The following is a 115,343-nucleotide window of genomic DNA, read 5'->3' as shown; positions in this document are numbered from 1 at the left end:
AAGTCGGACGCGTTGTCGTCGGAGTCATACCCGTTGCCCGCAGCCGCGTCCGAGCCGCCCTCCATGGTGGCCGCCGTCGAGGAGACGGTCGCCTTGCGCTCGAAGGAGCCGGCCTCCGCGGGGACCGTCGGGAAGGCGGTGCCCTCGGGGGCATTGCCCGTTCCATAGGCGAAGGCGTCCACCTTGGCCGGGTCGTTCATGTTGGTGGTCGTCAACGCCGGCCCACCCAGGCGCAGGTTGCCACCGCCGGTGCGGCTGGCGGACATGGAGAACGCCGGACCCCAGTTCGCGTCACCCGCGACGGAGCCGGCGTAGTCCGGATGCGTCACCAGGAAGAAGCCCCGGGGCTGGATGACCGACCCCGCGGGCAGCGTGAACGACAGGTACGTGGTGCCCGTCGCGCTCTTGTACTGGAGCTTCCAGCCGGACAGGTCCACCGGGCTCGTCGTCGGGTTGAACAGCTCGACGAACTCGTCGTTCGCGCCGCCCGGGCCCGCCGGCGCCGCCTCGCTGATGACCACGTGGTTGGCGCCCGCGGGCTGCTCCGTGACGCGCAGCTGCGCGGACACCGAGTCGCCGCCCAGGCTCGCCACCACCTGGCCCTCGCCGCTGACGTTGGCCGCCGTGAAGTCGAACTTCGCGGACAGCGTGTCGGCGCGCACCACCACCTGGGCCGGCACCGCGCCCAGGCTGGCCGGCTGCACGGACAGGCTCACCACCGTGTCCACCGACGGAGGCACATCCAGCGTCACCGTGAGCGTGGCCGTCCCGCCGCCCGTCACCACGACGAGCTCGGGAGACAGCTGCTCCAGCGCCGCCGGCTGGTCCACCGCCAGCACCGTCACCGTGGCGTCGCGGGACACCGTGCCCAGCGTGGCCGTGAGGGTGGCCTTCTTCGCGCCCGGGTCCAACGCGGAGTCGGTGTTCAGGAGCACCACCGCGGAGCGCTCGCCCGCGGGGATCACCACCTGGCCCCCCACCACGGAGACGGCGGGGCTGGACGACACCACCGTCACCACCGTGTCCACCGTCACCGGTCCGGTGAGCGTCACCGTCAGCGGCTCCGGGAACGTGGGGCCGTTGACGCCCGAGCGCACGAAGACGCCCGTGGGCGCCAGCGACGCCAGCGACACCTCGCCCGCGCTCGCGGGCACGAGGTCCGCGGCGGAGCGCGGCTCGATCTTCGAGTGGTCGTTGCGCAGCTCCAGCACGCCGGTGATGGAGAAGTAGCGGTCTCCCAGCGCCGGCAGCGGGAACGAGAACAGGTAGTCGTTGATGCGCAGCGCGCCGTCCACCTCGAACTCACCGGTGGGCGCGGAGTCGCCGCCACCCGGGGCGGGCGCGGTATGGGTCACCTGCACCTGCGACACGCGCACCAGCACCCCCTCCAGCGGCGTGGCGCGCGAGCCCCCCGTGGCCACCTCGGCGGGCGTCACCACCTGCGGAGGAGGCAGCGTGCTGCCCTGGGAGACCACCTCCACGGAGGGTGAGGCGAGCTGGAGCTGACCGAAGTAGTTGGCCACCGTCGCGTCGACGTTCACACGCGAGCCGGCCATCACGGTGCTCGGCGGCGCCGTGCGGGTGAAGACGAAGGCGCCGGAGTAGTCCGGCCCCTGGTAGCCCTGATCCAACGGGTTGACCTGCACGAAGAAGCCCGTCGCGCCCACGCCGGTGACGGTGGCGTTGGAGACGAACACGCGCTGGCCCAGCCACGGAGACGTTCCACCGGGCCCCGGCTGCTTCACCGTGTAGATGGACAGCGAGCAGGCCGCGTCACCCGGGTTGGGCGTCGGGCAGAGGTCGCACGCGTCGCCCTTGCCGTCGCCATCCGAGTCCGCCTGGTCCGGGTTGTGGGTGTTGGGGCAGTTGTCCGAGGCGTTCGGGACGCCGTCACCGTCGGTGTCGTTCGGGTCGGGGCGGGTGCACTCGGTGGTGCCGGGCGCGAACGGGCACACGTCGCACGCGTCACCCACGCCGTCGCCGTCGACGTCGGGCTGCACGCCCTGGTCCATCGGGCGCACCGGGTTGAACACGCCGGGGCAGTTGTCCACCTCGTCGGGGATGCCGTCGCCATCGACGTCCGCGCCCGACAGGCCACCGGAGTACACGGTGGAGCCCGACACGGAGGCCGGCCAGCGCGCGTTGGTGGAGGTGCGGGACGGCTCGCACGTCGGCTCATCCGTCGGCACGCCACACGCGAACAGCGGGTAGGCGCCGGAGTTGCGCGACTGCAGCGTGGACAGCGACATGCTGATTTCGGTCTGGAGGCACACCGAGCGCTCGACGCCGCAGACATCCAGCGTGTCGCAGCCCGCCCCGCTCAGGGCGGAGATGACGGAGGTCTCGCCGTAGAGCGCCTTGCCGCCGCGCATCGTCAGCACCACGTCCGCGGGCTCCGCCCGGATGACGGCGCGGTGCGGAGAGGCCTGGTGGCCGTTGAGCCGGAAGATGGCCACGTCCGCCACCTTGCCCGGCACCAGCGCGCCGGTGTTCGTCGCCTGGAAGGCATGCGCCGCGTTGCCCGTCACCAGCGCCCACGTCTCCGCGTCGCTGAGCGAGTCATTGAAGTAATCGGTGTCCAGGTCGTCCGCGCAGCGCAGCTCGCGCAGGATGTTCATGGAGCCGGACTGCAGCCAGTCGGTGCCCAGCGTCATGTTGACGCCCAGGTACTTGTAGAGCGGGATGGCCGCGGTATCGCCATACAGGCCGATGTTGGAGCGCGGCGACCAGACCAGGCTGGTGCTCGAGGTGGCCATCATCCGGATGTCGCTGGCGCTCAGGCCGATGCCGTGGACCAGCGCGGTGCGGGAGCTCAGGATGTTCTGGCCACCGGACTGCTGACCGGAGAGGCAGAGGAACTCGTTGCGCGCGCTCGTCTCGATGCCCTCGGCGATGTGCGGCAGGTAGGCCGAGGCGGCCGGGATGACCGACGGAGAGTCGACGCGCTCGTAATCACAGCCGCTCGCGCGCTCGCGACCATCCGAGTCACCCAGGGGGAACGTCTGATACTCCGCGCCCGAGCCCGCGCCCAGGCCTTCCTGGTTGGTGCCCGTGTCGGACGTGTTCGGCGCGTCCAGGTTGCGCAGCAGGCCCTTGGCGCCGCCGGAGCCGGCGATGGACGTGGTGCCCGCGATGACCTGGCGCAGCTCCGCCCAGCGGATGCCGTCCGCGCCCACCGTGTTGCCCGCGGGCAGACGCGTGTGCTGGTTGTTGCCCTGGCGCCAGTCGTGACGGTGCTCGTACTTCTCATCCGTCCGGGCGAAGGGCGCCTTCTGGAAGGTGATGTGGTCGTGCGCGTTGATGAGACCCGGCGACACCACCGCCTGGGGGCACGTCACCTGCGTGGCCGAGGCCGCGCCCGCCGCCTGCGAGCAATCACAGCTCACGCACTGGATGACACCCGCGGAGTCCACGAGCACCTGGCCCCCGTGATAGACCTTGTCGGGCGCGAGCACGATGCCCGTGAACAGCTTCGCCGCGCTACCCGACGTCACCGTGCAGCTCCCCGTCGTCGGAGGAGGCAGGTTCGCCGCGGGGCACATCACGACGGTGCCCCCCCCCGGACCCGCATCGGGCTCACCCGGGCCGGCGTCGGGAGTCCCCGAGCCGCCGTCCGTCTCACCCGGACCCGCGTCGGGAGTCCCCGAGCCGCCGTCCGTCTCACCCGGACCGGCGTCGGGAGTCCCCGAGCCACCGTCCGTCTCACCGGGGCCCGCGTCGGGCGTACCGGAGCCGCCATCCGTCTCGCCCGGACCCGCGTCGGGAATCCCCGAGCCGCCATCCGTCTCACCGGGGCCCGCGTCGGGCTCGACCTGGCCACCGTCCGTCTCACCAGGGCCCGCGTCGGGCTCGACATGGCCACCGTCGGTCTCACCGGGGCCCGCGTCGGGCTCGACGTGGCCACCGTCGGTCTCACCCGGACCCGCATCGGGCTCGCCCGGGCCGCCGTCGCCTCCGCCCGGACCGGCATCCGGCCTCGGGGTCGGCTGACATGAGCTCTCACACCCATCGCCGTTGGTGGTGTTTCCGTCGTCACAGGCTTCGCCGCGCTCGACGACACCGTTGCCACAGACAGGACTGGGGGGATCATCATCGCCGCAAGCGGTGACGACCAGGAGTAGCGCCGTGAGCGGCGCCAGCAATTGGCGGAAAGACATGAAGGAGAGACTCCGAAGTAGGTGTGACCTGCGGGGGGGCCTGCAGCCTACAACCGTCGCCCCTCCTTCGAGCTGGCAAAATTCCAACATCGGCGTAGCAAATTGCCACCCACTGGGTGGGTTTCACCCCAGGAAAATTCAGGCAATTCAAACAATTACCTGTACGCCCGAGACAACCCCGCACTCCCTGTTCCTTTGAAACTTCTCAGACAACCTCACGGAACGTCCGAGGAGTGTCGCGAGTCCGGGTGTTTACACGCTGTGTTTACTTCCGGCGGCAAGCACCCATAGTGAGACATCCCAGACACAGACAACGTCTGGGTTTGTGAGAAGTCTCTCAGAAACAGAAGTCTCACGCCTGGCGGCTTAATCAGAGAATCGCCCCGAAGGGGGCCGATACTGGGGGAAGTGTGTCTTCGAGCGAGAAACGACATCACCCGGGTGGAACACCTCCGCCCCGAGGTCCGGAGGGGCGCGCGCGACAGCGGCTCCTCCTGGCGGCGACCACCTTCCTCACCCTGTCCTGCCAGCCCGACAAGGACGCCGCGTCCACGGTCGCCGCGGCGCCGGGGAACCAGCCCATGGCGGAGGCGCAGACGCGGCAGGTGGACCCTTCCCCCCAGAAGGTCGCCGCCCCCCGCTGCGCGCGCACGGTCCACGCGGACGTCGTCGCGCTGGACCAGGTGTACACGTACAACCGGCTGGGCTCGTTCAACCCCACGGGGATGATCTACGCGCTGATGGAGGACGTGGAGCCCATCAGCCCGAGCAAGCCCCTGGGGCCCGGCAACACGCGGCTCAAGACGAGCAAGCGGCCACGCCCCCTCACCCTTCGCGCGAACGTGGGGGACTGCCTCCACGTGAAGTTCTTCAACTGGCTGGCGCCCACGCGCTCCGCCATCCCGAGCCCGAACCAGTCCCAGCCGGGCGTGAGCAAGGCGGAGGGCTCCACCACCCTCTCCTTCCTGCGCAAGGTGCTGCCCTCGTGGGTGTGGACGCCCACCTATGACCCCGTCGAGTCCCTGGTGCAGAACAAGGCCGTGGGCGGCCGGTGGTTCTGGTGGGGCCAGGAGCTGGAGGCGGAGAACGACCACCGCGACAACTCCCCCGCCACGCGCCACGCCTCGCTCCACATCCAGGGCCTGCAGTACTGGAGCATCGACTCGGACGGGGCCTGGGTGGGCCGGAACACCAGCAGCCTGGTCCCCTCCGGCGGCCAGACGGACTACCACTGGTACGCCGACCACGAGGGCGTCTTCTTCTTCCACAGCATGGGCGCCTCGTTCGGCGGCGAGGGCGACGGCGGCTCCACCGCGCAGGGGCTCTTCGGCGCCGTCAACGTCGAGCCTCCCGGGAGCGTCTGGTACCGCTCCAAGGTGAGCGCGTCGGTGCTCAAGTCCGTCACCACCGGCCTCAACCCGGACGGCACGCCCCTCATCGACTACGCGAAGCTGGACGACACCGGGCGCCCGCACCTGGCCATCCTCGACGCCAACCACAAGATCCGCCACGGCGACCTGGAGGCCATCATCACCGGCTACTCCAGCACGGTGATGGGTACCCGTTCATCCATCGACCAGGGCCACTTCCGCGAGCTCACCGCCATCTACCACGATGAGATCAAGGCGGTGCAGGCGTTCGACGAGCTGGAGTGGAACCCCACCTTCCACAGCGTCCGCGACGGCTTCGGCGTCAACTACGGCGTCGCGGGCCTGGGCGCGGAGCTGCTCGCCAACCGCGCGAAGATCGGCCCCACCAAGGACTGCGTCACCTGTGAGTACGAGGAGTTCTTCCTCGAATCCTGGGCGAATGGGGATCCGGCGATGAACGTGGAGAAGGACGCCAGCGGCAAGGCCGTGGGCGCGCTCTACCCGGATGACCCGTCCAACGTGCACCACAGCTACCTGGGCGACCCGGTGCGCATCCGCAACATCCACGCGGGCCCCGCGGAGACGCACGTCTTCCACCTGCACGCGCACCAGTGGAAGTACTCGCCCGGCGCGGAGGACTCCAACTACCTGGACTCGCAGACGGTGGGCCCCGGCTCCGCCTTCACCTACGACATCAACTTCGGAGGCTCGGGCAACCGCAACTTCACCGCGGGCGACTCCATCCACCACTGCCACCTCTACCCGCACTTCGCGCAGGGCATGTGGGCGCTGTGGCGCGTGCACGACGTGTTCGAGGCCGGCACCAAGGACCGCCGCCTGCCGGACCCGGAGATCTCCGGTGGCACGCCCAACCCCGCCGTCATCCCCATCCCCCAGCGGGCCATGCCGCCCATGCCCACGTACGTCGCCACGACGGTGACCACGCCCTCGGGCCCCATGTCGCGGCCCGCGTTCCCGGGCTTCCCCTTCTACATCGCCGGCATGCCGGGCCGACGCGCGCCGCAGGCGCCGCTGGACCTGGAGTACGACGGCGGCCTGCCGCGGCACATCGTCACCAACGCGGTGGGCCCGGTGGCCTACGGCAACTCGGGGCGCTTCGACGTGGACCCCACCGCACTCAACATCAAGCTGCTGCCCCACGACGGCACGCCCACGGAGAAGGCCGCCATGGCGTTCCACGCGGGCGAGTTCCCCAGCAGCGCCGGGACGAGCGCGCCCGCGGTGGCGCCGCTGCACGCCGACCCCGCCTTCGCGGAGATGGCGCGCTACTACCCCGGCTACACCGCGCTGGGAGGCACCGGGCGGTTCCTGATCAACGGCCGCAAGCCCGTGGCCGGCGCACCCTTCGCGGACCCGTGCCCCGAGCGCACCACGAAGCGCAACTACCGCGCGACGTATCTCCAGGTCGCCATGCAGCGGGTGAACCGCGCCGGGTGGCATGACCCGCAGGCGCGGCTGATGGTGCTCAACGAGGACGTGGCCGCCACGCAGGACGGCAAGCGCGCCCCGGAGCCCTTCTTCTTCCGGGCCGCGTCCGGCGAGTGCATCAACTTCTACGCCACCAACATCATCCCCGCGCACCTCAACCCGGACGACTTCCAGATCTACACGCCCACGGACGTCATCGGGCAGCACATCCACCTGGTGAAGTTCGACGTGATGGCGGCGGACGGCGCCGGCAACGGCTGGAACTACGAGGACGGCACGCTGTCCTCGGACACGGTGGCCCACCGCATCCACCTGGCCAACGCCGCGGGCGGCGCGTTCGCGGCGGACGGCACGGTGGGCGAGTCCGGGCCGCGCGTGTACCTGAGCGCACCGGCCACCCACCCGCGCATCCCTCGCGCGCCGGGCACCGCGCAGACCACCGTGCAGCGCTGGTGGGCGGACCCGCTGCCCAGCAACACCGGCCGCAAGCACCCGCTGGAGACCGTCTTCACGCACGACCACTTCGGCCCGTCGTCCCATCAGCAGCACGGCTTCTACGGCGCGCTCATCGTCGAGCCCGAGGGCTCCAAGTGGAGGGACCCGCGCACGGGCGTCTACTTCGGCTCGCGCGTGGCGGACGGCGGACCCACCAGCTGGCGCGCGGACATCATCGCCGCCAACCCCGCCGACAGCTTCCGTGAGTTCGGGCTCGCCTTCGCGGACTACGTGCCGCTGTACGACGAGTGTGGTCAGCCGGTGAACCCGCCCAACTACAAGGAGACGAAGCTGCCGTGGGCCGTGGACTTCGAGTCGGTGCCCATGCCGGAGGCCATCAGCGCGGCGGACCCCGGCGGGATGACCATCAACTACCACAACGAGCCCATCCCCCTGCGCATCAGCAGCCGGCTCTCCTGCGGCGGGCGCGTGCAGCGGCTCGGCGCGCGGGGCGACATGGCGAACGTGTTCCGCTCGGACATCCACGGCGACCCGTACACGCCGGTGATGGCGGGCTACCCGGGCGACAACATCCGCATCCGCCTCATCCAGGGCGCGCAGGAGGAACAGCACTCCTTCACGCTGCACGGCAACAAGTGGCTCAAGGAGATGTACGACCCGGACAGCGGCTACTACAACGCGCAGGCCATCGGCATCTCCGAGCACTTCGAGTTCAACCTGACCGGAGGCCTGCCGCAGATCATCGGCCCGTACGAGACCGCGGACTACATGTACATGAGCGCGTCCACGGGGGACCTGTGGAACGGCCTGTGGGGCATCCTCCGCACGTACAAGCACCGGCAGCGCGGCCTGCGCTCGCTGGCGGACGTGGCGCTGCTGGCGGCGGACGAGAACCCGAAGCTGCACATCTTCACCACGCGAGGCGCCGCGGAGCCCCAGGCGCAGGCGTATCCGCCCATGGAGCTGCTGGACCTGCCCGAGGAGGCGGGCCTGGAGGTGATGGACCCGGAGAAGGAGCGCGACTCGGTCCAGGACTCGTACGAGGTGGACGAGGAGGGCAAGCCGGTGAAGCCGCGCCTGGTCGAGCACGTCATGGCGGACCGCGACGGGATGATGCGCATCGACAAGGACCTGGTGCTCAAATACGAGGAGCTCGGCTGGTTCGGCATCAAGCCCGTCAAGACGGACTCGTGCCCCGTGGGTGCGCCGGTGCGGCTGTACCGGGTGTCCGCCATCGACGCGAAGACGTGGCTGTACGGCAAGCGGCTCGTCTACAACGACGCGCACAAGATCTACGACCCGGACGCCATCATCTTCGCGCAGGACGCGCACCTGGCCGCGCTGAAGAACGGCAGCCGCAAGCCCGAGCCGCTCATCCTCCGCGCCCGCGCGGGTGAGTGCGTCCAGGTGGTGCTGACCAACCGGTTGCCCTCGAGCACGCTGACGAAGCAGAACACCTGGGCGCACCACGCCGCCATCACGCCCTACTTCAACGTGAACCAGGTGCGGATGTCGAACCACGTGTCGCTGCATCCGCAGCTCGTCAACTACGACGTGAACGTGGATGACGGCGCCAACGTGGGCCTCAACGCCGTGCAGACGGTGCCGCCCGGCGGGGTGCGCACGTACCGGTGGTTCGCGGGCGAGTTCAAGAGCTCTCCCTTCGGGATTCCCTTCCCCTGGGGACGCCGCACACCGATGGAGCTGGGCATCGTCAACCTGCGCAACATGGCGGACGTGGTGAACCACGGCATGCACGGCGCCATCGGCGCGCTCATCATCGAGCCGACGAACGCGTACTGGATGACGGACCCGGGCACCGAGGCCCAGGCCTATGTCTCGCACACCCTGCCGGACGGCACGCAGGAGACGTTCCGCGAGCTGGTCGCCCTCCTCCAAGATGACCTGGGCCTGCACAGCGACGACTCCACCTTCTGGGACACGGACGGGCTGGAGAGCGGCACCGCGCTGCGCAACACCGCGGGCATCGACGACTCGCAGGACACCGGGCAGAAGGCGTTCAACTACCGCACCGAGCCGCTGTGGGCCCGGCTGGGCGTGCCGCCGCAGACGAGCCCCGAGGCCATCAACGACTTCGACCTGCACCACATCCTCGCCTCCAGCGTGCACCTGGACCCGGCCACGCCGCTGTTCCGGGCGAAGCCGGGAGACCCGCTGCGCTGGCGCTTCGGTCACCCGTCAGGACACTCGCGTCAGCACGCGCTCTCCGTGCACGGCGCGGAGTGGCGCCGCAACCCCTGGCGCGCGGGCAGCCAGTCGCGGGTGATGGGGCCCAACGCCTCGTCGCCCATCATCTCCACGCAGGGCGGCGCGTCGGTGATGCAGTCGTACACGATGATTCCCGAGTACGGCGCCGGGGGCATCACCCAGTCCTCGGGTGACTACCTGTACCGCGACCACTCCAGCTTCCTGTGGAGCGGCGGCGGTCTGTGGGGCGTGCTCCGGGTGGAGTAGCGCGCGTGTGGCAACCCTCGGACGGCGTGGCGCGAGTCGGCGCCGCGCCGCCCCGTCCTCTCGTCGTCTCGAAGCACCCTCCTCATGATGCGCAAGAGCCTCGTCCTCCTCGTCTCGGGCGTGCTGTTCGCGGGCGCCCTCGCCACCGTGCACGGCGCCCTGCGCCCGGACGCGTCGCCACCTCTCGAAGACCCACCTCCTCCGCTGCCCGCGGCCCCTGCCTTCGCGGAGCGCGAGGGTGTCCGCGTGTCCTTCGACCTCGAGCTCAAGGCGCGCCCCCGCGAGGCCGCCGCCGGGTCCGCGCTGCAGGGCACCGCGCGCTTCATGCTCGCGGACGCGAAGACCGGCGCGTCCCTCCAGGGACGGCGCGTGCTGGGCTGGATGGCGCCTCGCGCCCCGGGCGCCGAGGCTCCGGACGACGCGGCCTGCAAGGAGCGCGTGAAGTCCTATCTGGGGGGACTGCTCTCCACGAAGGCGGAGGTGGACCTGAACGCCTATTGGTTCCTCACGCTGAACCATGACCAGACGGTGTCGGTCATCAACCCGCAGCTCGCCTTCGAGCGCACCAAGCTGCACAGCCTGGTGTCCCTGGGCGGCGAGGTGGCGGACTGGGCGCTCCTGAAGGACCGCTCGGCGCTGTACGCGACGGTGACCAGTGGCGACAGCGTGTCCGTGGTGGACCTGCGGCGCTTCCTCACGACGCGCACGATTCGCGTCGGTCAGCGCCCCGGGCGCATCGTGGTGGCGCCCGACGGCCGCACGGCCTGGGTGAGCAATGACGGGGACGGCACGGTGAGCATCCTCGACACCACGGCGCACACGGAGCTGGCGGCACTGGAGGTGGGCGCGGGGCGCCACGAGGTGACCTTCTCCGACGAGGGTCGCACCGCGTGGCTCACCAGCACGGAGGCGGACGCGCTGACGGCGGTGGATGTCGCGTCCCGCGAGGTGCTGGGCACCGTGAGCGTGGGCGTCGGCGCGGGTGACGTCGCGTGGAGCGCCGTGGCTCGCGCGGTCTTCGTCGCGCAGCCGCGCACCAGCGAGGTGCTGGTGTTGGACGTGGGGCGGCGTGAGGTGTCCCGCCGCATCGCGGTGAAGCCGGGGCTGGGGGCGCTGAGGCTCGACCGCACGGGGCGCTGGGCCTTCCTGCTCCACCCGGACGCGGGCAGCGTGGACATCATCGACGCGGCGACCAGCCAGGTGGCGCACTCGCTCCACGGCTTCGCCGCGCCGGACTCCGTCGTTTTCACCGATGCGTTCGCCTACGTGCGCAACACCACCAGCGGGCGCGTGTCGCTGGTGGACCTGAGCACCCTGGGCGGCGCGAGCACTCCGTCCGTGGTGAACGTCACCATGGGGCAGTTGGCGCCGGCGGATGCGCGTGGACTGGGACGCTCCGACCCCATCGCCGCGCTCCCGGAGGGCAATGGGGTCATCGTCGCGGGCGCGGCGGACCGGGCGCTGTTCCTCTACCAGGAGGGCATGATGGCGCCGCGCGGGACGCACCTGAACTACGGCCGCGAGCCTCGGGCCGTGCTGGTGCTGGACCGCTCCCTGCGCGAGGTGGAGGCCGGGACGTACACGGCCACCGCCACGGTGCGCGAGAACGGCACCTACGACGTGGCCTTCCTGCTGGACAATCCACGCACCATCGTCTGCATGGAGTGGAAGGTGGGAGGCGTGCCCGAGGACGCGGCGCTCGCGAAGAAGCTCCCCCTGAAGCTCACGCCGCGGTTCGACCCGGCCCGGCACTTCACCGCGGGGACCTCTACGCCCTTGCGCTTCCGACTGGAGCCCACGCCGGGCATGGACCCGCGTCCGGTGGGGCCCGAGGAGGTCCGGGTGTTGATGTTCAAGACGCCCGGGACGTGGCAGTGGCGCACCGAGCCTCGCCTCACCGACGACGGAGACCTCGAGGTGGACTTCGCCCCGCCCTCTCCGGGCCAGTACAAGCTGGTGGTCGGCGTGGAGAGCCGGAACATCGACCTGGGTCGTCTGCCGCACTTCACCTTCGGCGTCGTCGAGGCTTCGGCTCCGACGCGCGCTTCCCTCTCCGAGGTCGCACGATGACTGTGTCCATGCGCTCGCTGTTCGTGCTGCTCACCCTGTGGAGCGCCCTCGCCGGGGCCGAGGACGTGGCGGTGCCCACGCCGCCCAGGGACTCCGCCTCGTTGCGCATCGAGGTTCCCGACGTGGAGCTGATGGACCAGACGGGCCGCCCGGTGAAGCTGTGGTCGGACCTGGTCCGTGGCCACACGGTGGCGATCAACTTCATCTTCACGCGCTGCAAGACCATCTGCTCGCCGATGACGGCCACCGTCGCGCGCGTCCAGAAGGAGCTGGGGCCGGACAGTCCGGTGCGCTTCATCTCGATCACCTTGGACGTGGCCAACGACACGCCCGAGCGCCTCGCGCGCTTCGCGGCGCCCTTCCAGCCTCGTCCGGGTTGGTCCTTCCTCACGGGAGACCCCGCGAAGGTGAAGCAGGCGCTGGTCGCATTGGGGGGCTATGTGCCGGACAAGGAGGCCCACCGTCCCACCGTGCTGGTGGGCAATGCAGTCTCCGACACGTGGACACGGGTGGATGGGCTGGGCGCTCCGAGCGCGTTGCTCGCCGCGATTCGTGAGGTGCAGGCCGCTTCGGCGGGGCCGTCCGAGCTGCGCGGTGCCGCGCCCCAGGACGATGCGCGCGCGCAGGACGAGGCCGCGGCGAAGTACTTCACGAACACGGAGCTGGTGGACCAGGACGGCCGCACGCACCGCTTCTACGAGGACCTGGTGCGAGGCCGGAAGGTGCTCATCAACTTCGCCTTCACGTCCTGCAAGGGCGCGTGCTCGCCCATCACGAAGCACCTGACCCAGGTCCAACAGCGGCTCGGTGAGCGCGTCGGGCGGGACATCACGATGATCACCCTCTCGGTGGACCCGGCGAACGACACACCGAAGAGCCTGGGGGCCTTCACGAAGAAGCTCGGGGTGAAGCCCGGTTGGTACTTCCTCACGGGGGCGCGAGAGAACATCACGCTCGTGCTGAAGAAGCTGGGTGGCTACGTGGATGACCCGGATGCACACAACACCACGCTGCTCATCGGAGACGCGGCCACGGGCGTGTGGGTGAAATCCCCGGCGATGGCGCAGGTGGAGAACATCGTCCACGCCGTCGAGAACCTGAATGCGCCGAGGTAGTCCCATGCGCGGTCTCGGAGGCCTGTCCGTGAGTGCGCGCCAGCACCACGTCCTCCTGATGGTGCTCGCTTCGGTGTGGTTCGGCTGCAAGTCGGCCTCGACGCCCGAGGATCCTGAGCATGCCCGGCGTGGACGCATGCTGTTCCAGCGAGGGCAGAGTGTGCGTGGCATGCCGCTGGTGGGCTTGCTCGCGCCCGAGCGCGTGGAGCTCGGCGGCGAGGTGGCCGCGTGCGCGCGATGCCACGGCCCCGCGGGACGCGGGAGCGCCGAGGGCGGCGTGGAGGTGCCCGACATCACGCCGGGCGCGCTCTTCCACTCACGCCCCCGCGCCGTGGGCGAACTGGAGGACAGGTCGCGGCCGGCCTACACGCGCGACACGCTGCTGCGCGCCATCACCGAGGGCCGCTCCGCGAGCGGCCGGACGCTGAGCGTGGCGATGCCTCGTTACGAGCTGGACGACCTCTCGCGCCGGGAGCTGCTGGCGTACCTGGGGGAGCTGGGTGAACGCCCCGACCCGGGAGTGAGCCCCACGACGCTCACGGTGGGCGCGGCGCTGCCGCTCACGGGGAGCCTGGGGCCCGCGGGTCGGGAGGCCGCCGCGGTCCTGCGCGCGGTGTTCGACGACGTGAACGCGCGGGGCGGCGTGTTCCGCAGGCGTCTGGAGCTGGTGGTGGAGGATGACGCGGCACAGGTCCCCTCGCTGCAGGCGGATGCCACGGAGCGCCTCCTGGAGCGTGGCGTGCTCGCGCTGGTGGGAAGCCTGCGTCGAGGACCTCGAGCCTCTGATGCGAGGCTCACGCGGGAGGGGGCTCCGCTCGTGCTGCCGCTGGTCTTGCGTGGCGGAACCTCCGACGTGGACAGCCCCGTGTTCTTCCTCTACCCGGATGAGCCCTCGCTGGCGCGGCTCGCGGTGCAGTGGCTCGCGAACAGCCAGGAGCCTCGTTTGCGGCGTGCTTCACTCGTCGTGGCACACTCGGGAGATGACGTGGGCGCGGAGTGGACCCGCGCCGTGAAGGACGAGATGACGCGCCGGGCGCTGCCGTCCATCACGGAGCTCGTCCTGCCTCGAGGACTCCCCGGCGAATGGCCAGCGAGGCCCCCCGTCGCGGTGCTCTATGCGGGAGCACCCGAGGATCTCGCTCCACTGCTCCGATGGTTGGAGGCTCGAGCCCCGTCGGTCCTGGTGCTGGCGCCAGCCCGCCTCGCGCGGCCGGAGGTCGTCGGGGCGACCTCGTTGCAGCTCCGGTTCCTCTCGCCCGTGGGCCTGGGTGAGCGTGCGCCCAGGCTGGAGGCCTTCTCCGAGTTCATGGCGCGTCATGGCCTCGAGCAAGGCCACGCCGCCTTCCAGCTCGGAGCCTACGCGGCGGCGCGAGTGCTCGTGGAGGCACTCACGCGCACGGGCGCGGAGGTCACCCGCGCGAGCTTGATGCTCCAGCTCGAATCCCTGCGGGATTTCGATACAGGCGTCTCGCCGCCGCTCACCTTCGGCGTCAACCGCCGCGTGGGGGTGCAGGGAGGACAGCTCGCCGCGCTGGAATCGGGCACGGGTCGACTCGTGCCCGCGTCGGAGTGGCTCCCCTTGTCGCCGTGACGACGCCCCACCGGTCGCATCCGCTGCCTCTGACGCCGCCGCGGCTCAGCGCGCGCGGACCCGCTCCTCCGATGAGTCCCTCGGCAGCTCGATGACCACCTCGGTTCCGAAACGACGCGGCTCCGGAGCGACATAGGCCCGGCCACCATGTTGCTCCGCCACCTCGCGGACGATGGACAGCCCCAGTCCAGTGCCCGGCGTGTGCGCCGTTCCAGCCAACCGGTGGAATGGCTCGAACACGGACTGGTGCTCCGCCAGCGGAATCCCCGGCCCGGCATCCGCGACCCGGACTTGATAACGCTCCGCCTCGCGAACGAGCCGCACTTGAATCTCACCGCCCGCGGGCGAGAACTTCATCGCGTTCGACAAGACATTGTCCACCGCCTGCCGCAGGCTCCCCGCGTCGAAGAGGGCCTCGGCTGGCGCCGACACCTCCGCGCGAATCAGCAACCCGCGTCGCTCGGCTTCCGCGCGCGCCCCCTCCACCGCCTGCGCGACGAGCCGCGACAGGTCTCCCTGTTTCCGGTCCCACGCCCCCCGCCCCGCCACCGCGAGGTCGAGCAGATTCCCCGCGAGCACCGCCAGCCGGTCCACCTCGCGCCGCGCCTCTTCCAGCCCCACCCGCAGCTCCTCACGCGACCGCTCCCGTCGCAGCGCCAGGTCCATGCTCGTGCGCATCAGCGTCAGGGGTGTCCGCAGCTCATGGGCCGCGCCCGCGATGAGCCGCTCCTGCGCCTCACGCGCGCCCCGAAGACGCTCCGTCGCCTCCGCCAGCACGGCGCGCAGCTGTCCGATTTCATCACGCGCCGGGTCCTCCACCGGGGCATGGGAGAAGTCCCCTTCCCGCAGACGCCGCAGGTGCCGGGTGATGGCCGCCAGCCTCCGCGCCAGCTTGCGCGCCTGCCAGGTCTGCACCACCAGCAAGGCCAGCCCCAACGACACCGCGAGGAAGAGCGCCAGCCGGTGGTACGTCCCCACCGAGCCATCCACCTGCCCCAGGGACGCCGACAGTCGCAGCGCGTACGGCGCGCCCTGCGGAGAGCGGACATCCACCTGCACCTCGCGCCAGCGCACCCCATCCGTTCCGATGCGCGTGACCAGTTGGGGCGGCGCACCGGGCGCACCCGGAACCCGTCTCGACTCGGACTCCTCCACCTGGAGCCCGGGCGGATAGCGCGCCACCAGGGCTCCATCCGGACCATGGAGATAGCCGTGCGGTGCGAAGGGGCGTACCTGCTCCAGCAACGGGGACACCGTCATGTGGAGGTGGGCCTTGCGCTCGGGCCCGTCGAAGAGGCTGGCGCTCTCCACCGCCGCCTGCGCCAGCAGCGCTCTGTCCAACGAGCGCTCCAGGTCGTAGCGGAACAGCCGCGCCGCGCTGCCCAGCGCGACCACCATCGCCAACGCGGGAACGAGCGCGCCCAGCAGCCACAGCCGCCGGGTCAACGTCACGGTGTCACGGCCTCCGACACCGTCAGCTTGTACCCCACGCCCCGCACTGCGCGGATGGCCACGTCCGTCGCCGAGAGCCGCTCGAGCTTCGCGCGCAGATAGCCGACATACACATCGAGCACGTTGCCATGCCCCTCGAAGTCCCGCCCCCACGCCTGCGCCAGCAGCCGCGCGCGCACCTGCGCCTCTCCCGGGTGCTTCGCCAGCGCGGAGAAGAGCGCGAACTCACGCGCCGTCAGCGGCTCCTCGCGGCCGGAGCGGCCCAGCACCCGCCGCCGTGGATCCAACACCACCGAGCCCAGGCGCACCGGTCCATCCTCGGACTCCCCACGCCGGGCCAGCGCCTCCAGCCGGGCCAGCAGCTCCTCGAAATCGAAGGGCTTCACCAGGTAGTCGTCCGCGCCCGAGCGCAGCCCGGTGACCTTCTCCGGCGTGGTGCCACGCGCGGTGAGCATCAGCACCGGCGTGCGCACGCCCGCGCCCCGCCAGTGCTTGAGCAAGGTGACACCGTCGACCTCGGGCAGCGCCCAGTCGAGCACGATGACGTCGAACCCCTCCTCGCGGCCCCGCTCCAACGCCTCACGCCCGCCGGTACAGACCTCCAGGCTGTGGCCTTCCTCCTCCAGCCCCCGCTGGAGCAACACCACCATCTTCACTTCGTCTTCGACGAGCAGCAGTCGCATGGGCACGTCCCCCCTGCGCTCCAGAGCTTTCCACGCTCCGGGAGAACGGACCAGCATCGTTCCCGTCACGAAGAAGGAGGGGGGGCCTCCGCCGGCCGCAGCCCGTGGTCCACCAGGAAGCCGCGCACCGCGTCGGCGATCTCTGTTCCGGCCTCCAACAATCCCGCGTGCCCGGCGTCCTCCACCAGCATCCAGTGGGCATGTGGCAGCGCGTCACGCATGCGCACCATCTCCCGCAGCGGGACGAGGGTGTCATGACGCGCGGCGATGATCTGCGTGGGCACCTTCACCTGGGGCAGCACGTCCCAGGCGTGCCCCTCCGCGAACCCACGCAGCGTGTGCCAGTAGGCCTGGGGGCTCATCGTCCGCAGCGCGCGCAGGAACTCGTCGATGTCGTCACGCGGAGCCCGGGGCCTCAGCGCCCCCACCGCGCGGGCCAACGGATACGCCAGCCGGCTGCCCAGGAACGCGCGCACCACGGGTGTCGCCAGAGGCACCGCGGGCGTCGCCAGACGGAGGGCCTCGCGCGCCGTGCCCAGCAGCGTCCTCGCCGCCAGCCCCGCGTCCCCCGAGCCCGCCGCGCCCGGGCTCCCCGCGATGAGCGTCATCGCCGGCACCAGGTCCGGACGGCGGCGATACAGCTCCAACAGGACGCGCACGCCCATGGAGTAGGCCACCTGGTGCGGGGGCCGTCCGTCGCCGAGCGCCATCACCTCCTCCGTGACGCGCTCCAGGTCCCCCACGTGCACGGAGAAGTCGTAGTCGCCTCCGCGCGACTCCTCGCTGCCCCCGTGGCCCCGGTAGTTCCAGTGCACCACCCGGTGGTCCTGCTCCAGGCTGGCGACGACGTGGCGCCAGAAGTTCTCCGAGGAGCCGATGCCATTGCTCAGGAGCACGGTGGCGCGCGGCTTGAGCGCCTCGTCCGAGGACTCCTCGAGCAGCTCCCCCAGGTGCGTATGCCAGGCCACCCGGGTTCCATCCGGAGCGACGACGAAGCGCGTGGTGCGACGGTAGGGCATGCCGCCCTCACCATGGTGCGAGGACGGCGAGCGCGCAAGCCGTGCGTGCCCCAGGCCCCCGTCGTCACACTCCTCCACCGCAGGCGTCCGAGGTATGAGGGCGCATGCTTCGTGACGACGCGCAGGCGCTCGACCTCACCCCGGTGCTCGCGCACTACGCCGAGCATGGCTATGCCCGGCTGGGCAGGGTCCTGGACGAGGAGGGCCTCGTGGCCCTGCGCGAGCGGGCGGACGACCTGATGCTCGGCCGCGTGGTCTACCCCGGCATGTTCTTCCAGCCGGACGCCACCACCGGACGCTACGAGGACGCCCCCCTGGGCCTCGGCTGGCAGGGGCCCTCGCTGGACTACCGCAAGCTGGAGAAGCTGGAGAAGGACGCGCGCTTCCTCGCGTGGCTGGAGAATCCGCTGTTCGAGCGCATCGTCCGCGCGCGCATCCCCGGCGACATCGTCCTGTACCGCGCCATCCTCTTCCACAAGGGCCAGGCCGGCGGCAGCAACCTGCCCTGGCACCAGGACGGAGGTCGGCTCTGGGGACTCACCCGGGAGCCGGAGCTCCAGCTGTGGACCGCGCTGGATGACGCCCCCGAGGACGGCGGATGCCTGGAGGTGGTGCCCGGCAGTCACCGGCGAGGACTGGTGACGGAGCTGGGCGGCGTCATCCCGCCGGACCAGGTGGCCGCCGAGGACGCGGAGCACCGCGCGGTGCCCCTCCCCGCGCTCGCGGGCGAGGTCATCCTGGTGCACAACCACCTGTGGCACCGCTCCGGCCGTGGCCGCCCCGGCCTGAGGCGCCGCGCGTTCTCCGCCTGCTACATGAGCGCGGACACCCGCTGCGTGCGCAAGAAGAAGGCGCCCCGCGTGTTCCATCCGCTGTTCCGCCACGGACGCGACTGAAGCGGCCTTCAGCCCACCAGGTGCAACGGAGGGGGACGTCCCAGCGCGCGCGCGCGGTGCCCCACCGGCAGGGAGACGCGGAAGGTGCTGCCCCGCCCCACCTCGCTCTCCACGGAGATGTCCCCGCCGAAGCCGGTGACGATGCCGTGGCAGATGGACAGGCCCAGGCCCGTCCCCTCCCCCACGGGCTTGGTGGTGAAGAACGGGTCGAAGATGCGCGCGCGCACCTCCGGCGTCATGCCCACGCCGGTGTCGCTCACCTCCACGATGACCCGGTCCCCCGAGGCGCGCAGCACCACGCGCACCTCGTGGTGCTCCGGCTTGCCCTCTGGAATCGCATGCGCGGCGTTGATGAGCAGGTTGAGGAACACCTGCCCGAAGCGCCCCTCGCTGCCCTCCACCGGAGGCACGTCGCCGAAGTCGCGGATGATCTGCGCGCGCATCTTCAGCTCTCCGCGCGCCATGGTGATGGCGGACTCGAGCACCGCCTGCAGGTTGACGGCGGTGGCCACCTCGTCGTCCCCGCGCGAGAAGGTCCTCAGGTCCCGGACGATCTGCCGCACCCGGTGCGCGCCATCCACCGCCTCGCGCAGCACCTCCTCCATCTCGGACGTGCGCCCCGGGGGCAGCTCGCGCGTCACGTTCTGCAGCTCCACGGAGAGGAACGACAGGTTGGAGAGCACGAAGGCCAGCGGGTTGTTGATTTCATGCGCCACGCCCGCCGCCAGCGTGCCCACCGCGGCCAGCCGGTCCGACACGACCAGCTGCGCCTGCATCGCCTTGCGGTCCGTGACGTCCAGCGACACGCCCCCCAGGAGCCTCCGCCCTGAGCGGTCGCGCACGATGAAGCGGTAGGTGAGCCAGTGCCGCTCCGAGCCGTCCGGCGCGGGAATCATGCCCTCCGTCGCGCTGGGCTCCCCCGACGCGAGCACCGCCTGGTCCTCGCGCCGCACGTGCTCCGCGGAGGCCGCGGGCATCAGCCGCGCGTCGTCCATCCCCTCCACGTCCGCGCCATCGGCCAGGCCGAAGAAGCGACGATAGGGTTCGTTCACCCAGACGCGGCGCCCCTGCGAGTCCTTCATGTACGCCACCGCGGGGCTGTGGTTCATGAAGGCCGCGAACAGCGCCTGGGACTCCTGCAGCGCCGCGAGCGCCGCCGCGCGCTCCTCCATCAACGCCTGCCTCGCCGCCGCCTCCGCCGCGTTCCCCATGGCCGCGCCCAACAGGCCCGCCATCAGCTCCAGCGTGCGCACGTCCCGGTCATCGAACGCGTTGGGCAGGTGCGAGGTCAGGTTCAGCGCCCCCACGGGCCGCGCCTCGCGCCACAACGGGACGCAGACCATGGAGCGCGCGCCCACCTGCCGCGTGGCCGCCACGTTGACGCGCACGTCGTCCTCGGTGTCGTCGGTGCGCATCACCTCGCCGCGCAAGAGGCTGGTGCCGGTGAGGCTTCCCTCCACCTTCAGCCGGAAGCCCATGTGCCGCCGCAGGCTGCCGGTGGCCACCCGGTACTCCACGTAGCCCTCCTCCAGCAGCGCCACCGCCGCCCCGTCCGCGCCGCACAACACCCGCGCGCGCTCGCACAACAGGCTCATCACCCCCGACAGGTCCAGCCCCGCCAGCGCCACGTCCGCCTGCGTCTGGATGATGGAGGCCAGCCGCTCCATCTCCCCACGCGCCGCGGCCTGGGTGCTCTGCATCTGCCGACGCCGCGCCGCCCGGCGCTCCAGCAGCAGCCGGCGCGCGCGCACCTCCACCGCGTGGAAGGGCGCCACGAGGAACTCCTCCACGCCCGCCGACAACAGCGGCGCGAGCGCCTCGTCCGTCGCCTCGTCCGCCAGCCCCAGCACCAGCGGATCCTCGGGCCTGGCGCGCCCACGCAGCGCATCCAGCCACCGGGCATCCGGCGCGAGCGACGCGGCCTCCACGATGAGCACGTCCACGTGGCCGTGCACCAGCTCCGCGTCCGCCTCCGCCGCCTCGCCCCGGATGAGCACGTCCTGCCCCTGACGTCGGAGCTCCTCCGCGACGGGATGCTGCGGGTCCGCGCTGATGCACAGGTACCTCATCCGTTCGTTTCCACCTCGGCGAAGGTCCCTGACCGGCTTTGGAATGTTACAATCTAGCAGCAGGAGCAATCCACCGCGTCCGGTCCGGCAGTGAGGGGCCGCGCCACCCCAGCAATCCTCCGCGGAAAAGAGGCCGTGCGTGCCGGGCAGTCCAGGAGTCGTCGTCGCCGAGCAACCCCACTACCTGCCCTGGGTGGACTTCTATGAGCAGACGGCGCGCGCGGACACGTTGCTGGTGCTCGACAACGTGCAGTGGCTCCGGCGTGGCTGGCAGCGCAGGACGCGCGTGGCGCTGCCCGCCACCGTGCCCACACCTCCGCCCACCGAGCCCGGCTTCCAATGGCTGTCCATTCCGCTGGAGGACCCACATCGCGACACACTCATCGCCGACCTGGCGGTGGACTCGCGTCAGCGCTGGGCGCGCAAGCACCTGGACACGCTGGTGACGCTGTACCGGCGGCGGCCCCATTTCGCCACCCAGGTGCTTCCGCTGCTGGAGCCCTTCTATGACGGCGTCGCGACGGAGGCGGGCCCCGGCTCGCTCCTGAGGGTGTTGCTCGCGAGCACCGCCCTCTTCCACGCGCCGCTGGGGCTGTCGCCGCGCATCCTGCTGGCCTCCACGCTGCGGAAGCAGGGCGACGAGAAGTCGGCGCGGCTGGTGGAGTACTGCCGACAGCTGAAGGCCCACACGTACTACTCGGGGCTGGGCTCGTCGCTGTACCTCCAGGTGGGGCTGTTCCGGAGCGCGGACGTGCGCGTGCTGTGGCAGCGCTTCCGCCACCCGCCCTACGAGCAGGGGCGCGACGGGAGGTTCGTGCAGGGGATGTCCATCGTCGACGTGCTGTCCAACGTCCCCGTGGACGAGGTGCGCCGGTGGTTGGAGCCCTCGCCGTGGGGCCCCTTCGCGCCGGCGCCCCCCTAAGGAGCGCTGAAGGGCCTTCAGCCCGCGGAGGCCGCGGTGGTCTCCGCGGGCTTGTCGAAGCGCACGAAGTAGCTGCGCACGGCGGCGTCCAGCAGCGCCGGGTCCAGGCGAGGCTCCTGCCCCATGTAATGGGACATGTCGATGACCTGGTCCAGCAGGTCGCGCGGCTGGCAGGCCGCGAAGGGCCGCTGGGTGGGCCGGTAGTGCTGCTCGATGAGGTAGTCGACCGCGTTGGCGTTGTAGGCCACGCCGCGCTTGCGACACATCACCTCGAAGATCTGATGGAACTGCTCCTCGTCCGGGCGCTGCACCTCCAGCTTGTAGCGGACGCGGCGCAGGAAGGCGTCGTCCACGAGCGCGCTGGGGTCCAGGTTGGTGGAGAAGGCGGCGAACACATCGAAGGGCACCTGCAGCTTCTTGCCGGTGTGCAGGGTGAGCATGTCGATGTCGCTCTCCAGCGGGACGATCCACCGGTTGAGCAGGTCCTTGGGGGAGACCTTCTGCCGGCCGAAGTCGTCGATGAGGAGCATCCCGTTGCTGGCCTTCATCTGGAACGGGGCCTCGTAGTACTTCACCTCCGGCGAGTACACGAGGTCGAGCATCTCCAGCGTCAGCTCACCGCCCACGACGACGAGCGGCCGCCGGCAGCGCACCCAGCGCCTGTCGTACGAGGGGGCCCCCTCCTCCTCCACGGGCTTGTGGAGGTTGCTGTCGAAGACGCGCACCACGAAGTCGTCGATGAGGATGGCGTGGGGGATGAAGATGTCCCCGTCGAAGCAGTTCACCATGCCCTGGCAGATGGCTGTCTTGCCATTGCCCGGCGGCCCGTAGAAGAAGATGGCGCGCCCGGAGTTCATCGCCGGACCGATGCCGTCGTAGATGTAGTCGCGGATGATGAGGTCGCCGAACTTGTCCTGCATCCGCGCGCGGGTGATGCGATTGCCGCGCACCGTCTGCTTCTTCACCGCCGCCACGTACTCCTGGAAGGGCACGGGCGCCGGACCGTTGTAGCGATTGCGGTCCGTGATCTGCCGGAGCACGTCCGTCACGAAGGGCGTGAGCTGGTAGATCATCGTCGACTTGCCCACGCCGGACGCGCCGCCGCCGCGGATGTCCACGTACTTCTGGCGGCGCAGGCCCTCGATGATGTCGTCGACGATGGAGGTGGGCAATTGCAGCCGGCTGGCCAGGTCCATGCCGCGCATCTCGCCGGCGAAGAACAGCGCCTTGAGCACCAGCTCCTCGACGAACGTGGCCGTGAGCCCCGTCTCGGACAGGTCGCGGGGCTGGGTGGGCCAGAAGCGGTCCGGAGCCCCGGGGCCGCCCGACTCGAGCGCGCGACGCGAGCCGGTGACGGCGGACCGGCGCTCCGGGCCTGAATAGGCCGGAGGAGGCACCGTCCTGCGCTCGGCGCCCCCGAAGGCACCACCACCGCCCGGGGCCGCGGCCTGGGGACGGCGCTCCGGGGCGCCCGGGGCGGCGGAGGGAGGACGGCGGGCGGCGCCCTCCTGGTTGGACACGATGACGGACGGCAGCGCGCCGGCCTGCGGGGGAGGACGGCGCTCGGCGCCCGGGCCCGGCTGGGCGGTGCGCCGCTCGGTGGGGAACTCCGGATCATCCGAGGGAGGCGGCTGGGGTCGCATGGAAGCACCGGGCCTGCGCTCGCCGAGCCCGGGGGACGCGCCGGCCAACGGGCCGCGGGCGCGCGGGGGGGAGCTGAGGACCGGGCTGGGGATGTCGGACTGCGCGGGCGTCTCCGTGGGGGTGGCGCTGCGACTCGAGTCGTCGCTCGACTCACCCGCCGTCGGGGGGGACGGCCTCCTGAACAGGGTCATTCGGTGCTCGCTCCAGGGTGTTCGCCAGCGAGCCTACCCGAAATGACGGGGGACAACGAGGCGCCCCGGGCGTGGGCCCCACGGGCCATGATGCGCGCGCCTCCCCATGGAGGGGGTCTGTCGCCGGCGTCCACGCCGGCCCGGGCCCGCCATTCACCCAGGAGCCACACTCTTGAAACACATCCTGACCCTGTTCACCCTGCCCCTGCTGTTCATCGCCAGCGCCGCCGCGGCCCAGGGCGCGCCCGGCATCTCCTTCCACGCCGACTGGACGCTCACCCAGTCCCGCACGCTGGTCGCGGGCGACGCGGTCCAGGTGACGTACGACACGAACCGGCTGCCGCAGTGCCGGCTCACGCTTCCGGATGGCACGCCGGGCTGGAGCCTCACCGGCCACTACCGCGTCAACGGCGGCCCCGAGGGCAGCTTCGACGTCGCGGGCCAGCCCACCGCCGGCGCCCCGCCCGTGGTGTCGCTGCCCTCGGAGGGCACGCTGGCGCTGTGGTTCCGCGTCTCGAGCCCCGGCTGCGAGCACTACGACTCCCACTTCGGCTCCAACTTCCAGTTCGCCGTGCGCGCGGCGGGCACTGCGCCGACGCCGACGTGGGTGTTCCAGGAGGGCTGGCTCGAGTACACGGTGGGCACCGTGAAGGCGGGACAGCCCTTCCTGGTGGACTACGACATCGACCGGCTGCCCGAGTGCCGCCTGCTCTACAACGGCGCGCCCACGTGGGAGGTCTGGGTGCACTACCGCTTCGACAACGGCGTCACCGGGAGCCAGAGCATCACGCAGGTCAGCGGCTACTCGCGCTACGGCGTCCCGGTGACACTCACCCCGCCCGCGGGCGCCCGCGCCGTGACGCTGTGGTTCGAGAACTGGGACCGCGGCTACTGCCGCCGCTGGGACTCCCTGCACGGACAGAACTACCGCCTCGCGCTGCAGCCGTAGGCATCCCGGTCGGCGCCCGCTCGTGGAGGAGCCGGGCGCCGACGCGTGGTGATTCAGAGCGCCAGGCTCTTCTCGATGTCCGCCAGCTTGAAGCGCGCCATCGCCAGGTTCGCGTTGGCGCGGTTCAGCGCGAGGTAGAAGAACAGACCGTCACGCGTCGAGAGCGGCCGGATGATGTGGTACTGCTCGCCGAGCGTGATGAGGATGTCCTCGATCTTGTCCTTGATGCCGATGACGCTCATCGCCTTCATCTTGGCGCGCACCACCTCGGTGTTCGCCGCGGCCGCCGTCTCGATGTTGAAGGCCGCGGTGCCGCCCTGGGAACCCAGACACATGCCGCTCTTCGCATCCACCAGGCACGCAGCGAACGCGCCTTCGATCTTCAGTGTCTCTTCCAGGGTCTGCTTCACGTTCGCCATGACTTCTCTTTCGACTGGGGGGTGGGTGGGGTGCTGCTCGACAGGGTGCACCAGCTCCTCCAGCGTGAACGTCAGCTGGCTGGAGTAGGTGCGCGGTTGGGGAACGAAGAGCGCCTGCGCATCCGGCACCGCCAGCAGCGCCTGGACGTGGCCGGCCATGTGCTCGCGCAGCAGGTCGCGCAACGTCTCGCGCGGTACCAGCCCCCACGACACCAACACCTCGCAGAAGTTGCCGCCACTCTTGCGACACTCCGCCATGACCTGCTCGACGTCGTCGCGCGTGACGAGCTGCTGGTGGATCAACACGGACGAGAAGTTCTGCACCCCGGGCCCGTTCAGGACCGCCCAGGCCACCTTCTGCCCGACGATGAAGATCCGCCCGGAGACGCTGGCGGACTTCACCACCACCTCACCTCCCTGGTGGCTCTCCAGGGCCTCATGAAGCACGGTGCGCAGCACAGGGCGTGAAACCTGGGTCACCGTTCGGGATGCTGGTTCCATGGAGTGGGTCCGGGACGCACCAGGTGTACTGATCTGCATATTCATCGCTCTGCGGGCAACTATATCCAGCCTCCCCGCAATATCGCAACCCGACTGCATTTTTCGCGGAAATCAGGCGATCTGGGTTCACCCCGCCCCAGACTCGGAGCGGATCCGACCCATCGCAGAGATCAACGAGGTTGGGAAGGAAATTTCCCGTAAGAATGCATACGCAGAGTATGCCTTGGCGCCGCCCAACCCAGGAGGCATGGGCCGGGCTCACGGGAGCCGACAGCCTGCCTGCTTCCCCACCATTCCCGACGCGGCCCCCTGCGTGGATTGCTCGATCATTGACAGTCGGCCCCTGAGTGACGCCGGGGGCGTGTGCAATCCATGCCGGCTGTCCGCGAGGCTTTCCGGTCATGAATGACATCCACTCGTTGCGGACCCATCTGGCCTTGAATGGCCGGATGCGGCTGGAGTTCCACGCCGCCCTGTCACGGTTCTTCAAGGAGCAGGGGCTCCCGCTCGACGAGAGGATCCTCGACTCCGCCACGTTGGCCACCGAGGAGGAATTGATGGCGCGCTCGCTGGCGGCGGCCTCCCCCGCCCCGAGCGCCCAGCCCCATTCCGCGCCCTACGCGATGAACGCCTACGCCGGCGCGTACCCGTCCTATTGGGGCTGGATGCCGACCTGGTACGCCTATCCCTACGCCTCCTACTACCCGACCCCGGGACGCTGATGGGCGCGCTCACCCCCGTGGAGGGTGCGGGCGGCATCCTCGAGTTCCCTGACGCGCTGACGGACACGAAGGCCCTGCTGGAGCTGGCGCGCGAGCCCGACGGCTGGCAGCCCACGGCGAACGCGTCCGTCACGGACAAGCACGCGAACATGCGCACCCTGGAGATGACGCTCCCGGCGCTCGCGCCCTACCGCGCGCTGGTGGAGGGCGCGCTGATCGACGCGGCGAACGCGCGGTGGAGTCTGTCGTTGCGCGAGCACCTGCCCCAGGCGCACCTGGTCCGCTACGAGCCCGGGCAGATGTACCCGCCACACTTCGACCACCTGGGCACCCCGGAGCGCTTCTTCACCGTCATCGGGTACCTCAACGACGACTACCAGGGCGGCGCCACCGTGTTCCCGGACCTGGCCCTGCGCATCGAGCCGCGCGCGGGGAAGGTCGCCGTCTTCCCCTCGCACTACTGTCATTACCCGGCGGACGTCACCTCCGGCACCAAGTACGTGGCCGTCACCTTCCTGCTGGGAAGGCGCCCCGGCCCCCGCGTGTTCCGCGCGCAGCCGCCCTGGCCCTGAAGCCGACGCACGCTATGACTCCAGGACCTCCGGCCCCCGGAAGTCCCGGTCATGCCCCAGCGACGGGAGCGCCCGGCGCGCCTCCTCCACGCGCGCCAGGTCGATCTCCGCCGTCACGAAGCCCGCCGAGTCCCCGCCCGCGTCCGCCAGCACCTCGCCCCAGGGGCTCACCACCAGCGAGTGCCCGTACGTGCGCCGCCCTCCCGCGTGGAGCCCCACCTGCGCGGGCGCGAACACGAAGCAGCCGGTCTCGATGGCGCGAGCCCGCAGCAGCACGTGCCAGTGCGCGCGCCCCGTGGGCACGGTGAAGGAGGACGGCAGCGTCAACAGCGTCGCGCCCGCATGCGCCAGCGCGCGCTGCAGGTGCCCGAAGCGCATGTCGTAGCAGATGCCCATTCCCAGCCCACCCCAGGGCGTGCGGGCCACCACCGCGCGCTCGCCCGGCCTGAAGACGGCGGACTCGCGGTAGCGCTCACCGTTGGGTAACTCCGCGTCGAACATGTGAATCTTGTCATACCAGGCCACCACCCGGCCCTCCGGGTCGATGACATAGGAGCGGTTGGCGCACCGCTCGCCCTCCACCTTGACGTGGATGGAGCCAATCAAAAACCAGACACCGTGTTCCCGCGCCAGGCCCTTCGCCGACATCAGCCCGGGGTGGTGCTCCTCTGCCACCACCTTCGACAATGTATCCTCGTGGTTTGCCCCTAGGAGCGTGGAGTTCTCCGGCGTCATCACAAAGTTCGCGCCGGCCGCCAATGCCTTGCGCGCCTGCTCCTCGATGAACGAAATATTTGGCGCCATTTCATTGCGCGCATTCACCTGGATGAGGCCGACGATGAGCTTCGACATGTCTCTCTTGGCTCCTTGACCAATAACGCGGTTGTCTTTATATACCGGCTTTCGGAAAGGGGCTTCGTTCCGCTATGTCCAACGCACTCGACGTGGACGGCCTGGAGGGCGACGCTCGGGAGGGCAAAGCCAGACGCCTGGCGATTGAGAGCCCCTTCCTCCGTCGGATGCAGCGCAGACACTTCTTCCTGTTCAACGTGGGCCCGTTGCTCGGGACGCTCGCGGCGGTGGGCTGGGCCTTCGTGCGGCCCATCGGCGCGCTGGAGCTGGGGTTGTTCGGGGTGATGTGGCTCATCACCGGGCTGGGCGTGTCGGCGGGCTACCACCGCTTCTTCACGCACCGCTCCTTCAAGGCGCCCACGCCCGTGCGCGTGGCGCTCGCCATCATGGGGAGCATGGCGGCGCTGGGGCCCGTCATCTCCTGGGCGGCCATGCACCGGCGTCACCACCGGCTGGCGGACCGCCCGGGGGACATGCACTCGCCCAACCTGCACGGCGCGGACTTCGGGGGCCGGGTGCGCGGGCTGGTCCACGCGCACTTCACGTGGATGCTCCAGCACGAGTATCCGAACATCGTGCACTACGTGCCCGACCTCCTGGAGGACCGGGCCATCGTCCGCGCCTCGCGCCACTACCAGACGTGGGTGGTGCTGGGGCTCGTCGTGCCGACGGCCATCGGCGCCCTGGTGACGCGGACCTGGGAGGGCGCGCTCGCGGGCTTCCTGTGGGGTGGCGTGGTGCGGATGTTCGTGGTGGCGCAGTCCATCTCCGCGCTGAACTCCATCCTCCACACGCTGGGCTCCCGGCCCTTCCAGCTGAAGGACAACAGCCGCAACAACCCGTTGTTGGGGATGCTCATCTGGGGCGAGGGCTGGCACCACAACCACCACGCCTTCCCCAGGTCCGCCTCGTTCGCCCTGGCCTGGTACCGGGTGGACCTCTCCTACTGGTTCATCCGCCTGCTCGAGAGGCTCGGGCTGGCCACGCACGTCATCGTCCCCACGCCGGAGCAGAAGGAAGCACGCCGCGCCCGCGCGGCCATCAAGGACAGCAACGCCCACCTACAGAGGAACGAAGCGACCCATGGAAGCCAAGGCTCATGACGCGGCGTCGATTCAGTCGTGGTGCATCAACTACGTGGCGAGGATCCTCGACACACCTCCATCCCGCATCGACCCCAACGTGGAGGTGGAGCGGCTGGGCCTGGACTCGTCCACGGCCGTGGCGTTGATCATGTCCCTGGAGGAGCACCTGGGCATCGAGCTGATGCCGGAGCTGCTCTTCGAGTACCCCACCCTCGCGTCCATCTCCAAGCACCTGGCCACGAAGCTGCCCTCGGCGGCGGGAGGCGCGTGATGGGCAGCCCGGCTCGGGTGGACGAGGCGCCCACCGGCACCGCCGCGGCGCTCCGGGAGCGCGAGGGCGACAAGTACGGCGGCTCACAGGAGGGCATCCAGGCGCACTACGACCACGACGCGCGCTTCTGGGAGCTGGTCCTCGGTCCGACGATGACCTACTCCTGCGCGCTCTTCGAGGACCCGGACGAGCCGCTGGAGCGGGCGCAGATCCGGAAGATCGACTGGCACCTGGCGAGCGCCAACGTGGCCAACGCGCGCACGGTGCTCGACGTGGGGTGCGGCTGGGGCTCGGTCCTGCGGCACACCTCCGCGCGTCCCTCCGTGGAGCGCACGGTGGGCCTCACCCTCAGCCCGCTGCAGGCCGACTACCTGCGCTCGCTGAACCTGCCCCGGGTGGAGGTGCGGGTGGAGAACTGGGCCACGCACGAGCCCGCCCGGCCCTACGACTCCATCATCTCCGTGGGCGCGCTGGAGCACTTCGCCAAGCGCGAGGAGACGCCCGAGGAGAAGGTCGCCGTCTACGCGGACTTCTTCGCGCGCTGCCACAAGTGGCTCACGCCGTCCGGACGGCTGTCCCTGCAGACCATCGCCTTCGGGGACATGCGGCGCGAGGACGCCAGCGACTTCATGAACCGGGAGATCTTCCCGGACTCGGACCTGCCCTTCCTCGGGGAGATCGTGGCCGCGGCCGAGGGGCTGTTCGAGATCGTCGCCTTCCGCAACGACAGGCTCCACTACGCGCGCACGTACGACCGGTGGGCCACCAACCTGCGCCGCCATCGCGCCGAGGCGGTGAAGCTCGTCGGCGAGGAGACGGTGGCGCGCACGGAGCGCTACTTCAAGCTCACCTCCATGGGCTTCCGCCTGGGCAAGCAGCACCTGCTGCGCTTCATGCTGCGGCCCATCTCGCCCCACTGGTCCGTCAACGGCACCGACCACTGGGGTCCCCGGGGCGCCTGAGCCATGTCCATCCACTCACCCTGGCTGCGCCACGCGGAGGGCACGGCTCCGCCCTCGGCGCGCCTGCTGTGCCTGGGCCACGCGGGCGGCGGCGCCTCCAGCTTCAATGGCTGGCGCGCCGTCCTGCCCGACTGGCTGGAGCTGGTGAAGGTCCAGCTCCCGGGCCGCGAGGACCGCAGGGACACGCCGCCGTGTGAGCGGGTGGAAGAGGTCTTGCCTCCGTTGTTCGCCCAGGTGCGCGCGCTGCTGGACCTGCCCCTGGTCATCTACGGGCACAGCATGGGCGCGCTCATCGCCTTCGAGCTGGCGAGCGAGCTGCGTCGCCAGCAGGAGCCCCTGCCGCTGGCGCTCTTCATCTCCGGCCGCCGCGCGCCGCACAAGCCGCTGCGGCCCGCGCACGAGCTGCACACGCTGCCGGAGCTGGCGCTGGTGGACCGGCTCCACGCGCTGGGCGGCATCCCCCCGGGGCTGCTCGGCACCGCGAAGCGCCGCGAGTACTACCTGCCCACCATCCGCGCGGACCTCGCCCTGTCGGACGAGTACGCGTACCGGCGCGAGCCTCCGTTGCCGTTCCCGCTGCACACGTTCATCGGAGAGCACGACAACCTGGTGGTCCGCGAGGACTGGGAGGCCTGGTCCGAGCTGGCGGGCGGCACCTTCACCCGGCGGGTGCTCCCGGGCGGCCACTTCTTCGGCAAGGAGGGCCAGGCCGTGCTCATCACCTCCATCGTGGAGGGCGTCCGCGCGACGCTGTCCGCGTCCACTCCCACTCCCCTGAGGTCCGCATCATGAAGCTCATGCGCGCCGCCTTCGCGGAGGCCATCGGCGAGCCCCTGAAGCTGCGCGAGGTCCCCATCCCCGAGCCCGGCCCCGGCGAGGTGCTGGTGCGAATCGCCGCCAGCGGCGTGTGCCACACGGACGTGAGCATCCTCGACGGCGAGTGGCCGATGAAGAAGCCCCGCTTCCCGGTGGTGCTGGGTCACGAGGCCACCGGCTACGTCGCGGGCCTGGGCGAGGGCGTGCGCTCGCACAAGGAGGGAGACCGCGTCGGCGTGTTCTGGCTGAACTCCGCCTGCGGCACGTGCGAGGACTGCGCCACGGACCACGAGCCCTTGTGCGTGCGCCAGGTGGGCACCGGCTACAACGTGAACGGCACCTACGCGGACTACTGCGTGGTGTCCGAGTCCTTCGCCGTGCCGCTGCCGGACGGGCCCTCCCTGGAGGAGCTGGCGCCCATCCTCTGCGCGGGCGTGACGAGCTACAAGGCGCTGAAGACGCTCGGCGCGCGGCCGGACTCGTGGGTCGTCGTCTCCGGCGTGGGCGGCGCGGGCCACCTGGCCATCCAGTACGCGACGGCGCTGGGGTTGAAGGTCGCCGCCGTCGACGTGAGCGCGGAGAAGGCGGCGCTGGCCGAGTCGCTCGGGGCGAGCTTCACCGTCAACGCAGAGAAGGAGTTCCCCGTCAACCGCATCGTCCACCGCACCGGGGGCGGCGCGCATGGCGTGGTGGTCACCACGGGCGCGGCGAAGGCGATGGAGCAAGGCGCGCGGATGCTCCGGCGGGCCGGGACGCTGATGGTGGTCGGCGTGGCGCCGGAGCCCCTGCCCTTGTCCGTGTTCGACCTGGTCATCAAGGGCCTGTCGGTGCGCGGGACGCTCATCGGAACCCGGCAGGACGTGCGCGAGGCGCTGGCGCTGGTGGCCGCCGGCAAGGTGCGGCCGCTGGTGGAGAGCAGGACGCTGGACGACGTCAACGGCGCCATCACCGCGCTGCGCCAGCGGCAGGTCCAGGGACGCCTGGTGTTGAGGATGACGTAGCACGCGGAGGAGCCCCATGGCCCACGTCGAGCAGGTCGCAGGCAAGCGGGACAAGAAGGCGGTGAGCAGCCCGTATCTGCACAAGCTGCAGCGCCGCCACTTCATCCTCTTCGACATCCTCCCCACGCTGGGCACCGTGGGCGCGCTGTGGCTCGCCTTCACCGTCCGGCCGCCCACGGCCCTGGACCTCACCCTGTTCGCGGTGATGTGGGCGCTGACGGGCTTCTCGGTCAGCATCGGCTTCCACCGGCTGTTCACCCATCGCGCCTTCAAGACGAGCACGCCCGTGCGCGTGCTGCTCACCGTCTTCGGCTGCATGGCGGCGCGCAGCTCCATGATCACCTGGACGTCGCAGCACCGGCGCCACCACGAGCTGGCGGACCATGAGGGCGACGTGCACTCGCCCAACCTGTTCGGCCAGACGTGGCGCCTGCGCCTCAAGGGCCTCTGGTACTCGCACTTCAGCTGGATGCTCAAGCACGAGTACCCCAACGTGGTGCACTACGTGCCGGACCTGCTGGCCGACAAGGCCATCATGAAGGCGGACCGGGGCTACCTGCGCTGGGCGGTGCTGGGGCTCGTCCTGCCCGGCGTCATCGCCGGCGCGCTGACGCAGAGCTGGCTGGGTGCGCTCACCGGCTTCTTGTGGGGCGGCGTGGTGCGCCAGTTCGTGGTGGCCCAGCAGGTGTCCGCGCTCAACTCGCTGACGCACATGTTCGGCACGCGGATGTTCAAGATGAAGGACAACCACAGCCACAACAACGCGCTCTTCGGCCTCATCACCTGGGGCGAGGGCTGGCACAACAACCACCACGCGTTCCCGGACTCGGCCAACTTCGGGTTCCGCTGGTACCAGCTGGACCCGGGCTATTGGATCATCCGCGTCATGGAGGCGGTGGGGCTCGTCTGGGACGTGAAGCGCCCGGACGCAGAGCGCATCGCCGGCCGCATCCAGCGCCTGGAGGCGCTCGACGAGCCCGCCGCCGAGCCCACCGCTGGCGCCCGGATGCCGGGCTGAGTCCCCCGTTCCCCACGACCTGCTTGCGCGAGGCTTCCATGCAGACCCGCTACCCCTCCCTCGTCACCGCGCTGCGCACCCATGCCTCCGACCACCCCGAGGACCGCGCCTACGTCTTCCTGGGCGAGCGCGGGGAGGAGGCCGCCGTCCTGACGTACGCGGAGCTGGACCGACGCGCCACCGCGCTCGCCAGGGTGATGGCCGCGAAGGCGGGCCCCGGTGAGCGCGCGCTCCTGGCCTTCCCTCCGGGCCTGGAGTTCCTCGTCGCCTTCTTCGCCTGCCAGTACGCGGGCATCGTGGCGGTGCCCACCATCCTCCCGCGCCAGATGCGCCTGCGCGACTCCAGCATCTCCATCGTCGAGGACTGCGCGCCCAGGCTCGGCCTCACCACCGCCGCGGCTCGCGAGGCCGTGAGCGCCGCCTATGCGCAGGTGCCCGCCGCCCGGAGCATGGAGTGGCTGGGCGTGGATGCGAACGCCACCGACGACAGCGGGCCGCCGCTCGCGGTGAGGGAGCCGGACCCGAACGCCATCACACTCCTGCAGTACACGTCCGGGTCCACGTCGGCGCCCAAGGGCGTGATGGTCAGCCACGGCAACCTGTGCGCGAACGTGGAGATGATCAGCCAGGGCGGCGACCTGTGGCGCCACGCGACGCGCGTCGGGTGGATTCCGATGTACCACGACATGGGGCTCATCTTTAACGCCCTCCAGGGCGCGTACGTCGGCGCGCAGTGCGTGCTGATGTCGCCCCAGGCCTTCGTCGCGCATCCGCTGTCGTGGCCTCGCGCCATCAGCACGTACCGAGCGGAGATGGCCATCGCGCCGAACTTCGCCTACGACCTGTGCCTGGAGAAGTACGACGCGGAGCGGATGAAGGGCACGGACCTGTCGTGCTGGGAGCTGGCGCTCAACGGCGCCGAGCCCGTGCGCGCCAGCACCATCACCCGCTTCGCGGAGGTCTTCGCCGCCCACGGCCTCCCCCGCTTCTCGCCGCGCCCCACCTACGGCATGGCGGAGGCCACCCTTCAAATCTCCGTGGGCAAGCGCGGCAGTCCGCCCCGGCTGTGGAACGTGGGGCGTGAGTCACTGCAGAAGGATCGCGCGCTGGCGCCCGCGCCCGGTGAGCGCTCGCAGGACCTGGTCGGCTGCGGCAGGGCCCTCACCGGCGAGAAGCTGGCCATCGTCGCGCCCGACTCGCACCAGCGGCTCCCCCCCGGGCACGTGGGGGAGATCTGGGTGCACGGCCCCAACGTCGCGCACGGGTACTGGCAGAAAGCGGACGCCACGCGGGAGATCTTCGAGGCCCGCATCGTCGGCGAGGACGGCGCCACGTGGCTGCGCACCGGGGACCTGGGTTGCATGGACGACACCGGCGAGCTGTTCATCACCGGTCGTCTCAAGGACATCCTCATCATCCGGGGCTCCAACTTCTACCCCCAGGACCTGGAGCTGACGGCGGAGAAGAGCCACCCCGCGATCCGCCGGGGACACTCGGCCGCCTTCACGCTGGCGGGCTCGCAGGAGCAGGAGCAGCTGGTCATCGCGTGCGAGGTGCGCGAGGACCAGGTCGCCGGCCTGGACGTGGCGGACGTCGTCGGCGCGGTGCGACGCGCGGTGGTCCACGAGCATGAGCTCACCACCTACAAAGTGCTGCTCACGACCTCCGGGGCAATACCGCGCACCACCAGCGGGAAGATACGACGCAAGGCCACCCGTGAGCTCTGGCAGAAGGAGCAGCTGCCCCTCGTCGGTCAGAGCTAGCGGGAGGAGGATGGCATGGGAGCGATTCGACGACTGGAGCCCACCGACCTGCCCGCCGCGGTCCGCATCTGCAACGCGGAGATTGCGCGAGGTGGCTCCACCTGGGGACCGGCGGAGCTGACCGCCGACCAGCTGGGGGCGCGGCTCTCCGGCGGGCCCCGGCCGCTGGAGTCCTGGGTGTGGGAGGACACGCCGGGCGAGCTGGCGGGCTGGGGTGCCCTGACCAGCCACACGCAACGCGACATCTACGACACCATCGCGGAGGTGGCGCTCTTCGTCGATGAGCCCAAGCGCCGCCATGGCATCGGCCGGGAGCTGGCGCAGCACGCGCTGGCCCGGGCACGCGCGCTGGAGCTGCGGGCGCTGGTGGTGCTCGTGCAGCCCACGCCCGCGTTCCTCATCGCGTGGTGTGTGCGCCAGGGCTTCCGCAACGTGGGCTGGCTCAAGGGCGTGGTGCCCGTGGGCGCCGAGTGGCGTGACACCCTCGTCTTCCAGAGGACGCTGACATGATGAGGCCCGCCGAGGAGCGAGACGCGCCCGCGCTGGCGCGCATCTACAACCAGGCGATGAAGCCGGGCATCTACGCCGTCCCGGTGAACAAGCCCGTCACCGCCGAGGACCGCGTCGCGTGGCTCAAGCGCTTCCAGGCGCCCTTCGGCGCGTGGGTCTACGAGACCCCGTCCGGTGACGTGCAGGGCTGGTGTTCGCTCATCCCCTTCGCCGTCCGGCCGTCCTACCCGGGCATCGCGGAGATCTCCGCGTACGTGGACGAGACGCATCGCGCGAGCGGCATCGGCGGCCTGCTCCTGGCGTGTCTGGTATCCGAGGCCCGCAAACGCGGGCTGCGCTCGTTGGTGTCGCTGGCGTTCGAGAAGAACGTGGTCAGCATCTCCGGCTGTCTGCAGGCGGGCTTCCGGCCCATGGCCCTGCTGCCGGGCGTGGCGACCTTCGGCGACCACTTCGAGAACGTGGCGTGGATCCAGAAGGACCTCCTGGAGGAGGACCCGCCCGCGCTGCGTCACCTGCTGGAGAAGGTTCCATCGAGTCGAGGAGGCGCACGGTGATTCGTTTCGAGGAGACCTTCGTGGGTGACGAGCCGCTCCCCCGGGTCTGGCGCATCACCCAGGGACAGGACGCCTCGCGCGAGCAGATGGTGGACTGGCTGCGCGAGCACAAGGGCGCGCTCAACGCCGCCCGGGACCGACATGGCGCGGTGCTGGTGCGCGGCTTCCAGGCGCTGGACTCCGCGCCGGCCTTCGCGGACGTGCTGGGCGCCATCGCCAATGACTTGATGGAGTACGTGGGCGGCACGGCGCCTCGCAAGGTCGTCCACGGCCGCGTCACCACGGCGTCCGGACTGCCGGGGACGCACTCGCTCGCGCTGCATCAGGAGATGGCCTACCAGGCCAGCCGCCCCGACGCGCTGGCGCTGTTCTGCGAGGTGCCCCCCGACGAGATGGGCGAGACACCCCTCGCCGACGCGCGGAAGGTGACCGAGCGGCTGGACGCGGGCGTGCGCGCGCGGTTCGACGCCCAGGGGGTCGGCGTGCGGCGCGCCCTGCGCAGCCCGTCCACCGGCGAGGAGAACAGCATCCCCCGTCCCTGGAACCAGGTGTTCCTCACCACGGACCGGGACGAGGTGGAGCGCATCGCGCGCGAGAAGGAATGGAAGGTGGAGTGGCGCCCGGACGAGTCCATGCTGCTGTGGCAGCAGGTGCTCCCCGCCTTCAAGGCCCACCCGCGCACCGGGGAGCGCGTCTGGGCGAACCAGGTCCACTACCACATGCCGGAGTGCATGGTGCGCTGGGCGCTGCGCGATGGCCGCTCCGCGGACGCGGCGGACCTGCGGCGACAGATGGCCGAGACGCCGGAGCTGATGGACCACTGCTTCCACCGCGACGGCACCCGCGTGTCCGCCGAGGACGCGGAGCACGTCTGGGACGTGCTCGAGCAGTCGGAGGTCCCCCTGCGTTGGGAGCGCGGTGACGTGCTGCTGCTCGACAACGTCCTGGCCATGCACGGCCGCCGCCAGTACCGGGGCCAGCGCCGCATCCTCGTCGGGATGATCAAGGACTGACGATGCCTCCCTCCTTCTCCCATCTGGTGGCCTCGCTGAACCTGTCGCAGCCGTTCCCGGGGCGGCGGGAGCTGGAGCGCAAGCGGGGGCGCCCCTACCGGGTCCGGCTGGGCGCCAACGAGTGTCTGTTCGGCGTGTCCCCCGCCGTCTCGCGGGTGCTGGCCACGCGCGGCGGTGAGCTGCCCTACTACTCGGACCCCGCGCAGTTCGAGCTGCGGACGGCGATCGCCCAGGGCCGGGGCTTGACGCACGAGCACGTGGTGGTGGCGGAGGGAATCGAAGGGCTGCTCGGCCTCTTCTCGCGGGCCTACCTGGACCCGGGCGACACCGCGGTGACCTCGCTCGGCGGCTACCCCAGCTTCGACTACTACGTGCGCGGCTGTGGCGGGCGACTGGTCCACGTGCCGTACACCCGCGCCGGATGGAACGACCTGGACGCGCTGGTCGACGCCGCGCGACGACAGCGCGCGAAGCTGCTGTATCTGGCCAATCCGGACAACCCCACGGGCACGCACCATGGCCCCGCGGAGCTGGAGCGGCTGCTGGACCAGCTCCCCGAGGAGTGCCTGCTGCTGCTCGACGAGGCCTACGTCGAGTTCGCGGACCCGGGCAGCGTGCTCCCCTTCACGCGCAGCCGCCCCAACCTGGTGCGGCTGCGCACGTTCTCCAAGGCCCATGGCCTGGCGGCCGCGCGCGTGGGCTATGCGCTCGCGTCTCCCGAGCAGGTGTCGACGCTGGACCGCATCCGTCAGCACTTCGCGGTGAGTCAGCTCTCCCAGGAGCTGGCGCTGGCGGCCTGGCGGGATGTCGACTTCCTGGGCCAGGTGATTGGCGCGACGCGCGAGGGACGGGAGCACTACGCCGAGCTGGCCCGGCGCGTGGGCGCGACAGTGCTCCCCAGCTCCGCCAACTTCGTGAGCTTCGACTTCGGCGGCACCACGCGGGCCCGAGCGGTCGCGCGCTGGCTGGACGAGAAGGACATCCTCGTGCGCCATCCCTCGGAGCCCTTCGGTCAGCTCGTGCGAATCACCGTGGGGCCGCTGGCGGCCCGCGAGCTGCTGGCGGAGGCGCTCGCCTCCGTCCCGAATCCCTGACGCGCCCGCTCACTCCGGGCGGTGGAGCTCGAACACCTTGCCCGGATTGAGGATGCCATGCGGGTCCAGGGCCTGCTTGAGCACGCGCATCACGGCCAGCTCGGCCTCGCTCCGCGAGCGCCACAGGTGCCCCTTCTTGAGCAGCCCGATTCCGTGCTCCGCGGAGACCGAGCTCGTCTGCCGCTCCAGCGTCCCATAGACGATGTCGTCGACGTCGCCGTGCGCGTCCGAGCCTCCCGCGCCGATGGACAGGTGCAGGTTCCCATCCGCGAGGTGTCCGAAGACATGGCAGTGGTGCGCGGCGCCGAAGCGCTCCGCGAGCCGCGCCTTCACCCGCGCGACATAGTCCTCCATCGCGTCCAGGGGCAGGCTGACGTCGTAGGAGAAGACGGGGCCGGTGCGCTTGAGCGGGTCCAGCTCCTCGCGCAGGCTCCACATCTCGCGGCGCTGCGAGGCGCTGGTGGCCACCGCCGAGTGGGCGAGGAGCCCCTGCGACTCCGCCTGGGCCAGGGCCGACAGCAGCGTCTCGCCGCCCTCCTCCGCCCGGGGCCCCATGGTCTCCACCAGCACGTAGTACTCACACCCCGCGGGGAGGATGGGCCGGCCGCGCGAGGGAGGCGTGGTCATCAAGTCGTAGAACGAGCGCCACATCACCTCGAACGAGGTGAGCTCGCCCTGGAGTCCCGCCTCCATCACCCCGAGGAAGCGGGCCAGGCGCTCGAAGCCGTCCACCGCCACCAGCGCCGTGTGGTGCCCCCTGGGCATGGGCCGCAGCCGCAGCACCACCCGCGTCACCAGCCCCAGCGTGCCCTCCGAGCCGATGAACAGGTGCTTCAGGTCATAGCCCGCGTTGTTCTTGAGCATCTTCCCGCGCGAGTCCACCACCGTGCCGTCGGCCAGCACCGCCTCCAGGCCCAGCACCGCCTCCCGCATCATCCCGAAGCGCAGCACGCGCGTGCCGCCCGCGTTCGTGGCCACGGTGCCTCCCACGGTGGCGCTGCCGCGAGCCCCCAGGTCCACGGGCACCATCAACCCCACCTCCTCCGCCGCCTCCTGCGCCGCCTGCAACGGCACTCCGGCCTGCGCCGTCAGGCAGCGATTGAGGACATCCACCTCCTCGACGCGCCGCATCCGGTCGAACGCGAGCGCCACCTCGTCCACCCCGCACACGGCGCCGTGCACCAGCCCCGTCAGCCCCCCCTGCGCGACCACGGGCCGACGGGCCTGATGACACAGCGCGAGCACCCGGCTCACGTCCTCGGTGTCACGGGGCAGCAACAGCACGGATGACCGGCTCCCCGGCGCCATCCGCCGGGTGGCATCCACCCCCGTCAAGACAGACTCCGGTCCGATGGACTGCCGCAACCGAGCAATCAATGACTCCATGGCTGCTCTCTCCAAAAGAAGACACTCCACCCCTGGCGACGCATTGACCGTGACAATCCTTTACAATAGCATCCTCCAACTTTCCGGGAGGGACTCATGGCGAATGGGCGGCCTGGGGCTTCCGCGGACTCCGTCTACAAGCAATTGGAGTCCGCCTACAACGCATTCATGCTCGAACTGGGAGGGTCCTCGAACGAGGCCCAGCGGCGGGTCTTCATGGCCGCGCAGCAACCCTGGGACGGTGGCAAGGATTACGCCACGGCCCACGCGGAGCATCGCCAGCGGATCGACGACGCCTGGAAGGACGTCGACCTCACCCAGCGTTATCTGAATGCATTGAAGGATTACAAATCCGCGGTCGAGAAGGTCATGGCCAACACGGATGTCCATGCCCTGGACTCGATTGCGCTGATGGCCTGGTCGCAGACCTTTCATCACATCGCCATGTATGGCTATTGGCTGAACGACCCGGGGGTGCTGGGGAAGAGCGACACGCCCTCGGGAGGTGCTGAGCGCATCGAGCCGGATCCCAGCAGGAAGCCCACGCCGCCCCCCGCTCCCCCGAAGTAGCCCGAGCGCGCTCCGTGAGCCGCACGGTGCTGATGTTCGGAGTGGAGAGCCTCCTCGGCAGCCACCTGGTGGCGGACGCGTTGTTGTCGCCCCGGGAGCCGGGAGAGCTCGTCCATTGTGGGGTGTCGAGCCCGCCGCTCCAGGGAGCCCGCACGGGGCCCCTGGAGGCCATCCGTCACGCCGCGAGACACCTCGCGCCGACGATGTCGGAGGGCGTCCGCGAGGAGCTGCTGGCCACGCGCCTGCGCTGGGTCGTTCCAGGGGCGTGGGACGCACCGGTGGACGAGCTGTGGTGTCTGTCGTCGGCGGCCCTGGAGATGTTGCCGCGCTCGCGCATCGGCGAGCTGAACCTGGTGAGCCAACCCTCCGTGTCGACGGAGGAGCTGGAGCGTCAGCTCGCGGGGCCGTGCGGGGCACGGGACATCCCCTGGCGGCTGTTCCGCCCGGGGCTCCTGCTGGGCGTGCCCTCCGAGGAAGGCACGGGCTGGAGTGAAGGGCTGCTGCCGCTGCTCTCGGCCCTGCACACGCTGAAGCACGAGGTCGAGGAGCGTGCCCCCGGGTACTTCGACCACCACGCGCTGCGGGTACGCGCCCCCATCGACGCGCAACCGAGCGTCCTGCCGGTCCACCACGCCGTGAAGCTGTCGCGCGGACTGGCGAGCCGTCTCGACACCCGAGGCCGAGTCCTCGACCTCGTCGCGCCCGTGCCCCTTCCCTTCGCGGAGCTCTGCGAGCACCTGGGCCTGGAGTATGGGCTGAGCCTGCTCGCCGTCGGTCCGCATGAATCCCTGGCGCCCGTGGACCGGCTGTTCCAGCTGCGGCTCCGGGACTTCGAGCGACACCTGCACGTGTCACCACCTCGGGGCTCCGAGGAGCTCTACGCCTTCGCGGGCGTGGAGCCGCGAGCGCTGACGATGGAGCCCAGGGCCTGGCGCTCGATGTTCCGCGCCGTGAGGAAGGCCCAGGACATGGCCCACGCGGAGCGGCGGCGGAGGGTCGACACGGTCTGGTCCTCGCTGCGACGCTCGACAGTGGCCGTCGGTGGCGACTCGGAGCTGACGTGCCTCTCCGGAGGCATGGGGGAGCCCCCGGTGGTCATCCTCAATGCGCTGGGACAGGGCCTGCGCTACTGGGCGCGGCTGTTGGAGTGTCTGCTCTCCAAGGGACGCCGCGTCCTGCTCTGGGAGCCACGGGAAGCGACGCGCCCTCTGCTCCTCGAGGACCAGGTGAAGGACCTGGAGGCGGTGCTCAACGCGGAGGGTGTCTCCCGCTGCCACCTGGTGGGCTGGTGCACCGGCGCCTCGGTGGCGGTGGAGTTCAGCCTCCGGCACCCGGACGTCGTCGTCTCGTCGGTGTTCCTCAATCCGTCGTTCAAGTGCGACGGCGGCCCGAAGGAGCTGGACACCGACTACGAGGAGACGCTGGAGCCGCTGTTCCGGATGCTCGACCGGCGCCCTGCGATGGTGTCCTCGGTGACGAACTCCCTGCGGACCCGCGCGAGCGCGCACCCGCCCGACTCCACCGAGGTCCTCACCCTGATGAACCGGGACCTCGAGACGGAGGTGCTGGCGCCGTTCCGGACGGAGGCGTCGACGCTCGACTACGCCCGGCAGCTCATCGACTTCTGGGCCTATGACGTCCGGGCCCGGGCCCGGGAGGTCCGCGCGCCCGTGCTGCTGTTGGGAGGTGAGCTGGACCGGGTGGCCTCGTCCGCGGCGGCCTGTGAAGTGGCTCGGCGCTTTGCCGACGGACGCTACCTGGAGGTCCACGCCGGGACGCACTACTGCCTCTATGACCGGCCCGCGCTCGTGGCCGAGGTGATGGAGCGGTTCTTCGAGGACCCGCGCCAGGTGGATGGCCTGTCCGGAGAAGTGGAGCACGTGAGATGAGCCAGCGCGTCGGCGAGCGCATCGCCAACCTCTCGCCCGAGAAACGCGCCCTGCTGGAGCGTCGCCTGCTCAGGCCCACCGCCGCGCCGGACCGCATCCCGAGGCGCCCCGGGGACTCCGGCCCACCCCCGCTGTCCTTCGCGCAGCAGCGGCTGTGGTTCCTGGAGCAGTTGGAGCCGGGCAATCCGTTCTACAACCTGCCGCTCGCCACGCGCTTCCGGGGCCTGCTCTGGCCCTCCAGGCTGGAGGAGGCGCTGAGCGAGGTGGTGCGCCGTCACGAGGTGCTCCGGACCACGTTCGTCCTCCAGGACGGGGAGCCGACCCAGCGCGTGGCGGCGCACCGCGCGCTCACGTTGCCGGTGGTCGACCTGAGCGAGCTTCCCCCCGAGCAGCGAGAAGTGGAGGCCGCGCGACGCACCGCCATCGAGGCCCACCGCCCCTTCCGCCTCACCGAGGAGCCACCGCTGCGCGCCACCCTCTTCCGACTGGCCGAGGACGACCACGTGCTGGTGCTGGGCATGCACCACATCGTCTCGGATGGCTGGTCGATGGGCGTGCTCGCTCGCGAGGTCTCCGCGCTGTATGCCGCGTTCAGCGCCGGCCAGCCATCACCGCTCCCGGAGCTTCCCATCCAGTACGCGGACTTCGCGGTGTGGCAGCGCGACTGGCTGCGCGGCGACGTGCTGCGACGGCACCTCTCCTACTGGAAGCAGCGGCTGGCGGGGATGCCCACCCTGCTGGACCTGCCCACGGACCGGCCGCGCCCTCCGGTGCAGGTGTTCCGAGGCGCCACGTACACCTTCCCGATTCAAGCCTCCACGGTGGAGGGGCTTCGCGCCGTGGGCCGCGAGCTCAACGCCACGCTCTTCATGACGCTGCTGGCGGCGGTGGATGTGCTGCTCCAGCGCTACAGCCGACAGACGGACGTGGTGGTGGGCGCGCCCATCGCCAATCGGACCCGGGTGGAGACGGAGGGGTTGATCGGCTTCTTCGTCAACACGCTGGTCCTGCGCGCGGACCTGTCGGGGGACCCGACCTTCCGTGAGCTGGTGGCCCGCGTACGGGACGTGACGCTGGAGGCCTTCGCGCATCAGGAGCTCCCCTTCGACCGCCTGGTGGAGGAGCTCCAGCCCGAGCGCAACCTGTCCCACAACCCGCTCTTCCAGGTGATGTTCATCCTGCAGAACGCGCAGGCGAACCTGGAGGCGAGCACCCGCTTCGCCGCGCCGCAGTTCAGCGCCGGGACGTCGAAGTTCGACCTCACCGTGTGCGCCATGGAGACGACGGACGGCGGGCTGCTCATGGCCCTGGAGTACAACACCAGCCTGTTCGACGCGCCCACCCTGGTGAGCCTCGCGGAGAACCTCCAGGCCCTCCTGGCGAGCGCGGCGTCCCATCCGGAGCGGCGCATCTCGCGGCTCTCGATGAGCCCGCATGGCGAGGCACACGACGTCCCGCGCGACGAAGGCGACGCGCCGGACTTCGAGCTGCTCCATCAGCTCTGTGAGCGACAGGCGAGGCTCCGCCCGGAGGCGCTCGCGCTGGAGTCACCTGGTCGCACGCTGACGTATGGCCAGCTCAATGCACGGTCGAACCAGCTGGCGCGACGCCTGCGTGCGCTGGGCGTTGGCCCGGAGGTCCCCGTGAGCGTGTGCATGGAGCGCTCACCAGACCTGGTCGTCGTCGTGCTGGCCCTCTGGAAGGCCGGGGGTGTCTACGTCCCGCTGGACCCGGCGCATCCCCAGGACCGCATGGCGTATGTGCTGGAGGACTCGGGAGCGCGGCTCGTCGTGACGGAGGAGGCGCTATGCGAGCGGCTGCCGCCCTTCCCGGGAACACGGCTCACGGTGGACACGCTCTGGGACGCGCTGGAGGACGAGGACCCAAGCGACCTGCGTCCCCAGGCCACACCGGACAACCTGGCGTATGTCATCTACACCTCCGGCTCCACGGGGCGCCCCAAGGGCGTGGCGGTGGCCCACCGCACCGTGTGCAACGCGGCCGAGGCCGAGCAGCGCCTCTTCGATCTGCCGCCCTCGGCCCGCATCCTCCAGTTCTCCGCGTGGACCTTCGATGTCTCGCTGTTCGAGCTGCTGCTGGCGCTGCGCTCGGGCGGGACGCTCTATCTGGCGCCGACGAAGGCGCTGCTGCCCGGAGCCCCGCTGCTGGAGCTGCTGAAGGAGCAGCGCATCCACGCTGTCACGCTGCCCCCTTCCTCGCTGGCCGCGCTGCCCTGGGCGGAGCTTCCCGAGCTGCGGATGATGGTGGTGGGCGGAGAGGCCTGTCCCCTGGAGCTGGTGACGCGCTGGGGGCGTGGACGGCGACTGTTCAACGTCTACGGTCCCACCGAGGGCTCCATCTGGAGCACCTGCGCGCTGTGCCCCGAGGACCTCCAGGTCACGCCGCCCATCGGCAGGTCACTGCCTGGCGTCCGCACGTATGTCCTGGACGCGAACCTGGAGCCCGTCCCGTTCGGCGTCCCGGGTGAGCTGTACCTGGGGGGCGCGTGTGTCTCGCGCGGCTATCACCGACGGCCGGACCTCACCGGGGAGCGCTTCCTGCCGGACCCCTTCTCCACCGAGCCCGGCGCGCGCATGTACCGCACCGGCGACGTGGTGCGCCGTCAGCGCGAGGGCGACCTGTGCTTCGTGGGCCGCGCGGACGAGATGGTGAAGGTCCGCGGCTACCGGATTGAGCCCGCGGAGGTCGAAGCGGCCCTGTTGAGCCGACCCGAGGTGCAGGCCGCCGCGGTGGTGGCCGAGCGCGCCGGCACCGATGGCGCGCGCCTGCTCGCATATGTCGTCCCCAAGGAGGGGCAGTCGGTCGACCCGGCGAACCTGCGGGGGGCGCTCCGGCGAGCGCTGCCGGAGTACATGGTCCCCGCCGCGTTCATTCCGCTGGAGTCACTGCCCAGGACCTCGCACGGGAAGCTGGACCGCCGTGCGCTTCCAGCCGTGAGTCGGGATGCGCTCGCCCGGGCACGCGCGGAGCCGGTTGCGCCCCGCACCGCCACCGAGGCCCTGGTGGCGCGCGTGTGGGGCGAGGTCCTGGAGCTTCAGCGCGTCGGCGTGCTCGATGACTTCTTCGACCTGGGAGGCCACTCGTTGCTGGCCACCCGCATCGTGTCCCGGCTGTCCGCCGCGGCCGGGGTGGAGCTCCCGCTGCGCACCCTCTTCGAGCGGCCCACGGTGGCCGCGCTGGCGCAGGCGCTCGACACTTCGCGAGACAGCGGCGCGAAGTCCACCGAGCCGGCCCTCCTGCCGCTCGACAGGCAGGCACGACGCATCCCCATCCCCGTCGTCGGAAAGGACGCGCCCACCTCGGGGGTGTGAGCACCCACGAGCCGCGTGACGCCCACCATGGCCTCATCACCCGCGGTCCCGGAGCTTCGCGAGGCCTTCGTCTTCCCCGCCTCGTACGCCCAGCGCCGCCTGTGGTTCCTCCACCAGTTCGAGTCCGCGAGCCCCGTCTACAACATCCCCTCGCCCCTCCGACTGGGCTTCGCGCTGAACGTGGAGGCCCTGCGCAAGAGCCTCGACGAGCTGGTGCGCAGGCACGAATCGCTGCGGACCACCTTCACGGCCGTCGACGGCGAGCCCATGCAGGTCGTGGCGCCCTCGCGACAGGTGACGCTGGACATCACCGACCTGCGCTCGATGCCCGCCGCGCAGCGCGAGTCGGAAGCGCAACGCCTGGCGGCGCTCGATGCCCTGCGCCCGTTCTCCCTCGCCGAGGGTCCGCTGCTGCGCGTCTCGTTGGTGACGCTGGCGGAGGCAGACCACGTGCTGCTCGTGACGATGCACCACATCGTCTCGGACGGCTGGTCCATGGGCGTCTTCCTGCGGGAGCTGGGGGCGCTCTACAACGCGTTCAGCGCGGGCTGGCCCTCGCCCCTGCCGGAGCCGCGGCTCCAGTATGCGGACTACTCCCATTGGCAGCGGGAGTTGCTCCGCGGCGACGTCTACACCCGGCACCTCGAGTATTGGAGGACGCAGCTCGCGGGGGCGCCGCCTCGGCTGGAGCTTCCGACGGACAGGGTGCGTCCGTTGATGCAGGCCCACCGCGGCGCCGGGCACCTGGTGACGCTGGACGCCGACCTGCATGAGAGGCTCCGGGCCCTGGGGCAGCGCGTCGGGGCCACGCCGTTCATGGTGATGCTCGCGGCCTTCGATGTCCTCCTGTACCGCGCCACCGGACAGGAGGACCTGGTCGTCGGCACACCCATCGCCAATCGGGGACGACCCGAGCTGGAGGGGTTGATCGGCTTCTTCGTCAACACGCTGGTGCTGCGGACCCAGCTCTCGGGCGCGCTCGGCTTCCAGGACGTCCTGGCGCGCGTCCGCGAGGTGACGCTGGGCGCCTACGCCCACCAGGACATTCCCTTCGAGAAGCTGGTCGAGGAGCTGCAACCCGAGCGCAACCTGGGCAGCAACCCGCTGTTCCAGGTGATGTTCTCGTTCCAGAGCGCGGAGCGTCCCCAGGGCAGCGCATCTCCCGGTGGACCGGAAGCACCTCGGGTACCGACCACGACCTCCAAGTTCGACCTGACGCTGTCGGTGGCGGAGGCGCCGCGCGGTGGAGCATTCGCGCTGTTCGAGTACGACACGGAGCTGTTCGAGCCGGAGACCGTGACGCGGATGGGCTCGCACTTCCTCGCCCTGCTCCACGCCATCGTCCTTGCGCCGGCGCAACCCATCTCGAGGCTTCCACTCCTGGGCGACGAGGAGCGGCGGCGGCTGTTGGTGGAGTGGAACGACACCACCGTGTCCCGGGAGGAGCCGGGATTCCTCCACCGCGTCATCGTGGCGCAGGCCGCGCGGACACCGGAGGCGGTGGCGCTCATGGCCGGGCTGGAGCGGGTGACGTACCGGGAGCTCGTGTCCCGCGCGAACCAGCTCGCGCGCTTCCTCGGGCGTCACGGCGTGGGGCCGGAGGTCCGGGTGGGCGTGTGCATGGAGCGTTCGCCGGAGCTGCTCGTCGCGCTGCTGGGCATCCTGCAGGCAGGTGGCGCGTATGTGCCGCTGGACCCGGAGTATCCCTCGGAACGACTGGCCTTCATGCTGGAGGACTCCGCGCCCGCGGTGCTCATCACCCAGGCGAGCCTCGCGTCGACGCTGCCCGGGACGCGTGCCCGCGTGCTCCGCCTGGACACGGAGTGGGAGGAGGTGGCTCGCGAGCAGGACAGCGACCCGGCGCTTCCCGTGCACCCCGCGCAGCTCGCGTATGTCATCTACACCTCCGGCTCCACCGGGCGTCCCAAGGGCGCGATGAACTCCCATGCGGGCATCGCCAACCGCCTGGCCTGGATGCGCCAGACGTACCGGTTGGATGGGCGCGACAGGATGCTCCACAAGACGCCGACCAGCTTCGACGTGTCGATCACCGAGCTGTTCTGGCCGCTGATGACGGGCGCCACCGTGGTCATCGCGAAGCCCGGAGGACACCGCGACCCGGGTTACCTCATCGACCTGATGGCCGCTGAACGGGTGACCGCCGCGCACTTCGTCCCGTCGATGCTGCGCGTCCTGCTGGAGCACCGGGGTGTCGAGCGCTGCGAAGCCCTGCGGCAGGTCATCATCAGCGGAGAGGCCGTCACGCCCGACCTGGAGGCGCGCTTCCACGCACGCTTCCGGGCGGAGCTGCACAACCTCTACGGCCCCACCGAAGCGGCGGTGGAGGTGTCCGCGTGGACGTGTCCTGCGACTGGCAGTGGTGGTCGGGTGCCCATCGGCAAGCCCATCCACAACACCCGGTTGTTCATCCTGGACGCGACGCTGGAGCCTGTTCCTGTCGGTCTCCCGGGGGAGCTGTTCATCGGCGGCATCGGCGTGGGACGCGGCTACCTCGGGCGCCCCGAGCTGACCGCGGAGCGCTTCATCCCGGACCCGTTCAGCACCGAGCCCGGACAGCGGCTGTATCGCACCGGTGACCGCGCGCGCTTCCGGGCGGATGGGAACATCGACTTCTTCGGGCGACTGGATGACCAGGAGAAGATTCGAGGGTTCCGCATCGAGCTGGGCGAGGTGGAGGCGGCGCTGCGCTCGCATCCTCGCGTGCGCCACGCGGTGGTGATGGCTCGCGAGGTGACGCCGGGCGACAAGCGGCTGGTGGCCTATGTGGTGAGCGGCCCCGGGGAGGACCAGCCCGGCGCGCTGCGACGCCACCTGTCGCGCACCTTGCCCGAGCACATGGTGCCCACCGCCTTCGTGGCGCTGGAGGCCTTGCCGCTGCTGCCCAACGGCAAGCTGGACCGACGCGCGCTGCCGCTCCCTGGAGAGCTCGATACGGCGACGAGGACGGCCTATGTGGCGCCGCGTGGCGCGGTGGAGGAGAAGCTGGCGCACGTGTTCGCCGAGCTGCTCGGCCGCGCGCGCGTCGGGGTCCACGACAACTTCTTCGAGCTGGGGGGACACTCCCTCCTGGCGACGCGCGTGGTGTCGCGCATCCATGACGCCTACGGGGTGGAGGTGCCGCTGCGCCGGCTCTTCGAGACGCCCACCGTGGAGGCGCTCGCGAAGGTGGTGGCGGAACAGGGGGCGACGCCGGTGGCCTCGGCCATTCCCAAGCTGGAGCGGGACACGGAGCTGGCGGACGTCGCCCACCTCTCGGACGCGGAGGTGTCGGCGATGTTGGAGGAGCTGGCCGCGCGCGGGGAGCTGGCGAAATGAGCGCTCCCGCCCTCGCCCAGCTCTCGCCGGATGAGCGCAGAGCCCTGTTGGCGCGGACCCTGCGGGACAAGGGCACGCGCCCCGAGCCTCCGCTCTCCTATGCACAGGCGCGGCTGTGGTTCCTGGACCGTTTCCAGCCTGGGAACCCGACGTACAATCTTCCGGCGGTGACCCGGCTGACGGGGCCCATCGACCTGGCGGTGTTGCAACGCTGTCTCGATGCGCTCGTGCAGCGCCATGAATCCCTGCGCACCCTCTTCGCCCTGGTGCGCGGCGAGCCGGTGCAGCGGGTCCTGCCTGCGCTGGAGCTGAAGCTGTCCGCGGTGCGCCCTTCTGGCGAGGACGAGGCCACGCGCGCGGTGGAGGCGCAGCGACTGGCGATGGAGGAGTGTCGGCGACCGTTCGACCTGGAGCGCGGGCCGCTGCTCCGGATGACGCTCTACTCGTCGAGCGACACCGAGCACCTGCTCGTGCTGGTGCTGCATCACATCATCGCGGATGGCTGGTCGATGCGGGTGTTGTTCGACGAGCTGGCGCGGCTGTACGAGGCCTTCTCGGCGGGACGTCCCTCGCCGCTCCCGGCGCTGCCGCTCCAGTACGTGGACTTCGCGGCGTGGCAGCGGAAGACGCTGCGCGGAGAGGTGCTGGAGGGGCACCTGGCGTACTGGCGGAAGCAGCTCGCGTCGGTGCCCAGTCTGTTGGCGCTGCCCACCCATGGGCCACGTCCCCGGGTGGTGGGTCAGCGGGGTGGTCATCACGTCTTCTCGCTCGAGCCCGCGCTGATGGAGCGGTTGGGGGTTTTGGGTCGGAGGGAGGGGGCGACGAGCTTCATGTTGCTGCTGTCCGCCTTCGCCACCCTCCTCCATCGGCTCAGTGGTGAGACGGACGTGTGCATCGGCACGCCCATCGCGAACCGGATGCGTCCGGAGCTGGAGGGACTGGTCGGCTTCTTCGCCAACACGCTGGTGCTGCGCGCCGACCTCTCGGGGACGCCGAGCTTCCGGCAGCTCCTGGGGCGGGTCCGGGAGATGACGCTGGGGGCGTTCGCGCATCAGGACCTGCCCTTCGAGAAGCTCGTCGAGGAGCTCCGCCCCGAGCGCAACCTGGGTCACAACCCGTTGTTCCAGGTGATGTTCGTCCTGCAGAACACGGGGCCTCGTGATGCGAGCCGGGCACCGGCATCCGACACGCCGCCGTTGTATTCGAGCGGCACGGCCAAGTTCGACCTGACCCTCTGCGTGACGGAGGCGGAGGCCGGGGCTCACGCGTTCTTCGAGTACAACCTGGACCTGTTCGAGGGCGAGATGATCGCCCGCCTCGCGAGCTGCTTCCACGCGCTGCTGTGGGGCATCACGGAGGAACCGGACCGGACGACGGCGTCGTTGCCGCTGCTGGACGCCGAGGCGCGGCGACGAGTCGAGGCAGCGCAGCCGTTGCCGGAGGTGCCGGTCCGGTCGAGCGTCGAACGTGTTCACGAGCAGGTGTCCGCGAGAGCGATGAGCCACCCGGAGGCCGTCGCGGTCCAGACCGGTGAGGACGCGCTGAGCTACGGCGAGCTGGTCCACCGCGCGGACCTGGTGGCCCGAGCGCTGCGGACACAGGGAGTCTCGCCGGGAATGTTGGTGGGGCTCTTCGTGGAGCCATCGCCGGAGCTGGTGGTGGCCCATCTCGGTGTGCTGTGCGCAGGAGGAGCGTTCATCCCGCTCGACACGAGCGAGCCCGCGTCTCGACTGGCCGCCACCGTGGAGGCGCTGCGCCCGTCGCACATCCTCTGCCAGCAACATCAGGCCGCACGGCTGCAGGGGCTCCCTGGACGGCACATCCTCCTGGAGCATTGCCTGAGCGCTGATGCGCCCCCCACCGGTGACATGGCACCTCTCGCGGCTGGGACGCGCTCCGCTGGATTCGCACCAGCGAAAGAAGACGAGCCCATCCCTACGATTCGCGACGGGTTCGCTCGCTCCCTGCCACGTCCAGCCCCCGCGGCCCCACCGGCGGCAACACTCGATGGGCTTGCCTGCGTCCTGCCTCGTCCAGGTCCCGAGGGCCGGCCGCTGGGCGTGGTGATGCGCCACGCGGCCCTCGCGGCGGCGTGTCGACTGCCTGACCTGAGGCTGAGCCCCGACGATTGCCTCTCCTTCCCTGAAGGGGCGTGGGACGAAGCCGCACCCTTCTTGCTGTTGGGCGCGCTCGCCGCCGGTGCTCGGCTCGCGCCTCTGTCAGGCGGGCGAAGCCTGACTCCGCGCAAGCTGGCCATGCATCTGCGCGAGCACTCGGTCTCCGTCATCGCGTTGACCACGCCCATGCTCGTGAAGCTGGGCCGTGAGTTCCCCTGGTCCCTCCGCTCCCTCCGACTCGTGTTGTGGACCGGCGGCCCCGACGAGGAGTCCCTGCTGACGAGCTCGCTTCCTCCTGATGTCCTCAGTCGCGTCCTCCACGTGTACGGCTGGACAGAAGTCGGCGGAATCGCCGCGCTCCGTCCCGTGGCGGCGCCCTCTCCTTCCGAGCGCCCCGTCACCCGAATCGGTACACCCGTGGCGGGCACCACCCTGCACCTGCTCGACGAAGCCCTGTCCCCCGTTCCCTCGGGCTTCGTCGGGGACCTGTACGTCTCCGGTGAGCAGCTCGCCTCCGGATATCTCTCCTCACCCGAGCGCACCTTCCCCCGCGACAACCTGGTGCGAACGGGAGACCTCGCGCGTCGCTTGCCCGACGGAGGGCTCGAGTGGGTGGGTCGACGCGATGGGCGACACCTGCATCGCGGAACACGCCTCGAACTGGGCGAAGTCGAACAGGCCCTGCGTGCGCATCCCCAGGTGACGGAAGCCACGGTCGTCCTCAGGCCGGGCTCGCAGTTGGTGGCCGCCGTGGTCGCCCCGTCCTCGGAACGCGAAGCCCTTCGACAACACCTCGAGGACCGACTCCCCGACTCCGCCCTGCCCGACTCCTTCCTCTTCCTGGACGCACTTCCACGTGCCCCCACAGAGGAGCACGCACGCCGAGCCCTGCTGACCGAGCTCGAACGTCGAGACACCGCCGGTGCCTCGGCAGCGCCCTACTCGGCACCGCGTGACCCCGTGGAGGAAACCCTCGCCCGCATCTGGGCCCAGGCCTTCAGCCTGGAGCGCGTGGGCATCCACGATGACTTCTTCCGCCTGGGTGGACACTCCCTGCTCGCGACCCAGGTCGTGGCGCGCGCATGCGATGCGTTCGGCGTGGACCTGCCCCTGCGTCAGCTCTTCGAGGCGCCCACCATCGCGCAGCTCGCGCGAACCATCGAGCGACTCGGCCACGACTCCGGCCGTCCTCCCCCCATCCGCCCCGCGCCCAGGAACCGCCCGCTCCCGCTCTCCTTCGCGCAGCAGCGCCTCTGGTTCCTCGACCAGTTCGAGCCGAACAGCGCCTTCTACAACATCCCCACCTCCTTCCGGATTCGGGCGCCCCTCGACGTGGCCGCGCTCCAGGGGAGCCTCAACGCCCTGGTGCTCCGGCACGAGTCGCTCCGCACCACGTTCACCGTGATGGACCAACAGCCGGTCCAGGTCATCGCGCCCCCAGCCAGTGTCGCCCTGCCAGTCGTCGACCTGCGCTCCTGGCCCGAGGCCACGCGAGAGCACGAGGCCCAACGACTCGCCGCCCTCGAAGCGCAGCATCCCTTCGACCTCTCACGCGGCCCGCTGCTGCGCGCCCGGCTCCTGCACCTCGCGGACAACGACTACGTCCTGCTCCTCACCGTGCACCACATCGTGGCCGATGCCTGGTCGGCCGACGTGCTCTTCCGTGAGCTGAGCGTCCTCTACGAAGCGGGCCGGACGGGCACACCCGCATCGCTGCCTCCGCTGGAGCTCCAGTACGCGGACTTCGCGGCCTGGCAGCGACAGTGGCTGACGGGCTCCGTGCTCGAACGTCAGCTCGCCTATTGGAAGGAGCACCTGCGCGGCGCGCCGCCCGTGGTGTCGCTGCCCACGGACAGGGCGCGTCCTCCGGTCCAGGTCTTCCGAGGCGGCCTCCATCCCTTCACCCTGCCCTCCGCGGCCCTGCTGCGCTTCTGCCAGGCCGAGGGCTGCACGTTGTTCATGGGGCTGCTCGCGGCGTTCAACCTGCTGCTCCACCGCTACTCGGGGCAGGACGACCTGGTGGTCGGCTCCCCCATCGCGAACCGGGTGCGTCCCGAGCTGGAGGGGATGATCGGCTTCTTCGCCAACACGCTCCCCATGCGAACCCGCGTCACCGGCGAGGAGAGCTTCCGGCAACTGCTCGCACGCGTCCGCGAGGTGTCGCTCGGCGCCTACGCGCACCAGCACCTGCCCTTCGAGAAGCTGGTCGAGGAGCTGAACCCCGGACGCAACCTCGCGTACAACCCGCTGTTCCAGGTGATGCTCGCCCTGCAGAACACGGGGCGACCCTTGTCCGCGGAGGGCGCGAGACTGGCCTCCGGTGCCCCCGCGATGGGCACGGGCACCGCCAAGTTCGACCTCATCCTGTTCGTCGCGGAGACCTCGGAGTCCCTCCAGGCGAGCCTCGAGTACAACTCGGACCTGTTCGACCCGGAGACCATCGCCGGGATGGCGTCCCACCTGCGCAACCTCCTCGCCTCCGCGCTCGCCACACCGGACCTCCCCGTCGCGCGGCTCTCCATGCTGGACCCGGCGGAACAGGCCGCGCTGGCGCGCTGGAATCCGCCCCGTACGCCCGCGCCGGACCTGTGCGTGCACGAGCTGTTCGCGCGGCAGGCCGAGCGCACCCCGGACCTGCGAGCCGTCCTCCTCGGCCCCCGCGCCCTGACCTACCGCGAGCTCGATGAACGCTCGGAGGCCCTGGCCACACGCCTGCGTGGACTCGGCGCCGGGCCTGGGGTCGTCGTCGGAATCTGCCTGGAGCGCTCGCTGGAGATGGTGGTGGCGGTGCTCGCCGTCCTGCGCTCCGGGGCCGCGTACCTGCCCCTGGACCCCGGGTTCCCGAAGGAGCGACTCGCCTTCATGCTCACCGACGCGAAGGTGCCCGTGGTGCTCACCCACCGGGGCACACGCGAGCGGCTCCCCGTCGACCTCGCCCGGCTCATCGACTGCGACGAAGAGGACACCGCCCCGCTCCGCCCCATCGCGCCACGGGCACCACCGTCACCGGACTCGCTGGCGTACGTCATCTTCACCTCCGGCTCCACGGGCACCCCCAAGGGCGTGGCGATGCCGCACCGTCCGCTGGTCAATCTGCTCCACTGGCAGATGGCCCGCTCCCAGCTCCCCCTTGGCGCGAGGACATTGCAGTTCGCGTCCTTGAGCTTCGACGTGTCCTTCCAGGAGCTGTTCTCCACGTGGTGCGCGGGCGGCACGCTGGTCCTCGTCACGGAGGAGCAGCGCAGGGACCCGGAGGTGCTGTGGCGCCTGCTCGCGACCGAGGACATCCACCGCGTCTTCCTCCCCTACGTCGCGCTCCAGCAGCTCGCGGACCGGGCCCGGGAGCTGGGTGGCACCCCCGCCAGCCTGCGCGAGGTCATCACCGCGGGCGAGCAGCTCCAGATCACTCCGTCCATCGCCCACCTGTTCTCGCGCCTCCAGGCCACGCTGCACAACCAATACGGTCCATCGGAGACCCACGTGGTGAGCGAGCTGACGCTGGAAGGGCCTCCCGCGTCGTGGCCCGCGCTCCCCGCCATCGGACGCCCCATCCCCAACGCCACGCTCCACGTGCTGGACCGCTGGGGACAACAGGTCCCCGTGGGAGTCCCAGGTGAGCTGCACCTCGGCGGGATGATGCTCGCGCGCGGCTACCTGGGCCGCCCCGTCGCGACGGCGGAGAAGTTCATCCCCGGCCCGCCCGACCCATCCCGGCCCGGCGAGCGCCTGTACCGTACAGGCGACCGAGCACGCTATCTGCGCGACGGCACCGTCCAGTTCCTGGGGCGCGTGGACGAGCAGGTGAAGATTCGCGGCCATCGGGTCGAGCCCGGCGAGGTCGAGGCACGGCTGCGGCAACACCCGGCGGTGAAGGAGGCCGCGGTGACGACCCGGCCCGATGGAGAAGGACGCCCCAGGCTGGTGGCCTTCTTCCAGACGGTGGACGCCCGCGACCTCGCCGCAAGCGAGCTGCGCGCCTGGCTCGGAGCCTCGCTGCCCGAGCACATGGTGCCGTCTGCGTTCGTGCGGATGGACGCCCTGCCTCTCACGCCCACCGGCAAACTCAACCGGCGCGCCCTGCCCGACTCCGACGAGGTCCTGCCCGCGAGCGCGGACCGCTTCGTCGCGCCGAGGACGCCCGTGGAGGAAGCCCTGGCGAAGCTCTGGACGGAGCTGCTGCGAGTCGCGCGCGTGGGCGTCCACGACGACTTCTTCGAGCTGGGAGGCCACTCGCTGCTCGCGACCCGACTGGTGTCCCGCATCCGCGGTGAGCTGGGGACGGAGCTGCCCCTGCGACGCGTGTTCGAGGCGCCCACCGTCGAGCGGCTCGCGGTGGTCATCGTCCAGACCCGTGCGGATGCAGCGAGTGAGGACGAGGTGGCCCTGCTGCTCGCGGAGCTGGAGGCGCTCCCCGCCGAGGAGGCCCAACGACAGTGGGCGGCGCTCCAGGAGGAAGGCCCATGAGCCACGCCCGGAACGAGGAGACGCCGATGGACGCCATCGACGTGCGTCGGATGCTGCCCCGCCTGCTGGAGCATCCCTCGCGCGAGGTCATCACCTTCGAGAAGGGCAAGGTCGTCCGCCGAAGCCACGCGCAGGTGCACGAGGACGTCGTGACGACGAGGGCCGCGCTGGAGCGCTGGGGCATCCGCCCAGGCATGCGCGTGGGCCTCCGGGCACCGAACTGCTACGAGTGGCTGGTCCACGACCTGGCGCTGCTCGAGCTTCGCGCCGTCACCGTCGCGTTCCCCGACGACTTCGCCGCGAGACCTCCCGACGAGCTGCTCGAGCGCTACCAGCTCTCCTTGCTCCTGGTCCCTGGAAGGCAACGGGAGGGACACACGAACGCCGCCCTCGCCGCGCTCGATGGCCCCAACGACGGCGTGCGCGCCATCGAGCGAGGCACCGAGCCACCCCCGGAGGGCTTCGACCAGCCCTGGCTCGTCTTCTCGTCGGGCTCCTCGGGGTGGCTGAAGGGGCTCGTCCTCAACCGCCGGGGGGTCGAGGAGAGCCTGGACGCCTTCGTCCGCGCGGCGAGGACCCGCTCCGATGACTCGATGCTGTTGTTCCTGCCCATCTCCAACTTCCAGCAGCGGCTGATGTACTACGCGGCGTTCTGGTACGGGTTCGACCTCATCGTCACGGAGCCCGTCCACCTGTTCCGCGCGATGAAGGAGCTGCGGCCCACCGCGCTGGTGGCCCCGCCCACGCTCTACGAAGCGATCGAGACCCGCTTCGGCAACCTGCCCCGCTCGAAGCAGCTGCTGGCCCGGGTCCTCGGAGGAATCGCCCGGCGTCTGCCCTCCCGGTCCGCGCGCGACGCCCTGGCCCGGAGGATCTTCCGCGAGGTCCACGAGACGCTCGGTGGACGCATGCGCTTCATGGTGACGGGGATGGCCCCCACCAAGCGCTCCACGCTGGAGCTGCTCGAGCTGATGCGCCTGCCCGTCTTCGAGACCTACGGCGTCACCGAGTGCGGCTCGGTCTCCCTCAACACCGCCGAGGCCCACCGGCTGGGGAGCGTGGGCCGGCTGCTCCCGGGTCCCAAGGTGGAGCTGGCGCCGGATGGGGAGATCATCGTCCACCGCGAGCACATGTACGCGACCGGCTACTTCGAGTGCGCGGACGGAGAGAACGAGAAGACCTTCATCGGCGGCAACCGCGTGGCCACGGGTGACGTGGGGCGCTTCGACGCGGAGGGCTACCTGTACCTGGTGGGCCGCAAGAAGGAGATCATCATCACCTCGGGCGGGGAGAAGGTGCATCCGGAGCTGGTGGAGGCGGAGATCGACCGCTGCCCGGAGGTGGCCAAGTCCGTGGTGTTCGGCGGCGGCACCCTGACGTGCCTGGTCGCGGTGGTGCTCCCCAAGAACCCCGACGACGTGGAGGCGAAGCGCCGCATCGAGCGCCACGTGGAGGAAGTGGGAGGACAGCGGCAGTCGCTGCGCGTGGGGCGCGTGGTGTTCGCGCAGGAGGCCTTCACGCGGGAGAACGGGCTTCTGCGCCCGAATCTGAAGTTGGACCGCAAGCGCATCGGCGACGTCTTCCAGACCCAGCTCGACCGCGCCGCGAGCTGAGCACCCCGCAGGACTTCGAGGAGCACCATGACGGGCGACCCGACGTTCGAGGAGAAGGTCATCGCGATGATTGCCCAGGCCGTGCCGCGCCGGTTCCGCAAGGCGGCGATCACACCGGAGCTGAGCCTGCGCAAGGACCTGGGCATCGACTCGCTCGGCGTGGCGAGCCTGCTGTTCCGGCTGGAGGAGACCTTCGGCGTGGCCCTGGACGAGCTCGCCTCGGATGTGGACCTGGGCCGGCTCCACACCGTGCGGGATGCCATCGACATGAGCCGGCGCCTGGTCGAACAGGCCCGCGCGGCCGGCCCTCGGGCGGAGTCGGCATGACGCAAGGCCCTCCACCGCGCATCATCGACGCGCACTGCCACATCGCCTCGGAGCGGTTCATCCCCCGCTCCTTCATCGACGGCGTCGTGGCCAACGGCGTCGCGGCCCTCACCGCGCAGGGCGTGCGCGCCACGCCCCAGAAGCTGGCGAACGCCTACCTCCAGAAGCTCCAGGACCCGCTCTGCGACCAGTTGGTGGCGGAGATGGAGGCCGCGGGCATCGAGTGCGCGGTGCTGCTCGCGGCCGACTACAGCTACGCGCTCACGGACTGTCCGCTCACCGTCGAGGAGACCCTCCTGGCGCACGCCGAGGTGCTGAAGCGCCACCCCGGGAAGCTCGTGGTGTTCGGCGGCGTGGACCCCCGGTGGGGGAAGGACGGAGTGGACCTGTTCGAGCGCTCGCTGGTGGAGTGGGGCTTCAGCGGATTCAAGGTGTATCCCCCGTGCGGGATGAGCCCCAGCGCGCCGGAGCTGTTCCCCTACTACGAGCTGTGCGCGCACCACCGCGTGCCGGTGGTGGTGCACATCGGGCCCACGTCACCGGTGCTGGCGTTCGACACGTCGACGCCGCTGATGCTGGACCTGGCGGCGCGCTCGTTCCCCACCGTCAACTTCATCCTCGCGCACGGCTCGGTGAGCTACCCCGACGAGTGCGCCATGCTGTGCGCGTACCGGCCCAACGTGTACCTGGATGTCAGCGGCTATCAGAGCCTGTTGAGGACGTCGTCAGACGAGGCCCTGCGGCGCGTGGTGGCTCGCGGCATCAACCACAAGGTCCTCTTCGGCACGGACTGGCCCGTGTTCCGCATGCAGGGGGACCAGCGTGCCTTCGTGGACGTCCTCACCGCCGAGGAGGGTCCGCTGTCCCTCATCACCGAGCTGGAGGCCCGCCTGGTCCTCCATGACAACATGGCGCGTCTGCTCGCCGGAGCTGCTGGGAACGCCTCGAACCAGGCTCGTGTCGCAAGCCGTTGACGCTGTCTCCACCCCGGAGAATGGACCATGACCACTGCCCCCGTCGTCGAAAACCTCTCATTGGCGAGCCGAGGTCCGACGCGCCCGCTGATCCTCAGCGACCGCCAGGGCTTCGACCGCCGCTGGTTCGCGCCGAACCTGAAGGCTGTCTACGTCCCCACGCACCCGGAGCAGGTGCTCGCCATCGTCAACGAGGCGCTGTCGACCCATGGGCGCAACGTGAAGATCACCTCTGGCCGCCATTGCTACGAGAACTTCGTCTACAACGATGAGACGGCCGCGGTCATCGACATGTCCGCGCTGAACCAGGTCGGCTTCGACAACGCGAGGCAGGCGTACTTCGTCGACGCGGGCTGTGAGAACTGGACCGTCTACCGCACGCTGCTCAACACGTTCGGGAAGACGCTGCCCGCGGGCTCCTGCTACTCGGTGGGCGCGGGCGGGCACATCACCGGCGGGGGCTACGGGCTGCTGTCCCGGCTGCATGGCCTGACGGTGGACCACCTGAGCGCGGTGGACATCGTCACCTGGGACGCGGCCGCGGGCCGGGGGAAGCTGAGCCATGTCTCCGCGTCCAGCGCGGACCCGGACGAGAAGGACCTGTTCTGGGCGCTGCGCGGCGCGGGCGGCGGCAACTTCGGCGTCATCGCGCGGTACTACTTCCAGCAGCTCCCGGACGCACCGGACCACGCCACGCTGTGGACGCTGGCGTGGGACTGGTCCAGCCTGGACCTGACGGCCTTCACGAACCTGCTCGCGGAGTACGCGGACATGGTGGCGTCCCTGCCCGACAGCAACTTCACGTTGCTCAAGCTCAACCACGTCGCGGCGAGCCAGGTGGGCATGGTGCTGCAGGTGACGTCCCCTGCGGGGACGAAGGATGACCAGCACCGCAGGAACGCGGAGGACAGCGTGGCGCGCATCCAGAAGCGCTTCGCGAAGGTCGCCCGCTCCAGTCCCCTGGTGCGGCCGCTGGGAGGCCACCCGGGGATGATGACGCACCTGCTGGCCAGCGGGGACGCGCAGCACATCACCTACCTGGAGGCCCTCCAGACGCTGAACGGCTCCGGGCCCAACCAGTTCGGCAAGTACAAGTCCGCGTACATGAAGAAGGCGTTCCCGGCCGAGCAGGTGACGGCCATCTACGAGTGGCTCCACCGCTACCCCGCGGGGATTCCCCAGTCGGACATGGCGCAGAGCCTGCTGCAGGTGGACAGCTACGGCGGGGCCATCAACCGCCATCCGGCGGACTCGACGCCGGTGCCCCAGCGCAGCTCGTTGATGAAGCTCCAGTACCAGACGTACTGGAACAACGCCTCCAAGCCCGGCGAGGGCCTGATGTCTCCCTTCCGCGAGCAGGCCGAGGCCCACGTGAGCTGGATCAACGGCTTCTACAAGGACGTGTACGCGGCGTACGGAGGGACGCCCAATCCCACTCGGGACACCACGGGCACGGTGGACGGCTGCTACTACAACTACCCGGATGAGGTGCTGGGCACCCATGCCCAGGGCAACGTGGACCAGGCCCTGTGGCTGTACTTCCTCCAGAACTTCCGTCAGGCACCGCGCAACCTGGTCAAGGTGAAGCGCCGCTGGGACCCGACCAACCACTTCCATCACGCCCAGTCGATTCCCGTGAGTTAGGCCTCGTGCCAGGTCGGACGGCCGGGCCACTCTCCCCGGCCGTCTGGACTTCGACGCACCAATAGGATGTCCTTGTCTTCGATGAAGGGATCCATCATGCGAGTCTCTGGACTGATTGGTGTCTTTCGTGGCTGGGCAACAATCCTGTTGGCCATCATGTTGCTGAGCGCGTGCAGCATGCGCGAAGTGCCGTTGGGGCCGCTCACCCTTGCCCAACTTAGCTCTACCAATGAGATCGAGATTCTCGAAGCACTGCTTCGCATCGAAAGCAGCGAGCGCAAGGATGAGGAACAGGACATCATCCATCCCGGCGCCATCGAGATTCTCAACCGAGTCAGCCAAGACTCCGGACGAATGACCGTGACACGCGCCCTGGCGGTTTTGAGGACCATCGGTTCTTCCTCCGAAGGTCTCAGGAATCTCATCACCAACGAGAATGTGGATGTCGTGCTCCGGGTCATCGCCGCATACTCACTGCTGAACGAAGGCTCTGGCGATGACATCACCTTCCTCATTTCGCTCTGTGAAGACCGACACCATTCCCTGTCGGTGCGATGGGCCGTGGTGGCCGCGATGAGCGTTGAAGGGCACAGCAAGCATGACGGCTCTGTTCTAGTTCGACTTGCGAAGGACACGGCACAGGAGCCAGTCATCCGCCGGCTCGCCCTTGCCATCCTTCATCATTTCAATTTCAACCAAGAACTCCCCCAGGGCGCACCTGATGTCTTATTGGCGGCACTGCGCTCGGGCGATGGCGAACTATCGCTGGCCGCAGCGGAAACACTTCGGAAACTCACGGATCGACCCAAGGATACCGATCAGGCTTGGTTCACAGAGGCACTCACCCTTCTGTCGGCTATCGCCTTCGACGCCACCAAGCCAGACGACCTGCGTCAAATCGCGCTGGAGGCGCTCACCAAGATCGACCGGGTTCCGCATGTCCGCGAGCGCGCACTCCAACTCTTTCGCGACCCGTTGGTACCCGAACCCCTTCGTCACGCCGCAGCGGTGGTGGCAATGCAGAAAGACCTCGGAGACACCGCTCATGCAGCAGCCCTGGTCAGCATCCTTTGCGATCCGGACGTCTCCCAGCGACTTCGAGACGACTCGCTGATACTGCTTAACGCGAGCGACATGGAATCGGTGGTCTTTCGAAAAGCAATCCAGGCGGCCCTTCCCACTATGGGCGCCATGATTGATAAGGCGCAGGGCAACACCCACCACGCGGACAATCTTCTGGAGTTCCTGCAGTCCCTCGCCACGCAGGGGCTCTTCGTCGACGAACTGAATCAACTTGTCCCGACACTCGAAGTCCTCGCACGCGCCTTCACAGAAGAGCAATATGTCATCAGGAAAAAGCCTGCCTTGGAGCTACTGCTAGTCCTCGCGGATCACTCGAAGGCCAGCGCAATGTTCCTGGAAGACATGGCGAAAGATTCGAGCGTGCCTGATGAACTCCGAGTCGCCATCGTCAAACGACTGTCAAAGACCGCAAGAGCAGCCCTTCCGGGCGACATTCTCCTGAGAATCATCCACCACACCACAACATCAGACTGGGTGCGTCTAAGTGCCATTGAGGCCATGGGCCGATTAGGGACGGACGCCCGCCCCTTTGAACAAGAACTTCTAGCGTTGACGAACAATGCGCACTCCATGCCAATCAGAGAAACAGCCCTGACGGCGGTGTCGCTCATTGGAGGAAACACCCAGGAGTTCGCACAAGCCGCTGCCGGATTGCTTCTCCATTTTACGCCCTCGTCTCAGGGTGTTGACGCTCGTGGCACGAACACTCCACCCAGCCATCAAACCACCGCTGCGAGCATTATTCGGGGGATGAAGAGTCACACGGAAATCATCCTGCCACAACTGGTCGCGGCTCTTGATGACCCACGATTCGAAGCAAAGCACAAGATCCTGCTGGCCGAAGTCATTGCCAGTATCGCCACCCACATGACCGACGAGAAAGCTGTCGCGAGCATACCAGTGCTCGAACAGGCGCTGAAGACGATGAAGAAACAGCGCATCGTCGAAACTCAGGCGGAAGTTGTTCGCGCAATCAACGCACTTGAGAACCAGTGGCTGAAGAACATGCTTCACGGCACGAGAACCTTCCTCTCTGAGAACGTTGCCATAACTGCGGGCCTCACCTACCTCATCACCGCGCTATTCCTGGCGGTTGTGCTGGTTCGCTTCGCGCCATTGCGTGTCTACCAACTAAACACTTGGCTCACGAAGGCTCCCGAAATCACGCTGCCATCTTTTCTCGGCGGGCTAACCCTCTCTCCGCACCCGCTCTTCATCATCACACTGTTCCGTCATCACGACCGCGTCATCGAAGCATGGATAGCGCATGTCCTTCCTCGTGCACGCGAGGAGTTCACCAAGAAGCAGGCTGTACAACTTCGAGCGCTGCACATTCCCATGCCAGTGGAGTTGAGCGGGGTGCATGAGGAAGAAATCACTCCCACAGAATTAAGGAAAGTGACAAACCACAAGCGATTTTTCCTGGCGGTGGAAGGAGAAGGGGGTGCTGGCAAGTCGAGCTTGGCGTTTCAATTAGCCTCGTGGGCCATGGCAGCTTCCGCCGAAGAGCGAATCGGCGCGTTTCCAATGATTCCCATCCTGTTGGAGAATGAACTCCCGACACCAACCACCGAGGGCCACTCCTCTATCTTGAAGGCCATTCAGACAGAACTGATGAGCCTTACCCACTCCCAGGAGTCTATCCCAGAAGAGTTCATTCGCGTGCTCCTCGTGCGGCAACGACTGCTCGTGATTGCAGACCGTGTCTCGGAACTCCCAGATTCGACCCGACAACAACTCATGTTCTCGGTACCCGACCTTCCAATCTCCGCGTTCCTGCTGACTTCGCGACGCGAAGAGACTTGGCCAGGAACCAGTAAGACGAGGCTGCGCCCTATGAGTATCTCAGGGAATTTTGTCGCGGCGTTCCTCGAGGCATACCTGACGCGACGAGCAGTACGACACCTCTTCAATGACGAAGACTTCTTCGATGTATGCCGAGGGTTGTCGGCTCTCACTCGAGGACGTGACATGACTCCACTCCTGGGTCGGATGTACGCCGAGTATGTCCTGTCTCGAAAGAAGGCCTCGCTTCCTGCGTCGCCCAGCGTGCCCAATACCCACAGTGTCCCCGTTGCAGACGCGAACGAGCCCCGCAGTATTCCCGCATTGATCTGCCGCTATGTGGATCAGGTCGGCGCGAGCGTCAAAAGCCCCTTCGCCCCACATGAGGTCCACGACATTCTTCAAACCATCGCCTGGGAGTGTGTCCGTGAGGACTTTCGTCCAGGCGCGGCGCCCGTCGAGAAGGTGCTTGCGGCGCTGGGAGAGTTCGCTGAGAAGAAGCTCACATTTTCAGTTGAGCAACTAGGACTGGTTCAGAGTACAGGAATGAGCCGAGACCAAGTCCGTTTCGCGATTGATCCGCTCGCGGAATACCTCGCCGCCCTCGCGCTGATTCAGCGTTGCGGGGCGAACGAGTCGGCCTGGACCACCGCGCTTAAGCCTCTAGACAGTGCCCTCCGACAAGGAGGGGGGCAAGCCTTCGTCCAGGTCCTCGTGGACTGCTGTGGAACGGAGTTCGCAAAGGCCGTGCCACTAAAAGCTCGCGCACGCGTCGAAGGACTCGCGAACAGCGCAGTGGTACAATCACGCTCCATTGCCCCAGCGCCAACGGCGCCGAGTGATGTGCCCCAGGCCAAGGGAGCCTGACCCGTGCGGGAGTGCCCGTCGACGCTCGGACCGGCGCCGATACCAAGAAGGTGGGCTGGAGCAGTCCTTCCACTAATCTATCTGCGATTAATGGAGGAACTCAGACTGCTGCCCAAATCCCAACTGCATCTACCGACAGTCAGTGCTGGGCTGGCCGCTGGGAGGGGCCATTCCCAGGTTGAGGGGCGTGAGCCGCTAACTTGACCCAGACACCGTCTAGCAGCAAGTGGATCCCTTGCGGCCTCCGCCTCGCCCCAAGAAGAAGATCGGGCGGCCACGCACGGACGATAGAGCGGTCCTGGAAGCCATCGTCTTCATACTCCGCAGTGGAATCCCTTGGGAAATGCTGCCCCGCAAGCAGTTTGGCCTGTCGGGCATCCTCCGCCCCAGGATTTCTTGAGACACTTCTCTGGGGATAGCTTCCCCGCGTGAGGTGGATGTGAAGAAGCAGCAGAAGCAAGACAGGCCGGCAGAGCGCGGTCGGTTCTCGGCGAGGCGGAAAAAGGAGGCCGTGCTCCGGCTGCTCAAAGGCGAGGAACTCGACGCGCTCTCGCGAGAGCTGGGCGTCACGGCGGCAGTGCTGAGCGAGTGGCGGGAGAAGTTCCTGGCTGGAGCGGAAGCCAACCTCAAGAGCCGGGAGCCCCAGCCTGCGGACGACGAGGTGCTGCGGCTAAAGGCCATGGTGGGCGAGTTGATGATGAAGAACGAGATGCTGGCCGAGAAGGCACGGCTGCTGGAGGGCAACGCGCCGGGTTTTCCTGTCGGAAGTCGAGAGGATGAGCGCCCAGCTCTCGCCTTCCAGTGGCAAGCCGTACGGACTGGCACTCGTGACAGCCACCCGGGGCGTGCCCCGTGCCAGGGTGTACCGGCACCGGGGAGGTGTGGCCACGGGGTTGTTCATCCGCCACGACAACGGTAGCCAGTACACCTCCGACGCATTCCAGAACGAGCTGCGCTTCCTGGGTGCCGAGTCCAGTCCGTCCTTCGTCCGTAGCCCGAGGGCAACGGCTGCGCCGAGCGCTTCATCCGCACCATCAAAGAGCAGCTGCTCTGGGTGCGCGCCTTCGCCACCGTGGAGGAACTGCGGCAGGCCCTGTTGGACTTGGCTCACCGCTACAACGAGCACTGGCTGCTGGAGCGTCACAACTTCCTCTCTCCGAGGCTGGCCCGGCGAGAGTTGGTGCAGTCGAGGCAAGCGGCCTGATTACGACCAATCAGGTGTCTCAACAATCCGGTGCGGTACACCCGCGCGAGCAGCGGGCACTTCGAGCCACGTCGGACGGCCGGGAGCCCACTCTCTCCCGGCCGGCTGGACTTCGGCGCGATAGGCTGATGCGACATGGCGCCAGACGACAACCGCATCATCTACGTGGGCTTCGACGAACAGAACCTCCAACTGCGCCTGACGGGACGGCCGCGTCCTGCCCCTCCGCCTCAGCGGCTACATCCGCCTCCACAAGGCCACGCCCGAGCAACGCCGCGAGTGGGTCCTCACCGAAGACGGCCGCGGCGTGAACTGGCCCGCCCTCTGGCCGCCCGCTCCCGAGGGCATGGTCAGCGCCTGGGCCATCGAACAGGACGCCCTCTACGAACATGCCCTCGTGCGGCTGCAACAGGTCCACCGGGATTTGTCCGCCCTGCCGCCCGACGAGCGGGAGCTGGTCGCGTTGTGGCGCATGGAGGCCGACATCAACAACGGCGGCTTCATGCAGTTCTTCTGCAACTGGGGCGAGGAGACCTGTCACCTCGCCATCGAGGCGCTGGGCAGGGTGGGCGCCCAGGGCACGCGGCAATGTCTGAGCGACATGCTGAACGTCGTCGCCCACTACGGTGAGACTGAGGAGATGGTGTCCCTCTCCGATCTGCCGGGCATGCTGACCCCGGACGAGAGGGACCGGCTGTACGCGCTGGACCAGGCGTTCTGGAAGTATCCCGAGTCGCTCGCCAAGGCGGTCGTGCGTCACTACGCGCCGCGAGTGGCGAGCCACACCGGGTGACGCGCGGGTGCCACGGCTACCGGACGCTGCTGAGCTCGGCGACGCGCGCCTGGATCCACGGCAGGAAGTTGGAGACCTGCGTGTAGACCCCAGGAAGCCCCGCCCTCGCGCAGCCCACGCCGAAGCTCGTGATGCCGTGGAGCACGTACTTCGTCCCGGACTTCACGACCAGCGGCCCCCCGCTGTCCCCCTGGCACGCGTCCTTGCCACCCTGCGAGTACCCGGCGCCCAGCATCGAGGGGCCGTCGATCTCGATACCTTGCGAGCGATAGCTCTGCGCCAGGGCATGGTCACCGACGATGGGAACACCGACCTGCAGCAGGATGCTGGAAGAGTCATAGCCCCCCTCTCGCGTCAGGCCCCAGCCCGCGATGGACGCCATCGAGCCCTCCGCGAGCTCCGCGCCCACGGCCGGAAGACACACGGCCTGGACACTCAGCGCGTCGGCGAGGGACACCACGGCGGAGAGGTTGGGACGCTGGGGCACGGCGGGCTCGCCACACGTTCCCCCGATGCGGATGGGGCGCTCCAGCTTGAGGACGGCGAGGTCGTTCTTCGTCGTGTCCGGGTCATACCGCGGATGAGAGACGGCTTTCGCCACGCGTACCGTCACCTGCGCGGAGGTGGGTCGATAGAAGTCGTGTGCTCCCGCGATCACCGTCACGCCCGCGTATCCATCCACGACACAGTGCGCGGCGGTGAGGACGATGTCGGTCTCCTGCTTGCTACCCACCCGGATCAGGCTGCCACCACAGAAATGGTTCCCACCCTGCTGCAGGCTGACGATCCAGGGCCACGAGCCGGGACGCGCCTCGACGCCTCCCACGATCTCCTGCGTCCCCTGCTCCAGGGCCTCGGGCATCTCCAGCTCCGACCCACCACACCCCAACAGCCCGACCGCGACCACCACACGACTCACGAAACGCAATGCAGCCTCCAGTTCCAGATGGGCCCGGACGACTGCAATGCGTGAACCAGGGGCCACCCAGAAGGAGCCCCGCGCGCGAACCCCGACAAGGAGCATCGCTGACACGTCATGCGCTCCGGGCGCTTGGAGCGTTGACGCGTCAGCTTCCCCCTGGGCAGTCCCGGGCTCAGACGAAGACGAAATCGTCGTCGTCGTCCGAGTCCTTGCCCTTCTTGCTGTTGTCCACGGGAGGCTGTGGCTTCGGGAGCTCCCCGCTCTTGACCAGGGGCTTGGGCGAGTCGAAGTAGTCCTCCACGATGACGAACTCGTCCATGAACTGTCGGTTGAGGTTGTCCAGGACCTGCTGATGCTCCGCGCGGAACCCGACGGCGGCGTCACGCGGGTGGCGCGCCGTGGGAGGCAGGGCGCCATCGTTCGCGACGAGGTGCCGGGCGATCTGGATGATCCACGGACCGCAGCTGTGCTGGCCGTCCTTGTAGCTCCCCATGACGTCGTCCTGGTAACGGATGCCGGAGCGCTCGACCATCAGGTCCGGGAACGCGCGCCGCAGCGTGCCCAGGTTGGGCACACCCTGCGGCCCCAGCGGGTCGACGAAGAGCACACGCGCCTGGCCCCGGACGCCTCGCGCCGGGGGCGCCACCTTGATGTAGATGAGCCCCCAGTGGTTGCCATTGATGTTGTAGGGCTGGACGAGGACGCGGGGCGGGCCATCCGCGACCATGCCCTGGAGCGCCTCGTCATACGTGTCCGGCGCGATGCGATTGAGCACGTAGAGGTTGATGCCACGCAGCACGACCACGTTCGGCACGCCGCGCAGGTAGTGGCGCAGGAGCGTGTCGATCTGCTGGTCCGTGTAGTAGTGCGACCCCTCGATCTTGTCGTGGTTCTCGAAGGCACTGGAGGACGAGTCCTTCGTCGAGGGCGAGGACCCGCCCGTCGTCGTGGAGGCGGTCTGCTGCGTCGTCCCCGTCGACGGGGACGAGGACACGGGCTGCAGGCGCTTGAGGCGATCCCGCTCCTCCTTCTCCTTCTTCGCCGTCTCCTCGTCCTTCTTCAGGATCTCCATCAGGTCCGGCGGCGCGCGCAGGTCGACCCGCAGGACCTTCCCCTGGTTGCCGGCGTTCAGGAGCGGCTCGGACCAGTCCTGACCCGAGCCCTTCCGGGTGAAGAACGAGGACGACTGGAGCCCCCCTGGCATGCGGCCGCCGAAGAGCTCGGGACGCGGCAGCGGGCTCCCATGCCCCATGCCCATCAACAACCGGCTCGCGGGCAGCTCGGACATCACCCCACGGCCCGACCTGGGCTTGGGAGGATTCTTGAGGGTCTTGCATCCCCCATCACAGCGGGGATTGACGCAATGCTTGCCCGAGAAGGACCAGAGCGGCTCCCAGTAGTTGCGCAGCATGTCGCCCACCGCGACCGGCCCCTCCACCAGGTAGTTGAACTCCGAGAGGAAGCCTGGATACAGGTTGTCGGACCCGACCACGTACGCTTGGTCGTCGGCGATCATGATCTTGGAGTGGTTGCCCGGCGCCGACGGGACCTTGGGGAAGACCGCGCCACTGGCCTTCTGCACGGACTCCACCGCGTTGCCGATGATGCCCTTGACCGGCGGCACCTCGGAGAGCGCCTTCTGCTTCAAGGTCGCCGTGTAGCCCTCGGGCGTCAGCTGCGGCCAGAAGTACGACTCCCCCTCCCGCGTCTTATCCCGGGGCACGTCCGTGTAATAGAACGGCGCGATGTGCAGGCGGTCCAGGGCGCGAAGCCGCCGCTCGGCATCCGGCCGCAGCGCGTCCTCCAGCGTCCTCGCCATGTAGTACTGGAACAGCTCGAACGTGCGGCACGCGCCCGAGCCGAACGAGTACTGGTCTCCTTCCGCGCCCGCGCCCGCGTCCAGGGGCGACACCACCACCTGCACCACCAGGTGCGGGTTGACGAGCAGCGACTCCATGATCCAATGACAGACGACGTGCGAGGACCACTTCTTCTTCCACGCGCTCACCAGGTCCATCTGCGACAGGCGCAGCACGTCCGTGCAGCCCATGATGAGGTTCTCCTTCATGAGCTCGGACGCCTTCTCGTAGTCTTCCTTCATGTCCGAGCCGGACCAGTGCTTGCCGATGGACAGCACGCGCGTCGCGCGCTTGTACTCCCCCATGCCCGCGTAGCCGATGGTCCGGTCCTCCTCGAAGACGGGCTGCTCCAGGTCCCTGAGCGTCTGCAGGTCGTCCTCGCGGATGACATCCGGCAGGAGGTCCTCTTCGGTGTCCTCCTCCCAGACGGTGGGCAGCGGCTCGTTGCCGATCCGGCGGCGGGCGCGAGGACTGTCCACCGGCAGACCGCCGATGTGGATCCTGGAGAAGAGCTCGTAGCGCTGCGCGCGCAGGTCCTGGGCCTCCTTCAGGTCCAGCGGGTCCAGGGGCTTTCGCACCTCCGCCTTGTCGTCGTCCCCGTTCACCCACGTCAGGGTGTCCGGGTCCAGGCGCTCCTTGGTCACCACGTCCGTCCTGCAGGCCCACATCCGGTTCAGGAACCGCTGCGCGCCCAGGGCCCCCGCGCCGTGCATGACGACGGACACGTCGTGCACGGGGGGATAGCTGGTGAACAGGTCCATGTTCAGGTTGTGCCCGCCGACCAGCGCCTCGGCGCCATCCGAGGCGACGATCTTCGAGTGGTTCCACGTCATCTTCGTGAAGTCGTCGTCGGAGTCCGGCGCCAGCCACGACGGCAGCGACGCGCTGACGAAGGCGGAGAAGCCCGACAGCAGGCCCTCCTGCAGGCGGTAGAACTTCGCCATCCAGATCTCCGGCACCGCGCCCCAGTCCTTCTTGCGAGAGCGCACCAGCCGGATCAGCGCACCCTGGAAGTCGATGAGGTTGGGCGACGTGCCGTCCTTGAGGAGCATGGGCGTCTGCCCGAAGAGGAAGCGGATCTGGATGGGCTTGCCCTTGTTGGCCATCATCGCCGTGTCGAGGGCCCCCAGGATGATCTTCGCCCAGGCGGGGTCCGGGCTGTTGAGGGACGCCACGTCGCAGCGGAAGCGCGTCTTCTGGAGGACCTCCACCAGGGCGCGCTCGAAGTCGTTGGTGCGGCGTCGGGCCTCCTGCATGATCTCCGGGCCGAACGGCAGCCCCCAGATGCGGGGCGTGTCCAGCAGCCGCACGTAGCAGTCGTGGCTCACGTGCGTGAAGTACTTGTCGGGCACCACGGACAGCACGTCATCGATCTTGCTCATCGTCGTCGAGCTCCACGCCTGGAGGGGTTTGCGATGTCTCGGTGGCCGCGCGGGCTCACAGGAAGGTCCAGTCGATCCACCCGTCCCCGGCCTGTTCGATGGTGCAGGGATAGGTCAGGTTGTAGGGAGGCGTGCCCACCACGTCCTCGAGGTAGTAGCGGTCCCAGGTGCGCATGCCGTGGATGGAGGAGACGCGCCGCACGGACTGGCGCAAGGGCAGCCGGGACGTGCGGACCTCACCGAGCGCCATGGTGTCGAAGTGGGAGTGCGCCGTGTGGATGCGCCTGCGCAGTGACTTGACGCCCTCGCGCACGCGGCTTCGCGTCTGGAATTCGGTGTCCCACTGGGTCAGGTACCCACGGGCCATCTTGTAGACGAGCCGGGGGACCGCGCCGACGTCGTCGCTGACCTTGGAGGCGTCATAGAGCCCGTCCGTGGTGTAGATGCCCGCGACGGTGCCGTGGCGTCCCCGGATGGCGTAGAGCTTGTACCCCTCCGGCTGGGGCAGTTCCTGACGGACGAGGGGGTCGGCGAGCTGGCGGTTGTTCGCGAGCGTCGCCCAGGTGCTCCCCAGTCCCCGTCCATCCTCGATGTCCTGGTGTGCCTGCTGCTTGGTCATCCGGGCGTTGGGCCGGGGAATCACCGCGCTGAAGCCCGTGTCCAGGTGGTCCCACGCATAGACGCCGACGTAGTTGGCGACCTGGGGGGCCAGCTGGGTCTGGATGCTGTACCACTCACCCATGCCCGGGACGGGGTCGATGGCGAAGATGTTGATGGGGATGTTCTTTCGAGCCTCTCCGCCATAGGCGTAGAGGAACCAGGCGGCCATGATGGCCTCGACGCCGCCACGGCTGTGCCCGATGAAGTTGTATTGCTCCGCGCCGCTGGCCGCCGCGAGGCTCGCGCCGTGGAGCGCGAGCGCGGCGTCGGCCCACCCCAGGCCCTGGTTCGCCATGCCGCGTTGATCGCCCTCGGAGTAGCCCGACACGTATTTGCGCAGGTCTCCGGGAGTCAGCTCCAGGTTGCTGAGCAGGGGGTCGCAGCGGTCCATCTGGTCGTACCAGTCGTTCTCACCCACTCCTCGCACGGAGCCGCTGCGCTTCGTGTTGCGCAGCCCGCCGGAGATCTCCTTGTGGATGCGCACCGGGATGTAGCCCGTCTGCGGGTCGAAGATGTTCTTGTCGCTCTTGAGCTGGCGCTCGGTCTTGGACAGGAAGCGGACCAGCGAGGTCTTGTAGTCCCAGTACCGGGTCTCCTCGCCTTCGTCGCGCGCGCAGCCGGTTCCACAGAAACACACGGTGAAGACGTCCTTCGGCATGCCAGTTCCATCCGGGTCGAGGAGGGGTGCGCCCCCTATTGCCAGCGGCGTGCCGAGGCGGCTCCACACGGTGCGCCCCGGTCCCTCCGCCAGGGACGCGGTCCACGAGGACGCGGCTGCGTCGCGGTGGTACGCGGGCCCGTCGCCAGACGGGTAGACAGGCACCCGTGGCGTGTCCGGAGTGACGTCGGACCGGCAGTGCGTCCTGGCGGGACTCAGGCGGAGGTGCGGCGCCGCTCGCTCGAGGGCTCCAGGCGGGCGGCGGCCTCGAGCCCCCACACCGTCTTCACCTTCACGTTCGTCACCTTGCCCGAGCGCTCCAGCACGCCCTGCCCCACCAGGAACAGCGCGCCGTGGAGCTCCTTGCGGCAGCGCTCGTAGACGTCCGGAGGCACCACGAGGTTGGCGATGCCCGTCTCGTCCTCCAGCGAGAGGAAGCACATGCCGCGTGCGGTGGGAGGCCGCTGGCGGCAGATCATCATCCCGCCCACCGTCACGGTGCGCCCGGAGGCCACCGTCTTCAGGCCCTCCGCCGTCACCGCGCCCTGGCGCTTGAGCAGCGGGCGCACGAGCTCCAGCGGATGCTTCTCCAGGGACAGGCCCACGGTGTCGTAGTCCGCGCAGACGCGCGCGTACACGTCCATCGAGGGCAGCTCCACCTTCGTGCCGTCCATCGACATGCCGAAGAACAGGTCGTCCGAGTCCAGCGGCCCCAGCGCCTGGAGGTCCCAGAGGGCCTGTCGTCGTGAGCCGCTCAGTGACGCGAGCGCGCCCGCGAGGGCCAGGCGCGTCAGCTCGTGCCGGGGGATGCGGGCCCGCCGCGCCAGGTCTCCGACGTCGGTGTAGCCGTGCTCGCCTCGGCCCGTCTCCACGCGGCGGCCCGCGGACTCGCCCAGTCCGCGCACCATCCGCAGCCCGAGTCGCAGCGCCCTGCCCTCGTCCTCCAGGGTGCAGTCCCATTGGGACACGCGCACGTCGACGGGGCGCACCTCCACGCCATGGCGTTGTGCGTCCGCGACGAGGGTGTGCGGGGCGTAGAAGCCCATGGGTTGGGAGTTCAGGAGCGCGGTGGTGAAGGCCGCCGGGTAGTGGCACTTGAGCCAGCTGGACGCGTAGGAGATCAACGCGAAGCTGGCGGAGTGGCTCTCGGGGAAGCCGTAGTGGGCGAAGCCGCGGAAGTTGTCGAACCACTCCTCGGCTTGCGCGCGTGCGTAGCCGCGTGACAGGCAGCCCTCCACGAAGCGGCCCCGGTACTGGAGGAGCATCGACTCGGCGCGCTTGTGGCTCAGCACGCGACGAAGGCCGTCCGCCTCCTCCGCGGAGAAGCCGGCGGCCACCATGGCGAGCTTCATCGCCTGTTCCTGGAAGAGCGGCACGCCGAGCGTCTTGCCGAGGATCTCCTTCACGGCCTCGCTCGGGTAGACGACGGTCTCCTCCCCGTTCCTCCGGCGCAGGAACGGGTGGACCATCTTCCCGACGATGGGGCCGGGGCGGATGAGGGCGATCTCCACGACCAGGTCGTAGAAGGTCCGCGGCTTGAGCCGGGGCAGCATGTTCATCTGGGCGCGGCTCTCGATTTGGAACACGCCCACGGTGTCCGCCTCGCACAGCATGTCGTAGACCCTGGGGTCCTCGGCGGGGATGGTGGCCAATGACAGCTCACGGCCGTGGTGCTCGCGAATCAGGGTGAAACACTTCGAGAGCGCGGTGAGCATGCCCAGGGCGAGCAGGTCCACCTTGAGCAGGCCGATGGAGTTGATGTCGTCCTTCTCCCACTGGATGACGGTGCGGCCGGGCATGGCCGCGTTCTCCACGGGGACCAGCTGGGTCAGGGGCTCGCGGGTCATCACGAAGCCACCGACGTGGATGGAGAGGTGTCGGGGGAAACCTTCCAGCTCGGAGGCGAGGGACAGGGTGCGCTGGACGCGGCGGTCGAACGCGGACAGGCCGGCCTCGAGAAGGACCTCTGGCGTCACCTCGAAGCCGTGGGCGGCGGAGACCTTGGAGAGCCGGTCGACCTGGTCCAGGGACAGGCCCATGGCCTTGCCGGCCTCGCGCAGGGCGAGCCGTCCCCGGTAGCAGATGACCTCGCACACCATGCCGGCGCGGTGCCGGCCGTGCTTCTCGTAGACGTACTGGAGGACCTCCTCGCGCCGCTCGTGCTCGAAGTCCACGTCGATGTCCGGGGGCTCCTTGCGCGCCATGCTGAGGAAGCGCTCGAACAGCAGGCCCATGCGCACCGGGTCGATGGCGGTGATCTGCAGCGCGTAGCAGACCGCCGAGTTCGCCGCGCTGCCTCGGCCCTGGCAGAGGATTCCGCGCCGCCGCGCGAAGCCGACGATGTCCCAGAGCGCCAGGAAGTAACCCGCGAAGTCCAGCGCGGCGATGAGGCGCAGCTCGTGTTCGATCTGCTTGACCACCTCGGGGGGCACACCCGCTGGGTAGCGGACGGTGAGCCCTTCGTAGGTCAGGGCGCGCAGGTGCTCGTCCGCGGTGCGGCCCGGGGGCAGGTCCTCCTCGGGGAAGCGGTAGCGCAGGTCGTCCAGGGAGGCGCGGCAGCGCGAGGCCAGCTCCACGGTGCGCTCCAGCGCGTCCGGCCGGTCCGCGAACAGGCGCGCCATCTCCTGGGGGCCCTTCAGCGTGCGCTCCGCGTTGGGCATCAGGCGCGTGCCCACGCGGTCCACGGTGGTGCCGTACCGCACGGCGGTCAGGACGTCCTGGAGCGGCTGACGGCGTCGGTGGTGCGTGTGCACGTCGTTGTGCACGACGAGGGGGGTCCTCAGGTCTCGGGCCAGTGCGACGGCTTGCGCCTCGCGCGCGGAGTCCCCCGCGGACAGCGTGCGGCACAGGCCGACGTGGAAGCGCTCCGGGAAGGCCTCCGCGAGGGGGGCGATGCGCTCCAGGGGGGCGGGTTCGGGGAGAAGCGCGAGGAGGCCGCTGGAGCGCTCCGCCAGGGCGCGCCAGGGCAGCCCGGCTTCACCCTTGGGGTGGGTCATGCGGCTCTGGGAGACCAGGGAGCAGAGGTTCGAGTAGCCCCCGGCGTCCGCGGCGTAGACGACCACGGGAGGCCCGTCCTCGAGCGTCAGCTCCGCGCCCAGGATGAGGCGCAGGCCGTGCTCCTTCGCGGCCAGGTGGGCCTTCACGGCCCCGTAGAGGCCATCCGCGTCCGTCAGCGCCAGGGCGCGCTGACCAAGCCGGGCGGCCGTGACGATGAGCTCCTCCGGGTGCGAGGCCCCGCGCAGGAACGAGAAGTTGGAGCGACAGACGAGCTCGGCGTAGTCCACGCCCGATCAAGACACTGACCGGCCGTTCAGGCGCTAGGTCGGATCTTCGTTCGACGTGCGAGGGACTTGGTGGGTTCGGTTCCGCTGTTTCCACGTGCTTCCAGAGGGACCCGCGAGGACCGAGCCTCCTTGACCTGCGGCTTCGTCACTTGATTGAACGGGCGTGACCATGAGCTCGCGCGCCTGTGCGGCACTCCTGCTGTTCCTCACGGCGTGCGCCACGTCGGCACCGGGGCTCAGGGAGCTTGGACCTCGGGCCACTCGGCTCGCCAACCTCCAGCGGGCGGCGGAGCTGCCGTGGAGGGATGATGGACGATGCGTCGTCCGCGAGGCCTCCCAACCGTGGCCCGTACTCGCGGAGCGCTGCTTCCACGCGCTCGACCATGACCGGGTCCGGTTCAACGACCCGACACGGAGATGCACGGTCGCGTCGGCGGGCGCGGCGGCCCTGGGTATCGGCCTGTGTGTCCTGGCCGCGCCCGAGATTGTCGTGGGCGCGGTGATTGTCTTGGGTGTCGTGGTGGTGGGGGTCGTCATCGAGGAAGCGCTGGAGGCGTATGAGCTGCGGGGGAGCAGCTCGGAGAATGACGAGGCCTCGCTCCAGACGAAGCCGGCCCTGCGGGAACCTTCCGCGAATCGAAAGCGCGAGCCAGCGGGTCAGGACGCATTCCCACCAGTGCCAACCGAGCCTGCGGAGCAAGAGCGTCGTCCGGAGTGCCGGCCCATCCCTGTGCCACACGCAGGGAATGATGCTCCGCACAACGCGTGCGCCGACACGTTTCCTCCAAACCGTTACCCTGGGATGGACGTCATCGTGAACGGAGTGCGCTTCGATGCGCTACAAGTCGGCGCGAGCGTGCTGTGGGAGATCAAGACCCATCAGTTCGACACGTACAATGCATTCGTCCAGCGGCAGGAGATTGAGCGAGAATATGCGCAACTCGGAAGAGAGCGCGCTGCCGCTGCGGCCTGTGGATACAAACTCGTCGTGGGAGTGAGTACCCAGGCGCACAGAGTCGCGCTGTTGCGACGAGATCAGTCTCTCACCATCGTTGTCACAGGCTGCAGGCGATGACTCAGCAAAAAACTCTCATTATCACTGTCTATGCACCCGCGCTCGCGGGTAACGACGGCCGCCCACTGTCTGTCATCCATGGAATGGAGAAGGCGCTCTCCGGCCTTCGACTGGAGTGGCGACTCTCCACCGGAGGGCGCCCCGTCGCATTGCCTCAACGAGATGAGTGGCTCTCAAAGAATACAGTAGATGGAGGCTTCCCTCTCATGTGTAACGGGGACATGGGCTTTCCCGTGACAGTCTCTGGTTCGGAAAGGGATGGACTCTTCAGCCCAGGCGGCCATGCACAGTTTCAAGTGCATGCGGAGCTGCCCTTGGAAAAACCCGTGATCGCGGCGGCGACGGCGATCTTCGAGGGCATGGCAGAAGGAGCCCGCGCATTCTGGGGACGTGCGACGCCCGACGACGCCGCAACTGACATCGCCCATCAGACAGCCCCCACACTGCAAGGGCCGCCGTCTCCACTCAGGGGACTGCCCGCCTTGAAGCTCTTCGAGGACATCCGCTCGCCCGAGATCCCCTACTACCTCGGGTGGCTGAATTACTGGTCGGAGGCCGCCGCCAAGGCCATTGGATTCCCAGACCCTGCACGAGACGCAGACCTGCTCTCCCGGTCGCGGCGCACGGCATCGGGTGGGTGGGTCGTGCAACTCACGGACGCTCCACTCGATCTCGACAACCCCGCCCACCTGGATGCCCTCAAGCGAACTTATGAGCGTTTCCCGCAGATCGGCGGCCGCTCGGACTTGAGATAGATTGGCCCACCAGGAGGTGGCCATGACCTGGGTACTTCAAGCAGCGGTGGTGCTGTCGGTCCTGATGGGTCTCCTGGGAGCAGTCTGGGCAATCGTCCTCGGCTACCGCTACGCGCGAAAGTGTCGACAGGCCGCCGCTGAAGCAGCCCTCGGCATCTACGGCCAACGCGAGCTCGAACTCACCGGCTTTCGCGGCTGGCTGGCGGATTGGGTCGATGGCACCTCCAGCGAGACCTGTGCCTCCAGTTCGGACGCGTCTCCCAGCATGTGCCAAGACACCTCCGACTCGGCCCACGCGTCCTCGGACTGAAACCACAGGCATCACCCGGGGTGACGGAGCCCCCGTCCGAAACACACCCCGGGTGACAGACCCGCTTCACGCGAAAGGGCCCGGGTCGCCTCTGGTAGCGTCGTGAATACATGCTGCCGCAGCTCGTGACGCCTCTCCTCGACCCGGCTGAGCCGGACCTGTCCATCGCCTTCGAGCGCAACCTCGTCGACGAACGGCTCCGCGTGGCCCGACGCCTGGGCGCGCTGCGCTTCTTCGGTGTGCTCGCCTGGCTCTGCTTGAGCCTGAGCCTCTCGTGGCCCGCGTCCCCAGTGGCGCTGGGCGTCTACCTGGTGCTCGCGGGTGTGCTCTGGGCGGCAGCGGTCTTCACTCGCGGGTACAGGTATGCGGGCCTGGCCGTGCCGCTGGTGGACGCGCCCATGGTCTTCATCCAGCAATACGTCACCCTCCTGGCCGGAGTGCCCGCGGATCTCGTCGGCCCCATGTCCTGCGGGGTGTTCTGCGTGCTCCTCGCGCTGTCGGTGCTGTCGCTGGACGTCGTCACCGTGGCGCTCTGCGCCGTGATGGGCATGGGCTTCTCGGTTTTCCTGATGAGCCAGGGCACCGCCGAGGACTGGAGCCTTGCCCCCGTGCTCGTCGTCATCCTCGGCGTCACGGCCCTGACGCTCGCCTACGCCACCCACCGCATCCAACACCTGCTGCATGGCATCTCCCGCGAGCAGGCTCGCCGCGAGCGCCTGGGCCGCTACTTCTCCCCCGAGGTGGCCCGCCACATCGCCGATCGAGGCACCGGCCTCGCCACGGGCCAGCATCGCGAGGTGACGCTGCTGTTCTCCGACATCCGCGGCTTCACCTCCATGTCCGAGCGGATGGACAGCCCCCAGGTGGTCGCGCTGCTCAACGAGTACCTGTCGCGCATGGTGGAGGTGGTGTTCCGCCATGGCGGGACGCTCGACAAGTTCATCGGCGACGGCATCCTCGCTTACTTCGGCGCCCCCCTGGACCACCCGGACCATGCGCGCGCGGCCGTGTCGTGTGGACTGGAGATGCTCGACGTGCTGGCGGCGCTCAACACGGAGCGCGTGGCGCGGGGCGAGGAGCCACTGCAGATCGGAATTGGCATCCACACCGGCCGCGTCGTCGTGGGAGACGTCGGCAGCCCTCAGCGGCGCGAGTACACAGTGATCGGTGATGCGGTGAACCTGGCCAGCCGCATCGAAGGGCTCACCAAGCAGGTGGGGACGCCGCTGCTCGTGTCCTCATCCACGCGCGCCACCGCGGGAGAGACCTTCACCTGGTCTCCTGCCCCTCCGGTGGCGGTCAAGGGCAAGAGCGAACCCGTCGCAACCTTCGTCCCCTCCACGGCCATCGCGCCACCGACAGCGCCCGAAGGAAGGCCGGTCATCACCCCGCACGCCTGATTACGGCTTCGCCTTCACGGCATCGGCCAATCGCCGCGACTTCGCGTAGAGCTCCGCCGCGATCACCGCATCCCCCAGCGCGGCATGGCATTCAGCCAGGCTGTCCCAGGCATTGGCTGACTCCGGATGAAGCACGGTGTTGAGGGTGAACACCTTCAGCGCCGCGCGGTCGCCGAGGTTCTCTCGGACGGAATAGCCGGCGCTGTTGATCGCGCGCTCCAACTCCTCCGTGGCGACGCCGCTGCCATCGCGCAACCAGGTCTTCAATCCCGTGTCATCGGCGCCCTCATCAGCGAGGGCATGGGTGATCAACCGCTCGGACAGCGTCTCTCGCGGAAACAGCCGTGGCGCCACCTGCGCCATGGTGCTGTCCACCAGCGTGCGTGACCAGACATTGCGCACGCTGCCGTTGGTGAAATAAACGAACGTCCAGGTGTCACCCGCCAGCGAGTCCTTGAACAACAGGCGAGCCCGAACGCGAGTGCCACCGTCGTGGCTCATCTGCCGATAGTCGCCGCTCTGCCCGAACTCCCAGCCACTGATGAACCCACTGTCGCGACCCGTGCTGAGCTTCCGCGGCTGAAACAGCGTCTGGAGCGTCGCCCGACGCACCAGCTTGCCGGCGGCCAGCGCCTGCAGGAAGCGATCGAGATCTCCCACGGTGGTGTGCAGGCTGGCATGCCCCAGCGCATAGGCGGGCCAGGCGATATCATCCTCCCGCCACAGCGCGCCGTCCTTGCCGATGTACCCCCTGGCCAGGCGCGCGGAGGGCACGCCAGCAGGTCCCAGCCAGGTGTTGCGCAGCCCCAGTGGCTTCAGGATGCGCTGGCGCACGATGGCCGCATAGGGCTGACGATAGTGCGCTTCCAGCAACGCGGTCAGCACCAGGAAGTTCGTCTGCGTGTAGCGGTTGCTGCTGCCGGTGGCGAACTGCATCGGCGTGTCCGCCAGCCCCGCGAACGCCGCCTCCAACGTGGGCGCAAGCCCCGCGTGTCCCTTCGACACCAGGGTCCCCTCGCGGTTCTCGAAGTACTCCGGCACACCGGAGCTGTGGTTCAGGAAGTGGCGCACGCTGATCGCCTTCCACGCATCGGGAAGCTCGGGCAGATAGCGGCTGGCGGGTGCATCCAGCTCGACACCGCCCTGCTCGACCAACTGCATCACCAACACACTGGCCAGCAGCTTGGCCAACGAATAGGCGTTGAACACGGTGTCGGTCGACACAGGCGCGTGGCGCTCGACATCCTTTTCACCGGTCGCGGCCTGATAGACGAGCTGACCGTTGTGGCGGATGAGCACGGCCTGACCCGCGATACCGTAGCGCTCGCGGTTGCGCTTCAGTTGCGCGTCGAGGCGAGTGGTCAGCTCTGGATTCGCCGCCGGAGCAGCCAACGGCCCCACGGCAAGCACGCAGCAGAGCACGGCGACAAGCTGGCGAGACATCCCGGTGTTCCTTCCAGAGGTGGAAACACACCTTAAGGAGCCCCCTGGCGCTGGGTCAATCCACGGTGAGCGAACCGGTGCATCCGCCCCGAGCGCCACGCGACGCACCTGCTCCGCGCGTCGCATGGCCACCGCTACGCGGTACTTCGACTCAGTGGATGTTGAGACACCCGTCGCTCAAGTCGACGCCACCGAGCACCTCCACGGGCTCGACGGGGATGATCTCCAGGGAGTCGAAGGACTGGTCCTCGCGGCAGACGCCCCGCGCCAGGTTGAAGCCGGGCTTCAGCGCCTCCAGGTTGGTGACGAGCCCCCTGTTGCGCAGCCACGCCAGGACGTCCTCCGTCACCTCCGGCACGTAGAGCACCGCGTGGTGGATGGAGAGTCCCTGGAGGGCCTCGTCGTCATCCAGGTCCATGACGCCATCACCGTCCACATCGTCGTAGACAGCGAAGTACCCCGTGCCCAGCAGCCCGGGATTCAAGTGGTTGAGGGCCGCCGTCGGAGGTGCGTCCTCCAGCGTCAAGGTGAACGCCCCAGGAACGCTCCCGGTCAGCAGGCGGTTGCCCTGGGAGACGATGACGTCCCCCGACCCCATCCAGTTGTCCCAGGCGATGGTCACCTTGCTGCGACCCGAAACCATCGCGGGCTCCAACGACGTCACCTGCCCGCTCAAGGTGTAGCCCTCGGACTCCTCCGTCGAAGGTCCCGGCTTCTTCTCGGCGTCATCTCCACAAGCGGTGAGCATGGACGCAGCAAGGCCCGTCGCGACAATTGCGATGTAACGGTTCATGGATTGCTTTCGTGATGGCGCAGTGGCGTTCGCGCCGCGCGGCCACTCGCCAGGAGACACTCGAAGACATCCGAGCACTGCGCGGCTGAGCGCCTCTCTAAAGAAGCGCTGGCACCACCGCAAGCACGTAGAAGCCCACACGCCGACCGTAGAGGTTGCGCCTCAGGCGACGGGGCCATCCGCGAGCAAGAAGAGAGCGCCCGCGACCACCGCGACGACCTTCTCGAGACCAGGGACGAGCACGGGCGCGAGCCGAGGCGTGGTGGTGCCATCACGCCCCGATTCATGCGATGACGCTTTCAACGAGGAGGGGCCTGGTTGCCTGTGCGCCGCACCAGTCCGCGGACTCCATGCACTGAGTCGTCTTTGACTCGGCATACACCAACGCCCATCGAGGCCTCCTGTCCATACCACTGCGGGGTGAGGGACAGATTTACAGCCCGGACTTATGTATGGATGAAGGACATGCTGGCGCACCCCACGGGGTGGCCTGACCAGGAGGAGTGGATGTTCAATCCGACGGACTTCAACACTCGAGAGCTCGTGGTCCGGGACAACGCAATCATCGCGCTCGGCAGCCAGCGCTCCGTTCCGAAAGCCCTCGAGGCGAGCCGCACGTCGATGCTCGAGTTCGTCCAGGCCGACGCCATGGCGCTGTGCCTCATGCGCCTTGCGCCCACGCTCGACTTCCGCTGGCACGTCCCCGGCCACCGCATCCCCATCCTCGAGGAGTATGCCGGCCTGGTCGACCATGACTTCCTCCGGGACCCCATCCTCGCCCAGCCCGGCGTGCCCATCTGCGATACGCAACTCCTCTCACGCCGGGACTACGAGCGCACCCTCGTCTATCAACGCAGCCGGGAGCTGGAGCAGCCCCTGGAGCACATCATGGCCGTCCTCGTGCCCATCCGCCCGGGCCTCGTCGGCGCCCTCGCGTTCTACCGGCACCAGCGCTCGCCCTTCCCCGACCAGAGCGTCACCGCCCTCGCCAGCGTCACCCGGCACTTCGCCAACACCCTCGGCAACTGCCAGGACTTCCAGGACATGACCGCCGGCGCGCAGCTGCTCCAGGAGCTCTACCAGCGCGACGACTCCGCCTTCATCATCCTGGAGCCGCCCAGGCGCGAGGTGTTCCGCTCCCAGCACGCCACCCATCTGCTGGAGCGCTGGTTCACGCCGTCGGAGCTCCACGCCTCCGGGCTCCCGTTCGCCTTCAAGGAGCAGCTGGACACCCTCATCCGGATGACCCCGGACGAGCGGCTCGGCAAGAACCTCTGGGTCGTCAATCATCCCGACGGCTACCGCACGTGCCGGTTCATCGAGCTGCCCGCCAATGACGCTCCTCGCCAGTGGGCCCTCCTCTTGACCGAGCTCCCCCACTCCATCCCCCTGCCCCTGCACATGCAACGCGAGCTCACCACCCGCGAGCTCGACATCGCGAAGGGCGTGCTCCGCAACTGGTCCAACGGGCAGATCGCCGATGACCTCAAGATCTCCGACCAGACGGTGAAGACCCACGTGCGCAACCTCTTCGGCAAGCTGGGCGTCGACGACCGCGCCGACTTCCTCTACCAGCTCGCCCTCCTCAGCAAGCCGGTGTGAGGCGCCCCACCGCGAGTCGGAGGCGCCTCCGACTCGCGGGCGCGGAGCGCTACCTCGCGAGCTCACCGCCCTGACGGAAGATGCGCGGGTAGACGCACCGCGCGACCCGGGCCGAGAAGAGGATCGCCTCCTGGTCCTCCAACTCCGTCAGCCCCGCGAAGAGCCGCTCCATCTCCGCCACGTGGTCCCCGTCCAGCGCGCCGTGGCTGCGCAGGAACGTCACCGACTTGCGGATGTTGGGGATGGTGGACAGCTCCCGCAGCCGCTCGGCCCACAGGCCCGCCCGCGTCTGTGACAGGTACTCCAGCACGTACGCGGTCCCCAGCGCCGCCGTCGCCACGCCCGCGCGGGAGGTGAAGAAGTTCCACCCGGTATAGGCCTTCACCGCGGGGCTGCGCGCCGCCGACTCCACGACCTCCTCCGAGCACCCCAGGTTCTTCAGGTCCGACAGCAGCCACCGGTCGTGCCCCCGCTCCTCCTCGCCCTTCTGGATGAGCAGCGTCGCCAGCTCCGGGAGCCGGCCCTGCTGCCTCAGCCGCACGCCCGCCTCCGCGAGGATGGGCGTGCTCCAGCGGGCGTAGTGGTACGTCTGGATGAGGAAGTGGATGTAGCCCTCCTTGTCGAGGGTGCCCTCGAGGAGGCTTCGAGCGTCGGGCTGCGCGTCCACCGCCGCCACCAGTCCTCGCGCCTCCGCGTCCAGCGCCGCCAACCAATTCGCTCCCACGTGATTCTCCGTCTGGGTGTGCACGTACGTCTCCTGTCCGGTGCCCCTGGGGCTCCCGGTCGCTGCGTGTTGAAGGTGAAGGGAAAGGAACCGCGACCGCCTAGGCGGCCAGGCTCACGCCGTGCTCCAGCGCGTGGAAGCGCGCCAGGGAGTCCGTCGGAATCTCATCGAGCGCCATGACGAGCGGCAGCGTGAACCACTGGAAATACGTGTCGTAGAGGGGCTCGGCGATGAAGCGCGCGCCCATCGTCCTGGCGAAGAGCGCGGGCGCCCGGGGCAGCCGCAGCCCGTCCCACTGCCCCTGCGCCGCCCTCGCCCGCTCCTCGGGCGTGTAGAAGGGGCTGCGGGGCCGTGCCGGGGCGCGACACGTGTCGGGGATGGAGACGCGCCAGTGAGGGCTCAGCCAACCGCGTCGGGCCGCCACCCGCCACGCGAGGCGCGCGTCCTCGGCCGAGTCCGTCTCCAGGTTCGCGGACGCAATCCAGTGCGTCACGCCGCGCCGCCGGCTCTCCGCGTACATGCCCGCCTGCAGCCACGTGACGGCCTCCGAGCGCCGCCACTGGGGCAACACACAGAAGCGCGAAGGCTCCGCGACCAGCCTCCCCGGCTGGAGCAGCCCCGAGAGGTCCACCCGCTGCTCCATCTCGAGCCCCACCTTCCCGCCCAGGTTCGCCGCCACCTCCGCGTTGGGCAGCGCCACGCGCATCGTCGCCACCGGCTCGTCACCGGCATGGACGAGCACGTGCACCGTGGTGTCGAGCGTGTCGACACACGTCACCTCCCGCCGGGACACCGCGGACTGCTCGGACAACAAGCCCAGCTCTCCGCCGAAGACCGCCCAGCGGATGCGCGCCACGGCATCGAGTTCCTTCTGGGTGGCGGCGACACACCAACGCCAGCGCCCGTGTCTGCACGTCATGGGTACCCCTCCTGGTCACGAAGAGGGTCGGTGTCTCACCGCCCTCTCACGTCCTTTCGTGACGGGAGACCCGAGTTCGACGGCGGAGGAGCGCTGGCGCACGTGGGTGCGCGATATCACCCGGGCGGATTCATCCCCGCCCAGTCGTTCTTCATCCCCCCGCAGGGGTTGCCACCATCCACGTCGAGTCATCAGCCCGCGCCGCACCCGATGCGGGGAGACATCTTTCGATTTCTCTCCCCGAGAGCCCCCACTTAAGGTGCTTCCTCCATGAGCCCATCCCGCCCGTCCCCCGCGCCCAGGTCCAACAACAAGGTGGTCCTCTTCGCCGGCGCCGCAGTGATGGTCATGGCGGGCGCCCTGGGAGCCGGGGTCATGCTGGGCGGGTCAGGTGGCTCGGCCGGAGACAGTGAGGAGATCGACGTCGGCGCGCTCCAGGAGATGGCCGGCATCCAGGCGCAGTTGGGCTCCCTGAAGCTCTGCAAGGTCCAGTACGGCGTTCGAGGACGGCGGATGAAGTCGGGCTCGCACGAGTCCGTCTGGGTCAGCGCTTGCGAGCAGGACCGGTTCACAGGGGCCCGCATCGACGTCCCCACCGAGCGGCAGGTGCAGCACGTCACCTTCGACCTGGATCGGACCTCGGTCTCCGAGCCGTGGAAGATCCTGGTCGACAAGAACCGGGTTCCCTTCCCCGACCTCCAGCGCGCGCTCGAGCAGCTCGCCCCGCTCCTCCGAGAGAAGACGCCGGAGGCGCTGACGCGCGCCATCGAAGAGCGCGCGGCAGCGGACCGTCGGCGAGAGGAGAGCGAGGCCGCGGAGCGCGCCCGCCGGGAAGCCGCGAAGGACTCCTATCCGCGGCAGTGACGGGCGCGGGCCCCCGCGGTCGTCACCTCAGGGCGTGGTCACCACCGGGCAGGGCCACCAGGACGGCGGCGAGGCCCGGTCATCCCAGGTGCCATCCCAGTAGTCCTTCAGCATGTACACCTCCGTGTTCGCCACGGAGCAGAAGCGCTCGGGGTGGGGATTCACGTACAGCACCTGGTCATTGCGCGAGATGGAGTGGATGAACGTGCCGCACCGCTGGGTGCTCCCCACGGGCGGAGGCCCCACGGTGGAGGCTCGCACCGTGTCCAGGAGGACTCGAGCGTTGGGCTCCTCGCAGGCGAGCTGCTGGAAGGCCTGGTTCGCCTCCAGATCCATGTCCAGGTCCACCCTGCGCGTCTTCACGGTGCACTCCGTCCCTTCTTCCGTGTAGTGCAGCGTCACCACGGAGTACCCCTGGGGAATCTCCGGGCAGTCCGGGAAGTCGAAGTGGTAGAGCGGGTGGAGCGCGCCCTCGCGGTACAGGATGAAGGACTGCTCCGTCGAGTCCGCGCTGAAGCCCGACTGGAACCCGACGACGATGTCAGGGCTGGAAGTGGCCTCGTTCGACACCCGGTCCAGGGTGCCGTTGCCGTTGCCGTCCACGTAGGCCATCACGTAGGCCATGCCCAGCTTGGAGCCCTCCTCTCCAATCAGTGCCGCGGGATCCGGCAGGCGATTGAGGGACATGCTGAAGGTGTTGGGGAAGTGGCCGTTGACCCTGACGTCCGCGTCGGGGTGGTGGTACGACGTCTTCGGGGCCAATCGCTGGCACCGGGCGAGGCCCTCCGGGTACGTCCGCTGGACCATGCAGTCCACGACGACCTTGGGCCAGACATCCCAGAGGAGCGACGCGCGAATGCGGTCGGAGTTCCCCAGGTCGAAGGTGGAAGAGGCGCGCAGCGTGCCCTCCAGCGTCAGCAGGGCTTCGTCCTCCGCCTCGTCTCCCATGACACCACCGCATCCCGTCAATGCCAGTGCAAGCAGGCTCCACTTCCAGAAACCGCGCTCCCGCATCGTCGTCATATGGCCTTCCTCTCGGACCCGGGCGCAATCCCAGGTCACGTGACAGGCATCAGCCGGCGAACCCGCGCGCCCTCTTCTCGAAGCGCTCGCGCCATCCAGTCGATGCGAGCAAGGAGACGCGTGGACGGACTCACGTGGGACATGCCACCCACGCTCACAGCCCCCAGGTGCAACCCAGCATCAACTGTGGCGCGAATTGCGTCCTGAGCTTCTCGTCCTCGCGCATCAGCGCGACATGGCCGCCCAGCCGGGCGAAGAGGCCCGTGCGCGCGCTCACCGGGACCTCCGCGGAGAGCGCGGCGAAGGTGGCCGCGCCCGCGCCCGTGCGTGTCCGTCGCGTGGGGAGGCCCAGCTCGCGGCGGCGCTCCGCATCCGGGCTCGTCGCGCGCTGAGCCAGGCCCAGCACACCGAGGCCCGCGTGGGCTCCCATCCAGACTCGCCCCACCGAGCCCGCGAGGCCCAGGCCACTCCACAGCCCCAGCTCCACCTGCTCGAATCGCTGCGCGTTCGTTGCGCCCCGGGTGCCCCCCAGGCTGAGTCCTCCGAGGAAGGACAACCCCAGCCCACCGGAGCTCTCCCTCGCGAGCAGCACTCCCACCTGGGGCCCCCACCCTCCCAGCTGCGTCGACGAGCGGCCCGCGCCCACCGCCGCTTGGAGCCGCCAGTTGCTGGACTCCAGGAGCGCGCCCTTGCGCTGGTGCAGGGCCAGCGTACGGACCTCCAGCGACGCGGGCTCCAGGCGCTGCTTGTCGCCCCAGGGCAGGTACACCTTGCCGTAGAGCACCTGGGGGCCTCGCCGCACCTGGACCCGATAGCGACCCGCTGGCAGCGCGACGCGCACCGGCTCTTCACCTCGGGGCTCCACCTCCGCCATGACCTGCAACGTGCGCTCGTCCACGAGCACGACGCTGTCTCCCACCCGTGGTGGCAGCTCGAGCTGCGCGTGGGCCCGCGAGAGCGTGGTGAGGAACAGGTCCCCTTCTCCCGCGAGCTGGCTGGACAGCTCCGGGTGCTGCACCGCCGCCGTGGAGGCGTGCGAGCCCGCCAGGGTGCGGTGGTAGACGTGGCCATAGGCCTCCGTGAGCGAGACGCGGCCATCGGCGTCCACGTCCGCCGCGCCCCTCAGGCCTGAAATCAGGTGGTGCGTGAAGAACGAACCCCGGAGGCTGTCCGACTCCTGCGCCACCTCGTGAGCCCCCGCGGATGCGATGAACACGCGCCCCTGCGGTCCCACCTGGCGGAGGAAGGAGATGTCGAACGCGGGCGCGGACTTGAGGCCCTTGGAGCGGCCTCGCACGAGCGCGCCGCTGTGACAGGCGTCCAGCACCGCGACGGTGACGGTGGCGGGGACCTCCGACAGCAGGCGTTGCAGCTCCGCGAGCGGGAGCGCCTCGCCGCCCAGGCGCAGGGCCGACTCGTCACCGTGGCCCGAGTAGAAGAAGAACAGCAGCGTGCGCTCTCCGGCGCGCCGCGCCTCCTCGATGCGGCCTCGCATCCGCGCGAGCCCGAGCTTGAGATTGGAGACGGACTCCCCCCGCAGCAGGAGACGACGGTCCTCGGGGACTCCGCCGAGCTGGCCGAAGACGGCGTCCATGCGCTCGGCGTCCTGCTGGGCCCAGCGCAAAGGCTCGTCCGTGTCCCGGCCCAGGTTGTGGCCCACGCTGATGGAGAACCGGCTCTCCGCGCTCGCGACGGAGGTAACGACCAGGGCGAGCAGGACACCGAAGCGCAGCACCGTCCTCATGGCAGCTCCTTGGGGAGGACGTGGACGGTGTGGCGGGTGCCAGGGAGCGGCGAGGGTGACGGGGGGAAGGCCGTCTCCCTCGCCGCGTGCTCCAGCCAGCGCTGGACGGTCTGGGGCGATGGAGCACTCGGGGCATCGGAGGCGAGCACCACCACCAGCGCCTCCTGTTCGGGGGCGGCATCCAGCTCCAGGCTCCCGGGCAGCACCCATCGGCCTGGCCCCATGGACAACGCGCCGCCGGTGGCCTCGAAGCCCTGGAGGGGTGTGACGCGGCCGCGCTCGCTCAGCGCCAGGACATAGAGCGCGCCGCCGTTGACGTCCTCCACCTCCACCCGGACCCGGTCTCCGGGGCGCAACACCACACCGGGCCCCTGCTCGAAGACCGCGTCACCTCGCTTGACGAGCACTCGCGCGGTGAGCCCGCCGCGCACGCGAACCTTCTCCACCTCATCGAGGGTGACGAGCCGGGGCAGCACCGCCGCGAGCACGACGCCGAGCACCAGCACGGGATGGCTCCAATGCCAGGGCCCGCGCCAGCGGCTCGGACGCGGGGTCTCCAGTCGGGCCCGCACCGGGCCGAAGGGGCGCACGAGGGCGAAGGCGGCCTTCTCGGCCTGGCGCTCCCGCAGGTGCGCCGCGAGTTCGGGCGAGACGCGCGCCGCCTCTTCCACGCGCCGGGCCTCTTCCCGGGAGAGCTCGTCACACAGGTAGCGCTCCAGCAGGAGGTCCGGCACGCCCGGGAAGCGAGGGATGGAGGTGGGGTTCATGCGGGGGCCGTTCCCTTTCGAGGCTCGGTGCGGGGGGCGACCTCCAGGAGTCGCCGCGCGGTGTCGAAGAAGGTCTGCAACTTGCGCTGCACCGTCTTGCGGGAGACGTCGAGCAGCGTGGCGATCTGCTCCTGCTCCAGCTCGTCGATGAAGCGGTGGGCGACGATGCGCTGGACGTCCTCCGGACAGTGCGCGAGGACGCGCCTGACCAGGTCCGCGTCCACCAGCAGTCGCTCCAGCGCGGCCTCCGGCGATGCGCGGGCCTCCGGAAGTGGCGCCAGTCGAGACAGCGCATGGGTGGCCTCGGTGCGCTGGCGGCGCAGCACGGAGAAGCATTGTCGGTCCGCCACGGTGAGCAGCCACGACAAGGCGGAGCCCGCGGCGCGCAGCTGCTTCAGGTTGGAGTGGACGCGCAGGAAGACCTCCTGCGTCGAATCCCAGGCCAGCGCCTCATCGCCGAGCAGGCGCAGACACCGCCGATGCACGGCTTCGCCATAGCGACGGTAGTAGCCCTCGGTCTGCTCGACCTCGTTCGCCGGCTCGCGCACGCACGGACCTCACCCTGGGCCGATTGCCGCCCCCGTCGTCAGTCTCGCCCGGCACGGGCGCCAGCGGGGGCACGTCCCGCCAGGCGAGACGCATGACCCTCATTCCGTGGGACATTTCCCGGGACATTCATTCCCAGCTTGACGGGGAGACGGTCGACACGCTTCGGCGAACGGGACGCGCGACTGGGGGGGCACTCTCCGCCCCCCTCTCACAAGGACTCACGTCACGTGCATCACAGAGGGTCAGGCCCCCCCAATGCATGGCGTGCACGTGTAGCGGATACCCGAGGAGCAGTCTGGGTATGGGATGGAGCTGGTGGGACAGAAGCCCGCCCGACACGGGAGCTGACAGGTGTACCAGTACGTCGGGGCAAGATCTCCTTGCGAGACGAGGTCCTGGATGGGGGCCTCGGGGGTGAGAGGTTCCGGGGCCTCCGGACCACCGCAAGCGGTGACCCACAGCAGCGCGCACGACAGCAACACGATCTTCTTCATGCATCCTCCGTGACGAGGGACTGCGCTGGGACTGCGGGAGTGAGCCCAGCACATCCTTCACGGAACCCCAAGCCGGTGGGCAACGCACGGCCTGGGCACCGACGGAGGGAAGGCGACGCCTCTTCCCATGAGGAACGGCATCCTGCCTCCCTGGCATCTCCGTCTCCTGGTTGATTCGAGGGATCGCGCAGCAGCGCAGGGGGCAGGAGATCGTTTTCAGAGGTCGGCTCCGCCCTTCCCCCCTGTCGGGCAGCCTCCACGTCCATTGGTCTGGGCGCTGGCGCGCCTTGAAACACAGGCATCGGTCCGCCCGGCGCGATTGCCCCGCCTGTCATGTCGTGGCGGGGCAAGCAGTCACCTCCCGCCAGACTCCGTGCGGGACAGTCCGACTTCGCGAAAGATGGATTTCTTCCGGGCAGGCGTCGGAGGAGCTGGTTATCAGGCGTGCCCCATCGGTCGGGAGCCCGCATGGCCGGCTCCCCTCCTTCCAGGAGGCACACATGAAGATCGGCATCATCGGAGCGGGCCACATCGGCGCCACGCTGGCGCGCAAGTGGGTGAAGCTGGGCCACCAGGTCTCCCTGGCGAACTCGCGGGGACCGGACTCGATTCGGGAGCTCGCGGCGGAGATCGGCGCGACGGCCGTCACGGCGGCCCAGGCGGCGAAGAGCGGCGAGGTCGTGGTCGTCACCATCCCCCAGCGCGCGGTGATGGACCTGCCCAAGGACCTCTTCCAGGGCGTGCCCGCCGACGTGGTCATCATCGATACCGGCAACTACTACCCGACCCGGGACGGCGCCATCCCCGAGCTCGAGCAAGGCAGGACGGAGAGCGTCTGGGTCAGCGAGCGGCTCGGCAGGCCGGTGGTCAAGGCCTTCAACAACATCTACTCCCAATCCCTCGCGGACAAGAGCCAGCCTCCGGGCACGCCCGGCCGCGTCGCGCTCCCCGTCGCCGGCGCCCCCGAGGCCAAGGCGAAGGTCCTGCGCCTCATCGACGAGCTCGGCTTCGACCCGGTCGACGCCGGAGACCTCGAGGGCTCCTGGCGCCAGCAGCCGGGCACGCCCTGCTACACCCAGGACCTCGACGCCCCGAAGCTGAAGGCCGCCCTCGCCGCCTCCGACCGCAGCCGCATCCCCGAGTACCGGAAGGCCGCGGATGACGCGGCGAAGCCCTTCTTCCTCGCGGCGGCCCAGCGAAAGCCCTGACGCGCGTCGGGAAGAAAGCACCGCCGCCCGCAGCCAGCTTTCGGCGGGCTGTGCGTATCCATGGTGGACCGAGGCACTCGCGGCAACCGGCACACGGTCCGCGAGCGCCTGGCGGCTGATCAGTCGCTGGAAGCAGGTGACCCTCCTCAGCAGCAGCCAGCCGTGGAAGGTCTGGAACGAGTCCGGCAACAGCTGGTGCAACTGGCCGTCGCCTTCGACCGCCGGCTGCGACACCAACTCGGAGTGGTCGAGCATCGTGCTGGATCCGTCGACCTGCTTCCTCTTCAGCAAGTCGAAGGGCCTCTTCGGAACCCATACCGACGTGTATGAGCTCTCGAACCTCTCGGCGCGGCTCACCGGCGGGGATCGCGTGACGTTCCGCTGGGTCCAGGACTGAGCGGCGCCACCGCGCTCACTTCGACAGTCGCAGCACCGCTTGCACCGCGCGCTCGGTTCCGTCCACGCCCTCCAGCGAGGACGCAAGCGCGCGGGCCCGGGTCGTGACGGCGGGCTCCAGGAGCCGGGAGAGCGCGCTCGCGACGGAGGAGGCCTCCAGCGCCGAGGGAAGCACCACGCTCCCCACGCCGAGCCGCTCCACGCGGCGCGCATTCGCGAGCTGATCCCCACCGAAGGGAATCACCACCATGGGGCGACCCGCGGCGAGCGACTCCTGGACGGTGTTGTTCCCGCCGTGTGTCACCACCAAGTCCACGCGCCGCAGCAGGGGCACCTGGGGCACCTGACGGAACACGAGCGTGCGCGGGCCCGCGCGTCGCTCCAGCCGCCCGAAGCTGGCGCCCGCGCTGACGACGGTGTGGACGTCGTGTCGCGCCAGTCCGTCGAGGATGGCGTCGAACACGCGGGGCTGGCCGTTGAACACCGTCCCCAGCGACACGTACACGTGGCGACGTCCGGGCTGGAGGGAGCGCAGCGCGGGGTCGTCCTGGTCCGCGTCCCGCGCCCGGGGAAGACAGGGGCCGGTCATCTCCACGGGCCCCGTGAGCGGCTTCAGCCCGGGCTCCAGCTCCGGAAGGGTGGCCAGCAGGTTGAGGTCGTCGGAGATGGGCGCGGAGAGCAAACCGCCAGGGCGCAGGCGCACGCCCAACGCTCGCGCATCCCTGGCGACCCGGGCATCGAACCACGCGCCGAGCGCCTGGGTGGCCTGCTCCGCGCGCGCCCAGGTCTCGTCGCGAGGCGCGTCGTCCGGCAGGCCGCTGCCGAAGGGAGACGCACCCTCCACGGGGAAAGGCAGCGCGGAGTGGTAGAACGCCGCGTAGGGCCGCCTCGTCAGCCGGGCCGCGAGCAGCGCCGCGGGCATGAGGTAGTCGCCGAGCACCACGTCGATGCCGGACGCCTCGATTTCCCGGGCGAGGTGGCGGGCCTGCGACTTCATCCCGGCGGTGAACAGACGCAGCGCCAGGGCCAGCTCGTCGACGCCCCGAGCGTGCGGAATACGGGCGCCGTACCAGAGCATGGCGGGTGCGGGCTGGAGCCGGATGAGCCGCAGACCGTCGCGCTGGATGGCCTGGGGCAGCGTCGTCGCCACGCGCAGGGGCTCCGGCCAGAGGTTCGAGAAAGGGAGCGGCGGCGCGGCGAGCGCCATCGCGACGTCGTGCCCCAGCTCACGCAGCCGCACGCCCATGGCGCGCAGGGCGTTGGTGTGGCCCGCCGTGGGGTGGGCCGCCATGAGGATTCTCGACATGGGGGACGCTTATCACCGAGCTGTCCCACCGTGGAAACCCCCATGTCGCCTCGTGGGAAACCACCAGGCCTCCTCGCCCTTCCATGCCTCCAATCGATGTCTTTGTTTTGTTCGGAACCTTGCGGGACCCTGACGGATATCAATGAATAACAACTCTTGATATGCCTTTACCAATCCCTGTCATCCACCCCACGTTCCTCCCCAGGGACGGACACGCGTGCACTGGCACGGCCGCTCTCACCGCAGTCCCACCCCCAGAGGTAGACCATGTCACGACGTCTTTGCAGACATGCTGCTCCCTTGTCGTTGCTGCTCACCGTGAGCCTCGCCCTGGCTGGATGCCAGAAGGAGAGCCCCCAGGACTCCGGGCAGAGCCCCACCGAGGCGCCGGGCTCGAACGAGCTGCGCCCCGGAGACCTGTCCCAGGTGCGAGCACTGGCCGCGAGGCACGGTGGTGTCGTCGCGCTGGACCTGTCCGACGAGGCCCAGTACCGCTTCCTCCGCGCTCGGGTAGCGGCCGCGGGAAAGACCCCGGAGAAGTATCCCCAGTTCTTCGCCATGCTCCAGTCGGTGCGCGAGCGCCACGCCGCGCGCAGGCAGGGCGTGAGCGCCCAGGTCTCCCCGGAGGCCCCCAGGGACCACTTGATCGGCAAGGTCATCGTCGGGCCGGACGGGAGGACTTTCGAGGCGACGGCATTCTCCACCGTGCAGGGAGGCGCGGACTACAGCTTCCTGGACGTGGTGGTCTGGGACGAGACCCAGCAGAACCAGGTGTCTGACTATGGGTGGGGCGAGGTCTATGCCGATGGACGCAAGCTGTGGGCCCGCGCCACGGGAGCGCTCCCGCTGACCCGGGATCCGCTGCTCTACGTCGACTCGGCCAGCCTGGTCTCCTTCGGCGGCCAGGAGTACGTCCTCTACAAGTCGGCCACTGTCTCGCCGTCGCCGGGCTGCGACATCGTCCACCCCAGGGACCTGGCACCCGCCGCGAGGCCGGACAACATCGTCACCATCTGCCTGCAGCGCAACAACGGCGATTGTGACTACCCGATGGTCAACTTCCAGCAGGTGCAGATTCCGCTGAAGGGGACGATGACCTTCCCCTTCCCGGTGACGAGCATCAACAACACGCCGGGCACGTACGCCAAGCTCGTCGAGGAGAGCGGTGGTCCTCGGGAGATGGCCTTCGGTACCTTCTTCAACTGGCTGACCATCAACCCCTCGGACCCACGGCAGGTGCAGTGGGACATCCCCCAGAACCAGGGCGTCTTCACCGGGGTCTTCTTCCAGCCCTACGAGGACGTGGACCTGTTCATGAGCATCGACGTGACCATGAACCGCCTGGGGAGGCCCACGCAGGTCACCAAGCAGTTCTCCTCGTCGCCCACCTTCACGCCGAGCATGGTGTGCATGCCGAAGATCCAGATCTCCTACAGCTGTCTGGCGGCGGGCACCCAGGTGAAGCTCGCGGGAGGAAAGAGCGCCCCCATCGAGCGCATCGCCCGGGGAGCCCGCGTGGTGACGGACGGCTCGGGCCAGGCGCTGCGTGTGGCGGACACGACGGTGGGCACCGAGAGCATCGAGATGGTCCGCCTCCGCGACGACGTGGGCCATGACCTGCTCTTGACGGGCACCCACCCGGTGATGACGCCGGACCGCGGGGTGGTGTGGGCGGAGGAGCTGAAGGTCGGCAACCGCGTCCTCACCGACTCGGGCATCTCCACCCTGGTGAAGGCGGACCGCGAGATGTTCGCGGGTGCCGTGCACAACCTGAAGCTCGACCGGAGCTCGCTCCAGGAGAAGCGCGAGGCCAAGGGCAGCACGCTGTACGCCAACGGCTTCCTGGTCGGCGACGTCACCATGCAGCGCGCCTACGAGTTCAAGGACCGGGCGGCGCTGACGGCGGAGCTGCTCGCGCGGCTCCCCGCGCGGTGGCAGGTGGACTACCAGAGCAGCCTGAAGGCGGGGACGCTCCCCTCGGGCCGATGAGGACGTGAGGGCGGTCGCGCTCGGGCCGCCCTCCCCCACCTTGCATTCCAGTCATCGCGAGCGGGGCCGCGGGCTACAGTCGCCCGCGGCACCCGACTCACGGAGGCTGGACCCTCTTGATGCACCTGCGCGACGTCACGGACGAAGACCTCCCCCTCTTCTTCGAGCACCAACGCGACCCGGTCGCGCTGCACATGGCCGCCTTCCCGTCCCGGGAGCGCGAGGCCTTCATGACGCACTGGCGCACGAAGGTCCTCCGCCCCGAGAACGTCACCCGCACCATCGTCGTCGACGGCCAGGTCGCCGGGTACATCAGCAGCTGGGAGCAGCACGGCGAGCGGCTCATCGCCTATTGGATTGGCAGGGAGCACTGGGGCCGCGGCATCGCGACCCGCGCGCTCTCGGAGTTCCTGACGGTGGAGCCGACACGTCCGCTGCACGCGTGCGTCGCCGTCCACAACGTCGGCTCCGTCCGCGTCCTCGAGAAGTGTGGCTTCCGCGCGGAGCCCCAGGACCAACCGCAGGTCGTGGACGGCATCGCCGAGCTCTTCATGACCCTGAGCCCGTAGCCACGACGTTTCCAGACAGCCCTTCGTCCGAGGTCCTCGTTCGACCTCGGACACGCGCGCGCCACACCCCGCGAGGCTGTCCGCGCAGCAACGCTCAACTCCTGAGAATCCCTGTCACGCCCGTGCGCGGTGCCTACCGTCGTCGTCCGCTCGGCTCTCGCCCCATTCCTGGCGCGAGTCGCTCCGGAGGGCGGCATCGGCCCATGTCGCCCCGTCATCTCCCGACGAGGAGGACCCATGTCGTCGCACGGCCTCAACCGCTTCGCCCTTCCCTTCCTGTTCATCCTCGCGTCCGCCCTGCTGTTCCCGTCGCCGGGCCAGGGCGCGGAAACGCGCTACGCCTCCCGCAAGCCCGCCCCCTGTGGCGTCAACCGCGAGCTGTACCTGGGCACCTACAAGGGGCGCGTGTTCAAGGAATGGCAGACACCTCTCACCGACGCGCAGCTCAAGGACCCGCTGGTCCGCATGGCCAATGACGCCCTGCTCAAGAACAACTACACGCTCACCGTGCGCTTCCACCGCGATGACCAGGGCGCCTACTGGGCGGACACCCACGTGCAGTTCGACAGCCTGACCCCGGACACCGTGGGCCCCAGCCACAGGGACACCAGCGACTACGTGCTCGACCTGGAGCGCTCCCCCGCCAAGGTGGAGTTCATCGTCACCCGCCGCCCCGCCAAGTCCTACCCCGTCCGCCCCCAGGAGCCACCCCGCACCGTCGGAATCGAGAAGACCACCTCCCACTCCAAACCCCTCCAGCACACGCTCGTCTTCAAGGAGACACTCGCCCTGGAGGCCCTGGACTGCGACAGCACGGGCGTCCCCCAGCGACTGCTCTTCACCCGGACCGTGGGCGGCTATCAGCCCATCGTCGAGACGCGGGAGCTGTTCCGGGTGAAATAGCCTGGAAAGGTCCGGCGTTGAGGGGACGCGGCGCCTTTGGCCCTCTCAGTCCTGAAGGACGCTTTCGTCCCGGCCGACCCCCGTTTGACAGGGAGGGGAATCGACTGACAAAGAGACCTTCATGGACCTGTTCCCCTCCGCATGGCAGCTCTGGGTCGCCGCCGCCCTCGTCTTCGGGGTGCTGGAGCTGAAGCTGACCGGCTTCGGGCTCGTGTGGTTCTCGGCCGGGGCGCTCGTCGCCTCGCTCGCCGCGGGCCTGGGGCTGACCTTCATCGTCCAGCTCGCGCTCTTCAGCGCCGTGGCCATCGGGTTGATCACCGCCTCGCGCACCCTGTTCAAGAACGTTTTCATGCGGGATGCCTCGCACTTGAAGACGGGCATCGAGGCCATGGTCGGTCAGGAGGCCGTGGTGACGGAGGCCATCGACGCGCCCCACGGGGGCACGGTGCGCATCAACGGCGAGCTGTGGATGGCCCGCTCGCTGACGGGCGCCATCCTCGCGGGCGAGCTGGTCACCGTGGAGCAGGTCGAAGGACTCAAGCTTTGGGTGCGCCGCCCCTCGGCGACGCTGTCATCGGTTCCCCCCGGGGAACAGAACCAGGAGAAGCGCTGATGGACGCAGGGACGGTCGTACTTCTACTCGCCGTGGTGGGCGCGCTGGGCTTCCTGCTCTACACCTGCGTGCGCATCGTTCCCCAGGCCAAGGTCATGGTGGTGGAGCGTCTGGGCAAGTTCCACGATGTGGCCACCAGCGGGCTGAACATCCTCATCCCGTTCATCGACAGCCCCCGCCCCATCGAGATGCGCACGGGCAACCGCTACATGCGCAGCAACATGGTGGACCTGCGCGAGCAGGTCATGGGCTTCGAGACGGTGCAGGTCATCACCCACGACAACGTCAACATGGAGGTCGGCTCGGTCATCTACTACCAGATCGTCGACCCCGCGAAGGCGCTGTACCAGGTGGAGAACCTGGCGCTGGCGATCGAGCAGCTCACGATGACGAACCTGCGCAACGTCATGGGCGGCCTGACGCTGGACCAGACGCTGACCAGCCGCGAGACGGTGAACACGCGCCTGCGCATGGTGCTGGACGAGGCCACGGAGAAGTGGGGCGTGAAGGTGACGCGCGTGGAGCTGCGTGAGATCGAGCCGCCCCAGGCCATCAAGTCCGCCATGGCCAAGCAGATGACCGCCGAGCGCGAGCGCCGCGCCGAGGTGACCAAGGCCGAGGGCGACAAGGCCGCCGCCATCCTCCAGGCCGAGGGCGAGAAGATCTCCCGAATCCTGCGCGCGGAGGCCGAGCGCGACGCGGAGATTGCCCGCGCCGAGGGCCACAAGCGCGCCACCATGCTGGAGGCCGAGGGCAAGGCGGAGGCCACGCGCCTCACCTTCGAGGCCATCCACAACGGCCGCGCCACCCCCGAGGTGCTCGCGCTGCGCTACATGGAGACCCTCCAGGAGATGAGCAAGGGGGACAACAAGATGTTCATCCCCTACGAGGCCACCGCCACGCTCGGCGCCGTCTCCGCGCTCAAGGAGGTCTTCTTCAAGGACGAGGAGGCCGCCAAGGCGAAGGTCCCCGCGCAGCGGCAGGTGCCCACCGCCGCGGCCCTCAGCGCGCAGGCGATTGCCCGGGGCAACGTGCTCTCCGAGTCCGCCACGCTCGCCGGCGTCCCCGCCGTGCCGCCTCGGCGCCCTCGCCCGCCCACCGAGCAGGACGAGTAGCCGCCGCTGTCTGGAAGGCTTCACGCCCGCCGTCGGAGCTGGACGGCGGGCACGTCGGGGTTGCAATCCACCCCGGCGAGCGTCATAGATTGAAGGCACGCATCCACCGGAGGGCCTGACAACCCCTCCCTACGCGAGGTCGATTCACCCTTGAGGCAGAGCCGCTGAGTCCCAGGTCGTTCGAGTCGTCATCGCGCTGAGCCGCCTCGTGCGTGCTCGCGCCCTGGATTCAGGAGTTCGCCTCATATGTCATCCCTCCGCGCGCATCGCGTGTCGTACGCCTATTCCGACGCTGTCACCGTCCTCTCCGAAGTCGACTTCCACCTGCCCGCGGGCTGGACGGGCCTGGTGGGCGCCAATGGCGCCGGCAAGTCCACGCTCCTCCGCCTGCTGGCCGGAGAGCTGACGCCCACCGAGGGGCACCTCCAGTTCGAGCCGCCCTCCCCCACCCTGCGGCTGTGCCGTCAGGAGGTCGAGGCGCTCACGCCCGACATCACCGAGTTCGCCGAGTCGTGGGACTCGCTCGCGCGGCGGCTGCATGGACAGCTGGGCCTGGACGTCTCCGCGCTGGAGCGCTGGTCCACGCTGTCACCGGGAGAGCGCAAGCGCTGGCAGGTGGGCGCGGCGCTCGCGGCCGAGCCGCACGTGCTGCTGCTCGACGAGCCCACCAACCACCTGGACGCCGAGGCCCGGGCCTGGCTCGTCTCCGCGCTCAAGCGCTTCAAGGGCGTGGGCGTGGTGGTGTCGCATGACCGGCCGCTGCTCGAGTCACTCACCACGAACACCCTGCGCGTGCACGGCGGCGACGCGCGGCTGTGGCCCGGGGCCTACCTGGCGGCGAAGCAGCACTGGGAGGCCGAGCGTGAAGCCGAGCTGGGCGCCTATCAGCAGGCCAGAGCGGAGCAGAAGCGCACGGCCCGGATGCTGGACCAGGCCCGGCGCGAGCAGGCCTCCGCGGACGCGGCGCGCAGCACCCGCAAGCGGCTCAAGGACAAGAACGACAACGACGCGCGCTCCATGGGCGCGTCCGTCGTCGCGGGCTGGGCGGAGAACCACGCGGGCCGCCGCGTGGGCATCCTCCGTCGGGAGCTGGAGCGGGTCAGCGACGCGGTGGGCGAGTTCCACGCGGACAAGACGATGGGCCGCTCCGTCTTCGTCGACTACGTGCGCTCGCCCAACCCGTGGCTCATCACGCTGGACGTGCCGGAGCTGCGCGTGGGGGACGTGCCGCTGCTGGGTCCGGTGAAGCTGTCGGTGGGCCGCGAGGCGCGCGTGCGAATCGAGGGCCCCAATGGCGCGGGCAAGAGCACCCTGGTGCGCGCGCTGCTGGAGAACACCCGCGTGCCGCGCGAGCGCATCCTGTACCTGCCGCAGGACGTGGGCGCCGAGGAGGCCCGGGCCACCCTGGACGCGGTGCGCGCGCTGCCTCCCGAGGAGAAGGGCCGCGTGCTGTCCCTCGTCGCCGCGCTCGGCGTGGACCCGGAGCGACTGCTCGGCTCGGAGCAGCCGTCCCCGGGCGAGGTGCGCAAGCTGCTCATCGCGCGGGGCCTGGGTCAGCACGCCTGGGCGCTGGTGCTCGACGAGCCCACCAACCACCTGGACCTGCCCTCCATCGAGCGACTGGAGGCGGCCCTGCGCGAGTACCCCGGCGCGCTGCTGCTGGTGAGCCACGACTCCACCTTCGCGCGCGCTTGCACCAGTGAGTGCTGGCGCGTGGAGCACGGACAGGTGGAGGTGACGAGCGGGTGAGCCTCAGGGCGGCGAGAGGATGCCGACCCACGTCTCGTTGGACTTCGCGCGGCTCCCGGGCCCCCCCGTGGTCCGGGAGCCGTCGATGCCGAACGCGAACACCACCGAGTCCCCCACGCCTTGTCTGGCGATGAGGACGTGCACGGCCTCTTCTCGCCGAAGCTGGAACAGGCCCTGCTGCTGGCCGCTCGCGTCCACCGTGAGCAGGAAGCCCTTGCTCTTGCGCTGCTCGGGGTCCGTGGAGTCCTGCGCGAAGCCCGTGTCGCCCGCGAAGCAGTAACGCGCCTGACCGCAGGCGACGAAGGACACGGGCATGTCGTCGCGCTCGACGTCGAGGGCGCGCACGAGGTCGTCCTCCGCGGCGCCGTCGAGGCGTCCGGAGGCGAAGTACAGGTCCGGGGAGAGGGTCCTGCCGCCCACCAGCGCCCGCTCGCTGGCGCCGAGCGCGAAGGTGCCGGCCCGCACCACCAGGCCGACGATCTCCTGGGGCTCGGGCGCGGACACGGCGCGCGCGGAGACGAACGCGCCCGTGGGCGAGAAGGAGGACAGGAGGAAGGCGCGTCCCGTCGCGCCCCTGGGCTCGCGCTCGAAGGACTCCTCGTAGGCGCGCCGCTGGAGGTCCATCAGCGGCGTGGCGACGTGGACCTGGTGCTGCTCGTCCACGTCCAGGCCCCAGCCGACCCAGGGGGCGCCCACGGCCTCCATCTGCTCCCAGGTGGAGAAGTCCTTCAGGGCCACCGAGGGCGCCACGGGGCTGAGCCACAGGGTCTCCAGGCGCGCGTCGAGCCGCCCCACGCGGATGCCGTCGAGCGCCAGGAGGAGGACGGCCTCCTCTCCATCCGCCCGCGCCAGCATGATGGCGGCGTTGCGCTCGGAGTCCGGGAGCTGCGCCCGTCCCAGGGCGCCGTTCGGCAGGGCGATGAAGTCCATGCGCGCCTCCGGAGGAATCGCGTGGGTGAAGCGCCGCTGCGCGACGACGGTTCCATCCGGTCGGATGCGGCGCACCTGGATGGCGAGCGGGTCCTCCTCGCGCTCCCAGCCGAAGACGGTGAGCTCTCCGCTGGGATGAACCACATGGTGGTGGACGAAGTCCGGCAGCGACAGCTCGCCCCGCCACCCGCCCTCCGCGTCCACCTGCGACAGGCGCTTGACGGGCGGGAAGAAGAAGGTGTCCTCGCCCCGGTCCTCGTACTCGCCGCGGCGGAGCCAGGTGGTGCCATCCGCCCCCACGGCCAGCTCGCTCACGCCGCTCTGGAAACCGCAGTCGACGCGCCGCGCCCGGAGGTGATCATCGAGGAAGTCCGCGGGGGCGAAGGCCGCCTGGGAGTCACGGACGCAAGGCTCGCGGGAGTCCGAGCAGGCGCCGAGCAGCGGCAGCAGCGCGAAGAAGGTGAGACGCAAGCGCACGCGATGATTGCGGGACATGACGACACTCCTCCTGGAGGACCAGGAGCCTCGAGCGGGAAGCAGGCCACCTGCCGGCCCGGGTGACGAAGGCACGGACGCTAGCTCAGGGGACGGAGTGCTCGCGCGCCCAGGTCACGAGCGCCGCGAGCCCTTCGTCCACGGACACGCGGGGGCGAAAGCCCGTCTCGCGCTCCAGGGCCGCGGGGTCCGCCCAGGTCGAGTCCATCTCCCCGGCCTGCGCGGGCAGGAGCCGCAGCACGGCCCGGGTCTCCAGGAGCCGCTCCAGCACGGCGACGAAGTCCCGCACGGAGACGGGCTCCCCGCGTCCCACGTTGAGCAGTCGATACGGAGGGCTCCCCACGGGAGGACGGTCCAGGACGCGCAGCACCGCCTCCGCCACGTCCTCCACGAAGGTGAAGTCGCGCAGCATGCGTCCCTCGCCGTACAGGTCGATGGGGCGCCCTGCTCTCAAGGCGCGCAGGAAGCGCAGCGGCGCCATGTCCGGGCGTCCCCAGGGTCCGTACACGGTGAAGAAGCGCAGACCCGTGGTGGGCAGGCCGTGGAGGTGGCTGTACGTGTGGGCCAGCAGCTCTCCGGCGCGCTTGGTCGCGGAGTAGACATTGAGGGGATGGTCGGCGGAGGCGCTCTCGTGGAAGGGCGGCGGCGTGTCCGCGCCGTACACGGAGCTGGAGGACGCGTAGACCAGGTGCGAGACGCCCGCGGCGCGGCCCTGCTCCAGGAGCTGGAGCCAGCCCACGATGTTCGCGTCCACGTAGGACGAAGCGGAGGCTCCGGCCTCTCGCACGCCGACCCGCGCGGCCAGATGGACGATTCGCTCGGGGTGCTCCCGTTGGAAGATTCCCGCGAGCGCGGGAGCGTCGGTGATGTCCGCCTCGTGACAGGTGAAGCGCTCCGCGCCGGGAAGCGAGCGGAGTCGGGCCAGTCGGGCGCGCTTGAGGGCGACGTCTCCGGACGGGTCCAGGTTGTCCACGCCGATGACGGTGTCACCTCGGGCGAGCAGCTTCGCGCTGACGTGGTGACCGATGAAGCCCGCTGCGCCCGTGACGAGGACCCGCATGAAGCGTGAGGGTTTCATGCCCTCGGGTCGGAAGCCATGCTGGTGATGTGGCGATGAGGGGGCCTGGCGGGCACTGTCACACGACTTCCCGTGGCCCCCGCTTGGACGTAGGGTGGGAGGCATGGTGTCCGTGAACCAGCTCCGTCCCTTCGCCTCGGCCTCGCTGGAGGCCTTCCGCGCCGCGTCCGGTCCGGTGGCGCTCATCCAGCAGCCCGTGGATCCCGTCTTCCGGAACGTCGCCCAGCAGCTGACGGGCGCTCGCACGGTGGGCATGGCGCACCGCTCGCGCATGACGGAGCGGCTGCTCGCGATGCTCCGCGACTTCGACAACCTGGAGGTGCACTTCCTGAACCCCAAGGTGGATGGGGAGGAGCTCACCGTGGGGCGCTCGGACTGCGACCTGGTGGTGCCGGACCCGTCCGTGTCGCAGCACCACGCGACGCTGCGCTGGAACGCGACCACGGGTGGCTTCCAGGTGCGGGACGCGCAGTCGATGAACGGCACGTGGATCAACGGCGCGCCGCTGGGCTTCCGCGCGCAGGTGACGCTCAACGACGGGGACACGCTGGCGTTCGGCGACGCGCAGTTCCTCTACCTCCGCGCGGAGACGGTGCACGAGCACCTTCGGCTGGCGAGCCCCCAGCCGAAGCCCTGAGGGGGCTCAGGGCACTTCCTTGACGGCGTCGATGACGGCCTTGCGCAGGTAGGAGCTGTAGTCCGTCTGCGACTGGTACATGCTGATGGACGAGACGGTGCGGGAGTCCTTGCGCCACAGCAGGTCGCCGTTCGGCGACACGAGGCCCGCCTCCAGGAAGACCTCGGCGCGGCCCATGGCGCGGATGGAGGACACGTCCACCCAGTTGAGCACGACGATGACGGCGGCCTCGGCCTTGTTCTCGCGGATGAGGGCGACGACCTCGCCGGTGGAGGGGGATGGTGCGTCGGAGATGCGCGAGCCGACCACCTCGAAGCCGCGCTCACGCAGCACCGCTTGCGTCTGGCCGATGAGGACGGATCGTGGATTGCCTTCCCCCAGCATGTCCTCGCGATAGGTCGCCACGGGCAGCGAGTCCACGCGCGTGCCGATCACGACGACCACCTTGCGGATGGCCCCCGGAGGCCGGACCTGCGGCGCGGAACACGCGGTGGCGAGCAGCGACAGCAGGAGGAGTGAGAGGGCGCGCATGGTCACCATGCATAGCTCAGTCGAACAACCCCTGCAGGTAGAAGCGGCCGTCGCGCATGTCCTGGAACACCCAGGCGGGCCCCAGTCCCTCGAAGTGCACCCGGTAGTAATCGCGCTGGAAGGGCGTCTCGGCCCACCACTCGCCGCCCAGGCGCTCGGGGCCCGTCACCGCCGTCACCCGGTGACGCCGTCCGCCGACTCGCGCGGCGAGCAACCGACCGGTATCCCCCAGCTCCGCGTCCAGCCACGCGGGCTCCGCCAACAAACGTGACGGCCGCTCCCGCAGCCCACCGTCCCTCCGCTCCACCGGCGTCAGCGCCTCCCCCCACCCCTTGCGAGCCTCGGGGGGGCGGAACGCCCGTGTCCCCTGCGCGCCCTCCGGCCGATGCACCGGCTCCAACCCCGCCGAGCACAGCGACTCCTCTCCCAACGTCGTCGCCAGCCGCGACAACACCACCTCCAGCGCCGCGTCCCCCTCCGGCGCGTCCCCCAACGAGAGCTGCTGCCCCCGGTCCTCGGAGAACTCGTCCACCCGCGCGGACACCTCCGCCACCGGGTTCTCCAACCGCAGCTCCTCCAGCCGGTGCCGCGCCAGGTCCAACAACAACTTCGCCGCCGCCGTGGGCCTCGCCAGCGACAACGTCACCCGCTGCTGCCCCGTGGGGTCCAGCTTCAACGTGAAGGTGATGCGCACCGCCGCCCGCCCCCGCCCCACCAGCCGCGCCCCCAACCGGTCCAACAACATCTTCAGCGCGAAGCCCAACGGCTCGAACGACTCCGCCGGCCACTCCAACACCCGCCGCTCCTCCAGCACCTCGTCCAGCACCTCCGCCACGAAGGGCGTCTCATCCCTCCCGCCACACCACGCATGCGCCCGCGCCCCCATCACCCCACCCCGCGCCGCCACCGCCCCCGGCGGCAGCTGGGCCACCTCTCCCAACGTGCTCAGCCCCAACGCGGAGAACGGCGCGGACTCCCGCCCCTCCAGCGCCGCCAACGGCAACGGCGCCAGCGCCTGGGCCGACGCCCCCGGCGCCACCACCTCCACCCGCCGCGCTCCGAAGCGCGCCAGCGCTCGCGAGGTGAACGCCTCCGACGCCACCACCACGTGCGCCCGGTACCCCAGCCCCTCGCACAACGCCAACGCCCGAGAGCACAGCCCCGCCTCACCTCCCGACAGGTGCGCGGCCCCCGCGTCGAGCCACAGTCCATCTGGGGCGGAGAGCTGGAAGCCCGGCCCCAGGCTCAGCAGCGCCTCCCCCAGCGCCACCAGTGCCCGCTTCTCCTCCTCCAACCGGTAGGGGAAGTGCCGCAGCCCCGGCTCCAGCGCCGTCGCCGCGGTGAGCGTCACCCCGGGCCGCACGCCCGCCTTCAGCGCGGACGTGGACGCCGCCACCACCCGTCGCTGGCCGCGAGCCTCCTCCACCAGCACGAAGGGCCGGCCCGCCAGCTCCGGACACTCGATGACCTTGCGCTGCACCGGGAAGCGCGTGAAATGCAGATAGGCCCTGCGCATGGCTCCCTCAGTTGTGCGCCGCCGAGGCCACGTCCGACGCCACCCGCAGCGAGGGCATCACCCCATCCCGCCCGGACCGCTGCCCCTGGTGCCCCAGCCCGTTGCGCGCCACCCACGGCGTCTCCCGCAGGAAGTCCGGCGTCGCGTCCGCGTCCACCGGCCCCACGTCCAGCACCCGCCCCCCCTCCTCGAGCCCCAGCTCCGGGTACAGCGCGCTCCACGGCAGCACCGCCCGCGTCCCCGTGCCGCCGCGCCTGCTGCGCACCACCTCCACCGCCCAGCCCTCCGCGCCCTGGGACTCCGTGCGCAGCCGCGTCACCCCATCCGCCGGAGCCTCCGGCGAGGTCAGCAGCAGCAGCAGCCCGCCGCCACGCTCCGCCGCGTCCGCCAGCTTCCGCGCCTCGGCCAGCCCCACCCGCGGCGGCCTCCCCGTCGCGCCCACCCCTCGCGTCAGGTCGAGCACCACGCACGCGAAGGCCCCACTCCGGGCCAGCTGAACCGCCGCCCACACCCGCTGCTCGGGCGCCTTGGGCCGCACGAGCAGCAGCCGCTCCAGGTCCACGCCCTGCGCCGCCGCCGCCGGGGCATACAGCTCGCGCGGTCCATCCACCCACGCGCACAGCCGCGCCTCCCTATGCGCGGACGCCACCGCGCTCAGCGCCAGGCTCGTCCTGCCGGTGGCCGCCTCACCACACAGCTCCACCGCCTGCCCCAGCGGGAAGCCGCCCGAGGGCAGCAGCGCGTCCACCGCCTCCATCCCCGTGCGCAACACCGCCAGGTAGCTGCGCGGCGCCGCCTGCAACTGGCGGATGCGCTCGCGAAGCTGCTCGACCACCGCGCCGCCACTGCGCTGCTCCGCCACCGCGCTCATCTCGCCTCCTCGCCAGGACCCGACACACCGAACGCACGCCTGCACGACGGTTCAGTATGCTCAAGGGTCTGACGTGCGCCCGCACAGGACGCACGGCGACGGGCCCGGCGACACGACGTGATGGCTTGGATCCACCGGGGCGACGCCAGGGTTTTCGAGCCCCTGGGCGTCACCCCTCCGGCGGACCTAACCGGCGCAGATGACCTTCACCTCGACCTTCTGATCATCCGCGCGGCGCAGGCAGCTGCCGCCGAAGTAGATCCGCGCGGGGCGGTCCTCCCCGGACGGCTCGTAGCTCAGGTCGCCCGCGGCCACCGAGCAGCGCTCCACCGTGCCCCCGGCGCGGGTGATCTCCACCTGCGCCAGGCGCGGATCCGGCAGGTTCACCACGTCCAGGCTCTGCGCCACCGCCGCCAGCTCCGCGATGCGCAGCAGCGTGTCGCGGTAGCTCTCCCGACAGATGGAATCCAGGTTGTCGAGCGCCGAGTCGAACTTCTCCGACATCGCCCGGTGACGGAAGCCCGGCCCATAGGACGTGGGGCAGTCCGCGTTGCGCACATACGTGCCCTGCGGCGACTCATCGAGGAAGAACTCCGCCCGCTTGTCGCTCAGCGCCACCGGGCCCACCGTCGCCCACAGCACCTCCCGACGTCCGCCCTTGGAGTCGCGCAGGCTCTTGAAGACCTCCGCGTACTCGTCCACCGACGTCAGCAGCCCCGCGCCCTCGTGGCACTTGTCCACCGACGTGTCGTCCGTGACGATGACCGGCGGCGGCCGCGCGGTGGAGCTGCAGTCCTCCTCGTCCGTCACCACCACGACGAGCAGCCGCGCCCCGTCCCGCAGGAAGCCTCCGTTCCCACCCTCGGCGATGGAGGTGGTGGTCAGGGGCTCGGAGACCGCCAGTCGGGCGGCCTCGAAGGGGGACTCCTGCCCGCTGCCACTCGTCCCCTGCTTCACCAGCAAGCGGAAGCGCTCCAGCAGGTCCGGATCCGAGCTCTCGACGAAGCGGTCCTCCGACGCGCTCCCGTTCGCCATCGGCACCTGCTGCAGGAGGCCGGATTCCCTCGGATACTCCGAGTAGAACTCCCGGCCCTGGGTGAAGACGCGGCGGTACACGGAGGTGGTGATCACCCCCACGCGGAAGTCCTGGGTGACGCCGCCGCCCTCCCGCAGGCCCTGGATGAAGGCGGGCAGCTCGGTGGCGATTCCGGCCTGCTCCTCGGCCATGGAGCCGGAGTTGTCGATGACGAAGAGGATGTCCGTCTTCTGCGGGGCCACCACCGGGGATTCGCTCTGACACTTGCCCGGCAGGGTGGATCCGGCCTCGTCGACGGGCGACGTGCAGGACGCCACCCAGAGGGCCGGCAACAGGAGCAGGGGGGCTCGGGTTCTGGATTTCATGGCGTCCTCCTGAGGGGGAAGGCGGCGCACCCGGGCGGTGCGTCGCAGCGAGGCTGGGGGGGCGAGCATGCCCCACCCCCGGCCTGGACGCGAGACAAGGACGCAGCGTCTGGCATCCGACTTGAGCGTGGAAAATCGCACACGGCGTTTGCCACGGGCGTTTTGGTTGTTACGTTGGTTCATCTGCCGCAGAAAACCGACAGATGTTCACCGGTCCGGTCGCAGGGAGGGCCGGGCTTGAAGAAGGAAGAGGCCGAACTTCATGTCCGATGAGAAGAAGAAGGGCACCGCCGCGAGCGCAATGCCCACCGCGATGGCCCCTCCGGGGCTCATCAACAAGGAAGACATTCCCCAGGTGCTGCCGATCCTGCCCCTGCGGAACAGCGTCTTCTTTCCCGGCGGCGTGCTCCCGCTGGCCGTCGGCCGTCAGAAGACCATTGCCCTGATCAAGGACGCGGTGCGCGACGACCAGGTCATCGGTGTCGTCACGCAGCGCCGCGCCGAGGAAGAGGATCCGGGCGCCGCCGACCTCTACACCATGGGGACGGTGGCCCGTATCGTGAAGCTTCTGAAGATGGGCGAGGACAACTACTCGCTCGTCGTCCAGGGACTCGCCCGCTTCCGTGTCGTGGAGCTGGTGCAGGAGGCCCCGTACCTCAAGGCCCGCGTCGACGCGGTGGAGGACAAGACCTCCGCGGAGAACGTCGAGGTGGAGGCCCTGGGCATCAACCTCAAGAAGCTGGCGCGCGAGGTCATCGAGCTGATGCCCGAGCTGCCGGCCGCCGCCACGGAGCTGGTGGAGAGCATCACCCACCCCGGTCACCTGGCCGACCTCATCGCCGCCAACGTGGACGTGCCGATCGAGGAGAAGCAGGCCGTCCTGGAGACGGTGGACCTCAAGGCGCGGATGAAGCTCGTGCTCGAGCTGCTCAACCGCAAGCGTGAGATCCTCAAGCTCTCCAACAAGATCGACTCCGCCGTGAAGGGCGAGATGTCGAAGACCCAGCGCGAGTACTACCTGCGCCAGCAGCTCAAGGCGATCAAGGAAGAGCTCGGCGAGATGGGCGAGGAGGAGGAGGAGCTCGACGAGCTCCAGGAGCGCCTGAAGAAGGCCGCCCTGCCTCCCGAGGTGGAGAAGGTCGCGAACAAGGAGCTCAACCGCCTGAAGACGATTCCGGCGGCGTCGAGCGAGTACACCGTCGCGCGCACCTACCTGGATTGGATCGCCGACCTGCCGTGGTCGAAGCTGTCCGAGGACAACCTCGACATCGAGAACGCGCGCCAGCAGCTCGACAAGGATCACTTCGGCATCAAGAAGGTGAAGAAGCGCATCCTGGAGTACCTGGCCGTCCGCAAGCTGAAGAACGACATGCGCGGGCCCATCCTGTGCCTCGTCGGTCCTCCGGGCGTCGGCAAGACGTCGCTGGGTCAGAGCGTGGCCAAGGCCACGGGCCGCAAGTTCGTGCGCCTGTCGCTGGGCGGCGTGCGTGACGAGGCGGAGATCCGCGGCCACCGGCGCACCTACGTCGGCGCGCTGCCCGGCCGCTTCATCCAGAGCATGAAGAAGGCCGGCACGAAGAACCCGGTCATGATGCTCGACGAGATCGACAAGCTCGGCGCCGACTTCCGTGGCGACCCGAGCGCGGCGCTCCTCGAGGTGCTGGACCCGGAGCAGAACAACACGTTCAGCGACCACTACCTCGACGTGCCGTTCGACCTGTCGAAGGTGATGTTCGTCGCCACGGCGAACCAGCTGGATCCCATCCCCGGGCCGCTCCGCGACCGCATGGAGATCATCGAGCTGTCGGGCTACACCTTCGAGGAGAAGCAGAGCATCGCGCGCATCCACCTGGTGCCCAAGCAGCTCAAGGAGCACGGGCTCAACCCGGACCACATCGAGATCACCGATGAGGCGCTGCTGACGCTGACCACCTCGTACACCCGCGAGGCGGGCGTGCGTAACCTCGAGCGGCGCATCGCGGACATCTGCCGCGCGGTGGCGGTGGAGGTCGCGGGTGGGAAGCTGGAGAAGCAGACCATCAACGCCGAGCGCGTGAAGGAGATCCTCGGGCCCGAGATGTTCTACTCGGAGGTCGCGGAGCGCACGGAGGTTCCGGGCGTGGCCACGGGTCTGGCCTGGACGGCGGCCGGCGGCGATCTGCTCTTCATCGAGGCGACGAAGATGGCGGGCAAGGGCGGCATGACGCTCACCGGCCAGCTCGGCGACGTGATGAAGGAGAGCGCGACGGCGGCGCTGAGCTACCTGCGCAGCAAGTCCGAGCAGTTGGGCATCAGCTCCAACTTCCTGGAGAAGACGGACATCCACCTGCACTTCCCGGCGGGCTCCATCCCCAAGGATGGTCCTTCCGCGGGCGTCACCATCCTGACGGCGCTCACCAGCCTGCTCACGGGCATCCGGGTGCGGCACGACACGGCGATGACGGGCGAGGCCACGCTGCGTGGCCTGGTGCTGCCGGTTGGCGGCATCAAGGAGAAGGTGCTGGCGGCCCACCGCGCGGGCATCAAGCGGGTCATCCTGCCCGAGCGTTGCCGCAAGGACCTGGTGGACGTGCCGGACCAGGCGAAGAACGAGCTGGAGTTCATCTTCGTCAGCCAGATGGACGAGGTCCTGAAGGCCGCGCTGGAGACGTCGCCGTTCAAGTCGTCGGCGGGGACTCCGGGTGGCGAGCCGGGCAAGGAGGCCTCGCTGCCTCCTGCGTCCACCGAGCCCGGGTCGCCCGAGGTCCGCGCGTAAAGCGCGGGCTTCAGCGACTCGAAGCCTGACGCGGGCAGGTTCCTCACCGAGGGACCTGCCCGTTGTCTTTGCGGGGCTCCCCTGCCCCGCTTCAGTGCCGCGTCCGGGGGACTTCCTCCTCGTCGGGGCCCCCAAGGCGCTGGGACAAGAGGCCAAGCAGCTCCTTCGTGGAGAGCCGCCCGGCGCCGTCCTTGCCCTCGAGCACGTCCGCGACGAGCGCGCGCTTGTGCTCGTGGAGCGACAGCATCTGCTCCTCGATGGTGCCTCGCGCCACCAGCCGGTAGACGGTGACGGGGCGCTCCTGGCCGATGCGATGCGCGCGGTCCGACGCCTGATCCTCCACGGCGGGGTTCCACCACGGGTCCAGGTGGATGACGGTGTTGGCGGCGGTGAGGTTGAGGCCGAAGCCGCCGGCCTTGAGCGAGATGAGGAACAGGGGCGCGCTGCCCTCCTGGAAGGAGCGCACGGCCTGCTCTCGGGCCTTGGGGGTGGAGGAGCCGTCCAGGTAGTCGTAGCGGATGCCCCGCGCGTCCAGCACCTCGCGCACCAGGGCCAGGTGCGAGGTGAACTGGCTGAAGACGAGCGCGCGGTGGCCCTCGGCGCGAAGCTCCTCGACCAGCTCCATGAAGCGCTCCAGCTTGGAGGACTCCACGCGGGACTCGGCGTCGTAGAGGCGCGGGTGCGAGGCCAACAGGCGCAGCCGGGTGAGCGCGGCGAGCACCTCGAAGCGGCGCTCCAGCTCACGTGACTGCCGCTCGCGCATCACCTCCGGCGCGGACTCCAGCGCTGAGAGGGCCGCCAGCCGCGCGTCCTCGTACATGGTCCACTCCTGGGTGGAGAGGACGACGGGCACGCGGATGTCCGTGCGCGGCGGCAGCTGCGCCTCCACCTGGGCCTTGGTGCGGCGCAGGAGGAAGGGTTGCAGCACCCTGGCCAGGGCGGGCGCCGCGGTGGGGTCCACCCTGCGCTCGATGGGAATCGCGAAGCGGGTGCGGAAGGCGTCGTGGCTGCCGAGCAGCCCGGGGAAGACGAGCGAGAAGACGCTCCACAGCTCGCCCAGGTGGTTCTCCAATGGTGTGCCGGAGAGGGCGAACTTGAAGTCCGCCTGCAGCGCCCGCGCGGCGCGGAAGCGGTGGGTGCCCGCGTTCTTCAAGGCCTGGGCCTCGTCGAAGACGAGCGTGGCGAAGCGCAGCTCGGACAGCCGGCCGATGTCGCGCGTCAGGAGGCCATAGCTCAGCACGAGCACATCGCGGGGACCCAGACGTTCGAGCAGCCCGCCCCGGTCCGCGGCCTCGGAGAACAGCCGCATCTTCAGCGACGGCGCGAAGCGCTTCGCCTCGTCCATCCAGTTGAAGGCCACGGAGGTGGGCGCGAGCACCAGCGCGGGCCCCAGCTTCGAGCGCTCCAGCAACACGGCCAGCGCCTGCACCGTCTTGCCCAGCCCCATGTCGTCCGCGAGCACCGCGCCCGCGCCCCACGAGGCCAGCCGGGTGAGCCAGCGGAAGCCCTCGACCTGGTAGTCGCGCAGGTCCGTCTTCAGCGTGGCGGGGACCTTCGGCTTCAGCTCCCGTGCGGCGAAGATGCGCTCGACGAGCCCCCTCCACGTCGCGTCCGCGTCCAGCGTCGCGCCCGCGCTGCCCAGGGCGGACAGCGACTCCGCCGCGGCCGGACCCACCTCCAAGCCGTGGCGCGAAAGGTGGGCGTGGTCCGCCAGTCGCTCCAGGTGCTGGCGCAGCGCCTCCTCGACCTCCACGTAGGTCTGGTCCTTCACCTGGACGAAGCGCTCCTTGCGACGCGCGGCGTCCAACAGCCGCGCCATCTCCACGCGCTCGCCCTGCACCGCCAGCCCTCCGAGCACGCCGAACCAGTCGCGCTTGCGCTCCACCGTGATTCGCAGCGCGCTCGCCCCGCGAGAGCCCACGAGGCGAAGTGGAGAGCCACCCCACTCCAGCTCCGGCGGCGACTCCAGCGACTGACACGCGGACAAGAGCCCGAGCGCGCCCTGGACGTTGGGGAACGAGAAGCTGAACGGCAGCGCCTGCGCCTCCGCGGTGGCCAGGGGCAGGCTCGCCTGGAGCGCGTGGACCACGGCGAGCTCCTTCACGAAGTCGCGCACCGTGTGCACGGGCTCCAGGCCCCGGCGCAGGTACACGTCCCGAGGCCCCTCGCCCGGGATGAAGCTGATGCTGTCCGGGAGCGCCCGCACGCGCAGCTCCACGCGCACCGCGCTGCCGGGCTCCAGCTCGAAGCGCAGCACCGGGAGCTGGAGCGAGGGCAGCTTCTCGCCCATGACACCGCGAGGCATGGCCACGGGCAGCCGCACCGAGAGCTTCGCCAGCTTCTCCAGCAGCACGCCGTGGCTCTCGGGAGGGAAGACATTGCCGTGACGCTGGAGCACGGAGACGAGCGCGCGGACCTCCGGTCCCGCGTCCAGCACGGTGAGCCTGCGCGAGCCCTCGTCCCAGAGGAAGAGGGCCTCCTCCGGCTTCGAGCGGCGCACGCGGTCCACCATGGACGCGGGCAGGCTCGCGCCGTCCACGCCCGCGGAGACGACGACAGCGCCGCCCCGCTCAGAGGCGACGATGCCCACCTTGGCGCGATCCACCTGGACCAGCAGGTCCTGCGTCCCCTCCTGATAGAGCCGGGGATGGTCCACCAGCTCCAGCAGCAGCGCGCGCGAGGCGGGTGCGTCGCCATCCGGCAGCAGCGACGCGAGGCGCGCGTCGAGCGAGGAGAGCTGCGAGCCATGCTCCTGGAGCAGCTTGCGGCGACTCACCTTGGCTCCGGTGGAGCGCTGGCCCTTCTTGTTGCGCCGGTGCACGTACGGGTGGACCTCCACGCCGTAGCCCTCGATGACGTCGACGCGCCAGGAGACCTCCACCGCCGCGCCGCTGCCCGTGCCCTCATCGAGCGCGCGCTCCAGCGCCCTCAACGTGCGGTCCCACCCCGGTCGCACCAGCTCGTCGAGCGTCTCGCCGAAGCGCTCCGTCCACGGCTGGTTCAGCCACAACAGCACCGTGTCGATGGCGGCGACCAGGTGGACACACGGCGGCGCGCCACAGGTGCAGTCGCCCTGCACCACGGAGGGCGTGAAGGTCAGCCGGGCCTCGGGGAGGATGAAGCCCATCTGCGCGCCGTAGGGCAGCTCCGAGCAGCGCGTCTCGCGGAAGCGGAAGCCAGGGAGCTCGGCGTCGTGCTGGAGCGACTCCAGCTGCAGCGCGTGCAAGGGCCGCGTGGCCACGGTGGCGGGCGCGCGGGAGCGCAGGTCCAGCAACAGGCCATGGACACGGTGGGTGCGCGGGTCCTCGGGCGGCGCCAGTCGCGCGGCGAGCGTGGCGCGGGTCTCCTCCGCCTGCTTGCGCTCCTCCTCGACGAAGCGCCACGCGAGCCGGGGCAGGAGGTCCTTCATCTTCGGCGACGGCAGGGACTCCTGCGTCCAGCGCGTACGGCCCTCCTCGCTGAGCATCTCCACCAGCCTGCGGCGGGCCATCGCGGGGCGGGACTGAGGCAGCAGCGCGGGGTCCACGAAGGGCGACAGCACCGTGAGGCTCAGGCGGGACAGGTGCTCGACGCCGTGCTCGCGCAGCCAGGCGCGCAGGGCTCCTTCCGTGGCGAAGAGTGGGACAGCGGAGGAATCGGGCTGCGGGCGCTCCACGGACATGGCTCCCCGCTTCTTCGCGATGCGCGACGGAAACGCAAGCGCGACGACAGGGCGTCCGGGCAGGCGGGCTCCCCGGGCCGGCTTCCGCTTCCCCGTCATTCCGGGCCACACTGCGGAACGACGCCCGCTCGACAGGCGTCGAACCTGACATGCCGACATCCGCCGCTGGAGTGTGGGGACTGGGAGTCTTGCTGCTCACGGGCACCGCCTGCGTGCGCGCCTCGAGCGAGGTGTCTCCTGATGCCTCGACACACCTGTCCCAGGCGGCGCGGCCGGGCTCGCTCCCCGTCGACCCGAGCGCCGTCCGTGGGTCCGTGGAAGGCACACGGGGCTCCCTTCCCCACAGGCCGATGCGCGCGGCGGAGACGGTCGTCGAGCCGCCTGTCGTGGCCAGGTGGCCCGCGCCGGGAGCCACGCTGACGCACGTCCCCGCGAACGTGCCCGAGGGCTTCGCGCGACGTCGGGTGTACCTGGACGCGGGACACGGCGCCGAGGGGAACACGGGCAACCGCTCCGTCACGTGCGAGGACGAGGAGGTCTTCACGTTGCGCGTGGCGCAGGACCTGGCGCGGCGGTTGGTGGCCACGGGGCACTTCGAGGTGCGCATCAGCCGTGAGCCGGGACAGCGGGTGCCGTATACGAGTCGGCTCGCCGATGCGGAGCGCTGGGGCGCGCACGTGTTCGTGAGCCTGCACTCGGACTCGCGAGGCACGTCGCAGCCGTGGGCGCCCGCGGAGGGACATTCGTGCAACCGCCAGGACACGACGCCCGGCTTCAGCGTGCTCTGGTCCGAGGATGCGCCCGCCCCCCTCCAGGGTCGCCGCGCGGAGCTGGCGCGAGCGCTGGCGCGGAACCTGTCGCGCGGCGGGTTCCTCCACTACGACGGCGTGGACTACGTGGGCCTCTACGCCACCGACACCGCGCAGCCCGGCGTCTTCGTGTCCCGCGAGCCGTCACACCGGCAGATCTTCGTCCTGCGCAAGCCGACGATGCCCTCGGTCATCGTGGAGACGCACCACGCGCTCGACTTCGAGGAGGCCGCGCGCTGGCGCGAGGAGCGCACGCTGGAGGTCTTCGCCACCGCGATGACCCAGGGACTCGTGGAGGCCTTCGCGCCGCCTCCGCCCCCGCGCGTTTCGACGCAGCAGCCCTGAACCGCACAGCGAACGCTCGACGCGATTCGCGCTTGCTTTTCATTTAACCAATTGGTTATTTTAACAGAAGGTTAATCAAGCCATGCCGAGCGACCCACTCAGCGCCACCTTTGCCGCACTCGCCGACCCGACCCGGCGCGCGATCCTCGCGCGGCTCTCGAAGGGGGAGACCTCCGTCACGGAGCTCGCCCAACCCTTCGACATGAGCCTCCCCGCCGTGACGAAGCACCTCAAGGTGCTCGAGCGCGCGGGGCTGATCACGCGGAGCCGCGAAGCCCAGTGGCGCCCCTGCAGACTCGCGCCGGAGCCGCTGAAGGACGCGACCGACTGGCTCGAGGACTATCGCGAGTTCTGGGAGGCCAGCCTCGACCGGCTCGAGGACTATCTCGCCGACGTCCAGGGGCAGAAGCGCCCGGCGCGCGGCCGCAAGATTCCAACCCCGAAGAAGAAGGACCGAGGAGCCCCCCCATGAACGCAGCGCTCGACCTCAACGAACTCGCGAAGCGTCAGCTGGAACTGTCGCGGCTCATCAGCGCCCCACGCGCGCTGGTCTTCCAGGCGTTCACCGACGCGGAGATGATCTCCCACTGGTGGGGGCCGAACGGCTTCCGCACGACCACGGTGAGCAAGGACGTGCGGCCGGGGGGCGCGTGGAAGTTCACCATGCACGGACCCGATGGCACCGACTACGCGAACCACATCGTCTACACGAAGGTCGTCCCCAACGAGCGGCTCGAGTGGGATCACGGCACGAAGGAAGGCGAGGTGCTGTTCAAGGCCGTCGTCACCTTCCAGGACGAGGCGGGAAAGACGCGCGTCACGATGCAGCACACGCTGCCCACCGTCGAAGCGCGCGAGCAGGCGGCGAAGTACGCCATCGAAGGTGGCCAGCAGACGCTCGCGCGGCTCGACCAGCACCTCGCGACGCGGCAGTAGGCACTCGTCGCGCGAGTGCCCACGTCGGGGCGAGGCGCCGGGGAGTCCTCAGGCGCCCTCGTTCCGTTCGTCGTCCTGCCGCAGGAAGGGCTCGGAGACGTGCTTCACGATTCGCGCGGCCAGGGCCTGGACGTGCGGAGCGTGCAGCAGGGTGTAGTGGGTGCCCGGGACGTCCTCGACCTCGAGCTGCTCCGGGTCCACGTAGCGAGACCATCCGTGGGTCGGCTCCACGGATCGCTCCCGCTTCGCGTCCTTCGCGCGCAGCAGCAACACGGGGCCTCCGTAGGCGCCTGGACGGAACGTGGACAGGACCCGCAGGTTCGCGCGGGTCACGTCGCGCCAGGCCCGGAGGTCCGAGTCCTGGACCTCGGGGGGAAGCCACCCGGACTCCCGTGCATACGCGATGACCCGAGCGAGCTGCTCATCTTCGGAGAGCCCCGCGAGAGACTCGGGCCGGAGCGTCGACTCGACACCCGCGGTCCGCGCGAGGTCCATCGCCATCCCCGCGAGGAGCAGCGCGTCGTCGGGTCCTTGCGTGAGCAGCTCGTCCGTGGACGCGAAGCTGTCGAGGAGGATGAGCTGTTCGACGCGCTGTCCCTGCCGCTCCAGCTCGCGCGCCATCTCGAAGGCCACGACACCGCCCATGGACCAGCCCCCGAGCACGTACGGGCCTTCGGGTCGTACGGCGCGCAGCGCGGCCACGTAACGCCGCACGAGCGCGTCCATGTGTTCGAGTGGAGCCTCCGTGCCGTCTATCCCCGGCGACTGGAAGGCGTAGACCGGTCGGTCCGTCCCCATCCACCGCGAGAGCAGCCGATAGGGCCCCACCGCTCCGCCGACCGCGTGAACGAAGAACACCGGCGTGCCCGTACCCTCGGCCTGCAACGTCACGCAGTCTCGGGCCGGGCTGTCACCACGGGACACTTCGAGCCACGACGCGAGCTGTTCGACCGAGGGGGCCTCGAAGAGGGCACGCAGTGGGAGGTCGATACCGGTGAGTGCACGCACTCGCGCCACCACCTGCGTCGCCAGCAGCGAGTGCCCTCCCAGCTCGAAGAAGTCGTCCTTCCTCCCGACTCGCTTCGCTCCCAGCACTTCGCTGAACACCTCCGCCAGCTTCGCTTCCAGTCCCTCTCGTGGTGCTTCGTAGGCGTCTTCCGGTGACGTCACCGCCTCCGGCGCCGGCAGCTCCCTGCGGTCCACCTTCCCGTTCGCCGTCAGCGGCAGCGCCTCCAGCACCACCACCACCGTCGGCACC

At 69.6% G+C, this 115,343-nt stretch carries 81 protein-coding genes and 2 pseudogenes (1 of these 83 running past the window's edge); 53 read left to right on the top strand and 30 right to left on the bottom strand.

Annotated elements, in window-relative coordinates:
• Positions 1 to 4,157, bottom strand: partial view of a lamin tail domain-containing protein gene (locus K8625_RS16335; protein ID WP_223783228.1) — the 5' portion only. Its footprint begins 52 nt before the window's first position; 4,157 of the gene's 4,209 nt are visible here — the first part of the coding sequence; it begins with the start codon at positions 4,155 to 4,157; its stop codon lies beyond the left edge, outside the window.
• Positions 4,158 to 4,567: 410 nt separating this feature from the next.
• On the opposite strand from K8625_RS16335, the gene K8625_RS16330 reads away from it, so the two are divergent.
• The 4 genes from K8625_RS16330 (at position 4,568) to K8625_RS16315 (ending at position 14,683) form a co-directional block, all read left to right on the top strand.
• The gene (locus tag K8625_RS16330; RefSeq protein ID WP_223783227.1) at positions 4,568 to 9,907 is read left to right on the top strand and encodes a copper oxidase; all 5,340 of its coding nucleotides are present in this window, start codon (positions 4,568 to 4,570) and stop codon (positions 9,905 to 9,907) included.
• An 84-nt stretch (positions 9,908 to 9,991) separates the two neighbouring features.
• Positions 9,992 to 11,977, top strand: coding sequence for a hypothetical protein (locus K8625_RS16325; protein ID WP_223783226.1), 1,986 nt, complete (start codon positions 9,992 to 9,994; stop codon positions 11,975 to 11,977).
• A gap of 8 nt (positions 11,978 to 11,985) precedes the next feature.
• Positions 11,986 to 13,092 carry an SCO family protein gene (locus K8625_RS16320; RefSeq protein WP_223748717.1) on the top strand — a complete coding sequence of 369 codons (1,107 nt, stop codon included), beginning with the start codon at positions 11,986 to 11,988 and terminating at the stop codon, positions 13,090 to 13,092.
• A gap of 4 nt (positions 13,093 to 13,096) precedes the next feature.
• Positions 13,097 to 14,683, top strand: coding sequence for an ABC transporter substrate-binding protein (locus tag K8625_RS16315; protein ID WP_223783225.1), 1,587 nt, complete (start codon positions 13,097 to 13,099; stop codon positions 14,681 to 14,683).
• Positions 14,684 to 14,728: 45 nt separating this feature from the next.
• Here K8625_RS16315 and K8625_RS16310 read toward each other — a convergent pair whose 3' ends face one another.
• From K8625_RS16310 to K8625_RS16300, 3 genes are all read right to left on the bottom strand, one after another.
• The gene (locus tag K8625_RS16310; protein WP_223783224.1) at positions 14,729 to 16,135 is read right to left on the bottom strand and encodes a HAMP domain-containing sensor histidine kinase; all 1,407 of its coding nucleotides are present in this window, start codon (positions 16,133 to 16,135) and stop codon (positions 14,729 to 14,731) included.
• On the bottom strand, positions 16,132 to 16,818 hold the full coding sequence (locus K8625_RS16305; protein ID WP_223748720.1) for a response regulator transcription factor: 687 nt from the start codon (positions 16,816 to 16,818) through the stop codon (positions 16,132 to 16,134). Before K8625_RS16305 ends, K8625_RS16310 begins: the two co-directional genes overlap by 4 nt.
• Positions 16,819 to 16,883: 65 nt before the next feature.
• Complete coding sequence (locus tag K8625_RS16300; protein WP_223748721.1) at positions 16,884 to 17,837, bottom strand: alpha/beta fold hydrolase; 954 nt, start codon at positions 17,835 to 17,837, stop codon at positions 16,884 to 16,886.
• Between the two features lie 104 nt (positions 17,838 to 17,941).
• Here K8625_RS16300 and K8625_RS16295 point away from each other — a divergent pair, with 104 nt between their 5' ends.
• Positions 17,942 to 18,733, top strand: a complete 792-nt coding sequence (locus K8625_RS16295) for a phytanoyl-CoA dioxygenase family protein (RefSeq protein WP_223748722.1) — start codon at positions 17,942 to 17,944, stop codon at positions 18,731 to 18,733.
• Positions 18,734 to 18,741: 8 nt separating this feature from the next.
• Here K8625_RS16295 and K8625_RS16290 read toward each other — a convergent pair whose 3' ends face one another.
• Positions 18,742 to 20,802 carry an ATP-binding protein gene (locus K8625_RS16290; protein ID WP_223783223.1) on the bottom strand — a complete coding sequence of 687 codons (2,061 nt, stop codon included), beginning with the start codon at positions 20,800 to 20,802 and terminating at the stop codon, positions 18,742 to 18,744.
• Positions 20,803 to 20,941: 139 nt separating this feature from the next.
• On the opposite strand from K8625_RS16290, the gene K8625_RS16285 reads away from it, so the two are divergent.
• Complete coding sequence (locus tag K8625_RS16285) at positions 20,942 to 21,724, top strand: WbqC family protein (RefSeq protein ID WP_223748724.1); 783 nt, start codon at positions 20,942 to 20,944, stop codon at positions 21,722 to 21,724.
• A 17-nt stretch (positions 21,725 to 21,741) separates the two neighbouring features.
• Here the strand turns inward: K8625_RS16285 and K8625_RS16280 are convergent, their stop codons facing one another.
• Positions 21,742 to 23,559 (bottom strand): ATPase, encoded by a 1,818-nt coding sequence (locus tag K8625_RS16280; RefSeq protein ID WP_223783222.1) that lies wholly within the window; start codon positions 23,557 to 23,559, stop codon positions 21,742 to 21,744.
• Positions 23,560 to 23,731: 172 nt separating this feature from the next.
• Between K8625_RS16280 and K8625_RS16275 the strand changes: the two genes are divergently transcribed.
• Positions 23,732 to 24,508 (top strand): DUF6209 family protein, encoded by a 777-nt coding sequence (locus K8625_RS16275; RefSeq protein ID WP_223783221.1) that lies wholly within the window; start codon positions 23,732 to 23,734, stop codon positions 24,506 to 24,508.
• Positions 24,509 to 24,561: 53 nt separating this feature from the next.
• Here K8625_RS16275 and K8625_RS16270 read toward each other — a convergent pair whose 3' ends face one another.
• Positions 24,562 to 25,386, bottom strand: coding sequence for a hypothetical protein (locus tag K8625_RS16270; protein WP_223748727.1), 825 nt, complete (start codon positions 25,384 to 25,386; stop codon positions 24,562 to 24,564).
• 443 nt (positions 25,387 to 25,829) lie between these two features.
• Here K8625_RS16270 and K8625_RS16265 point away from each other — a divergent pair, with 443 nt between their 5' ends.
• Positions 25,830 to 26,150, top strand: coding sequence for a hypothetical protein (locus K8625_RS16265; RefSeq protein ID WP_223783220.1), 321 nt, complete (start codon positions 25,830 to 25,832; stop codon positions 26,148 to 26,150).
• Positions 26,150 to 26,722 (top strand): 2OG-Fe(II) oxygenase, encoded by a 573-nt coding sequence (locus tag K8625_RS16260; RefSeq protein ID WP_223783219.1) that lies wholly within the window; start codon positions 26,150 to 26,152, stop codon positions 26,720 to 26,722. The genes K8625_RS16265 and K8625_RS16260 overlap by 1 nt, the downstream gene beginning before the upstream one ends.
• Before the next feature lie 12 nt (positions 26,723 to 26,734).
• Here the strand turns inward: K8625_RS16260 and K8625_RS16255 are convergent, their stop codons facing one another.
• Entirely contained in the window at positions 26,735 to 27,574 is an 840-nt protein-coding gene (locus K8625_RS16255; RefSeq protein WP_223783218.1) for a carbon-nitrogen hydrolase family protein, read from the bottom strand.
• A 74-nt stretch (positions 27,575 to 27,648) separates the two neighbouring features.
• Between K8625_RS16255 and K8625_RS16250 the strand changes: the two genes are divergently transcribed.
• The 11 genes from K8625_RS16250 to K8625_RS16200 are packed head-to-tail and all read left to right on the top strand — an operon-like array spanning position 27,649 to position 37,661.
• Positions 27,649 to 28,677 carry an acyl-CoA desaturase gene (locus tag K8625_RS16250; protein ID WP_223783217.1) on the top strand — a complete coding sequence of 343 codons (1,029 nt, stop codon included), beginning with the start codon at positions 27,649 to 27,651 and terminating at the stop codon, positions 28,675 to 28,677.
• Positions 28,658 to 28,930, top strand: a complete 273-nt coding sequence (locus K8625_RS16245) for an acyl carrier protein (RefSeq protein ID WP_141323960.1) — start codon at positions 28,658 to 28,660, stop codon at positions 28,928 to 28,930. Before K8625_RS16250 ends, K8625_RS16245 begins: the two co-directional genes overlap by 20 nt.
• Entirely contained in the window at positions 28,930 to 29,892 is a 963-nt protein-coding gene (locus K8625_RS16240; RefSeq protein WP_141323959.1) for a cyclopropane-fatty-acyl-phospholipid synthase family protein, read from the top strand. Before K8625_RS16245 ends, K8625_RS16240 begins: the two co-directional genes overlap by 1 nt.
• A 3-nt stretch (positions 29,893 to 29,895) precedes the next feature.
• Positions 29,896 to 30,684 carry a thioesterase II family protein gene (locus K8625_RS16235; RefSeq protein ID WP_223783216.1) on the top strand — a complete coding sequence of 263 codons (789 nt, stop codon included), beginning with the start codon at positions 29,896 to 29,898 and terminating at the stop codon, positions 30,682 to 30,684.
• On the top strand, positions 30,681 to 31,709 hold the full coding sequence (locus K8625_RS16230; protein WP_223783215.1) for a zinc-dependent alcohol dehydrogenase: 1,029 nt from the start codon (positions 30,681 to 30,683) through the stop codon (positions 31,707 to 31,709). Before K8625_RS16235 ends, K8625_RS16230 begins: the two co-directional genes overlap by 4 nt.
• Before the next feature lie 16 nt (positions 31,710 to 31,725).
• The gene (locus tag K8625_RS16225; protein WP_141323956.1) at positions 31,726 to 32,727 is read left to right on the top strand and encodes an acyl-CoA desaturase; all 1,002 of its coding nucleotides are present in this window, start codon (positions 31,726 to 31,728) and stop codon (positions 32,725 to 32,727) included.
• 38 nt (positions 32,728 to 32,765) lie between these two features.
• Positions 32,766 to 34,490: a fatty acyl-AMP ligase gene (locus K8625_RS16220; RefSeq protein WP_223783214.1), complete on the top strand. Its 1,725-nt coding sequence runs from the start codon at positions 32,766 to 32,768 to the stop codon at positions 34,488 to 34,490.
• A 15-nt stretch (positions 34,491 to 34,505) separates the two neighbouring features.
• A complete protein-coding gene (locus K8625_RS16215) occupies positions 34,506 to 35,000 on the top strand; it encodes a GNAT family N-acetyltransferase (protein ID WP_223748735.1) in 495 nt (164 codons plus the stop codon).
• On the top strand, positions 34,997 to 35,554 hold the full coding sequence (locus K8625_RS16210; protein ID WP_141323953.1) for a GNAT family N-acetyltransferase: 558 nt from the start codon (positions 34,997 to 34,999) through the stop codon (positions 35,552 to 35,554). The genes K8625_RS16215 and K8625_RS16210 overlap by 4 nt, the downstream gene beginning before the upstream one ends.
• Positions 35,551 to 36,567 carry a TauD/TfdA family dioxygenase gene (locus K8625_RS16205; RefSeq protein WP_141323952.1) on the top strand — a complete coding sequence of 339 codons (1,017 nt, stop codon included), beginning with the start codon at positions 35,551 to 35,553 and terminating at the stop codon, positions 36,565 to 36,567. The genes K8625_RS16210 and K8625_RS16205 overlap by 4 nt, the downstream gene beginning before the upstream one ends.
• 2 nt (positions 36,568 to 36,569) lie before the next feature.
• On the top strand, positions 36,570 to 37,661 hold the full coding sequence (locus K8625_RS16200) for an aminotransferase class I/II-fold pyridoxal phosphate-dependent enzyme (RefSeq protein WP_223748736.1): 1,092 nt from the start codon (positions 36,570 to 36,572) through the stop codon (positions 37,659 to 37,661).
• Between the two features lie 9 nt (positions 37,662 to 37,670).
• On the opposite strand, the gene K8625_RS16195 is transcribed toward K8625_RS16200, so the two are convergent.
• Positions 37,671 to 39,047, bottom strand: a complete 1,377-nt coding sequence (locus K8625_RS16195; RefSeq protein ID WP_223783213.1) for an FAD-binding oxidoreductase — start codon at positions 39,045 to 39,047, stop codon at positions 37,671 to 37,673.
• A 96-nt stretch (positions 39,048 to 39,143) separates the two neighbouring features.
• Here K8625_RS16195 and K8625_RS16190 point away from each other — a divergent pair, with 96 nt between their 5' ends.
• From K8625_RS16190 to K8625_RS16130, 14 genes and pseudogenes are all read left to right on the top strand, one after another.
• A complete protein-coding gene (locus tag K8625_RS16190) occupies positions 39,144 to 39,617 on the top strand; it encodes a hypothetical protein (protein ID WP_223748738.1) in 474 nt (157 codons plus the stop codon).
• Between the two features lie 14 nt (positions 39,618 to 39,631).
• On the top strand, positions 39,632 to 41,506 hold the full coding sequence (locus K8625_RS44460) for an alpha/beta fold hydrolase (protein ID WP_223783212.1): 1,875 nt from the start codon (positions 39,632 to 39,634) through the stop codon (positions 41,504 to 41,506).
• Positions 41,503 to 44,838 carry a non-ribosomal peptide synthetase gene (locus K8625_RS16180; protein WP_223783211.1) on the top strand — a complete coding sequence of 1,112 codons (3,336 nt, stop codon included), beginning with the start codon at positions 41,503 to 41,505 and terminating at the stop codon, positions 44,836 to 44,838. Before K8625_RS44460 ends, K8625_RS16180 begins: the two co-directional genes overlap by 4 nt.
• Positions 44,839 to 44,865: 27 nt before the next feature.
• Entirely contained in the window at positions 44,866 to 48,174 is a 3,309-nt protein-coding gene (locus tag K8625_RS16175; protein WP_223783210.1) for a non-ribosomal peptide synthetase, read from the top strand.
• Positions 48,171 to 54,755: a non-ribosomal peptide synthetase gene (locus tag K8625_RS16170; RefSeq protein WP_223783209.1), complete on the top strand. Its 6,585-nt coding sequence runs from the start codon at positions 48,171 to 48,173 to the stop codon at positions 54,753 to 54,755. The genes K8625_RS16175 and K8625_RS16170 overlap by 4 nt, the downstream gene beginning before the upstream one ends.
• Positions 54,752 to 56,368, top strand: coding sequence for an AMP-binding protein (locus K8625_RS16165; protein WP_223748743.1), 1,617 nt, complete (start codon positions 54,752 to 54,754; stop codon positions 56,366 to 56,368). The genes K8625_RS16170 and K8625_RS16165 overlap by 4 nt, the downstream gene beginning before the upstream one ends.
• Before the next feature lie 27 nt (positions 56,369 to 56,395).
• Positions 56,396 to 56,695, top strand: a complete 300-nt coding sequence (locus K8625_RS16160; protein ID WP_046713658.1) for an acyl carrier protein — start codon at positions 56,396 to 56,398, stop codon at positions 56,693 to 56,695.
• Entirely contained in the window at positions 56,692 to 57,669 is a 978-nt protein-coding gene (locus K8625_RS16155) for an amidohydrolase family protein (protein ID WP_223783208.1), read from the top strand. Before K8625_RS16160 ends, K8625_RS16155 begins: the two co-directional genes overlap by 4 nt.
• A 27-nt stretch (positions 57,670 to 57,696) precedes the next feature.
• The gene (locus K8625_RS16150) at positions 57,697 to 59,313 is read left to right on the top strand and encodes an FAD-dependent oxidoreductase (protein WP_223783207.1); all 1,617 of its coding nucleotides are present in this window, start codon (positions 57,697 to 57,699) and stop codon (positions 59,311 to 59,313) included.
• Positions 59,314 to 59,394: 81 nt separating this feature from the next.
• A complete protein-coding gene (locus K8625_RS16145) occupies positions 59,395 to 63,048 on the top strand; it encodes a hypothetical protein (protein WP_223783206.1) in 3,654 nt (1,217 codons plus the stop codon).
• A 226-nt stretch (positions 63,049 to 63,274) separates the two neighbouring features.
• A complete protein-coding gene (locus tag K8625_RS16140; protein WP_370641919.1) occupies positions 63,275 to 63,448 on the top strand; it encodes a transposase in 174 nt (57 codons plus the stop codon).
• 33 nt (positions 63,449 to 63,481) lie between these two features.
• A pseudogene (locus tag K8625_RS16135) lies at positions 63,482 to 64,252 on the top strand (transposase).
• A gap of 217 nt (positions 64,253 to 64,469) precedes the next feature.
• Positions 64,470 to 64,520: pseudogene (locus K8625_RS44455) on the top strand (hypothetical protein); the annotation flags it as partial.
• A gap of 39 nt (positions 64,521 to 64,559) precedes the next feature.
• Entirely contained in the window at positions 64,560 to 65,045 is a 486-nt protein-coding gene (locus tag K8625_RS16130; protein ID WP_223783205.1) for a DUF4375 domain-containing protein, read from the top strand.
• Positions 65,046 to 65,061: 16 nt separating this feature from the next.
• Here the strand turns inward: K8625_RS16130 and K8625_RS16125 are convergent, their stop codons facing one another.
• The 4 genes from K8625_RS16125 to K8625_RS16110 form a co-directional block, all read right to left on the bottom strand.
• Positions 65,062 to 65,964, bottom strand: a complete 903-nt coding sequence (locus K8625_RS16125; RefSeq protein ID WP_223783204.1) for a serine protease — start codon at positions 65,962 to 65,964, stop codon at positions 65,062 to 65,064.
• Positions 65,965 to 66,139: 175 nt separating this feature from the next.
• Positions 66,140 to 69,208 carry a hypothetical protein gene (locus K8625_RS16120; protein WP_223783203.1) on the bottom strand — a complete coding sequence of 1,023 codons (3,069 nt, stop codon included), beginning with the start codon at positions 69,206 to 69,208 and terminating at the stop codon, positions 66,140 to 66,142.
• A gap of 55 nt (positions 69,209 to 69,263) precedes the next feature.
• Entirely contained in the window at positions 69,264 to 70,526 is a 1,263-nt protein-coding gene (locus K8625_RS16115) for a Tat pathway signal protein (RefSeq protein WP_223783202.1), read from the bottom strand.
• Between the two features lie 215 nt (positions 70,527 to 70,741).
• On the bottom strand, positions 70,742 to 73,810 hold the full coding sequence (locus tag K8625_RS16110; RefSeq protein ID WP_223783201.1) for an error-prone DNA polymerase: 3,069 nt from the start codon (positions 73,808 to 73,810) through the stop codon (positions 70,742 to 70,744).
• A 169-nt stretch (positions 73,811 to 73,979) separates the two neighbouring features.
• On the opposite strand from K8625_RS16110, the gene K8625_RS16105 reads away from it, so the two are divergent.
• The 4 genes from K8625_RS16105 to K8625_RS16090 all read left to right on the top strand — a co-directional run bounded on the left by K8625_RS16105 (position 73,980) and on the right by K8625_RS16090 (position 77,350).
• Positions 73,980 to 74,885: a DUF6310 domain-containing protein gene (locus K8625_RS16105; protein WP_223783200.1), complete on the top strand. Its 906-nt coding sequence runs from the start codon at positions 73,980 to 73,982 to the stop codon at positions 74,883 to 74,885.
• Positions 74,882 to 75,640, top strand: coding sequence for a DUF5953 family protein (locus K8625_RS16100; RefSeq protein WP_223783199.1), 759 nt, complete (start codon positions 74,882 to 74,884; stop codon positions 75,638 to 75,640). Before K8625_RS16105 ends, K8625_RS16100 begins: the two co-directional genes overlap by 4 nt.
• A gap of 22 nt (positions 75,641 to 75,662) precedes the next feature.
• Positions 75,663 to 75,950, top strand: a complete 288-nt coding sequence (locus K8625_RS16095) for a hypothetical protein (protein WP_223783198.1) — start codon at positions 75,663 to 75,665, stop codon at positions 75,948 to 75,950.
• Positions 75,951 to 76,060: 110 nt separating this feature from the next.
• Positions 76,061 to 77,350, top strand: coding sequence for an adenylate/guanylate cyclase domain-containing protein (locus K8625_RS16090; RefSeq protein ID WP_223783197.1), 1,290 nt, complete (start codon positions 76,061 to 76,063; stop codon positions 77,348 to 77,350).
• Here the strand turns inward: K8625_RS16090 and K8625_RS16085 are convergent, their stop codons facing one another.
• Entirely contained in the window at positions 77,351 to 78,793 is a 1,443-nt protein-coding gene (locus K8625_RS16085) for a serine hydrolase (protein ID WP_223783196.1), read from the bottom strand. It abuts the gene before it with no gap.
• Between the two features lie 151 nt (positions 78,794 to 78,944).
• Complete coding sequence (locus tag K8625_RS16080; protein WP_223748755.1) at positions 78,945 to 79,586, bottom strand: hypothetical protein; 642 nt, start codon at positions 79,584 to 79,586, stop codon at positions 78,945 to 78,947.
• Positions 79,587 to 80,093: 507 nt separating this feature from the next.
• On the opposite strand from K8625_RS16080, the gene K8625_RS16075 reads away from it, so the two are divergent.
• Positions 80,094 to 81,188: a LuxR C-terminal-related transcriptional regulator gene (locus tag K8625_RS16075; RefSeq protein WP_223783195.1), complete on the top strand. Its 1,095-nt coding sequence runs from the start codon at positions 80,094 to 80,096 to the stop codon at positions 81,186 to 81,188.
• Between the two features lie 49 nt (positions 81,189 to 81,237).
• On the opposite strand, the gene K8625_RS16070 is transcribed toward K8625_RS16075, so the two are convergent.
• Both K8625_RS16070 and K8625_RS16065 read right to left on the bottom strand, forming a co-directional pair.
• The gene (locus K8625_RS16070; protein WP_223783194.1) at positions 81,238 to 81,936 is read right to left on the bottom strand and encodes an iron-containing redox enzyme family protein; all 699 of its coding nucleotides are present in this window, start codon (positions 81,934 to 81,936) and stop codon (positions 81,238 to 81,240) included.
• Positions 81,937 to 82,012: 76 nt separating this feature from the next.
• Positions 82,013 to 82,831: a GNAT family N-acyltransferase gene (locus tag K8625_RS16065; protein ID WP_223783193.1), complete on the bottom strand. Its 819-nt coding sequence runs from the start codon at positions 82,829 to 82,831 to the stop codon at positions 82,013 to 82,015.
• 270 nt (positions 82,832 to 83,101) lie between these two features.
• On the opposite strand from K8625_RS16065, the gene K8625_RS16060 reads away from it, so the two are divergent.
• A complete protein-coding gene (locus K8625_RS16060; protein WP_223783192.1) occupies positions 83,102 to 83,695 on the top strand; it encodes a hypothetical protein in 594 nt (197 codons plus the stop codon).
• A gap of 27 nt (positions 83,696 to 83,722) precedes the next feature.
• Here K8625_RS16060 and K8625_RS16055 read toward each other — a convergent pair whose 3' ends face one another.
• The 4 genes from K8625_RS16055 to K8625_RS16040 form a co-directional block, all read right to left on the bottom strand.
• A complete protein-coding gene (locus K8625_RS16055) occupies positions 83,723 to 84,643 on the bottom strand; it encodes a hypothetical protein (protein WP_223783191.1) in 921 nt (306 codons plus the stop codon).
• Positions 84,644 to 84,872: 229 nt separating this feature from the next.
• Positions 84,873 to 86,462, bottom strand: coding sequence for a caspase family protein (locus tag K8625_RS16050; protein ID WP_223783190.1), 1,590 nt, complete (start codon positions 86,460 to 86,462; stop codon positions 84,873 to 84,875).
• Complete coding sequence (locus tag K8625_RS16045) at positions 86,459 to 87,229, bottom strand: hypothetical protein (RefSeq protein WP_223783189.1); 771 nt, start codon at positions 87,227 to 87,229, stop codon at positions 86,459 to 86,461. Before K8625_RS16045 ends, K8625_RS16050 begins: the two co-directional genes overlap by 4 nt.
• The gene (locus K8625_RS16040; RefSeq protein ID WP_141332539.1) at positions 87,226 to 87,777 is read right to left on the bottom strand and encodes an RNA polymerase sigma factor; all 552 of its coding nucleotides are present in this window, start codon (positions 87,775 to 87,777) and stop codon (positions 87,226 to 87,228) included. Before K8625_RS16040 ends, K8625_RS16045 begins: the two co-directional genes overlap by 4 nt.
• A gap of 833 nt (positions 87,778 to 88,610) precedes the next feature.
• Here K8625_RS16040 and K8625_RS16035 point away from each other — a divergent pair.
• Positions 88,611 to 89,480: an NADPH-dependent F420 reductase gene (locus K8625_RS16035; RefSeq protein WP_370641917.1), complete on the top strand. Its 870-nt coding sequence runs from the start codon at positions 88,611 to 88,613 to the stop codon at positions 89,478 to 89,480.
• A 136-nt stretch (positions 89,481 to 89,616) separates the two neighbouring features.
• Complete coding sequence (locus K8625_RS16030) at positions 89,617 to 89,877, top strand: hypothetical protein (protein WP_223783188.1); 261 nt, start codon at positions 89,617 to 89,619, stop codon at positions 89,875 to 89,877.
• Positions 89,878 to 89,892: 15 nt separating this feature from the next.
• On the opposite strand, the gene K8625_RS16025 is transcribed toward K8625_RS16030, so the two are convergent.
• Complete coding sequence (locus K8625_RS16025) at positions 89,893 to 91,182, bottom strand: glycosyltransferase (RefSeq protein ID WP_223783187.1); 1,290 nt, start codon at positions 91,180 to 91,182, stop codon at positions 89,893 to 89,895.
• A gap of 267 nt (positions 91,183 to 91,449) precedes the next feature.
• Here K8625_RS16025 and K8625_RS16020 point away from each other — a divergent pair, with 267 nt between their 5' ends.
• The 6 genes from K8625_RS16020 (at position 91,450) to K8625_RS15995 (ending at position 98,120) form a co-directional block, all read left to right on the top strand.
• The gene (locus K8625_RS16020; RefSeq protein WP_223783186.1) at positions 91,450 to 93,171 is read left to right on the top strand and encodes a Hint domain-containing protein; all 1,722 of its coding nucleotides are present in this window, start codon (positions 91,450 to 91,452) and stop codon (positions 93,169 to 93,171) included.
• Positions 93,172 to 93,290: 119 nt separating this feature from the next.
• A complete protein-coding gene (locus tag K8625_RS16015; RefSeq protein WP_141332535.1) occupies positions 93,291 to 93,740 on the top strand; it encodes a GNAT family N-acetyltransferase in 450 nt (149 codons plus the stop codon).
• A 237-nt stretch (positions 93,741 to 93,977) separates the two neighbouring features.
• Entirely contained in the window at positions 93,978 to 94,643 is a 666-nt protein-coding gene (locus tag K8625_RS16010; protein WP_223783185.1) for a hypothetical protein, read from the top strand.
• 121 nt (positions 94,644 to 94,764) lie between these two features.
• Positions 94,765 to 95,256 (top strand): NfeD family protein, encoded by a 492-nt coding sequence (locus K8625_RS16005; RefSeq protein ID WP_141332669.1) that lies wholly within the window; start codon positions 94,765 to 94,767, stop codon positions 95,254 to 95,256.
• Positions 95,256 to 96,371, top strand: a complete 1,116-nt coding sequence (locus K8625_RS16000) for an SPFH domain-containing protein (protein WP_141332670.1) — start codon at positions 95,256 to 95,258, stop codon at positions 96,369 to 96,371. The genes K8625_RS16005 and K8625_RS16000 overlap by 1 nt, the downstream gene beginning before the upstream one ends.
• A 246-nt stretch (positions 96,372 to 96,617) precedes the next feature.
• Positions 96,618 to 98,120: an ATP-binding cassette domain-containing protein gene (locus tag K8625_RS15995; RefSeq protein WP_223783184.1), complete on the top strand. Its 1,503-nt coding sequence runs from the start codon at positions 96,618 to 96,620 to the stop codon at positions 98,118 to 98,120.
• 3 nt (positions 98,121 to 98,123) lie between these two features.
• Here the strand turns inward: K8625_RS15995 and K8625_RS15990 are convergent, their stop codons facing one another.
• Together K8625_RS15990 and K8625_RS15985 are read right to left on the bottom strand one after the other, a co-directional pair.
• On the bottom strand, positions 98,124 to 99,545 hold the full coding sequence (locus K8625_RS15990) for a hypothetical protein (protein WP_223783183.1): 1,422 nt from the start codon (positions 99,543 to 99,545) through the stop codon (positions 98,124 to 98,126).
• An 85-nt stretch (positions 99,546 to 99,630) separates the two neighbouring features.
• A complete protein-coding gene (locus K8625_RS15985) occupies positions 99,631 to 100,605 on the bottom strand; it encodes an NAD-dependent epimerase/dehydratase family protein (protein ID WP_223748785.1) in 975 nt (324 codons plus the stop codon).
• Positions 100,606 to 100,726: 121 nt separating this feature from the next.
• Here K8625_RS15985 and K8625_RS15980 point away from each other — a divergent pair, with 121 nt between their 5' ends.
• Positions 100,727 to 101,260 carry an FHA domain-containing protein gene (locus K8625_RS15980; protein WP_046713622.1) on the top strand — a complete coding sequence of 178 codons (534 nt, stop codon included), beginning with the start codon at positions 100,727 to 100,729 and terminating at the stop codon, positions 101,258 to 101,260.
• 6 nt (positions 101,261 to 101,266) lie between these two features.
• Here K8625_RS15980 and K8625_RS15975 read toward each other — a convergent pair whose 3' ends face one another.
• The 4 genes from K8625_RS15975 to K8625_RS15960 all read right to left on the bottom strand — a co-directional run bounded on the left by K8625_RS15975 (position 101,267) and on the right by K8625_RS15960 (position 105,579).
• On the bottom strand, positions 101,267 to 101,791 hold the full coding sequence (locus tag K8625_RS15975) for a hypothetical protein (RefSeq protein WP_141332672.1): 525 nt from the start codon (positions 101,789 to 101,791) through the stop codon (positions 101,267 to 101,269).
• A gap of 16 nt (positions 101,792 to 101,807) precedes the next feature.
• Positions 101,808 to 103,307, bottom strand: coding sequence for a DNA polymerase Y family protein (locus tag K8625_RS15970; protein WP_223783182.1), 1,500 nt, complete (start codon positions 103,305 to 103,307; stop codon positions 101,808 to 101,810).
• A 7-nt stretch (positions 103,308 to 103,314) separates the two neighbouring features.
• On the bottom strand, positions 103,315 to 104,178 hold the full coding sequence (locus tag K8625_RS15965; protein ID WP_223748773.1) for an ImuA family protein: 864 nt from the start codon (positions 104,176 to 104,178) through the stop codon (positions 103,315 to 103,317).
• Positions 104,179 to 104,364: 186 nt separating this feature from the next.
• Positions 104,365 to 105,579, bottom strand: coding sequence for a vWA domain-containing protein (locus K8625_RS15960; protein WP_223783181.1), 1,215 nt, complete (start codon positions 105,577 to 105,579; stop codon positions 104,365 to 104,367).
• A gap of 262 nt (positions 105,580 to 105,841) precedes the next feature.
• Here K8625_RS15960 and lon point away from each other — a divergent pair, with 262 nt between their 5' ends.
• Complete coding sequence (lon, locus tag K8625_RS15955; protein ID WP_141332086.1) at positions 105,842 to 108,334, top strand: endopeptidase La; 2,493 nt, start codon at positions 105,842 to 105,844, stop codon at positions 108,332 to 108,334.
• 91 nt (positions 108,335 to 108,425) lie between these two features.
• On the opposite strand, the gene K8625_RS15950 is transcribed toward lon, so the two are convergent.
• Positions 108,426 to 111,995, bottom strand: coding sequence for a DEAD/DEAH box helicase (locus K8625_RS15950; RefSeq protein WP_223783180.1), 3,570 nt, complete (start codon positions 111,993 to 111,995; stop codon positions 108,426 to 108,428).
• Positions 111,996 to 112,381: 386 nt separating this feature from the next.
• On the opposite strand from K8625_RS15950, the gene K8625_RS15945 reads away from it, so the two are divergent.
• From K8625_RS15945 to K8625_RS15935, 3 genes are all read left to right on the top strand, one after another.
• Positions 112,382 to 113,149: an N-acetylmuramoyl-L-alanine amidase gene (locus K8625_RS15945; protein WP_223783179.1), complete on the top strand. Its 768-nt coding sequence runs from the start codon at positions 112,382 to 112,384 to the stop codon at positions 113,147 to 113,149.
• An 82-nt stretch (positions 113,150 to 113,231) separates the two neighbouring features.
• Entirely contained in the window at positions 113,232 to 113,621 is a 390-nt protein-coding gene (locus K8625_RS15940) for a helix-turn-helix transcriptional regulator (protein ID WP_223748777.1), read from the top strand.
• Complete coding sequence (locus K8625_RS15935; RefSeq protein WP_046713612.1) at positions 113,618 to 114,085, top strand: SRPBCC family protein; 468 nt, start codon at positions 113,618 to 113,620, stop codon at positions 114,083 to 114,085. Before K8625_RS15940 ends, K8625_RS15935 begins: the two co-directional genes overlap by 4 nt.
• 48 nt (positions 114,086 to 114,133) lie before the next feature.
• On the opposite strand, the gene K8625_RS15930 is transcribed toward K8625_RS15935, so the two are convergent.
• Positions 114,134 to 115,343, bottom strand: a 1,210-nt coding sequence (locus tag K8625_RS15930) for an alpha/beta fold hydrolase (protein ID WP_223783178.1), incomplete at its 5' end; no start/stop codon positions are given.

It is taken from the genome of Myxococcus sp. AS-1-15 (assembly GCF_020037055.1).
GTDB classification, from domain to species: Bacteria; Myxococcota; Myxococcia; order Myxococcales; family Myxococcaceae; genus Myxococcus; species Myxococcus fulvus.
This window is presented reverse-complemented; position numbering and strand designations above follow the sequence as displayed.

Excerpts from the sequence above, each read along its gene's own strand:
- K8625_RS16325 (WP_223783226.1), top strand. The coding sequence starts at position 9,992 with ATGATGCGCAAGAGCCTCGTCCTCCTCGTCTCGGGCGTGCTGTTCGCG.
- K8625_RS16320 (WP_223748717.1), top strand. The coding sequence starts at position 11,986 with ATGCGCTCGCTGTTCGTGCTGCTCACCCTGTGGAGCGCCCTCGCCGGG.
- K8625_RS16315 (WP_223783225.1), top strand. The coding sequence starts at position 13,097 with ATGCGCGGTCTCGGAGGCCTGTCCGTGAGTGCGCGCCAGCACCACGTC.
- K8625_RS16305 (WP_223748720.1), bottom strand. The coding sequence starts at position 16,818 with ATGCGACTGCTGCTCGTCGAAGACGAAGTGAAGATGGTGGTGTTGCTC.
- K8625_RS16300 (WP_223748721.1), bottom strand. The coding sequence starts at position 17,837 with ATGCCCTACCGTCGCACCACGCGCTTCGTCGTCGCTCCGGATGGAACC.
- K8625_RS16295 (WP_223748722.1), top strand. The coding sequence starts at position 17,942 with ATGCTTCGTGACGACGCGCAGGCGCTCGACCTCACCCCGGTGCTCGCG.
- K8625_RS16290 (WP_223783223.1), bottom strand. The coding sequence starts at position 20,802 with ATGAGGTACCTGTGCATCAGCGCGGACCCGCAGCATCCCGTCGCGGAG.
- K8625_RS16280 (WP_223783222.1), bottom strand. The coding sequence starts at position 23,559 with ATGACCCTGTTCAGGAGGCCGTCCCCCCCGACGGCGGGTGAGTCGAGC.
- K8625_RS16265 (WP_223783220.1), top strand. The coding sequence starts at position 25,830 with ATGAATGACATCCACTCGTTGCGGACCCATCTGGCCTTGAATGGCCGG.
- K8625_RS16260 (WP_223783219.1), top strand. The coding sequence starts at position 26,150 with ATGGGCGCGCTCACCCCCGTGGAGGGTGCGGGCGGCATCCTCGAGTTC.
- K8625_RS16255 (WP_223783218.1), bottom strand. The coding sequence starts at position 27,574 with ATGTCGAAGCTCATCGTCGGCCTCATCCAGGTGAATGCGCGCAATGAA.
- K8625_RS16250 (WP_223783217.1), top strand. The coding sequence starts at position 27,649 with ATGTCCAACGCACTCGACGTGGACGGCCTGGAGGGCGACGCTCGGGAG.
- K8625_RS16245 (WP_141323960.1), top strand. The coding sequence starts at position 28,658 with ATGGAAGCCAAGGCTCATGACGCGGCGTCGATTCAGTCGTGGTGCATC.
- K8625_RS16240 (WP_141323959.1), top strand. The coding sequence starts at position 28,930 with ATGGGCAGCCCGGCTCGGGTGGACGAGGCGCCCACCGGCACCGCCGCG.
- K8625_RS16235 (WP_223783216.1), top strand. The coding sequence starts at position 29,896 with ATGTCCATCCACTCACCCTGGCTGCGCCACGCGGAGGGCACGGCTCCG.
- K8625_RS16230 (WP_223783215.1), top strand. The coding sequence starts at position 30,681 with ATGAAGCTCATGCGCGCCGCCTTCGCGGAGGCCATCGGCGAGCCCCTG.
- K8625_RS16225 (WP_141323956.1), top strand. The coding sequence starts at position 31,726 with ATGGCCCACGTCGAGCAGGTCGCAGGCAAGCGGGACAAGAAGGCGGTG.
- K8625_RS16220 (WP_223783214.1), top strand. The coding sequence starts at position 32,766 with ATGCAGACCCGCTACCCCTCCCTCGTCACCGCGCTGCGCACCCATGCC.
- K8625_RS16215 (WP_223748735.1), top strand. The coding sequence starts at position 34,506 with ATGGGAGCGATTCGACGACTGGAGCCCACCGACCTGCCCGCCGCGGTC.
- K8625_RS16210 (WP_141323953.1), top strand. The coding sequence starts at position 34,997 with ATGATGAGGCCCGCCGAGGAGCGAGACGCGCCCGCGCTGGCGCGCATC.
- K8625_RS16200 (WP_223748736.1), top strand. The coding sequence starts at position 36,570 with ATGCCTCCCTCCTTCTCCCATCTGGTGGCCTCGCTGAACCTGTCGCAG.
- K8625_RS16195 (WP_223783213.1), bottom strand. The coding sequence starts at position 39,047 with ATGGAGTCATTGATTGCTCGGTTGCGGCAGTCCATCGGACCGGAGTCT.
- K8625_RS16190 (WP_223748738.1), top strand. The coding sequence starts at position 39,144 with ATGGCGAATGGGCGGCCTGGGGCTTCCGCGGACTCCGTCTACAAGCAA.
- K8625_RS16180 (WP_223783211.1), top strand. The coding sequence starts at position 41,503 with ATGAGCCAGCGCGTCGGCGAGCGCATCGCCAACCTCTCGCCCGAGAAA.
- K8625_RS16175 (WP_223783210.1), top strand. The coding sequence starts at position 44,866 with ATGGCCTCATCACCCGCGGTCCCGGAGCTTCGCGAGGCCTTCGTCTTC.
- K8625_RS16170 (WP_223783209.1), top strand. The coding sequence starts at position 48,171 with ATGAGCGCTCCCGCCCTCGCCCAGCTCTCGCCGGATGAGCGCAGAGCC.
- K8625_RS16165 (WP_223748743.1), top strand. The coding sequence starts at position 54,752 with ATGAGCCACGCCCGGAACGAGGAGACGCCGATGGACGCCATCGACGTG.
- K8625_RS16160 (WP_046713658.1), top strand. The coding sequence starts at position 56,396 with ATGACGGGCGACCCGACGTTCGAGGAGAAGGTCATCGCGATGATTGCC.
- K8625_RS16155 (WP_223783208.1), top strand. The coding sequence starts at position 56,692 with ATGACGCAAGGCCCTCCACCGCGCATCATCGACGCGCACTGCCACATC.
- K8625_RS16150 (WP_223783207.1), top strand. The coding sequence starts at position 57,697 with ATGACCACTGCCCCCGTCGTCGAAAACCTCTCATTGGCGAGCCGAGGT.
- K8625_RS16145 (WP_223783206.1), top strand. The coding sequence starts at position 59,395 with ATGAAGGGATCCATCATGCGAGTCTCTGGACTGATTGGTGTCTTTCGT.
- K8625_RS16120 (WP_223783203.1), bottom strand. The coding sequence starts at position 69,208 with ATGAGCAAGATCGATGACGTGCTGTCCGTGGTGCCCGACAAGTACTTC.
- K8625_RS16115 (WP_223783202.1), bottom strand. The coding sequence starts at position 70,526 with ATGCCGAAGGACGTCTTCACCGTGTGTTTCTGTGGAACCGGCTGCGCG.
- K8625_RS16105 (WP_223783200.1), top strand. The coding sequence starts at position 73,980 with ATGAGCTCGCGCGCCTGTGCGGCACTCCTGCTGTTCCTCACGGCGTGC.
- K8625_RS16100 (WP_223783199.1), top strand. The coding sequence starts at position 74,882 with ATGACTCAGCAAAAAACTCTCATTATCACTGTCTATGCACCCGCGCTC.
- K8625_RS16095 (WP_223783198.1), top strand. The coding sequence starts at position 75,663 with ATGACCTGGGTACTTCAAGCAGCGGTGGTGCTGTCGGTCCTGATGGGT.
- K8625_RS16090 (WP_223783197.1), top strand. The coding sequence starts at position 76,061 with ATGCTGCCGCAGCTCGTGACGCCTCTCCTCGACCCGGCTGAGCCGGAC.
- K8625_RS16085 (WP_223783196.1), bottom strand. The coding sequence starts at position 78,793 with ATGTCTCGCCAGCTTGTCGCCGTGCTCTGCTGCGTGCTTGCCGTGGGG.
- K8625_RS16080 (WP_223748755.1), bottom strand. The coding sequence starts at position 79,586 with ATGAACCGTTACATCGCAATTGTCGCGACGGGCCTTGCTGCGTCCATG.
- K8625_RS16075 (WP_223783195.1), top strand. The coding sequence starts at position 80,094 with ATGTTCAATCCGACGGACTTCAACACTCGAGAGCTCGTGGTCCGGGAC.
- K8625_RS16065 (WP_223783193.1), bottom strand. The coding sequence starts at position 82,831 with ATGACGTGCAGACACGGGCGCTGGCGTTGGTGTGTCGCCGCCACCCAG.
- K8625_RS16060 (WP_223783192.1), top strand. The coding sequence starts at position 83,102 with ATGAGCCCATCCCGCCCGTCCCCCGCGCCCAGGTCCAACAACAAGGTG.
- K8625_RS16055 (WP_223783191.1), bottom strand. The coding sequence starts at position 84,643 with ATGGGAGACGAGGCGGAGGACGAAGCCCTGCTGACGCTGGAGGGCACG.
- K8625_RS16050 (WP_223783190.1), bottom strand. The coding sequence starts at position 86,462 with ATGAGGACGGTGCTGCGCTTCGGTGTCCTGCTCGCCCTGGTCGTTACC.
- K8625_RS16045 (WP_223783189.1), bottom strand. The coding sequence starts at position 87,229 with ATGAACCCCACCTCCATCCCTCGCTTCCCGGGCGTGCCGGACCTCCTG.
- K8625_RS16025 (WP_223783187.1), bottom strand. The coding sequence starts at position 91,182 with ATGTCGAGAATCCTCATGGCGGCCCACCCCACGGCGGGCCACACCAAC.
- K8625_RS16020 (WP_223783186.1), top strand. The coding sequence starts at position 91,450 with ATGTCACGACGTCTTTGCAGACATGCTGCTCCCTTGTCGTTGCTGCTC.
- K8625_RS16015 (WP_141332535.1), top strand. The coding sequence starts at position 93,291 with ATGCACCTGCGCGACGTCACGGACGAAGACCTCCCCCTCTTCTTCGAG.
- K8625_RS16010 (WP_223783185.1), top strand. The coding sequence starts at position 93,978 with ATGTCGTCGCACGGCCTCAACCGCTTCGCCCTTCCCTTCCTGTTCATC.
- K8625_RS16005 (WP_141332669.1), top strand. The coding sequence starts at position 94,765 with ATGGACCTGTTCCCCTCCGCATGGCAGCTCTGGGTCGCCGCCGCCCTC.
- K8625_RS16000 (WP_141332670.1), top strand. The coding sequence starts at position 95,256 with ATGGACGCAGGGACGGTCGTACTTCTACTCGCCGTGGTGGGCGCGCTG.
- K8625_RS15995 (WP_223783184.1), top strand. The coding sequence starts at position 96,618 with ATGTCATCCCTCCGCGCGCATCGCGTGTCGTACGCCTATTCCGACGCT.
- K8625_RS15990 (WP_223783183.1), bottom strand. The coding sequence starts at position 99,545 with ATGTCCCGCAATCATCGCGTGCGCTTGCGTCTCACCTTCTTCGCGCTG.
- K8625_RS15985 (WP_223748785.1), bottom strand. The coding sequence starts at position 100,605 with ATGCGGGTCCTCGTCACGGGCGCAGCGGGCTTCATCGGTCACCACGTC.
- K8625_RS15980 (WP_046713622.1), top strand. The coding sequence starts at position 100,727 with ATGGTGTCCGTGAACCAGCTCCGTCCCTTCGCCTCGGCCTCGCTGGAG.
- K8625_RS15975 (WP_141332672.1), bottom strand. The coding sequence starts at position 101,791 with ATGCGCGCCCTCTCACTCCTCCTGCTGTCGCTGCTCGCCACCGCGTGT.
- K8625_RS15970 (WP_223783182.1), bottom strand. The coding sequence starts at position 103,307 with ATGCGCAGGGCCTATCTGCATTTCACGCGCTTCCCGGTGCAGCGCAAG.
- K8625_RS15965 (WP_223748773.1), bottom strand. The coding sequence starts at position 104,178 with ATGAGCGCGGTGGCGGAGCAGCGCAGTGGCGGCGCGGTGGTCGAGCAG.
- K8625_RS15960 (WP_223783181.1), bottom strand. The coding sequence starts at position 105,579 with ATGAAATCCAGAACCCGAGCCCCCCTGCTCCTGTTGCCGGCCCTCTGG.
- lon (WP_141332086.1), top strand. The coding sequence starts at position 105,842 with ATGTCCGATGAGAAGAAGAAGGGCACCGCCGCGAGCGCAATGCCCACC.
- K8625_RS15950 (WP_223783180.1), bottom strand. The coding sequence starts at position 111,995 with ATGTCCGTGGAGCGCCCGCAGCCCGATTCCTCCGCTGTCCCACTCTTC.
- K8625_RS15940 (WP_223748777.1), top strand. The coding sequence starts at position 113,232 with ATGCCGAGCGACCCACTCAGCGCCACCTTTGCCGCACTCGCCGACCCG.
- K8625_RS15935 (WP_046713612.1), top strand. The coding sequence starts at position 113,618 with ATGAACGCAGCGCTCGACCTCAACGAACTCGCGAAGCGTCAGCTGGAA.